This is a genomic window from Allofrancisella heilbronnii (assembly GCF_000710735.2).
Taxonomy (GTDB): domain Bacteria; phylum Pseudomonadota; class Gammaproteobacteria; order Francisellales; family Francisellaceae; genus Francisella; species Francisella frigidaquae.
This window is the reverse complement of record NZ_CP144673.1, coordinates 1,614,020-1,706,635: the sequence shown is the minus strand read 5'-3', so window position 1 is coordinate 1,706,635 and position 92,616 is coordinate 1,614,020. Positions and strand designations below refer to the sequence as shown.

Here is a 92,616-nt window from a genome sequence, read left to right as displayed (position 1 = left end):
GCTTATACTTTTTTTATTCTTCTCATAAATCCCTTTATTTAAAAGGTTTTCATAAAAGTATCCACAAGTTTTTGCTTGCATAATAAATAATAATATATAAAAAGAATAAATAACTTTATATAAATAGGAAAGAGTAAAAAAAGAGATTTTAAGAAAATTAAAAAAATTGTATATAATAAATGTTAATAAAAAAAAGCTTTTAAAGAAATGTCTATAAATACAGAAATATTTTTAAATATAAACCATTATGAACAAAGAATTGCTATCAAAGAAAACAATGTTTTAAAAGAAATTTTCATAGAAAGAGATGATAGAAAAAGAATAGTAGGAAATATTTACAAAGGTAAAATAATAAGAGTTTTACCAGGAATGCAAGCTGCTTTTGTTGATATAGGTTTAGAAAAAGCAGGTTTTTTACATTTATCTGAAGTTTTGCCTTTAGAAAAAGAAGATCAAGAACAAGATGAAAAAGTTAAGCTAAACAAATTAAACGAAGAAGATATCAATAAGTGGTTACGTGAAGGTCAAGAAGTACTTGTTCAAGTAGTCAAAGAAAGTATAGGTAATAAAGGGGTTAAACTTACTTCTCATTTATCAGTATCATCAAGATTTTTAGTGTTTTTACCTGATTTAGATCATATAGGAGTATCATTAAAAATAACTAAACAAGAAGAAAAACAAAGATTAATACAATTAATCCAAAAAATAACTATGAGTGAAAACCCTCGTGGTTATATATTAAGAACTGCTGCTGAAGGAGCTAGTTTTGAAGATTTACAAAATGATATAAAATTTTTAAATAACTTATGGCAAGACATATTGGACAATTCAAGTACCATTATTAAGCCTGGAGTTGTTTATGAAGATTTTAGCTTAATAATTAAAACTATAAATATTTTTGCTAATGATAATCCAAATAAAATATTAGTAGACAATATAGATTCATATAAAGAAATTTGCCATTTTGCAGACAGATATATCCCTGGACTTAGAGATAAAATAGAGCTTTACCAGAAACATAATATTTTTGAAGAGTATGATATAGATGCAGAGATAAATAAAGCTTTAGAAAAAACTGTATATCTAAGATCTGGAGGTTATTTAGTTATTGAGCAAACTGAAGCTATGATAACTATAGATATAAATACAGGTGGTTTTATAGGTTCTAAAAATCTTGAAGAAACTATTTTTAAAACAAATCTAGAAGCCACGAAAGAAATAGCCAGACATCTTAGATTAAGAAATCTAGGAGGCATAATAATTATAGATTTTATAGATATGATGGATGAATCTCATAGAATTCAAGTTTTAGAGGCTTTAAAGAAGGAATTAGAGCTTGATAAGGCAAAGACCAAGGTTAGTGATATATCGGAGCTAGGCTTAGTTGAAATGACCAGGAAAAGGGTTAATGAAAGTCTAGCTAGGACATTATGTCAACCTTGTGAGTATTGTAAAGGTAAAGGTAGTACTAAAACACTACAAACAATCTGTTATGATATTTTTAGAGAGGTAAAATCTGAATCTAAAAACTATCCTAATTACAATGGCTTTTTATTGATTTCATCTGAAAAAATAATTGATTACATACAAAAAGAAGAATCTATATGGCTTGGAGAATTGGAATTAGAAATAGGTAAAAATATTCACCTAAAAGCTGAAAATAGTCATATTTACAATCAATATGATATTATTCCATTAAATTAGAAAAAATTATAAAAACTTTGTTGACAGTTTTTTTAAAAAAGCTATAATACTAACTCATAGTCGCCGACTTAGCTCAATAGGTAGAGCAACTGACTTGTAATCAGTAGGTCGCCAGTTCGATTCCGGCAGTCGGCACCATAACGGAGTGGTAGTTCAGTTGGTTAGAATACCTGCCTGTCACGCAGGGGGTCGCGGGTTCGAGTCCCGTCCATTCCGCCATATTTATCTTGAGGTTTAGTTTTTAAATTCAGTTTTTCCCCTTTTTACTTCTGATATTTAATACTAAACCTTAATTTATTTGTCTTTGTAATTATTTAATTTAAGAATCTATAGAGTACTTTTTTCTATCTATAGCTAACCAAGAAGAAGTGGAGCACAATAATGAAAAAACTGGATTTTAATCTATTTCAGGAGATTTCCGGGGCAAGCACGAGGTTAGCGAAATACTTTTTCGTATGAGTAAGCTATACTTTCGTTAGATTTCAGAAAATGGAAATATTGTTATTTAATTTGTAATGATGTAACATTACAAAAATACGTAAATAGTTTTAAATCTATGAACACAATTAAAGATGGTTGGCAACAACTGGTTAATATTTTATCAGAAAATACAGATCCACAAGATATTAGTGTAATTTGTGATTTTTTATTAACAAAAGAAGAAAAAGAGCAGTTAAGTAAGAGAGTTCTTTTAACTAAAGAGCTTATAAAGAAATCTAAATCTCAAAGAGAAATTTCTAAAGAAATAGGTATTAGTATTTGTACAGTTACTAGGTGTTCTAATGCTTTAAAAGATTGTCCTACAAGAGTAAAAAAAATATTTAGTGAAAATATTAAAAAATAGGTGAATAAATGTCAGTTAAAGAGCCAAAAAAATTTTTAGCATCACATATTTACAGTATAGACTACCAAGAGGATTTAAATAAATGTTTTGCTAATAGTTGTATTGGTAAAAAAAACAACATTTTATTAGAATCTGCAGAAATAAACACTAAGGATAGATTAAAAAGCATTTTGGTAATAGATAGTGCTTTAAGAATATCGTGTATAGCTAATAAAGTAGTTATAAAAGCTTTGTCAAAAAATGGTGAATATGCAATACAATCTATAGCTAAAAATCTAAAAGATAATATTAGCCATAATTATACTTCAGAAAATCAATTAATATTGAATTTTGAAAAAAACAAATCTATTAATTTAGATGAGCATCAAAAACTTAAGCAAAATTCTGTATTTGACGCTTTAAGGTTAATAAAGGATACCTTTAAAATAACTAATGATTATAGTGTATTTTTAGCTGGGTTATTTGCCTATGATTTAGTAGGAAATTTTGAAGATATAGGTAAAGTAGAAAGAAAGAATAAATGCCCTGACTACGTTTTTTATTTAGCGGAAACTATTTTAGTTAGTGATCATCAGCAAAAAAAATCATTTATCCAGACAAATAGCTTTGATGAAAAAATACAAAGTCAATTGGATAAAAGCCTTGAAGAAATAAAGAAAAGTCTTAAACACGATTTTCAAACACAAATAACTAAAATAAAAAATTTAGAACCACAAATATCTATAAATGACAGGGAATTTTGTAATGTGGTAGATAAATTAAAAACTCATATTGTTAATGGCGATATATTTCAAGTAGTTCCATCGAGAAGCTTTTATTTGCCATGTCAAAATTCTTTAGAAGTTTATAGAGAACTTAAACGTACAAACCCTAGTCCATATATGTTTTACATGCAAGATGAAGATTTTATATTATTTGGAGCATCTCCAGAAAGTGCTTTAAAATATGAAACTAAAACTAACCAAGTAGAAATATACCCTATAGCTGGTACTCGCCGTAGAGGTAAAAATGTAGATGGCAGCATAAATTATGATTTAGATAGCCGTATAGAGTTAGAGCTTAGGTTAGATACTAAAGAAAATGCTGAGCATATGATGCTAGTTGATTTAGCAAGAAATGATATTGCTAGAATATCTAAGACAGGTACACGTTTTTTAGCTGATTTATTGAAAGTAGATAGATATAGTCATGTAATGCATCTGGTATCTAGAGTAGTTGGGCAATTAGCTGATGATTTAGATGCTTTACATGCCTACCAAGCATGTATGAATATGGGTACCCTTACTGGCGCTCCTAAAATAAAGGCCATGCAGCTAATATCTGAAGTTGAACAGCAAACAAGAGGTAGCTATGGTGGAGCTGTTGGATATATAAATGGCTATGGTGATTTAGATAGTTGTATAGTTATTCGTTCTGCTTATGTTGAAAATGATATTGCTGAAATTCAAGCAGGAGCAGGGGTTGTTTTAGATTCTATACCAATAGCAGAAGCTGATGAAACAAGAACTAAAGCACAAGCAGTAATATCAGCTATTAAAAATGTACATGGAGAAGCACATGGCTAATATTATATTTATAGATAACTTTGATTCTTTTTCTTATAACTTAGTAGATGAATTTAAATCTTTAGGTAATCAAGTGGAAGTTTATAGGAATAATTTAGAACTAGAGTTTTTATTGGAAAAAATAAATGCTACAAAAAATCCTATAGTCGTTATATCTCCAGGTCCAGGTAATCCTAGTCAAGCTGGGTATATTGTTCCTCTAATATCGAAAATAAAAGGTAAAGTACCTGTTATAGGTATATGTTTAGGACATCAAGCTATTGTTGAAGCTTATGGTGGCATTGTTTCTCATGCTAATGAAATCGTACATGGCAAAGTAGCTAGGGTTAAACACAATAACCATATTATTTTTAAAGGTTTAGGATCCCCTTTAACAGTTGCTAGATACCATTCTCTAGTAGCTGTAAAAGTACCTATGGACTTAAAAGTTACAGCTGAAGTAAATGATTTAGTGATGGCTGTAGTCGATGATGAAAATAAAATTTGTGGTCTACAATTTCACCCAGAATCAATAATGACAACTCAAGGAACAAAACTTTTAAAAAATATCATAAACTGGATACAAAATGATTAGTTTAGATAATATAAAAAATAAGCTTTATAATTTAGAAGATTTAACATACGAAGAAAGCTATCAGTTATTTGATTTTTTTATAAAAGGTGATATTCCTGTAGCTTTACAAACTAGTATTTTAATTGCCCTTAAACTAAAAAAAGAAACACCAGTAGAGATATCAGCAGCAGCAAATGCTTTGGTGAATAATGCTAAAAAATTTCCTGAAATGGATAATAACGTAGTAGATATTGTAGGTACAGGTGGAGATGGCTTTAGTACTATTAATATATCAACTACAGCTGCTATTGTAGCTGCAACAGCAGGCTTTAAAGTTGCAAAACATGGTGGTAGAAGTGTTTCTAGTAAATCAGGCTCTTTTGATTTACTAGAAACGTTAGGTGTAGATATAAATCTTTCACCTGAAAAAACTAAAAAAAGTATAGAAGAAAATAATTTAGGTTTTTTATTTGCACCCTTTTATAATGATGGTTTTAAATATGTTAAAGAAGCTAGATCTATATTAAAAACTAGAACAATATTTAATGTTCTTGGACCTTTAATAAATCCTGCTCGCCCTAAAAAGGCTCTAATAGGAGTTTATTCAAAAGATTTAATTTTGCCAATGGCAAAAACTCTATCCCAAATGGATACACAAAAAGCTATAGTAGTTCATGGAAGTGGTTTAGATGAAGTAGCTATACATGATATAACTTATGTAGCAGAAGTTAACAAAAACGGTATAAAAGAATATACACTAAAACCAAGTGATTTTGGTATAGATCTTTTTGATATTAAAGAACTTCAAGGTGGCTCCCCAGCAGAAAATGCTCAAATTATAAAACAAATATTGTTAGGTAAAGGCACACAAGCTCAAAATAGTGCTGTGGCAGTTAACGTTGCTTTAATGATGAAACTTTTTGATAAAAGTAATTTAGTAGAAAATACCGAAAATATTTTAGCTCTTATAAGATCTGGTGAATGTTATAAAAAGTTAGAAAAAGTTAGAAATTATGGTAAAAATAAATTGTTTTCTTATATATCTAGACTAATTTAAATCATATAAAACTAACTCTTGAAAATCACTTCAAAGCTTCTTTTTTCTCTAAAACTTTAGCATAAAGCTCTTGATACTTAGCAAGCTTTTCTTTTTCTGCAGCAACTACAATCTCTGGAGCATTTGAGACAAATCTTTCATTAGATAGCTTCTTTTGTACCCTATCAACTTCGCTTTTTAGCTTGTCTAATTCTTTATCTAACCTTGCTTTCTCAGCTTCAATATCAACTAACCCTGCTAATGGAATATTTAACTCAAGCCCTTCAACAATTTGTGATAAAGAAGTTGGTGGATTATCATTAAACTCAATATCTTTGACTTTAGCTAAAGCTTTTATAAATCCTTGAGTTTGTGCTAGATACTCTTTATCCTTATCTGCAACATCTTTAACAATTAAAGAAATCTCTAAAGATGGCTTGATACCAACTTCACTACGCATATTACGCAAAGTAGTCACTACAGTTTGTAACCATGTTATGACCTTTTCAGCTCCTGGTGCCTCTAAGTCTTGAGCAACTACAGGGTAAGATACATCCATAATTGTTTCTTTAGCATCATTTAAGTGCGCCTTTAACTGCTGGTAAACACTTTCCGTAATAAATGGTATCAGCGGATGTGCTAAAGCAAGGATATTTTCTAAAACTTTAGTAAGTGTATATTTAACGCCATTTTTTTGGCTTTCAGATAGTGACTCATCTTTCAAAGCGACTTTAGTAAACTCAACATACCAATCACAATAGTTATTCCATACCAAATCATAAATAGTATTTGATACTAAGTCGAAACGATAGTTATCCAAATGCCTATGTACATCAGCAACTGCTGTGTTTAAAACACTCCACATCCATTTATCTGCAACATCTAGCTCATAGTTACCACAAACCTTATAATCATCAAGGTTCATCATTACAAATCTTGAAGCATTCCAAAGCTTGTTACAGAAGTTACGATAACCCTCAACTCTAGCCGTATCAAAGCTAATATCACGCGATGTCGATGCTAAAGCTGCATAAGTGAATCTCACCGCATCGGCACCATAAGCACTTATGCCTTCTGGGAATTCTTTCTTAGTCGCTTTCTCAATCTTAGCTTTCATTTGTGGTTGCATCAGACCAGTAGTTCTTTTCTTAAGTAAATCATTTAATGAAATACCATCTATCAAATCTACAGGATCTAAAACATTACCTTTAGATTTTGACATCTTCTGACCTTCGCTATCACGGATAAGACCTGTAATATAAATATCTCTAAATGGCACATCTTTCATAAAGTACATGCCAAACATCATCATTCTAGCAACCCAGAAAAAGATAATATCAAAGCCAGTCACAAGTACGCTTGTTGGATAATATTTTGCTAACTCAGGAGTCTTCTCAGGCCAACCTAATGTACTAAATGGCCATAATGCAGATGAAAACCAAGTATCAAAGACATCTTCATCTTGCTTTATAGTCACATCATCAGCCAGACTATATTTAGCTCTAACATCTACCTCATCTTCGCCCACATAAGCATTACCCGCTTCATCGTACCAAGCTGGAATTCTATGACCCCACCATAACTGACGAGATACGCACCAATCTTGAATATCTCTCATCCACGCAAAGTAAGTATTTTTCCAGTTATCTGGTACAAATCTAACCCTACCTGTTTCTACAGCTTCTATTGCAGGCTTAGCAAGCACATCAGCCTTAACAAACCATTGTTTAGTTAGATATGGCTCTAAAACCTCACCTGTTCTATCACCGGTTGGTATTTTTAGGGCATGAGGCTCAATCTTATCTAAAAGACCTAAAGCTTCCATATCTGCAACTATTCGCTTACGTGCCTCAAATCTATCTAAACCTTGGTATTTTTCGGGAACTTGCGAGTTTAGACTAGCATCATCATTTAAGATATTGAATATTGGCAGATTATGTCTTTTACCCATCTCATAGTCATTAAAATCATGAGCAGGAGTAATCTTAACACAACCAGTACCAAAATCTTTTTCTACATAATCATCGGCAATAATTGGAATCTGTCTATCTGTAAGTGGTAGATTTATCATTTTACCAACAAGATGAGTATATCTTTCATCTTCTGGATGAACTGCAACTGCCATATCGCCTAGCATTGTTTCAGGACGAGTTGTAGCAATTATAATTTTTTCATCACTATTAGCTACTGGGTATACAAAATGCCAAAGCGAACCTTGCTTGTCTACCTGAGCAACTTCTAAGTCAGATACAGCTGTCTTTAGCTTAGGATCCCAGTTTACTAATCTCTCTCCACGATAAGCTAAACCATCTTCATATAGTTTGATAAAACATTTCTTAACCGCATCAGAAAGACCCTCATCCATTGTAAACCTTTCTCTTTCCCAGTCTGGTGAAGTGCCTATTCTACGCATTTGCGACGTAATCGTACCACCTGAAAGCTCTTTCCATTCCCAAACTTTACTAACAAAATTCTCACGTCCTAAATCATGTCTTGAGATGCCTTGAGCATTGAGTTGTCTTTCTACAACCATTTGAGTTGCTATACCTGCGTGATCTGTACCTGGTTGCCATAGTGCGTCTTTACCTGACATTCTATTGTAGCGTGTAAGAATATCCATCAATGTCATCTGAAAACCATGCCCCATATGTAAAGTTCCTGTTACATTTGGTGGTGGCAACATTATTGTATAAGTTTCTTTTGAATCAGCGTTACCACAAGCAAACTTACCTGTAGCTTCCCAATTTTGATAATTTGTTTGCTCTATCTCTTTTGGATTGTAGTTTTTGTTCATCTCTTTCATTTATAAAAACCGTAAATTACTATGTAAGCTTTAGAAAAATTAATGAAGGTAATTTTAGCAAGGTTGGAAAAGAAAATATAGAATCTAAGCTTTTTAATAAATATATTTTAAGAAAGGATAGACAAATATATAGGTATACCAACACTTATATTAAAAACAAAAGTTATAACTAATGCTAAAGCAACCATTAATCCTATATTTCCACCTTTAACTGTTTCAGACATTGCTGCTGGAACAGCTATATAAGATGCTCCACCGAAAAGTACCGCTAATAATAGAGTATTACCTTCGCCTAGATGTATAATAGAGCCTAACAAAATAGCTAGTAATGATAATGCTATTGGCATTAGTATCGCGAAAGCTATTAATTTAACTCCAGCTTTTTTTAATATACCTATTTGCTCCCCAGCTGAAATACCCATACTCAAAAGAAAAAGCGCTAACATTCCTTTAAATAACGAAGAAGTCAGAGGTGACATATCCATGTTTCCACTATCTCCACACAAAAACCCTATAAACAAGCTTCCTACAAGCAATATAACAGAATAATCTAATAGTGATTCCTTAACAGAATTTAAAAACACAGTAGGTTGATATGTCTTTGTTTTTTTTTCAATAAAGAGATAATATATCATCGTGCCTGCTATTATTGCTGGAAACTCCATAATAGTCAAAGCTACTATCATATATCCATCATAATTTACACTATCTGCCACAAGTACATTTATTGCAGTTATAAAAGTCACAGCACTTACAGAACTATATGATGAAGCTATCAAAACAGAATCAGTTCTTACCTTTAAAATCCATTTTTGTAAAAAAGCATATAAAATAAAAGGCATTGTAAAAGAAAATAGCATACAAATTATTATTACCAAAATACCATTAGTATCTATGCCATTATGATATATTTGAAAGCCTCCCTTATAACCTATAGAAATCAATAAATATATAGATAAAAATTTTTTTATATCATTAGGAATGTGAATATTACTTTTAAATATTGCTGCTATAAAACCTAAAAAGAAAAATAGGATTGGAGGCGTTATAAGAGAACTCATTTGCTTAACCTAAAAATTATAGAATTAAATTATAGCATGAAAATATTAATATTTGAGAGTGTAAACTAAAAAATAGCTAGAGCAATTTTTTGGAATTTATCGAGCCTTTACGATTAAATGTAGTTAACTGTTTTTATATCAAAACCCAGTTTCTTATAAAAAATGTATTTATTGCGAGAAACTCCTAAAGCCTTTTGGTCTTGGTATACAAATTCAACAAGGTTGTTTATAGATACTTTCTCTAATTCTATAGGAATATCTATTAAATTAATTAGCTCATCAAAACCAGAAGCTATAAACATATTATCAGTTATTAAGATTGGTATATTTTTAAAGGTATTATAATCTTTAGCACTGATAGCGCAAAAATGTGGTATAAAACTTTCTTCACCAGCTTGCCAGAGTTTAATGTCTAGTTTTTTCGCAGCAACCTCTGGGGCAAGTATCACTATTGTTTTACCAGCGTCATATACTGATATAACTCTTTGCGCTACTACATCTAAAGTCTCAGCTAGATTATTTATTTGTAAGACATGAAATTCAACTTTCATAGAAAACGATAAACCTAATGTTTGTATTTACTAGTTTAACAAATAATCGACTAATTACCTTGGTATTTAAAAGCTAATTTTAATTTGTTTATAAAATCGCCACCTAATACAAAAAAACTACCTATAAATAAGATATCCCCACTAAACAATATCAACATCATATTAACTTTGCCAACTTGATCAATCTTATCAAACAACAGAATTAACTCCATTAATACTGTCGGATAGAATAAACTACTAAAAAACATTATTATACCTATAAGATACCTTTTATAGCTTATAGATTTATTATAAGTAAAAGTTTTTTTAAAAACTTTAGCAATAGCTGTTTTGATTGTCATAACTATTGTTTCACCTAGCAACATTACAGATAAAATAAATATACCTTCCGCACTTATTAATAATACTGATGATATAGCAAGATAACTAGAAGTTGAAAATCCAATAAAAGGCATAATGCAAAACACTAATATATACGGTACAAATGATAGTATAAAAAAGCTCATTCCTAAGTAATATTTCCAATCTTTTTTTTGCATAATTAATCCTAAAACTTTATTATTCGTATAAATCTTTAATTAATTTAGCAGATTGAAGGATTTTTTGCTCCTTATTTACACTATCTACTAATTCTAATAACTCTTTGTATTGATTAAAACTTTTATTTGCGTATATTGCTGCGTTAAGATTTTTTAGTAATGGCAAAAGCTGTGGCATCAAATCAGCTATATCCAATAATGAAAATATCTCGCTATCAAATTTTAAAGAGGCCCAATTAATCAAAGCTTTTTGTAAAGCGATATTATCCTTATTAGAACAAGCTTTTTTTATTTCTTTTAAGCTTTCTGACCCTTTAGGTGCAACACTTTTAACACTATCATCATAAGACGACTTTCTAAATTTTGTAAATTTACATTTTAGCAGTAAAAGTAAAGTAATAAACCATAAAATAATAAAGAATATCGCAATGTTCCGCCAAAAAGGATCAACCACTTTTTTATGAATAATTTGGGTATCAGGAATTGGAGAGCCTAAAGGGTTAACGTTTGAAAGGTTACCTTTCTGTATATTGAATTTTTTTGTAGCTACTTTAGCTACTTTTGATTTATGGGTATCTACATCGTACCATTTAAGCTTAACATCTGGTACAGTGACTTCACCTTGTTTTATTGGCATATAACCAATCTTATATGTCGCTACTCCTATAAGTTTGCCACTATTCTCAATATCTTCTAATTTTGGTTTTTCAGCATAGATATTAAAACCATCTGTAGCTTCAAACTCCAGTTTTGGAATATCATCACTTAAAACATTATCAGCGGTAATTTTTATAGTCCTTGTAACAAGTTCTCCTTCTTTGATATCTATCTCTTGAGACCAATTATCTGTTAAACTAACATTTGACGCTGGAAACCAATCTTGAATATCCACATTATCTGGAATAGGTGCTATATTTAAGCTAATAGGTTTGGTTGATACATATTCTGTTTTAGCCCCTAGCTGACCAAACCCATTTGGCATAGTCACTTGTAAAACCATAGCTGGAATATTGATCTTACCTGTACTATGGGGGACTATCAACAAGCTTTCCTCAAGAACATCATACATTCTACCATTAACCTTTTTTTGGTAAACTACTCTATGGCTAGTCTGACGTATCTCAGAATTTTTAATTTGAAAAGGTTTAGCTTGAAGGCTTAATATTGGTGTTGAATAGTAAAACTTAAGTGTATAAAGCACTGGCACATTTACATAACTTTTTGTAGTTGCTAACGTACCTATCGCAAAAAGGTCATTATATTTAGTTTCTTCTTCATTTGATAATGGCTTATCCACTTTAATCTGAATAGCTTTAGTGCTTTGACTACCAATCTTAATTGCTGGAATAGTTAAGTTGCCTGACTTATTTGGCATTAAAGTGATTATCATTTCATATTGTACACTTTTCTTACCATTTATAATTGTTGTTTTGCTACTAGTACTAGTGTTATAGACTATAAAATTCTTATCCAATACAGATAAATCCGGCTTACTATCAAAGTTATCTAATTGTAATACCAGCTGAGCTGTTTCACCCTTTTCAAGATGAGTTCTATCTATAGTTGCCGATACGTTGGCATAACTAATATTAATCGCTATAAATACCGTTAGTATAAAACCAATGATTTTAAATAGACTAATTTTCATAGTTAGCTCCTGCTATTCTTTGGTAATCTCTAGCAAACTTATGTTTTAAAAGACCGCCAGGGTCATCATCTATCATCGACAATAACTTATCTGCTTCTTTCTTACTAAGCTGGTCTTCTCGTGTTTGCTCAGCTGCATATTGTTGAGACTGGTCTTTGTTGTCTTTGTTGTCTTTGTTGTCTTTGTTGTCTTTGTTATCTTTGTTGTCTTTGTTGTCTTTGTTATCTTTGTTGTCTTTGTTATCTTTGTTGTCTTTGTTATCTTTGTTATCTTTGTTATCTTTGTTATCTTTGTTATCTTTGTTATCTTTGTTATCTTTGTTGTCTTTGTTGTCTTTGTTGTCTTTGTTGTCTTTGTTGTCTTTGTTGTCTTTGTTGTCTTTGTTATCTTTGTTATCTTTATTGTCTTGAGAATTATTTTGTTTTTGCTGCTGCTTTTCTAGTTTTTTTGTAATTTCTAAATTATTTTTTGCATCTTCAAAATCTGGTCGCTGTTGTATTGCTTTATTATACGCATCTATAGCTTCTTTATATTTACCTAAATGAGCTAAAGCATTTCCTTGGTTATATAACCCTGTTGCCGAACTATCTTTTTTAAATTCATCGTATGCATTTTGGTAATCCCCAGCCTTATAATAAGAAGCTCCTTTCCAATGATTATTTTCAAATGCTTGAGCGGCCTCTTTATGCTTTGCCTTATCAAAATAACTCATTCCTTGTTGATCTTTAGTTTGCCACATATCACTCCATGTACTAGCTAAAGCTAAACTAGGTAACAAAAGCATAATAAGCGTGATTTTTTTTATCGACATATTCTCTCCAAAAAACCTCTTCTAAATAGTAACGCACTCAAAATAGTTAATATCCAGATTATATAAACCCCTTCATCTTGCCAGAAGATATTTACTGATGACAGCTCAGATTTTTTAGCATCAGTATTATTTTTTATGCTTGTGAGTAAAGCTTTTACATCATCATTATTAGCTGTTAAAGTAATCAACTTACCACCACCAGCTTTAGCTAAACTTTGTAGCTGCGGCAAATTTACCCCAAAATATCCTATATTGCCTTGTTCATCCTTTAGATAATTACCATTTTTATCTTTTGCTATACCACCTTTAGGGGTACCTATAGCATACACATCTACTGTTATACCATTGTTTGAGAGTGTTTGAGCCTCTTCTATGGCTTTCTCATTAGGTGTAGAGTCTGTAATTAAAATTATTTGTCCTTCAGTTGCTCCAGCTTGCGATATTAACTCTGCTGATTTTTGCAAAGCTTTAGCAATGTCATTACCTTGTACAGGAACAATACCTGTATTTAACACAGAAACCAAATTCTCTACAGTTTTTGCATCAGAAGTAAGGGGAGAAACTACAAAAGCTTCACTTGAAAATACCACCATACCGACTTGACCTTCTGTAATTCTCTTTAAAATATCAAATATTTTATACTTCGCTCGTTCAAGACGGCTTGGAGAAACATCAGTCGTATCCATTGATTGAGAGACATCTAAAGTTAACACTCGCGATACGCTTTTTTGATATACGGATGTCTCCTTAAACTTCCATGTCGGGCCTGCTAAAGCCACTATTGCTAATCCCCAAAGTAATAAAAAACCTAATGGTAACAATGATTTTTTAATTCTCGATTCTTGTCCTACTAATAAATGATCTAATAAATGCTTGTCACAATATTTAGCCCAACTATTTATTTTTGCTGAATTTCTAAATAAGAAAACAACAGTAAACAGTGCCGGGATCAAAGCTAAAAGCCACCATGGACGTAAAAAATGCAACATCATTATTAAAGTCCTCTCCTACGCTTAAGCCAAATAGTTGAGACAATAAAACTTAGTAGTAATGCTGCCCCTAAACTCCATGGATAAAGATACGTAATTGGTCGCACTACTGTTTTATCTGATTCCACAGGCTCTAGTTTGTCAATTTCTTGATAAATTTTCTGTAGATCTTGACTATTTTGAGCCCTAAAAAACTTTCCTTTAGTCATTTGTGCAATCTCTTTAAGCACACTAGTATCTAAATCTTCAGAAGTATCTATAATTCTTTGACCAAACGCTGTTTGCACAACCATCTGACCACCACCTAAACCTATTGTATAGACTTTTATGCCATTTTGTTTAGCAATTTCTGCTGCTTGTAATGGTTGTAATGCTCCTGAATTATTCTCACCATCTGTTAATAATACCAAAGCCTTTGATTGAGACGGGTATTGCATCAGTTTTTTAACAGCAAGGCCTATAGCGTCACCTATAGCAGTCTGGGGCCCCGGTAAAGCTATACTTGAATCATTAAGCATTTTTTTAACTGTCGGAATATCAAAAGTAAGTGGTGCTTGTAAATATGCTTTACTCCCGAAAAGTATCAATCCAACCCTATCACCTTTACGGGTATCTAGAAACTCATTAGCAACACGCATTACTAAGTCAAAACGGTTTTCCATTTGACCATCAGATTTTTTCATATCCTGTATAGCCATACTTCCAGACAAATCAATAGCCATCATTAGGTCTCGACCACTTTGTGGCAAATCCATTGGCTTACCAAACCATTGCACCCCGGAACCTGAAATTACCAAAAGTACCCAAATAATACCTAATAGATACTTTAGGTAATTAGCACGCTTAAAATTACTATTTTTACTATCTACAATTTGCGATTTTATTTGCTGGAAAAAAGGAGTTTTTAAAGCTAATTGCTTATCTGTTTTCGCTCTAGGTAAAATCCAATATATTAATATAGGTAAAATTATCAGTACCAAAAACCAAGGATATTCTATTTTTATCATAAAACTCTCCTTAGCCATTTTTCTGACACCGTAATTATTTCTTGTAGCTGAGCAGTTTCTAAGGTTTGTGGTTTATAGCTATCAGCGAGTAAGCCACCGGATGATTTAGAAAACTCTTGGTTGTCTAATTTAGTATCTAAAAACTCAACCCAAGCATTACCGTGCAACACTTTCACGTTTTCATTAGGAAATTTTTGTAGAGCTACCCTTTTTAAGTAAATAGATATATTCAGCAATACTTCTTGAGGTCTATTTTCAAGAGTTTTTTGAATTGTAGCTTTAAAATCATTTATAACCGCCTGTTTATATATTTTATTTTTCTTCTTCTTATAGAGAAAAAATACTAATAAAAGCAGCCCTACAATAAAAATACCTATAACAATCCACCAACCGTATGCTAATGGCCACCATTGAGACACTCTAGCAGGTAGATAAATATCTTTTAACTGCTCTAAAAGATTATTAGTTTGCATAGTTAACTATCCCATGGTTAATGGTTTTTACTAAATCATCGTTTGTTGCTATCTGTACGAAGCCCATCCTATATTTATGTGAGTAATCTTTTATAGCTGAATATCTTGCACTGTATATATCTTGGTACATTTTATTTTGTTTTTTACTTGCAGCATCTAAAACAAATTTTTCTTTACCATCACTAAAGTAATAAAGATCTAAGGCAGGTAAAGCTTTTTCTATAGGATCATAAGTAAAAATATTTATAATTTGATTTTTTTTAGCCAAAAGCTTCAGATATTGCTGGGCGTGGCTATCAAATTTAGTAAAATCACTAATTAGTATTATCACACTATTACTACATATTTTTGAATATAAGAATTTTAAAACAGTAGCTAAACCGCCTTCAGATCTAGTCTGATATTCAACTTCCTCAGCAATTGTAAAATTAAACATTTTAAATAAAGACGATTTATCTTGCTTAGCTGAATAAAAGTTATAACCATTGTTATCAAAAATTACTCCACCAACTTTTTCATGGGCTTCTAAAGCTCCAAAACCTATTAAAGCCAGAACATTTGTAGCCTTTACTGATTTGAAGCACTCTCTAGTACCAAACTTCATAGTGTTACATTGATCTAATACAAAATATACTCTTCGCTCTCTTTCCTCATGGTAAACCTTAGTGTAAGGCTTACCTAATCTAGCTGTAAGTGACCAATGCATTAAACGAATGTCATCACCAGCCTGATAATGGCGAACTTCATCAAAATCCATACCTCGACCTTTCGCTTTAGAAAGGCTACTACCAGCATTTACATTATTAACCCTCTGACTAGCAAAAAGCTTTAAAGTCTTGGCTTGGTAACGGTAGTTTAATAGCTCATTGATATCAGGTTTTACACCTTTATAGCTTTTCATTAAGCTTAACCTCTATGGAACTGGTACTACCTTTAATAAACTGGTAATAACGTCATCTGTTGTTATACCATCGACTTCTGCTTCAAAAGTCAATAATATTCTATGACGTAAAACTTCATACACGACTGCATGAATATCACTTGGAGACACAAAATCATTACCAGATAACCAAGCATGAGCTCTTGCGGTCCTATCAAGTGCTATAGTACCTCTTGGGCTTGCTCCAAAAGATATCCATTTTGCTACATCTTGACTGTATTTAGTTGGATTTCTTGTCGCTAATATCAGCTCTATAATGTAATCTTCTACAGCTTGAGACATCTGTATATTTAACACTTCCTTTTGGGCTGTGGAAATCACTTTTTGAGTTATATTAGGATGCTCAAACCTATATCCTAAAGCTTCTCCACGGCTAATAGCTAATATCTTAGCTTCTGTTTTAGGGTCTGGATATTCAATCTTAATGAACATCATAAACCTGTCTAATTGAGCTTCTGGTAAAGGATAAGTTCCCTCCTGTTCAATAGGATTTTGGGTAGCCATTACCATAAATAAATCTGATAGCGGATAAGTCTTTTTACCAACAGTTATTTGTTTTTCACCCATTGCTTCAAGAAGAGCAGATTGAACTTTAGCAGGGGCTCTGTTTATTTCATCAGCTAAAAGAAGGTTGTGAAACAATGGCCCAGATTGAAATTCAAAACTTTGTTGTTGTGGCACATATATTTCCGTGCCTGTCAAATCAGCTGGTAACAAGTCTGGAGTAAATTGCACTCGGTGGTATGAGCAATCTATACATTCTGATAGAGTTTTTATAGCTGTAGTTTTTGCTAACCCTGGAGCTCCTTCAACTAATAAATGTCCTCCTGCTAGGAGTGCTATTAATAAACGTTTATTTAAATTTTCTTGTCCAACTACCCTATTATTTAAAAATTCTAGCAGCTCACTAAATTGATTATATGCTGACACAATCTTTCTCCAAAAGTCTAAACATAGCTTTAGTAAAGTATAGGGGCTATTATCGCTTTTTCAAGTTTTGTTAGTATCTTTTATAAAACATAACTAAACTTAAAAACAATAAGGTAATCAGAGAAACTTCAATTAATTTTGGATGATACAATTTAGTTTAGGCCCTCAATCAGATTATTATTCCACCACCTAGACAAACGTCTTTACTATAAAAAACTACTGATTGTCCAGGTGTTATAGCCCTTTGTGGATGGTCAAAATGCACTTCTACAGTGCCATCAGGACTTACCATAACTTCACAAGATTGATCTTTTTGTCTGTATCTAACTTTCGCGCTACATTTAAAATTATTTGATGGGGGCATACCAACTACCCAACTTAAGCCTATAGCATGCAATTTACTTTTAAAAAGCATTGGGTGATTATGACCTTGCACAGCTATTAAAACATTATTTTCTAGATCTTTTGCTGCTGCAAACCAAGGTATTTCTGGACGATTTTTTACCCCGCCTATGCCTAGCCCTTGTCGTTGTCCAATCGTATAGTACATAAGGCCATCATGTTCACCAATTTTAATTCCATTTTCGTCATGAATTGCGCCTTTTTGGGCAGGTAAGTATTTAGATAAAAAATCTTTAAATTTACGCTCACCAATAAAACAAATTCCTGTGCTATCTTTTTTATCAAAAGTAACAAGCTTGTTTTCTTTTGCTATTTGGCGAACCTTTTCTTTTGGTATATTACCTATTGGAAATAGTGTTTGTTTTAATTGCTCTTGTCCTAGTGTGTATAAAAAATAAGTCTGATCTTTGTTATCATCCAAGCCTTTTACCAATTGTACAGAACCATCTTTGGCAACCCTAGTTCTAGCATAATGTCCTGTTGCGATATATTCACCTCCTAAAAGATGAACGTAGTTTAGAAAGGCTTTAAACTTAATTTCTTTATTACATAAAATATCTGGATTAGGAGTTCTCCCAGCTTTATATTCAGTTAAAAAATGCTCAAAAACATTATCCCAATATTCAGCAGAGAAATTTATTTTTTTAAAAGGTATCCCTATAGAGTCACAGACTGTTTGAGCATCTTTTATATCCTGTTCAGCAGAACAAAATTCATCGGTATCATCCTCCTCCCAGTTTTTCATAAAAACACCAGTAACATCATAGCCTTGTTGCTTTAACAACAAAGCTGATACCGAAGAATCAACTCCTCCTGAAATACCTACTATTACTTTTTTGGACATATTTCTATTCCATATTACTTTTTAAGTACAGATAAAAAAGCTTCCTGAGGGATTTCAACTGAACCGATATTTTTCATTCTTTTTTTACCCTCTTTTTGCTTTTCTAACAGCTTTTTCTTACGTGAAACATCACCACCATAGCATTTAGCTAATACATTTTTACGTAAAGCTTTAACTGTACTTCTAGCAACAATTGTGCCACCTATAGCAGCCTGAATAGCTACTTCAAACATTTGTCTTGGAATAAGTTCTTTTAACCTTTCAACTAGCTCTCTACCTTTGTACTTAGCTTGTTCTTTATGAACGATGCTTGCTAGAGCATCTACCTTGTCACCATTTATCAGTACATCTAGGCAAACCATATCTGCAGGCTCATAACGGATTAATTCATAATCTAGTGAACCATAACCTTTGGTTACTGATTTTAGAGTATCAAAAAAGTCTGATACAACTTCTATCATTGGTAAATCATAAACTATAGAAACCTGACTACCAACGTAGTTCATATCTACCTGTATACCCCTTTTCTCTATACAAAGAGTAATTACACTACCAACATAATCTTTTGGTACAAGTATATTCGCTCTAACTATAGGCTCTTGAATCTCTTGTATAGCGCCTGGATCAGGCAGTTTAGCAGGGTTATCAACCTCAACTGTTTCACCATCTTTTTTTACTGCCTTATAAACAACTGTTGGAGCTGAAGTTATTAAATCAAGGTTATATTCCCTCTCTAATCTTTCCTGGATAATTTCCATATGCAACATACCCAAGAAACCACATCTAAAACCAAAACCTAATGCTTGAGAAACCTCTGGCTCAAAAAATAATGAAGCATCGTTAAGACTTAGTTTTTCTAGAGCCTCTCTAAAGTCAGGGTAGTCATCTGAGCTTATTGTAAACATCCCAGCATAGACTTGTGGCTGAACCTTTTTAAAACCAGGTACTGCTTTTTCAGTAGGGTTATGAGTATGTGTAAGAGTATCGCCAACCGGAGCTCCGTGGATATCTTTTATCCCAGCTACGATAAAACCAACCTCACCTGCTTTTAAGTGATCAAGATCTTTCATTTTAGGAGTAAATACACCTACCTTATCAACTTGATAAGAGTTGCCTGTGGACATTACTTTGATTTTCTCACCCACCTTCAAAGTACCATTTTTGATCCTAACTAGAGATACCACCCCAAGATAGTTATCAAACCATGAATCTATAATCAAAGCTTGTAACTTATCATCTGAATTACCAGCTGGAGCTGGAACCTTTGCAACAATAGTTTCTAAAACATCTTCTACACCTAAACCTGTTTTTGCGCTACATGTAGTAGCACCTGTTGCATCTATTCCAATAATTTCTTCGATCTCTTCTGCAACTTTCTCTGGGTCTGCAGATGGTAGATCAATTTTGTTTAATATAGGGATAACCTCTAGGTTTTGCTCTATCGCTGTATAGCAGTTTGCTACAGTTTGCGCTTCTACTCCCTGAGCAGCATCTACAACTAAAAGAGCTCCTTCACATGCTGCTAATGAACGAGAAACTTCATATGAAAAATCAACATGTCCTGGTGTATCAATAAAATTAAGCTGATAAGTTTGACCATCTTTTGCTATATAATCTAAAGTAACAGATTGAGCTTTAATTGTGATTCCTCGCTCTCTTTCAATATCCATAGAGTCTAGAACTTGTTCTTTCATCTCACGTTCAGTCAAACCATTGCAAACTTGGATAAACCTATCTGAAAGCGTTGATTTACCATGATCAATGTGAGCGATTATTGAGAAGTTCCTAATATTTTTTATGTACATACTTTTTAATAAACAATTTTTCTTAATGTTATAACTTAGCTACCTATTATGCTATAAAATAATTTTAAAATGTAGCTATTGCGACTTTTATGCAAAACAAATATTCTTTAACCATAACCTATTTAGTAAGAACCTTACTTACGCAAAACTTCTACTTTTGTTTTTTTATTAGGATAATATTTATTGTTAGTATGGTCGCTTACTTTTTCGAAACATTAATGTCCTAACCAGTAAAACATTTAATCAGTTATAAAAGTTTTTCTTCATAGTTATTGTTTGCTATAATTGAAGTTCAAAGAAGTCCAAATTAGGAGAGCTACTATGGCATATAAAAAAATACTGTTAGCAATTAATGTTTATGAGAAAGCAAATGTTGTTATTGATTCTGCAGTTAACTTTGCTAAGAAAAACAACATCAAACAACTTCAGGTTGTTTCTGTAGTTGATTGTGTGGCACCTTTTGCACCTTCTATAGTTGATTTCCAGCACTCTATAGAAAGAGATGCAAAAGAAGCGTTAGCAAAAATAGTGGCTAAAGTTTCAGGAGTTGATATTAAGCATGAAATCTTAATAGGTAATCCAGCTTCTGAAATAGTTGCATATGCTGAAGAAAGTGAATGCGATCTGATTGTTTTGGGCTCACATGCTACTCACGGTATTAACTTATTATTAGGCTCGGTTGCTAATGCTGTATTACATAAGGCAAAATGTGATGTTTTAACAATACGAGTTGGTAAAGATAAGCAAACAGCGATTGTAGACTACAAAAAGATATTGGTGCCTACAGATTTAGAAAATGATTCATGTGCGGTAGCGGCAAAAGCTAATGAAATAGCTAAGCTCTATAATGCAACAGTAGATACAGCTTTTGTTATACCAAATGACAGTATATCTTTAATGACTTATGAAACAGCAAAGGTAGAAAATGCTATAAAGGAATTTTCCAAAGAAAATGATATTAATGGAGAAAAATCTGTGTTAATTGGGGGAGTTTCTAATAGTATTTTAGAAAAAGCTAAAGAGCAAGGAAATGATCTAATTGTTGTGGGAAGCCATAGAAGAAGCGCCATTGGCAGATTCTTTTTAGGTTCTACGGCTAGTGGGATACTACATGAAGCAGACGTTGATGTTTTAGTAGTTAGATTAAAGTAGTTTTTGTCTTTTTTTCTCATTTTGGTTTAAGTTTTAGGTATATTTCTTACAGAATTTCCATTAAAAAGCTATATTTTTTTGTTTTTTTATAATTTAATAAAACAATATACAGATTTTACTTTCAGATTTTTATGAAAAAACTACTAGTCCTTCTTGCAAGTTCAGCAGAGTGGTATGAATTTACTGTGTATTCATTTTGTGCAGGATATATAGGCGCTGCATTTTTTCCATTTAATAACTCTTTTACCAACTTTTTATTTGCTTTTGGTGCTTTTGCTGTAGGTTTTCTTGCTAGACCACTTGGTGGAATTATTTTTGGCTACATAGGAGATAAAAAATCACGTATCTCAGCTCTTGCTTGGGCAGCATTTTTTATGGGAGTTCCTACAGTAGGTATGGCTTTGTTACCACCATATACTATGATAGGAATTTTAGCGCCTTTATTATTAGTAGTTTTTAGAATATTACAAGGTATAGCAATTGGGGGGCAATATAGTGGTTCTGTTGTTATTCTTATAGAAGGTGAAACTACAGCCTTGGGTAAAGCTAAAGCCTCAGCAAATGTGATAGCAAGCGCCTTTGGTGGAATATTACTTGCTATAGTTAGTTTTCAGGTTATTAGTTATTTTATACCAGATGAACTTATGGCAAATGGAGGCTGGAGAATCTTATTTGCTGTAGCAATTCTTTTAGTGATTTTGTCATTCTTTATTAAACATAGTGGTGCGAAAGAGGAAAAAAGTGCACCAAAAACTCAGGTTAAGCTAACATTATTATTTTTAGAGTATAAGGCGAGTATTTTGTATATGATACTATTATGTTTTCCTGGAGCAGTTGTAGCATACTTTCAGATTACTATATTGCCTAATATTATTAAGGAAGTACTTGGTCAAACTCACACCAATGTAGCTTTACTAACTACTATAAGCTTAGCTGTGTTTATAGGATCTTGTGCTTTGGCTGCTAGGCTGACGAAGTTTTTTGCTACAAAAGCCATAATTACAGCAGGATTAGTTTTGATGCTTATTTTTCCTTTGCCAATGTATGCGCTATACAAGGCAAATAGTGAGCTATTGGTATTTTTCTTTATAGTCATGGGAGTAATCTTTGGGGTTTTTTATGGCAATATTATGGTAATATTCACAGACTGTTTTCCAAAAGATGTGCGCTATACAGGCTTTGCTCTGGCCTATAATATAGGGTTTGGGGTATATGGAGGCTTATTACCATTTGTATGCTTTTACTTAGCAGGTAAGTTCTCTGATTATGCAGCTGTTGGTGTTATATGTCTAAGTGCTATAGTTGGTTTGATAACATTATATACATTAGAACCAGAGATCTGCAAAAAAGGTACCTCAAAATAAAACTAAGCTGTAAAATAGTATATAAAGGTACACTTGCTGCATATTGTTTATGAGTTACTATTTTTTAAGTGAAAGTTGCTTTGTTTATAATCTAAGTGATCGACTTTCTATAGATGATAATCTTAAGATCCTTAGAATTTATAAGTCTATTTCAGAAGATAAGTCATTTTGTAACGATTTAAAGATTCATGACATTGTACCGGCATATAACTCAATAGCTTTTCATTTTATTTATACTAACGATTTTTTATCCTTACAAAACAAAATCCTTAGTAGAATAGAATCAGTTGATTATAGTAGCTATATAGAATTTAAAACGCATTATATTGATGTTGAGTATGTTGGTGTAGATTTAGAATCTGCTTCACAAAAACTAGGCTTAAGCGTGCTGGAAATAATAAAAAGACACACAGCAGCAGAGTACCATATAGCAATGCTTGGCTTTAAACCGTACTTACCGTATTTATTGGGACTGGATACTAGTTTAAGTTTGCCTAGACTGGCTACGCCAAGAAATAAAATAGATGTTGGCTCTGTTGGGATAGGTGGCTCGCAGACTACTATATTTACAACAGATACGCCAAGTGGTTGGAATATTATTGGTAAAACAGCTTTTAGAGATTTTTCTAGTTTTAACCCAGCAGATAAAGTGATTTTTAGGGAAATTTAGTTATGTTTTTAGTCAACTGTGATTTAGGAGAAAGAGAAGTAGCTCATCCAACTGATGATGAATTAGTTAAGTATATTGATATTGCAAATATAGCTTGTTCTGGACATGCTGGCGATAAGCAAAGTGTTGAGTATTATACAAAGCTTTGTAATGAGAATAACGTTAAAATAACTGCTCATATATCTTACCCAGACAAACAAAACTTTGGTAGAAAAATTATTAGTATTGATAATGCCACTTTACAAAAATCTTTTGATCAGCAGCTAGCTCTTTTTGATGGTGCTATAAAAGCTATTAAGCCACATGGAGCATTATATAATCAGTTAAATGTTGATGATAAGTTAGCCAATTTTTTTATAAGGTGGTGTTTAGATAATGGTATAAAGGAACTTTTAGTTAGTCCTTTTGGTGTGGTCGCAGAATATGCCAAAAAAAAAGGTATAAAAACTATCAAAGAGAGTTTTGCAGAAAGGGGGTATATGTTAGATAAAAACAATAATCCTATGCTTATTCCCAGAGGTACGCCAAATGCAGAAATTCATGATTTAAACAAGGCACTGTCTCAATATATGGATCTAAAAGAAGGTTTTATAAGGATAGCTAATAAAAAAGTTGCTTTTAATTCCGAGACGATTTGTGTTCATTCTGATAGTAAAATAGCACTAGCACTTGTAAAAGAAATATATAATCATAAAGGCTAAGTATGCAAACAAAAATATTTTCCGTGAAAGGAGGGTTATCGTTCCCTGTTTATGAAAGACTATATGGCTTTCAAGATAAGGGTATATCTCTTGGTGGCGCTCAAGATCAATTAAGCTTTAGAGTTGCTTATCAGTTATTTAATCAGCCTTTAGATTTTCAAGCTATAGAGATGATTTATCCTGCGAAAATAACAGCCGAAGAAGATCTGCTTTTTATATTGTGTGGAGCAACTTACGAAAATACTTCTATGGGCGGCAAACAAATAGTATACAACCAAATACAGTCTTTTAAAAAAGGAGATACACTAGAATTCAGTGGTATTAAGACTGGGTTTCGTACTTTAATTTTTGCTATAGCTCAAACTTCCAACCAAATTGTAGATATTGGTAAGAAAAGGTCAAAAGAAATTGAGCAGTTTATAGATTCAAACTATAAAAATAACTATATACGAGTAATTAAGGGCCCAGAGTTTGATATTCTAGAAGATAATGGTTTTTTCGAGCAAGTTTGGACAATCTCACCAAACTCAAGTCAAATGGGGATCTCTCTAGATGGTAATGCTTTATCTATTAAGAAAGTAGAAATGATCTCACAACCTGTAGTTGATGGTACAATACAGCTCTCTCCTGGCGGACCGATAGTTTTGATGCGCCATAGACAAACTGTAGGTGGTTATCCAAGAGTGACTACAGTCGTTGAGCCAGATATAAATAAACTTGCTCAGTTTGTACCAAAGGCCCATTTAAGATTTAAGCTTGTTAGTTTCGATGAAGCAATAGAATTAAATTCTAAGTTTAATACTCTTTTTACAAAAAACCTTTTTTCGTAAATTAAGAGTGTTTTTATCTATTTTTTGTTATAAACTTCTCATCGTAACTAACTCTAAATTAGAGGAACCATTTATAATGTTGCGAAAATTAGTAAAAACCTTAATTCCAAGTCAAGATAAGATATTTTTTGACCTACTGATACAGGCTACAGAGAGTGTAGAAGAATCAGCAAGGATTTTAGATCAGATAATGAAAGAGAAGGATAATCTAACAATATCTGAGCTTGCAGAAGAGTTAAGACTAACTAGAACCGTCACAGTTGAGTTAGCTAATAAAATTGATCATGAGTTAGCCAGATATTTTGTAACACCTATAGATAGGGTCGAATTACATAATATTATAACTTTACTTTCAAAGCTGAATAAGCGAATCGTAAGAGCTTATCGCTATATGCAAATCCTAATGGAAGAGGAAAGAGGCAACGTTAACCTATATTTATCAAACTGTGTTGAAACTCTTAGAAAAATGACAAAAGTTCTAGATGGTATGATGAAAGCTTTTAGTAAAGGCGATTATAAAACTCTTAAATCACTTTATACAAGAATAACTGTTTTAGATGAAAATGTTTTAGAGGATCTAGGCTATGCTCTTAAGAAATTTTCTCATTTTGAAGAGGGCGACATTATTTTTATAATGAAAGTTAAAGATATCTACAAAACTATAGAGAATGCTATTTCAACTTGTACAGCTGTTGCAGAATCAATAATGAGAATATATGTAAAAGAAGTTTAAATAGGATTTTGTTATAATGGTTACCTCAATGTTAATAATAATCATTTGCGTGGCTTTATTTTTTGAGTTTACAAATGGTTTTCACGATGCAGCAAATGTTGTTGCTACACCAATAGCTACTAAATCTTTAACACCTTACCAAGCTATAGGCTTAGCAGCTTTCTTTAATTTTTTAGGAGCGTTTTTTGGTACTGCTGTAGCAGCTACTATCTCAAAAGGCCTTGTAGATACAAGTATAGTTTCAGATATAGTTCTTGTATCTGCCTTGTTAGGAGCTATAAGTTGGAATTTTTTCACATGGTATTTTGGGATCCCGTCAAGCTCATCTCATGCCCTAATAGGCTCCTTAGTAGGGGCTGTTATAATAGGAGCTAGCTATAAAGACGTTAATTACATTACAGTAGTTAATAAGGTTCTTGTACCTATGATTAGCTCACCAATTTTAGCTTTTTTCGTAGCTTTAATTGTTTGTATAGTTTTGTTAAATATTTTTACTCAAGTAAAAAATGTAAGACTTACTAACAAATACATTAGGGAGTTACAAGTAGTATCAACTAGTTTATTATCCTTTTCGCATGGTTCAAATGATGCTCAAAAAACTATGTCAATTATAACCTTAGCATTATTAAGTGCCGGTTTAGTACAGAGTACTGTAGTTCCAGATTGGGTTATAATAGTTTGTGGTGTAGCTATGGGTTTGGGGACTCTTTCTGGTGGTAAAAAAATCATAAAAACTTTAAGTACAAAACTTTCGAAACTTGAGCCTACAAATGCTGTTTCAGCCGAGTTAAGTTCAGGATTATTAGTTTTAGGTGCTTCTCATATAGGCTTACCAGTTAGTACTACTCAAGTTGCATCAGGTTCAATCATGGGTGCTGGCTTTGCTGATTCAGGAGTTAATTGGAGAGTTGTTAAAAAGCTAGCAACCGCATGGCTACTAACCATCCCTGCGTGTATCTTTGTTACAGGGACCATCTATACCATACTATATCATTCTTTTGGTAGTTTTTAGCTATAAAATATTTTCCTAACAGTCTCTGTTGGCTTATAATTTAGAATTAAGATATTATATTTTTTTTTCAAAGTATGCTAAAAAGAGATCAAGTTAAAAAAATTATTATGGCCCTTCACTGGTTTACGGTTGTTTTGTTAATCTTAGTATTTATATCTATAGAGTTTAGAAGCGCTTTTGGTAAAAACACGGTTTTTTACAATTTTATGAAAAGCTCGCACTTATATATAGGTTTTAGTATTTTATTTTTAACCATTTGTAGGATTATTTTAAAGCAGTTTGCTATATTTCAGAGATCAGATTATAGTTTTTTGCGTGATTTTTCGGCCAAAGTAGTTCATGGATTTTTATATTCTTGGTTAATAATTATGCCTACTTTAGGTTGGTGTATAATAAGTGCAAAAGGTACATATACAATGCCATTTGGATTGCCAAGTATTCTCGACACCATGCCAAAAGAACAAGTTATACAGTTAAAGAATATGCATGAATACTTAGCATATCTTGGGTTAGGTATAGTATTTGTTCATATTTTAGTAGGTTTATCTAATTATTTATCAACAAGTAGAACTATTTCTTATTCGAAAATAAAAGTTTCTAAGAACGCTAACAAATATAAGGAGAAAGTTTTCAAATAAAACAGCCGATTTTTTTGGAGGGGAGAAATGATAAAGCTGATATCTATAGAAGCTGTAAAAAAAGCTTTTCTAAAAGGCATCGATTCATTTACTGGTCTATATGCAATTCAAAATAATAAAAATCACGTCAATTTAGCTATTGGTAATTTAATGCTGAATATTAAAGGTCAAGGGGTTCATATAAATGAGATAACAACTATAGAGCTTGAAAAAGCTAACCGGATAAAGGCTATTTTAAATAGAGATAGTGATGAAGAGCTCAAAAAGCTTTTTATAGGTCTTGGAAGAAGGTTAAATCAAATAAGCCAAGACAAATGTAAAAGATGTTTTATAACGACTTATTACTCTTTTATAGCACTATCGGTGTTTCATTATGCCTCTATAATAGATCCAAAATATTTGGAAGTAAACAATAATGTCTCCGTGCTTGATTTTTATGATATGGAGCGGTTGCTAGCATATTACTTAACTCCTGATACCCGCCATAAAAAAGTTATTTTGAAACTTTTTAATGTCATAGGAAATACTTTAATCAATATAAATACATCACTATATGAAGAAAGCTTTTTAGATCAGCTTTATTTAGATCAGATTTCTGAAAGTGAAAAGCTATGGGCTTTTATTTGTCAGTCAGACTCTAGCTTAAAAACTCAGGCAAAAGACTTTCTTGATTATAAAAGTTTTAAAAAATTTTCTGATTTAGGGAAAAAGATATTAAAAGAAAAAAGCTTTAGAGATTTTAATAGTGGTAGAATAGCAGAATTCCGAGAGGTACCAGAAGATACTGACTTATTTATAAAACTAGATGAGCTATTTTTAAATACTAGAGACATTCTTAAGGGTGTTGATAATATATGTAATGGTATATTAGCTTATGAACTAAAATTTAAGCAAAACACAACAAACCTTCATTCAACAGCAGCATTATTAAAAGGTTTCCGAGAAACGTATATATCTGGTGAAGCCATAATGCAGCGAGATACATTATCCCATTTAATCTCTAAGGGTATAGCTTTTGGTATGTTAAAACCTGTTCTTTCATCGTCTATAATTGCTTTACTGATAACAAGTATTACTGGGAAAACTCTAAATATATCGTTTAATTCTCCGTATTATGGAGCTTGGAATAGGCATGGTATAACAGGACAAATCAGGGGTTTCCTACTAAAAAACTATCTTGAGATGTTTTCCATTTTTATAGAAAATCATTTATATTTTGTTTTATCTCAAGCGGAAAATTTTAATATACCTATGCTAACTGTTAACAAACTCTGTTTATTTGGAAATGATTTTATAAAAAAGTTTACTTCTTTTTATAAAGGTTGTTTAGAGCTACTGCCTAATAAAAAGCAAAAAGGAAGCTTGTATTTTTACCTGAAAATGTATGCTGGTATTACACCAGATGGACAATTTACTTTTGAACCTGACTTTGAGAAAATAGAAGCCTGGGATAAGTCAAAATTACCTAAAGTATATAGAGACATTTAGCTTCAATTTAGTTATTAACTAACATCATGGCTTCCTAAATCATTTCCTAATAATTCTAACAACTCAGTTCTAAATGCCTCAACTAACTTATCTTTATGCTTTGAATACTTGTATACTAAAACTAAAAAAGATTCTATGTGAAAATCTACCTCAAAGCCTCTTATAAAGTCAATATATTCGGAATCTTTCATCAGTGAGTCGTAGTAAAATTTAGGCATAAAACCAATTATATTCTCTTTTTTTATAATATTAGATTTTTGTACTTCATTACTAACTAGATATTTTATTTTATTAGGGTTGAACCTATAGGTTTTGTTTTGATGGTTATCTTCAGCATCTTCGTTATGTGTGAAGTTGAAAATATTGTGGTCCCAGTCATATCGATTAAATACCAAATCTGTCTCTAGAACTTTCTGAGGTTCGTTATGTAAATCTTTTATAAAATTTTTATTCCCATATATTAGAGCAGGTAGTTTTGCGGTATTAACAGACTTACAAACTATCCAATCATTTAAATCAATATGTTCCAAATGTTTTGTATTTATTAAGATTACATCATATGTCTCAAATTGATATTCTTTACCGTCTAGATGGTTTAAGGCATAATTGTCTAAAGTAAACTTTAAGTTACTAGTGGAGTCTTGATTTAGTTTAGGTATTACTCTATCTATAGTTACTTTTATAGAAAGTGGAGACCCTAATATTCTTATAGCTCGTCTTTCTTTAAACCCATTATTTTTAACGCTATCTATAGTGCTTTCTAAATCCTTATAGATTTTGCTACAAGAATGAAAATATTTGACACCATTTTTTGTTGGGGTGATGCGATTGTGTATATTTTGTATGAGTTTAACTCCAAGATAATTTTCTAATATGTCTATCTTGCTTTTTATAGTGTTAAGTTCAACGTTATAGAATTTTTTTACAGAGCTGTATGATCCTAGTTCTACTACCTTGATGAAATAACGTGTTGCCTCAATAATATCTTTGCTGAAATCAATATTCATATAATAAAACCCCTTTATGTATTATATTAATATATAACTATACTTAAAAAAATTTAAATAATAAAGATATTTATATAAAATTAACCACATTATTTAATTTTTCTCTCCCTGTGCGATAATTATTTACTCTATCTTGAGTATCTTCGTATCCTATAGCGATACCACATAACAATATATAATCTTTGTAGCCTAACTCTTGTTTTACTACATCTGGATAGTGTGCTAATGACGCTTGAGGGCATGTTGCTAACCCTAGATCAATTGCTGCTAGCATTATAGATTGGATTAGCATACCACAGTCCATGTAGCCACTAATTCCTGTATTATGGTACTTAAATATAAATGCTGTAGTCGGAGATTCGAAAGAAAGATAATTTTTTGCCCATTGTTGTAACCGTCTATCTTTATCCTCTCTGGTTATTCTTAAAGCACTATATAAATCGTGCCCACACTTTATAGCTCTTTGCTTTAGTTCGCCATCTAACTCTTCACCTTCATACCCGTATTCCATGCATGGTTTTTGTCCTTCTTTATGAGCTTTAAGTATTTTGTTCATTAGATTTTCTTTTTTTTCTCCGCTGATGACAGCTATCTTCCATGGTTGGGTGTTTTTGCTAGAAGGCGTCCATTTTGCAGCTTCAAATAATTTAACAAGAAGTTCTGGAGGTATAGGTTTTTCTAGAAATTTCCTAACAGATTTACGCTTTTTTAATGCATTAATTACATTCATAATTTATATAAAATAGTTTTTGTCTGGATACTTTATTTTACTAGATAAAAGCAATAAAAGGGTAATTTCTACAGGCGAGCGCTTTTATTGCTTGATTAGTGATCTAGATCTATATTAAAAAATTTTTTTATTTATTTGAGTTAGACTTCCTAAAACTATAAAATCTATACACAAAATTACTTATATAAACGGATAAAAATATGGAATCAGTAAACTATAGAACTTTATTAAAGGATTTATCTAATCGTATAGAATCATTACGAGGCTATCTTTGACTATGATGTCAAAAAAGAAAAATTAACAGAAATTTTAATGGAGCTAGAAGATGGCTCTATATGGGATAATCCTGAACATGCACAAAACCTGGGCAAACAAAAGGTTGAACTAGAAAACATTGTGTTAACTTGTGAACATATTATAGATACTTTAGGAACTTTAACAGAACTTCTTGAGTTAGCACAAGAGGATGAATCTTTAATCCAAGAAATTGCAAAAGATACTCATGAGATTACTCAAGAAATTGAGAGGCTAGAATTTAGAAGAATGTTTTCTAAAAAGATGGACCCTAATAATGCTTATCTAGATATTCAGTCTGGTTCTGGAGGAACAGAAGCACAAGACTGGGCTGAAATGTTAATGCGAATGTATATGCGTTGGTCAGATAGTCATGGTTTTAAAGTTACGATAGATAATGTCTCAGATGGTGACGTTGCAGGTATAAAAGGATGTACTTTAAAAATTGAAGGTGAATATGCATATGGATGGTTAAGAACAGAAACAGGGATTCATAGGCTAGTTAGAAAATCACCCTTTGATTCTAATAATAAAAGACATACATCGTTTGCTTCAGTGTTTATATCACCTGAAGTTGATGATAATATCGATGTTGAGATTAATCCAGCTGATTTAAGGGTGGATACATATAGAGCATCAGGAGCTGGTGGCCAGCATGTTAACAAAACTGATTCAGCTGTTAGAATAACTCACTTACCAACAAATATTGTGGTCCAGAGTCAAAGCGATAGATCGCAGCATAAAAATAGAGAAAATGCTATGAAACAGTTAAAATCTAAGCTGTACGAGATGGAGCTACAAAAACGAAACGCTGAAAAAAATGCTTTAGAAGATTCAAAATCTGACATTGGTTGGGGAAGTCAAATTCGCTCTTATGTTTTAGATCAATCTCGTATTAAAGATCTAAGAACAGGTGTGGAAAACACAAATACTCAAGCAGTATTAGATGGTGATTTAGATAAATTTATAGAAGCAAGCTTAAAAAGTGGTTTATAGGATAATTTTAAATGACGGATAAAAATAATAAAGTAGAAGAGCAAGTTTTAGATGAAAACTCACAAATTGCTTTAAGAAAAGAAAAATTAAAGATATTAGCTGAACAAAACGCAGGTATTAGTCATCCAAATGTTTTTAAAAGAAATGTAGTCGCTGCGTGTCTTCAAGCTAAGTATGCAGATAAGACAAAGCAAGAATTAGAAGAAACAGAACCCAAACAGAATTATAAAGTCGCAGGACGTGTAGTATTAAGAAGAGTTATGGGAAAAGCTTCTTTTTTTACTCTTCAAGATATGTCAGGCAGAGTGCAAGTTTATCTTAAAAAAAGTGATTTGCCAGAAGGTCAATATGATACATTTAAGAATCTATGTGACTTAGGAGATATAGTTGCTGTTTCTGGTGTTGTATTTAAAACTAATACAGGTGAGCTTTCTATTCATGCTGATCATTTTGAAGTTTTAACTAAAGCTATCAGACCATTACCAGATAAGTTTCATGGCTTGTCAGATCAAGAAATGAGATACCGTCAAAGATATGTCGATCTTATAACAAATGAAAAAGCTAGAGAAGTTTTCAAAGTACGTTCGAAGGTGGTTAGTTTTATTCGTAAGTATTTTGATAATTTAAATTTTATGGAAGTAGAAACGCCTATGATGCATGTGCTGCAAGGTGGTGCTGCAGCAAAACCTTTTAGAACCCATCATAATGCTCTTGATATGCCTTTATATTTACGTATTGCTCCGGAGTTATACTTAAAAAGGTTAGTAGTTGGTGGTTTTGAGCGTGTATACGAGATAAATCGTAATTTTAGAAATGAAGGGGTATCTTCTCGTCATAATCCGGAATTTACAATGCTTGAGTTTTATATGGCATATGCTGATTATAATGATTTGATGGATCTAACAGAGGATATGCTTTCAAAGTTAGTTAAAGAAATCACAGGTAGTGTAGAGCTGGAATATGGTGAACATAAGATCAACTTTTCTGCACCATATCAACGTATATCTATGGTTGATTCTATAGTTAAGTACAATCAAGATATTACAACTCAAGATTTAGCTGATTTTGAATCAGCAAGAAAAGTAGCAGAGAAGTTAAAGATAAAGGTAGAGCCTTTCTATGAGCTTGGTCATCTAATAAATGAAATTTTTGAAGAGACTGTTGAAGATAAGCTTATTCAACCTACATTTATAACAGACTATCCAGCTGTAGTTTCTCCTTTAGCTCGTCGTAGTGATAGTAACCCGGAGTTTACAGATAGGTTTGAGTTTTTTGTAGGAGCCCGTGAGATTGCAAATGGGTTTTCTGAGCTAAATGATGCCGAAGATCAGGCAGAAAGATTTAGAAAACAAGTTGAGGCAGCAGCTTCAGGTGATGATGAAGCAATGCCATATGATAAGGATTATATTAGAGCACTAGAGTACGGTATGCCACCAACAGCAGGTCAAGGTATAGGAATTGATAGGCTTGTGATGTATCTAACCAACTCACAGTCGATAAGAGATGTGATACTTTTTCCTCATATGAAACCTGAAATATCCTAAAATAGCTATAAAGCCCAATAAAAATACATATAATATAGTTAAAGAAATTTAATAGTTTATTAGGGCTTACGAGTGAAAAAAAACTTACCTAGAAAAAAAGTATACTTATTACTTTTATCATTATTGATAGTAATAATAGGCTTTATTATTTTATCTAAAAACACAGAGCTTAGTGTGCAACCGTCTGAAATGATCGGTAAGCAAAAAGAAAAACCAGCCAAATCAATCTTAGGATCACCGCATAAAAAGTTACTGCCAGATAGAATTATAGGAGGTTTTCTAGATATGATGGCTTTAAGTTCAGCTAATAATATTGATATGAAAAAAGTAGCCGATGACGGTTATAATGTTATAATTATTGCAAATACAGAGGTTTATGGTACAGACATAAATTTTTCTTCTAATAGCTTAGCTGGTGTTAGTAATCAAGAATTTGAAAAAAAGATAGCTGAAGCTAAAAGCGCAGGGTTAGACGTTATCTTAGGTGTTGGAGGCATCCCAAATACTTTTTATCCAGGGGTCCAAAAGAATAAGCTTGGCCCTAAAGTCATAGGGGAGGATTTAACAGACGCCGAAATAAATACACTTGGTGAAAATATAGTTAAATTCTTAAAAAAGAATGATATAAAGGGTATCGTTTTTGGAATTAGGAGATTCATTTCTCCAGCGTTTCTAAATAAACTAATAGCAAAAATTAAACATGCAGACTCAAATTTAGCTATTATAGTAAGTCCTAAGGTAAATGATTATAAACTTGTTACTACAGGTCATAGTGAAGATTACTCTAGTGCTATTAAATCTGGAAACGTTGATTATTTATTTATACAAGAATACGATGAATACCCACAGTATGATCCTAATTTTATTTCAGAAAGTTACGATAAAATTATTCAAAATGCTGAAGTTCCATTTAAAACAAAAGTTTTGATAATGGAACCAACAGACCCTTTAGCTGGAGGGGGAGTTAACACTGTGTATCATCCTATGGCAGATGCTACAAATTCTCTTACAACGTCTCAAGCCGTAGCTTTAATGTTACCACAGCTTGAAAAAATAAAACTTAAACCAAGATTTTCTGGCATTGTAGGTTGGACTTTAAATGCTGATTATACCTCTGGTTTATATGATGACGCTGACCATAAAGCAGGATCTTTTGCTTTAGGATTACGCAATTGTATTTATAAAAACATTTGTGATCCAAGAGTCAAAATCATTAAAGGACCAGTTGTTGCAGGATTTTTACCTTTGTGGGGGAAAAACAGTACGTATAACATTTCTGGTAGACAATTAAATAGTAGTCCTATAAGTATTAAAATGCCAGAGGATAAAGAGTATTGTGATGAAAACCCACAGGTTTGTAAGTATAACGTTTTTATAGTCGCGTATTTAACTTACAGCAGTAGCGGTGGATTTAAGTTTACTTTTAATCAAGAAAATGGTGACTCGAAAGAGATATATTCTCCACAAGATCTTAAAGAGTTTATAGGCTATATGAAACAAAAAGGCAAACATGTCATAGTTTCGATTGGTGGAAAATTTTCTTACATTGAGTGGCAAGAGTTTGATTTTGATGAGCTTGAAAAAATTGTTGGTGATTATGGTTTCGATGGTGTGAATTTTGACTTATCTCCTTCTGACCTTCCACAAAACAAACAGATGACACAGCAAGCTGCTAAAAAGATTATAGAGTTTGTAAAACATATGAAAACTACAAAACTAGATTTTTGGTTAACATTTTCCCCTGTTTGGACATATATTGTGGCGCCTTTAGATAAAAATGGTGAAGATAATATTTACCGCAATCAAAGTTATGCTGATTTAATGAATGAAATAGGAGTTAATAACATTGATTACATATGGTTAAATACATATGGTCATTCAGGCATGGCCGGTATTTTAGGTTTCTATAAAGATCCTAAAGGAAACTATTTGAAGGTTACTTCAAATGATGGTTACCCTAGTTTTATGGCTTCTTTAGCTTGGGCCTTAACGACACAACAGGGGTACGATGCAAATAAGCCTAAATACGAGGTAGATCGTGTTCCTAAAATTCCTGCTGATAAGTTAATATTTACTATCCCAGCCATAGAAGGAGTTACTGCAAGGGGGTTGACATACGCACTTTCTGCTAATGATATCAAAGCTACTGTGGAGTTGATGGAAAAACATCAAGCATCTTTTGGGGGTTTTGCATTATGGAGTATAGATTTTGATGCTATGAAAATTAACCAAGGAGAACTGTCAGCTGGATATTCACATCAGCCATGGAGTACTACTGATGCAATAGCTTCTATAAAGCTTCCTCCAGTTATTTCTAAAGTGATTTATAAATCCAGCATTAATAAAAATTCTAGTAAAAAAAACTACTCAGATGGATCCTTGATTACTAGTACACTAATCAATTATCCAGATGGTATAGGCACATATGGTGCTGGTACCATTGTTAGTTATCAAGCTGCAGAATATAAATGTATTTCTACTTTAGTGGCAAGTCTGTGTAACGATAAAATGTACATGCCAAATGGCTTATATGGAAAACTTGCATGGGAAAAAGTTCAAAAAGATAGCGTTGTCGATGATAGCACATTTACTAATAAACCTGAAATAATAATGGTCAATGGAGCTTATAAGTATCCTAGTGGCATAGGCTCCTACAGAGATGGTGAAGTTGTAGTAAACGGGGATAAAAAATATGAATGTATACCCGGCAATCAAGATTTATGTAACAATCTTACTTATGCACCTTACGGTGATAAAAGTTATCTGGCATGGAGTGATATAACAAAAGCGACTAATGTGGAGCGCTCGACTATAGATTCTAAGGTTAAAAAACCAAAAGCTGCCGAATATGTTTATCCAGATGGCATAATTTCGTATGCAGGTGGTACAACAGTATCAATAGGTAACGATCTGTATAGATGTAAAGTAGGACCAGAGTCAAGACTATGTTCTATAGAAGCATTTGATCCTTCGGGTGACTATGGTACAGATGCTTGGGTAAAAATAAATTAAAACTATTCGATAGAATCCATAAGCTCTTGGAGCTCCCCTGATTCTTTCATCTCCATTATGATATCACATCCTCCAATAAGCTCCCCTTTAACCCAGAGTTGGGGGAATGTTGGCCAGTCTGCATATTTAGGAAGAATGGCTCTAATATCTGGGTTTTCTAATATATTCACAAAAGCAAATGGTTTGCCACAAGCTCTAATTGCGCTAGCTGCATGAGCTGAAAACCCACATTGAGGCATATTTGGAGAGCCTTTCATATAAAGAATAATTTGGTTTTCTCTTATTTGTTTTTCTATTCTATCTATTACTTTTTGTTCATCAGGAGTATTCATTTTATATCCTCTTTATAGGTTAAGTGGTTAGTATACTTAGAAATTTTATTTAAAAAATGATAGCATATTATACTAAACGGGTATAGTCATCTAGAGGCTATTAAGATAAAAACAAATTTAAAGGGAGTTTTACTATGAAATTTGAATTACCAGCTTTACCTTATGCTAAGGACGCGTTAGAGCCAGTTATCTCTAAAGAAACTATAGAATACCATTATGATAAGCACCATCAAACTTATGTTACTAACTTAAACAAGTTAGTAGAAGCAACTGAGCATGACGGAAAAAACTTAGAAGAAATTATTAAAACTGCTAATGGTGGCTTATTTAATAACGCCGCGCAAGTTTATAACCATACGTTTTATTGGAACTGTCTTTCACCTGAAAAAACAGAGCCTTCAAGTCAACTTAAGGCTGCTATAATGGAAACGTTTGGTTCAATAGATAAATTTAAAGAAACTTTTTCAGCAGCAGCTATAGCTACATTTGGTTCTGGTTGGGCTTGGCTAGTTAAAGACTCTACAGGGAAGCTAGAGATAGTAACAACAAGTAATGCAGGGTGCCCATTAACAGATAATAAAAAGCCTTTACTAACTTTTGATGTTTGGGAGCATGCGTACTATATTGACTATCGTAACGCTAGGCCTAAATATATAGAGGCCCTCTGGAATTTAGTAAACTGGGAATTTGTTTCAGAACAGTTTGCTAAATAACTTTATACAAAAAGCTATAAACTTTTTAATTCTTTTTATATTATTAAAATTCTAGATGCTACAAAATGCTATCCTAGTTTTACTAATATGTCTTTGGATATTTCTTGGGCCTGGGATTGTGTAGTAGTAAAGCAAAATTATACTTATTTAAGATTTGTCATAGCTTTTATCTGGTTTTTGGATATATAGATAACCAACGACACAATTATCCCTATGATAAAGCTAAAGATAAATAGACCACTCCAGCTATAGTAGTATTGGATATAACCAGCTAGCGGTCCGACTAGTACTCTACCAAGTGAATCAATAGAGCTAAGTATAGCGAATTGGGTTGCTGAGAATTTAACGTTTACTAAGCTCATTATCATTGCTACTAAAATAGCTGTACCCATTGCACCACAAAAATATTCAACTGCCACAGAGGCAACCATTAGACTATAATTTTTCCCTACTATTGCTAAAATGACGTACATTAAATTTGCACATGCCATGATAATGCTAAAATAAAGAAAGCTCTTATATATACCTATTTTTTTTGCTACTAGACCACCAAAAATTAATCCCAAGATAGTAAAAACTAGAGACAGGCCTTTATATGATACAGCAATAGTAGTTTTGTCAAACCCTAAATCAACAAAGAAAACTGAGTTTAGGGAAAAAGCTATAGCATCTGCTAGTTTATAAGCTATTAGAATCGCTAATATAGTGAGAGCAGGTTTGATACCTTTGCGTGTTACAAATTCTATAAATGGATTAATAAAAGCTTCTTTAAAGGTCCTTGGTACAATAATCTTAGTATCTTCTTTTAAAAATAAAGTAAATATCGGACAGAGCGCAAAAAAAGCTAAAATGATTAGTAAAGCATTACCCCAGCCAGAATTTATAATATGTAGGATGTTATCGTTACTAGAAACTAAAATTAAAGAACCTAAAAGGTGAGAAGAGTTCATAAGGTTAGTAACTTCAAGTGGAGTAAGACATAGTTGATCAAGGCTGTAACCATGGTTAAAGTTATCTACTAAAATTAAGAGTATTGATCCAGTAATTAACATGCCTATACGATACCCCATTACGGCAACAGCATTTCCTAGGGCTCGCTCAGATTCGTCAAGAACTTCAGTTTGGTATGCGTTGATGGCTATATCTTGTGTTGCTGATGTAAGGCATATTAAAAATCCGATAAAGACTATTACTAAGGGGTAGTTAACAGGTGAAAACCTACTCATTAGAGCAATTAGTAAGATTAAAGTTACTTGGGTGATAAATATCCACCCCTTTCTTCTACTAAAACCTTTAATACTGACTTTGTCTAGAATCGGAGCCCATAAGTATTTAAAAGTATACGGTATTGCAATTAGTGTTAAAAACCCAATATCTTTAATTTGAATATTATTATCTTTATACCAAAGAAATAAAGATGACGCAGTAAGCATTAAAGGTAGGCCAGAAGCATAGCCTAAAATTAGCATACTAAACATTTTACTTTGCTTAAATGGTGCAATTAATTTCTCTAAAATGGTCGGGGATTTATTCATTAAGGATGAGATACAAAATTTTAGCCTGTATTTGATAATAGGCTAATTTAAAAATTATTGAATGTAAAGGTAAATAATGAAAAGTGACTAGAAGTTCCTACTAGTTGCACCTGTGTATAATTGTCTTGGGCGACCAATTTTTTGAGCTGAATCGTTTACCATTTCTATCCATTGAGAAATCCAGCCAGAGGTTCTAGCAAGAGCAAAGATTGCAGTGAACATTTCTTCTGGAATTCCCATAGCTTTTAAGATGATACCCGAATAAAAGTCCACATTTGGAAAGAGTTTCCTTTCTATGAAAAACTCATCTTGTAGTGCAATTTCTTCTAACTTTTTAGCTACAGCTAAAAGTGGGTTATCCCCATTGCCAAACTTAGCTAAAATTTGCTCACAGTTTTGTTTCATAGCAGTAGCTCTAGGGTCGGTATTCTTATATACTCTATGACCAAAACCCATCAATCTGAAAGGATCATCCTTATCTTTGGCTTTTTCAATAAACTTGTTGATATTATCCATGCTACCAATTTCTGATAACATTTTTAGAACAGCTTCATTTGCTCCCCCATGTGCTGGTCCCCAGAGTGCTGTTATACCTGCTATAATGGCAGCATAAGGTGAGTTACCTGTAGATCCTGATAATCTAACAGTTGACGTTGAAGCATTTTGTTCGTGGTCGGCATGAAGTATAAAGATTGTGTCCATCGCTTCAACATAAAGTTCATCTGGTTTATAGTTTTCATCTTCAGCGAACATCATATATAGGAAGTTTTCAGCATAACCGTAGTCTGGTTTTGGCTCTAGGAATTTTTTGCCCTGGTTATGTCTGTAGGCCATAGCTGCTATGGTGGCAATCTTTGCAATTATATTTTTGGCAACTTCTTCTTGAGGTTCTTTTTGTCCATTATGAACATGCTCAGCAGCAATCACGTTAACCCCAGCAATTAGGCTAGACATAGGGTGAGTATGTTTTGGCATAGCAGATACGGCTGCTTTTATATGTTCACATACAGGCATTTTTGCTATAATTTCTCTTCTGAAAGCTTCTCTTTGCTCGTTAGTTGGTAATTGACCGTAGATTAGAGCATAACATAGAGTTCTATAATTTGACTTTTGTGTCCATTCTTGTATAGGGTAGCCTCTATGAAGGAGAACACCTTTTTCCCCGTCTATATAAGTGATTTTAGATTCACACGATGCAGTTGACATAAAGCCAGGATCATAAGTGAAAAGACCGTGTTTTACTAGAGATGAAACATCTATGCAATCATTACCCAAACTAGGAGAATATACGGGCAAGTCTATCTCAATATTTTTCTCAGCATATTTAAGTGTAGCGTACTTTGACATTATTATAAAACCTCCGAATAAGAGTTGATTATTTTAAAAAGTAATAAAGTTTTACAGTAAAAAGAAACACATGCTACTTAACATATGATCATAGTCGAAATAATAAGCTAAACAGTATTTTTTTGCAAATAAAAATTGTTATTTGTAAAAGCTGCTTCTTGTTAAATTATAGGATTAAAGCTACCTAGATCAAAAGCTTTTGACATGTGTAAATTAGTTCTAGGCTTTTATTTATAAATATTTGAATTTCATCTTACAAAAATATATTATAAAGAGGTTAAGAACGTGAATTCACTTTGGTTTTAGTGTGAAGTTGCTTCGGAGGAATATCGAGCATGAAAAAAATAACAAATATTGATCTGATATCAATAAAATCCTATAACTTTCCTATTACGGCTATAAGCTCAATATTGCACCGTATAACAGGTGTGATTCTTATAGTGGCTATTCCATTAGCAGTGGTTGGAATGAACTATTCTTTAGCGGGGCCAAATGGTTATGAGCAGACTGTGTCAATTTTGACAAAAGGGTGGGCTAGCTTATTTTTTTGGGTTTTCTTGTCGGCTTTGACTTATCATGTATATGCTGGTGTCAGGCATATGATTATGGATATGGGCTTCGGTGAGAGTATGAAGATTGCTAAGTTAACTTCATTTATAACGATTGTTTTGGGTATTTTATCAGCGGTTTTTTGGGGGTATTTTTTATGGCTGTAATTTCGCTTACATCTTCAGGTGTTAAAGACTTTTTTGTGCAGCGAGTTACAGCTGTTATTATTGCTGTTTACTTTGCCTACATACTTATAAAAGCTTTATGTTTATCTCATGCTGGAGCACTTAATTATGACAGTTGGCACGGTTTGTTTACAGATGGAATATTTCTTAGAATTCTAACTTTGATGGCATATTTATCAATTTTCTTACATGCTTGGGTTGGTCTTTGGATTATCTGTGGCGACTATATTAAATGTGCATGGGCTTCAGCGGTCGTTATGCTAAGTTTTATTTTGATTTATGTATTTTGTTTTTTTTGGTTATTTGCGATTTTATTTTTCTATTAAGAGGTTGTTTTTATGAGTATAGCTACACAAGAATTTGACGCGATTGTTGTTGGTGCTGGTGGCGCTGGACTTAGAGCTGCGTTTCAGTTATCACAATCAGGATTTAAGACCGCGGTTGTTTCGAAAGTCTTTCCAACAAGATCTCATACTGTGGCAGCTCAAGGTGGTATAGCTGCAGCTTTAGGTAATATTCAGTTTGAAGATGATCTTCCATCTGATGATTGGAAGTGGCATATGTATGATACTGTTAAAGGTTCTGATTACATTGGTGATCAAGATGCTATCGAATATATGTGTGAACATGCACCTCAATCTATTATTGAGTTAGAGCATATGGGTATGCCGTTTTCACGCTTAGAAAATGGAAAAATTTATCAGCGTGCTTTTGGTGGTATGTCTAGAAATTTTGATCCAGCAAATCAAGCAAAAAGGACATGTGCAGCTTCTGATAGGACAGGACATGCCCTTTTACATACTTTATATCAAGGTAACTTAAAACATAACACTAATTTTTACACAGAATGGTTTGCTGTGGATCTTGTCAAAGCTGATGATGGTAGTATATCTGGTGTTATAGCTCTTTGTATAGAAACTGGTGAAACAGTGTTCCTTCAATCAAAGATAACAATTCTTGCAACAGGGGGGGCGGGTCGTATTTATGAGTCTAGCACTAATGCCTATATAAATACAGGTGACGGTATGGGCTTGGCTTTAAGAGCTGGCTTGCCTCTTCAAGATATGGAGTTTTGGCAATTTCATCCTACTGGTATTGCAGGAGCTGGTGTGTTAGTTACAGAAGGTTGCCGTGGTGAAGGCGGTATCTTACGTAATAAAGATGGTGAAAGATTTATGGAAAGGTATGCTCCTAATGCTAAAGATTTAGCTTGCCGGGATGTTGTATCGCGCGCATCTCAGCAGGAAATCATGGAAGGTCGTGGGGATACTTTTAGTGGTTCTAGTTGTGTATGGTTGGACCTTACTCATCTTGGGGAAAACGTTATTGATGAAAGGCTTCCTACAGTTAGAGAGTTAGCAAAAACTTTTGCAGGTGTAGATCCTGTTGAAAAGCCTATTCCTGTTGTACCAACTTGTCACTATCAGATGGGTGGCATACCAACTAATAAATATGGACAAGTTATTACTCAAGAAAATGGTGAAGATAAAGTTATTGAGGGATTATACGCTGTTGGGGAATGTGCTTCAGTATCTGTGCATGGAGCTAACAGGTTGGGGAGTAATTCATTATTAGATTTGGTTGTATTTGGTAGAGCTGCGGGAATGCATGCTGAAGAAAGTTTAAAGTCAGGAATGACTATTAAAAAAACTTCTTGTGAAAATATTGAGCAAGCTGCAGCTAGAATTAAAAAATGGGACACTTCTGAACAGAGAGGCTGTAAAGAAAAAATCTCTGTATTGAGAAAAGAGTTACAGCAAACTATGCAACAATATTTTTCGGTATTTAGACAAGAAACTACAATGAAAGAAGGCTTTGATAAGCTTCTTAAGTTAAGACAAAGACTTGATGATGCTGTTTTAGAAGATAACAGTAGAATATTTAATATGACAAGAATCGAAGCATTGGAGTTAGATAACCTAATGTTAACAGCTATTGCGACGGCTAAGTTGGCTATAGAGAGAAAAGAATCTCGAGGCGCGCACTCAAGAGTTGATTATCCAGATAGAGATGATGAGAATTGGATGAAACATACACTATATTTCTTGGATGAAGATAGAACATCTTCTCGTGAAGTTAACATGTCTCCAACAAAAGTAAAAGCCTTTCAACCAGCAGAACGTAAATATTAATACAAGGATTTAATATAATGGACGTAAGATTTAAAATTTACAGATATAATCCGGAAACAGATAAAAAACCTTACTACGATGAGTATACGGTAACAGTTGAAAACGAAGGCGTAAAAGTTTTAACAGCTTTAGAGCTTATCAAAGAACAAGATCCGACTCTTGCTATGAGAAGATCATGTAGAGAAGGAGTTTGCGGTTCTGATGGTATGAATATCAACGGTAAGAATCGTTTGGCATGTATCACCTCTGTTGGAGAGTTAAAGCAGCCTATTAAGGTGAATCCTTTACCTGGATTACCTGTTGTTAGGGATTTGATTGTAGATATGAAACAATTCTACAAAAATTATGAAAAAGTAAAGCCTTACTTGATAAACGACGAAGAGGCTCCTGCCAAAGAAAGGCTACAATCGCCAGAGGATAGAGCTAAGCTTGATGGGCTGTATGAATGTATTTTGTGTGCGTGTTGTACTACTTCTTGTCCATCATTTTGGTGGAATCCTGACAAATTTATTGGTCCATCAGGGCTTTTACAAGCTTATAGATTTATAGCAGATTCTAGAGATACAGCTACTAATGAAAGGCTAGAAGACTTGAAGGATCCGTTTAGTTTATTTAGGTGTAGGACTATTATGAATTGTGTTTCTGTGTGTCCAAAAGGATTAAATCCAACAGAAGCAATAGGTAAGATTAGGTCAGCTTTATTAAAAAAGAGTGTATAAATAGTAAACCTAAGATCAGGTGGGTATATGAGAAAAAACCAACCAAATTTTAACCAATGGCTGGAAACAACGCAGTTCTTTGGCGGTAACTTGGAATATTTAGAGTCAATTTATGATGACTACATTGCAGGCAATCATGATGGGATAGATCCAGAATGGTTATCTTTTTTTGATTCAGTAGCTAGTGCAACAGATGAAGCTCATAGAGACATTGTAGAAGAGTTTAAGTATTTGGCTAAAAATAAAGTTAATGCTAGTAGTGTAGTAGCTACTGGTGGAAATGAAATATCATATAAAATAAAATCTTTGATTAATGCTTATAGGTTTTATGCTTATAAGTCTGCAAATATTGATCCTCTTGGACTTTTGAAAAAAGATAAAGATCCTGATTTGGATCCAAAAAGCCATGGATTAGATACTCAAGATATGCAGCAATCTATCAATTTAGGTATTTTAACTCAAAACAAAGAGCAGTCAATAGAAAGTCTAATTAGTAACCTTAAGTCAATATATGAAGCTAGTATAGGTTACGAATATATGTATATTGACAGTAAAGAAGAAAAGAAATGGTTGCAACAGCAAATAGAGTCTAATATACCGATTTCTTTAGAAGAAAAAAAATGGATATTGCAGCAACTAGTCGCAGCAGAAGGTTTGGAGAAGTATCTAGCTGTGAGATATGTAGGTCAAAAGAGATTTGGATTGGAGGGTGGAGAATCAATGATTCCAGCCCTACAACATATTATTGAAAAATCTGTAGCTAGACATTCAACTCGATTTATACAGCTTGGTATGGCTCATAGAGGTAGGCTTAACGTTTTAGTCAACATACTTGGTAAAAATCCAAAAGAGTTGTTTGAGGAGTTTGAGGGTAAACAAAGTGGAAAGAGTTTATCTGGAGATGTTAAGTATCATATGGGTTACTCAAACTACCGTAGTATTGATGGCAAAGAAGCTAAAATAGCGTTGGCATTTAACCCTTCACATCTTGAAGCTGTTGATCCTGTGGTAGAAGGGGCAGCTAAAGCAATACAAAATAAGCTTGATGGCGATGTTTATAATAAAGTTGTACCTATACTTATACATGGTGATTCAGCCTTTTGTGGACAAGGTGTAGTTATGGAAACTTTTGGTTTTTCTCTTACGGAAGCTTATGGAACTGGTGGTACGATACATATAGTCATTAATAACCAAGTTGGTTTTACTACAAGTAGTAAGTTTGGTGTTAACAGAAGTAGTAATTATTCTACTGATATAGCTAAGATGGTAGATGCGCCAATTTTTCATGTGAATGGTGATGATCCAGAGGCTGTACTTAGAGCTACAAACATCGCTCTAGAATACCGTATGAAATTTAATAAAGATGTAGTGATAGATATCCTTTGTTATCGTAGAAATGGTCATAATGAGACAGATGAGCCATCTGGTACGCAACCAAGAATGTATGAGGTGATTAAGAAGCTTCCTACAACTTTGAAAATCTATAGTGATAGACTTCAGGGTCAAGGAATTGTTGATGCAGAGCTTTTATCAAGGTTAAATGCCCAATATCGCAGCAAGTTGGATGAAGGAAAAACTACTGTAGATATTCTTGATAGAAACAGTGTCAAAGATAAGCTAAAAGTTTGCGATTGGCTTCCTTATTTAGGTAAACAAAAAACTGAATATGTTTACAAGCCAATAGAGCAAGATGTGCTTAAAAATTTGGCATATAAAATGTGTGAAGTTCCTAAAGAGATCGATATTCAAATGCAAGTTAAAAAAACCATCTCTGACAGGCTTAAAATGGCAAAAGGTGATATTCCTGTTAATTGGGGGTTTGCGGAATCTTTAGCTTATGCAACGCTGCTTAATGATGGTCATACAGTCAGAATTTCTGGAGAAGATAGCGGTAGAGGAACATTCTCACATCGCCATGCTGTAGTTAAAAACATGGATACAAGCTTAGCAGTAAAAGAATATATACCTCTTAAGCATATAAATGAAAAAGCTAGATTTGATATTATTGACTCTACACTTTCTGAATATGGTGTATTAGGTTTTGAGTATGGCTATAGTTGTTATAGTCCAGATGCCTTAGTAATTTGGGAGGCTCAGTTTGGTGATTTTGTTAACACTGCTCAAGTAGTTATAGACCAGTTTTTAGTTGCAGCAGAGGAAAAGTGGGGTATATTATCAGGTTTAACTTTATTTTTACCACATGGCCAAGAAGGAGCTGGTGCTGAACATTCTTCAGCAAGGTTAGAGAGATTTTTAAGTTCTTGTGCTAACGGTAACATGCAGGTTTGTACACCAACGACTCCCGCACAAATTTATCATTTACTAAGAAGACAAGTTATTAGACCTCTAAGAAAGCCTCTTATTGTTATGACTCCAAAAAGCTTACTAAGAAATCCTATGGCTGTTTCATCTTTAGAGGAGCTTTCAAAGGGACATTTTGAAAGTGTAATAGATGATAAAAAAGCAAAAGCAGATGAAGTTAAAAAACTGATTTTATGTAACGGTAAAGTTTATTATGATCTTATGCTTAAGAAGCAAGACGTTTATGCAGATACAGCAGTAGTTAGAATAGAAGAACTTTACCCTGTTCCTAATGAGAAGTTGGAAGAAATATTTAAGAAATATGAAAATGCTAAGAAAATTGTTTGGTTACAAGAAGAGCCGCAAAACAAGGGGGCTTGGTACCATGTAAGGCATTTTATTGAAAGAATTCTTGGAGATGATCAAAAACTATTGTGTGTAGCTAGAGAAAGGTCTTCAGCTCCTGCTGTAGGCTACCATGCGATGTACGTAAAACAGCAGGAAGAAATTGTTAATAAAGCTTTAGAAATATAAATTTTAAATTTATTACTAGGAGTAAATAATGTTAGAGTTAAAAGTACCTATGTTTCCAGAATCAGTAGCAGATGGAACCTTGGCGCAATGGCATAAAAAAGAAGGTGACTTCGTAAAAGAAGGTGAGATAGTGGCTGAAATTGAAACTGATAAAGTTGTTTTAGAGGTTCCTGCTACCTCCTCTGGTATTTTAAAAAATATCAAAAAGCAGGCTGGTGATATTGTATTATCAGAAGAAAGCCTTGCTAATATAGATATAGATGGAAAGGCTATTTTTAGCAAAGAAGAATCTTCTACTCAAGGAGCCAAAAACCAAGTTCCAGTTTCTTCTGGTGCAGAAGTTGATGTTAAAGCGCCGGTTTTCCCAGAATCAGTAGCTGATGGTACAGTTTCTGAATGGCATAAAAAAGAGGGCGATGTGGTAGCAGAAGGTGATATTCTGGCAGAAATTGAAACTGATAAAGTTGTTTTAGAAGTTCCTGCAGTCGTAAGTGGTACATTAGTTAAAATAATAAAAGGTGCTGGAGATACTGTTTTATCAGCACAAACTATAGCTAAGATTGTAGAAGGCGCTTCTTCGATAGCTGTAGCGTCTAAGGAAACTAAGTCTGAGTCTGTAAATAATACAACTGCTCCACATTTGGTTCCATCAGCACGAAAAGCGTTTAACTCAAGTAATTTGGATTCGGCTGCGGGTATACAAGGTACAGGTAAAAAAGGACGTATTACGTCAGAAGACGTTAAAAAAGCAGCTACTTTGTCTAGTGGTCCTCAGCCAGTAGTTGCTCAAGGTTCAAGGTTTGAAAAGAGAGTTAAGATGACTCGTCTACGCCAGACTATAGCAAATAGGCTTGTTGAAGTCCAACATACAAATGCTATTTTAACTACTTTTAACGAAGTAGATATGAGTGCTGTAATGGAACTTAGAAATAAATATAAAGATATGTTTTTAAAAGAGCATGACACTAAACTTGGCTTTATGTCTTTCTTTATCAAGGCAGCCACAGAAGCTCTTAAAAAATTCCCAGATGTAAATGCTTCTATAGATGGTGATGAAATCGTTTATCATAACTATTTTGATATAGGTATTGCTGTAGGTACAGATAGAGGACTTGTTGTACCTGTGTTAAGAGATACTGATACAAAATCTTTAGCAGAGTTAGAGGCAGATGTACTTGATAAGGCAATTAAGGGGCGTGATGGTAAATTAAGTTTAGATGATATGAAGGGTGGCACGTTTACTATTACTAACGGTGGTACTTATGGCTCTATGTTATCTACACCAATCATTAACTCACCACAGAGTGCGATTTTGGGGATGCATAATATAGTAGAGCGCCCAGTTGTAATTAATGGAGAGATAAAAATCCGTCCTATAATGTATTTGGCACTATCTTATGATCATAGAATTATTGATGGTAGCACGTCAGTTAAGTTTTTAAAGATGATTAAAGAATTACTTGAAGATCCAACTAGAATTCTTCTTCAAGTTTAGTTTTTCTAACATTTTCTTCAAGGTTTTCTCAGATGAGTTTGGAATTTATAAAAAGTAAGATTATGGCTGTGCCAGATTTTCCTAAAGCTGGTATCACATTTAGAGATATTACACCGCTTTTAGCTGAGCCCCAGGGTTTAAGAGTGACAGCCCAAGAGATGGCGAAAGAGTTACAAAGAAGAAATATAAAACCAACTATAATAGCAGGAACGGAAAGTAGAGGATTTATATTTGGAGTAGCTTTAGCAGAAGTTTTAGGAGTAGGATTTGTACCAGTTAGAAAGCCTGGTAAACTTCCTAGGGAAACTTATAGTGTTAGCTACGATCTTGAGTATGGCAGTGATAGTCTAGAGATTCATAAAGATGCTTTCAAAGAAAGTGATAAGGTATTAATTGTAGACGATTTACTGGCTACTGGAGGCACTGCAAAAGCTACCGTTAAGCTGATTGAAGAAACACACGCACAAGTTGCAGCTCTTATATTTGTGATGGAGCTTAAAGGCTTGGGTGGAAGAGATGTTTTGGATGGGTACAATGTTTCAGCGCTATTAGAATTTTAAATAAGGTTTTAAAAAAATGACAAAATATTTTGGTACAGACGGCATTAGAGGAGAAGTTGGTAATTCAACTATCACAGCAGAATTTGTTCAAAAATTAGGTAATGCTGTGGGATCTTTAATTAATGATAAAGAGTATCCGAAATTTGTCATGGTCGGTCAAGATACACGTAGCTCTAGTAATCTGTTAAAGTTTGCTTTGGTCTCAGGGCTAAATGCAGCTGGTATAAATGTTTTGGATTTGGGTATTGTACCAACCCCAGTGGTGGCATTTATGACTGTTAAACATAAAGCTTCAGCGGGTTTTGTCATAACAGCATCACATAATAAATTTACAGATAATGGTATTAAATTATTCTCCTCTAATGGTTTTAAGTTAGATGACTCTTTAGAAGAAGAGGTTGAGAAGAAAATAGATAGCTCATTTATATATCAGCCTCAATATAAGTTTGGTAACTACAAAATGTTAGAAAACACTATTACTGAATACATAGAGGATAATTACCAGCGTTTTGGAGATTTGGTTAAATATAAAGGTAAAGTTGTTATAGATTGTGCTAATGGTGCAGGATCGCACAATTTTGAGGCTTTACTTGATAAGTTTGGTATTGATTATATTTCGATAGCTTCTAACCCTGATGGTGTAAATATTAATGTCAATTGTGGAGCTACATGCGTAGAAAATATAAGTAAAGCTGTTTTAGAGTATAAAGCAGACCTTGGCGTGGCTTTAGATGGTGATGGTGATAGAATTATAATTGTTGATGAAACCGGTAGTGAAATAGACGGCGATGGAATTTTAAATATCATATCTCAGTATAGCGATATTTGCGGTGGTACTAAAGGCATAGTGGGCACGCAAATGACTAATATGAGTTATGAAAACCATTACAGAAAAAATAACGTCCCATTTATTCGCTCTAAAGTTGGTGACAGGTACGTTTTAGAAGACTTGGTAAAATATGATTATAAAATAGGCGGTGAGTCTTCCGGACATGTCATTAATTTAAATTTTGGTACTACTGGAGATGGCCTTCTTACAGCTATACAGCTTTTAGCTATTTTTTCACAAATTGATAAGCCGGTTTCCCATTTTAAATTAAAAGATAAGCTAATGCAGCAGACTTTGATTAATGTGCCATTAGAAAAAAAAGTTACTAAAGAAGATTTACTCAAGCTTTCTATAGATATTGAAGAGGTTGAGAATAGATTGGCGGATAGAGGCAGAGTTCTGCTTAGGCCATCAGGGACAGAACCTGTTTTGCGTGTAATGGTAGAAGCCGATGATAAAGACTTGGCTACTTTAGAAGCAGAGTATTTAGCTAAACAAGTCAAGCAAAAATTAATATAGGGATGAGTATGCAAAAGTTAATCATGGGTAATTGGAAAATGAATGGCAACTCTCAGAGTATCAAAGAGCTTTGCTATGGTATTTCAAAAGTTGAGTATGATATTTCAAAAGTTAGCGTTGCTGTTTTTCCATCTAGTGTTTATGTAAAGGAAGTGGTTTCACAGTTGCCAGAAAGCATGGGTGTGGGTTTACAAAACATTACATTTTATGATGATGGGGCTTACACCGGAGAGTTATCTGTAAAAATGCTACGAGATACAGGTTGTAGTTATGTTTTGATTGGACATTCTGAGAGAAGAGCGTTGTTTGGTGAGTCTGATGAAGATGTTTTTAAGAAGTTGCAGAAAGTTATAGATACAGATGTGGTACCAGTAGTTTGCATAGGTGAAACTTTATCAGATAGAGAAAGCGGAGTTTTAGAAGATGTTCTGGGAGCTCAGCTAGGTTTGATTTTAGAGAATTTTTCTGTCAAACAATTAGGGAAGTTAGTTATAGCTTATGAGCCTGTTTGGGCTATTGGTACAGGAGTTGTAGCATCATTAGAACAAATACAACAAACGCATAAATTTATAAGATCTTTGCTAGCAAAAATTAATCAAGATCTTGCTAAAAAAATCAAAATAGTGTATGGTGGTAGCTTAAAAGCTGAAAATGCTAAAGACATTTTAAGTTTACCGGATGTGGATGGTGGGCTTATAGGTGGAGCGTCTATAAAAGCTTCTGAATTTAACGAAATAATAAGTCAAGCAAACAAGATATGTACGGAATAATTTTAACTATAGATATTATCGCTGCTTTAGCTGTTGTTGTATTAGTGTTATTACAACAAGGTAAAGGTGCAAATATGGGCGTTTCATTTGGAGGCGGTGCGTCAAATACTGTGTTTGGCAGTAAGGGTGCAGCATCATTTTTATTTAAAATGACTGTGTTTTTTACCGCTGTTTTTTTTGTGTGTTGTTTGACTTTAGGATACCTGGGTAAAAGTTCAGCTACAGCTTCAGTAGCTACAGAACAATCTATCGTTAGTCAGTATGACTATGATCAATATCAAAAGGAAATTGGTCAAAAATCCACATCATCAAATAATGCTTCTAAAGGTGAAATATAACTAACTAAGAAAATATCTATTGCACCGGTGGTGGAATTGGTAGACACGCCATCTTGAGGGGGTGGTGTCTTAAAGACGTGTGGGTTCAAATCCCACTCGGTGCACCATAATTTAGCGTTCTTAAAAGGTCTTTTTAGGACCATAAATCCATATATGGTATATTTCTGCGGAAGGTTATCAAGGTTGTATAAATACTTGTATGAGGGTATTTTTTTTCTAACATGTATTATATAATAATTACTCTTGATATAATGTAAGTTAAATAACTTAATAATTTTAATTTGACGAAGGAATATATTTGCTATGAACTGGAAAAAATGTTTAATCATACTGTTTAGCATATTAGGAGTTTTGTCCTTATCGGGTTGTAAAGGTGGTATATGGAACCCTATGGGGGTAATCACGCTACAAGAGAAAAAATTACTTATATTTGCGGTGCTTCTGATGCTTATCGTGGTTGTGCCTGTTATTATTTTGACTCTCTGGTTCGCTTGGAGATACCGTGAAGGAACAAATGCTGAATATCGTCCAAACTGGTGTCATAATAACCTTCTTGAAGTTATCTGCTGGGGGGTTCCTTTTATAATTATATTAATATTAGCAATTGTTACGTGGAAAACTACACATTCACTTAGCCAATATAAGCCTTTAGAGTCAGATAAAGAACCTGTAAAGATAGAGGTTGTTGCTTTAGATTGGAAATGGATGTTTATATATCCTCAGTATGATATTGCTACGATTAATTATATTGAAATTCCAAAGGATCGTCCTGTGAATTTTAAGATTACGTCAGCTGCACCCATGAACTCTTTCTTTATTCCAGAACTAGGTAGCCAGATTTACGCTATGACTGGTATGACTACTCAATTGCATATTCTTGCAACCGAAGAGGGTAAATACCGTGGTTTTTCTGCTAACTACACTGGTAAAGGTTTTGCTGAAATGCAATTTTATACAAAAGTAACAGATCAAAATAGTTTTGATAAATGGGTCAAAGAAGTTAAAGATGGTAAGCATAAGTCGTTAACATGGGATTATTTCTGGAAGAATTTAGTTAAGCAATCTATTGACGATCCAGTAACTTACTATTCACATGTTGATGGAAACTTATTTAATGATATCGTTATGTCTTATATGATGCCAAATTATAAGCCTGGTGATATGGACCATATGCATATGCACCATAGTATGTCGCATTAATAATAAGTAGTATTTAAATAGGAGACAAGTATGCTAGAAGCATTGATAGGGAAACTGAGTAATCCACATTTAGTTTTTCCATATCTGTATGAGCCAGTAAGTCAGCAGATGATAATACTGGGGATGTTCATATTTATTGTGATCACAGGTGTGGCAGTCTTAGGTGGAGTAACTTATTTTAAGAAATGGGGTTACTTATGGAGAGAGTGGTTTACTACAATCGATCATAAGAAAATAGGAACAATGTATACAATAGTGGCTCTGGTCATGTTGTTTAGAGGCTTTATTGATGCTGCTATGATGAGAACGCAGCAAGCTTTAGCAGCAGGTGATAGTACTGGTTATTTGATACCAGAACACTTTGATCAGATCTTTACTGCTCATGGTGTCATCATGATTTTCTTTGTGGCGATGCCGCTTATATTTGCATTAATGAACTGGGTTATACCTCTGCAAATTGGTGCTAGAGACGTTGCTTTTCCTTACATGAATTCTTTAAGCTTCTGGCTTTTTGTTGTTGGAGCAATGCTTATTAATATTTCACTACTTGTTGGTGATTTTGCTCATGCTGGTTGGCTTGCATATCCTCCTTTTTCAGATATAACTTATAGCCCTACTGTGGGTACAGATTACTACATTTGGGGGCTACAAATATCTGGTATTGGATCTTTAATGACCGGTATTAACTTCTTTGTGACAATTATTAAAATGCGTTGTAAAGGTATGACTTTGATGAAGATGCCTATTTTTACATGGGCTTCATTATGTTCAGTTATACTCGTTATAGCAGCTTTCCCTGTGTTAACAGTAACATTAGGTTTATTAACTTTAGATAGATATTTTGGTACGCATTTCTTTACAGTTTCTGGTGGCGGAGATCAAATGATGTACGTCAACCTAATATGGATATGGGGTCATCCAGAGGTTTACATTTTAGTACTTCCTATGTTTGGTGTATATTCAGAGGTTGTTGCTACTTTCTGTAAGAAACCTTTGTTTGGGTATGTAACCATGGTATGGGCAAGTATCGTTATTACTATCTTGTCATTTACCGTATGGCTACATCACTTCTTTACAATGGGAGCAAGTGCTAATGTTAATGCTTTCTTTGGTATAATGACCATGATTATTGCTATCCCAACAGGGGTTAAAATATTTAACTGGTTATTTACAATGTACAAAGGACGTATAACATTTACTACACCGATGTTATGGTTAGTTGGCTTTATAGTGACTTTCTCAATAGGTGGGATGACAGGTGTATTATTATCTGTACCAGGTGTTGATTTCCAAATGCATAATAGTGTATTTCTAATAGCACATTTCCATAATGTTATTATTGGAGGTGTAGTATTTGGTGCTTTTGCTGGGCTTACTTACTGGTTTCCTAAAATATTTGGCTTTAAGCTAAATGAACGTTTAGGTAAATATGCATTTTGGTGTTGGTTAGTTGGTTTCTTCGTAGCGTTTATGCCTTTGTATATACTAGGTATGATGGGTATGACTAGAAGACTTTATCACTATGATGCAGCAACTGGATATCAGCCGCTATTGATAGTAGCTTGGTTTGGAGCAATGATTATTGCTTTAGGTGTGTTCTTCCAAGTTCTACAGATTATAGTAAGTGTACGTAATAGGAATGAAAACCGTGTTACTGGTGATGCTTGGGGTACAGGTCGTACTTTAGAGTGGGCTATACCATCTCCAGTACCTTTCTACAATTTTGCGCATGATCCAGTAGTATCAGAAAGAGATGCATTTTGGGATCAAAAACAAAAAAGCTTAGATATCCAAAATGAATCAAAAGATGGGACTAAGTCATATGAAGATATTCATATGCCAAGAAATACAGCTGTAGGTTTTGTTATAGGAGTATTCAGTTTTGTCTTTGGCTTTGCTGCAGTGTGGCACATTTGGTGGCTTGCAGCAGTTGGTGTAATAGGTATTATAGGTACTGTATTATATAGATCTTTTGATTATGATATTGATTATTACGTCAAAGCAGATGAGGTTGAAAAAGTAGAGAATGAATATAAAAATTCACAAGGGGTGGTATAATGAGTGCAGCAACTGTAGATAATCATCATCACCAAGGCGAGCACCACCATCATTTTGATGGTTCTAAAAACGTATTTGGGTTTTGGATTTACATTATGAGCGACTGTGTTCTTTTTGCAACACTGTTTGCTGTTTACGCAGTTTTTCATAAAAATACATTTGGTGGAGCTGGTGCTCAAGAATTATTTAGTTTGCCATATGTTTTCGTAGAAACTATGCTTTTATTAGTTAGTAGCTTTACTTTTGGTTTAGCTATGCTATCGCGCAACTCTGATAACATTAAAAATGTTACAAAATGGCTATGGGTTACTTTCTTTTTAGGTTTAGGCTTTATACTCATGGAAGTCCATGAGTTTTATGAGCTAGCTATAGAAGGACATACTTGGTCAAGCAGTGCGTTTTTATCATCTTTCTTTGTACTGGTAGGTACACATGGATTACATGTATCTATGGGTCTTATATGGATAGTGAGTATGATTTTGCAACTTAAAAAGTATGGTATGACGCCGATGGCAAAAACAAAGCTTACTTATTTAGGTTTATTTTGGCATTTCTTAGATATCGTATGGATATTTGTATTCTCAGTAGTTTATTTGTTAGGAGCAATATAATATGGCTAAAGAACACTTATATGATCATGAAACAGGTGCAGCATATGGTACTCATAAAAGTTATATACAAGGGTTCATATTATCAGTAGTGATTACTACTATAGCTTTTGTATTAGTAGGCTTTAAGCTACTATCACCAGTAGCTTTATGTGTATCTGTTGCTTTACTAGCATTAATACAGCTTTTCGTTCAGTTGGTATTTTTCTTACATTTAAGCACAGATTCAAAAGCACGTTGGAACCTAATAAGTGCTATATTTGCATTAATAGTAGTTTTTATCGTTGTCGCAGGTACTATTTGGATCATGTTTGATCTTTATGACATGATGATGTAACTTTTGATTTTTTACTTATGTCTTTCAAAAAATATCTTCAGTTAACTAAGCCGGGAATTATTTTCGGTAATTTGATTACACTTACGGGTGGTTTTTTATTAGCTACAAATCGCCAGATAGGTTTTAACTACTTAGATTTATACCTTTATGTCACTATTGGTACAGCTTTAATGATAGGTTCGGGGTGTGTTTTTAATAACTGCTTTGACCGTGATATTGATGCAAAGATGCAAAGGACCCAAAATCGACCTTTAGTTACGAATGATATAGGTCTTTTATCTGCAATGATTTTTGGAATAGCATTATTCCTATTAAGTAGTGTGGTCTTGTATGTATTAGTTAACCCTTTGACATTATGGATTATTATAATCGGCTTTATAGTATATGTAGGAATATACACTGTATCTAAACGTTTTACAGTGCATGCTACTTTGTTAGGAGGCATTTCAGGAGCTGTTCCTCCAGTTGCTGGATATACGGCTGTAGTAAATAATCTAGATCTAAATGCTTTTGCATTATTTTTAATACTATTTTTTTGGCAAATTCCACACTCTTATGCTATAGCAATACTATATATCAAAGATTATAAGAATGTACAAATCCCACTATTGCCTATAGTTAAGGGATTAAGCTATACAAAAAAAATAATGCTAAGTTATATGATCTTATTTTTAATTTCTTGTAGTTTACCTTATCTTTTAGGTACGGCTGATATTTATTCTTTTATATTTTGCATACTGATAGCTATATTTTGGTTGTATAAAACTATGAAATCATTTTATACAGATAGTGATCGTGATTTTGCAAAAACAGTTTTTAAGTGGTCGATTATTGTAATTACAGTTATTTGTTTATCTATAGGTTAAGGGTTGCTGTATAGGTGTAGTTATTATACCTAAATATTCTAAAATAAATTTTATCAAAAGTGTAATTATATGCTAAAGCATAAAGTACATAAAATATGACAAATCCAATATCTACAAATAATGCTTCGAATAAGCTTATTCTTAGCCAGGAGGCTATGAAAGGAATGGTTATAATTAATAGAACAACCTCAAATAAAAGTGTGTGTAGTATTCTAACATTAAAATACCTTTTTGACCTATGTCCACCCAAAAAAGTTTCTATAACATCAAAAAGGTAGTTGTAGATGAAATTCCATATCATAGCCATTATAGATATAATAACGACTAATACACTTGTATCCAAAAAATTCTTATTTAATACAAACATGGTGATAGGAGTAAAAATAATTATGCCAATTACTTCAAACCCAATCATATGAATTATTCGACCTAACAAACCCATATTATTCCTAATAATTTTAAGTTAAAAAACACATAATAAAATTTATTCGATTTTTCTCTATTACATGGAGAAACCAATTAACTATTTATATTGTAGTTATTTGCTAAACCATTTTATAAATCGATATTTAAGCTTTTTGCTAAAGCTTTTAATTTTTTCATAGTCTCTGGAAGCTGCTTAATAGCTACCCATTGACGCATTAATTCACGCCCTTCACAAGCAGGGTAACCCATCTGGCTTTGGCCATCAGGTACATCTTTCATAACACCTGATTTAGCGCCAATTCTAGCACCAGCTCCTATATTGGTATGATCTTTAATACCAGCATTGCCTGCAATTATAGCTCCATCACCAATAGTTACAGAACCGCTAATTCCAGCTTGACCACAAATCATACAACCTTTTCCAATAATTACGTTATGACCTATCTGTACAAGGTTATCGATCTTTGTAAAGTCACCTATAATGGTTGAACCAAACTTAGCAATGTCTATACATGTTGAGGAGCCAATATCAACATAGTTACCTATAACTACATTTCCGATATGTGGGATTCTTACTATGCTTCTACCATCTTCTGATGGTCTATATCCAAAACCGTCACTACCTATGGAGCAATTTGAATAAAGCCTGCAAAAGTGTCCTATTTGGGTTCTTTCTCTAATAGTAACATTTGGCCATATAATACAATTTTGTCCGATAGTAGCTTCATCATAGATGCTTACATTTGCATATATGATAGTATTATCACCAATAACTACGTTTTTGCCTATGTAAGCTCCAGGACCAATAGAAACGTTGGCCCCGATAGTTGCTGTAGGTTCGATGACAGCTTTTTTATGAATACCATTTTGTTCCGGGTTGGGTTTAGAAAATAACTCTAAAGCTTTTGCCATAGCTAAATCAGCATTATGTACAACAATTAATGGTTTATTATTAATATTTCCTATATCGCGTAAATCTTTACTAATGATTGCGGCACTAGCATTAGAATATTGCCAGAGTTTAATATGTTCATTTTTATCTATTAAGGTTAAATCGCCATTTTTAGCTTGGTTAGCGTAATTTAAGCCAGAAATATGAAAGTTATCATTAGAGGTAAAGTTAATTATTTCTCCACCAATTTGCTCAGCAATTTGCTGTATTGTATATTTCAAGTAAATTTCCCCTCATACATTAATTTATTTAACCATATTATAACATGTTTTTTGATATTTGGCTTCATAAAAAATAAGTTATTAAAAAATTTTTACTTAACCTACGCCAAAATCTGTATTATCAACTAATATTTCGAATTGCGGATCGTTATATAAGTAAATGTACTCTTCTAAAAACCATTTTTTTAACTCATCATCCGCTTTAATGTGAGTGGTGTTGTTCTTATAGATATTTATAGTTGTATGGTTAAAATATGTTTTTGCTATCTCAATATCTTTTCGTATAATTTCTTTAGTTTGTCCTTTTACACCTATTAGTAAGCAGACAGAATCAAATAGGTTACTAAGTTCAGTCAGTGATTGATAGTTAAAACCTTTCTTCAGAATATTTTCTCTAAAATCATAATCGAAGCTTTCTAATCCTGTTTTTATAAATATATTAGTTTCAAAGATATCTTTTATTTTGTGTAGATGGTCTTTGTACATCCAGTGTGCTTCGACAAAAATAAGATTGATATTCTTTTCTTTAACGATTTGTTTTATATAGCCTTTTGTCTTTAGAGGTAGCTCAAAAATATTGCCAGAATTGATAATTTCTAAAATGCCAAATTCACCAGTTACATTTTCTAGCACTTTGAGATTTATCGAATTAATTTCATCGGTATTTTTGGAGTTATCTAGAATATAGTCACAAAATGAGCATTTTCCATAAGCACAAGGACGGCTTTTTAGAAGTACTATTTCTCGTTTATAACGATGAACGTTTGTTATCTTACTATAGCGTTGCATAATTATTTAATATACCTTTGTGCTTGTATTAGAGCTAATTCATTAGTATTTAACTCATAGGTGGTTTTAAATATACCATCTAAACATTTGATTACTTTATTTAAAGCTTGAAAAAAGTCTTTACCTTTTAAAATATAGCTTAAGAACATCGCAGCTGTGATATCTCCAGAACCACTTACGTAGGGTTGAACTTTATATTTTCGAGACTCTAAATATTTAAACTTATTTTTATGGTATATTGCAATACCAGTTTTAGAGTTATCAAAAGATGTGCTTGTAATAATAATTATTTGATTTGGATTTTTAATTTTAATTATTAGATTTTTACAAGCTTCGATAATATCATTGAAATTTTTAATTTTTGTATCACTTAGTATAGAAAGCTCAAATAAGTTAGGAGTAATAATATCGGCTATAGGCAATAAATATTCTAAGAAAATATTAGGATGTTCTTTTGTTGCAAAAATACGTCCTTGCTGGTTACCAGTGTCGTAGATGTCTCCAAATACTGGGTCACAGCAATATAGAGCATTTTGATTATCATTTTTAATGACCTTGACTGTATTGGCAATAACTTTAGCAACTTCAGTATCCCCAATGTAGCCAGAAAGCACCGCATCATGTTTAGTCAAAAAGTTATTTGCAACCATACCATCAATAACATTCTGGATCTCTTTTGCATTAAAAAAAGATCCCTTGTAGTGTGGATACTGAGTATGGTTAGATAATTGAACTGTATAAATAGGAGATACTTCTATCCCAAGCTTTTGCATCGGGAATATAGCAGCTTTGTTACCTGCGTAACCATAAGCGACATGTGATTGTATAGAAAGGATTCGCGGAGTTTTTTTGATCAAAGCCATTACTATTATTTTATCGACCTAAGTTATTTCTTATATCAGCTAACAAATTTACATAAGCTTTTTTATCACCAAAAGTACCTATTTTGAGATATATATTTACTATGTCACTGTTGTCCTTTATCATTTTTATTTCAAAAGGGTCTTTGCCAGGTTTAACAATACCAGATATTTCAGCATAATCGTCTTTTATGTAGCTCTTTTTAATATCATAACTACCATCATTGCTAAGAGCTAACCCTGTAGCATTGTAGACGCTTTGGATACTTGTGTTATCTATTTCTGCAGAAAAAGTACCATTTACAAACCTAACTATAGACTCGCTAGTGGAATTTAAATCATTAGAAAGACTAGCATTATTTGAGCAGCTAACTAGGGTAAGTGTAGCTAATGTATATGCTAAAAGTTTGACTTTTTTCATTGTATTGCTTGATTTATAGTTTAATGTTTAGATTTTATAGTAGTATTTAGGCTTTGTAAATTAACTAGATTCTGTAGACAAAAATAAATATAGATACTAATGATGGATAATTTTTTGTTCATGGAACCTAGTAGTTTTGTAAATTAGTAGGGTATTTTAGCTATTGTTAGATGTAGTAGTTACGCTTGAAGGCTCTTTATTAGGTTTGGAGCTATCAGATTTAGTGATAGTGGAATTATCAACGTTGCTACTACTACTAACCATATTTGTTACTAAACTATCGTCATTATTTAAGCTAGCCACCATTTGAGTAATTTCTGTATCTATAGAGCTACTTTGTTGGCTATTATTTGTTTCTTCATCAACAATCTTTTTTAGGTAATTATCAACCTCTTTAGTTACTTTTTTCTGACTTTTATGAACATTTTTTTGTGCATATTGAGCTTCGTGTACAGCATCCATAGTCATATGAGTGTATAGGTATGCAGGGTCTATAACAAAAGGCCTTAAGTTTGCGTTGTATTTTTTCACTACGTCAGGGAAATTAACAGTATAAGCGACTTTAATTTGTTTTTTACCCTCAGAATTAGTTACTACCATAGCAACTAGGTTTGCAGCTATTTTGAAGTCTCCTCTAACCAGATGATACTGTTGTTGTCTATCCATCATTATTTGTCTAACAGGAGTTGCATACACCTCACCTATTTTTATAGGCTTATTGATGGTAGTAATACCAGCTTTCTCAAGCTCAGAAATAGCATAATTGCCACCGTAACTATCTTTTTCTAGGAGTATATTCATTTTGATCATCTTAGCTAAGACATCATTTCTAAAAGATTTGGTCTGCTTTAAACTAAAAGCTAGACAAGTGCCTGTATCATCTTTTTGGAAACATCCATTTCTTTTATCTATTAGAATGAATAACTTCTTAGTTTTATCATAATATAATTGGTAGCTAGGAGTATCATCGCCATGACCAAGATAAACAAACTGATCATTAGTCAACATATTACAGGAGCTAAGCAAAACGATTAGTAATACTAAAGCGATTTTTTTGAATAAGTTACTTATATACATTTATAATCCCAATTTTATATATCTTTAAACACAATTTTTGCTTAGAAGCGCTGAAAAGTAAAGCTTTGACCATGAAAAAATTAATAAAATTCTAAAGTCTAGCATTCTCTTGCATTAATTTCTTATATTTTTTTTCTATCATTTGCCTTTTAAGTGGCCCTAAATGATCAAAAAAAGTTATCCCATTAAGATGATCTATCTCATGTTGTACACAACGAGCTAAAAAACCTTCTTTTATAATCACCATATCTTGACCAAACTCGTTTAAAGCTTGAATCTTGATCGTATTAGCCCTTTTGACTTTTGCTGAAACCCCTGGAAATGATAAACATCCCTCTTCATCTATAATTTCGCCATCTTTTTCAATAATTTGAGGATTAATTACAGCAATAACATTAGGCTCAGGACTTTCTAAGTCATCAACCATAATAAAAAATCTCTTTTTTATGCCTACTTGAATTGCTGCAAGCCCAACACCGCCAGCTTGTGTCATAAGTTGACGCATTTCACTAAACGTAGCTCGCAACTCATCGTTTATCTCATCTTTTGAGACTTCTTTTGCAATCTCTTTTAATACCGGATGTGGGTATTTTAAAATCTGTAGAGACACTATTAAGCTCCTTGAGTTTGTATATCCTTTTTCATCTTTGCCATAGTAATAGCTGCTTGTACGCAATACTTTCCTTTATGACCTTTTTTTCCGCCCACTCTATCTAAAGCTTGGTCTTTATTGTGGGTAGTTAATACACCAAAGATTACAGGTAAATTGTATTGATGCATAACTTTTTGTGTACCGTAGCTTACCTGTTCACATACGTAATCATAATGGTCTGTTTCACCACGGATGACACAACCAAGTAATATTATAACATCAAATTTACCTGTTTCAGCAAGTAGTTTAGCAGCATATGGCAACTCAATAGCTCCTGGTACTTTGTGTATTTCAAGTTGATCATCTTTTAAACCTTGAGTGTATGCCTCTTCTAAAGCACCTTCAAGCATTTTATCTGTTATTAATGCGTTAAACTCACTTACAACTATAGCTAATTTATTCATATTGATACCTATATACCCCTAATTGTGTGTTTCATTTTATTTTTTTTAGTTATAAGATAGTCTTTATTGTGTGAATTTACAAAAGCTTCACATGCAACAGGCTCTGTCTCTATACCAACCATTCTCAGAGCATTAACTTTTTTTGGATTATTTGAGATTAATCTACATTTATCAATTTTATTGTACTTTAATACTTGAATAGCTAAATCATATTTTCTAGCGTCCACAGGCAACCCTAGTGCTAAATTTGCCTCAATCGTATCCATATTATCATTAATTTGTAAATTATAAGCTTTAAGTTTATTAGTTAAACCAATACCCCGACCCTCTTGATTAAGGTAAATAAGATATCCTCCTTCTTCATTAATCATTTGCATAGCTTTCTTAAGTTGAGCTTGGCAATCACAACGCAAAGAACCAAATAAATCTCCAGTTATACAAGAAGAGTGCATTCTTACTAAAGGTTTATCTCCTTGATATGATTTGGATAATACAACTACCTCATCACTGTTAAATTTATCCTTATAAACAGATATTTCAAGCTCACCCACATCAAAAAAGGGTATAGAAGAGCTAGCCGTTTTCTCAATGAAAATTTCTGTTGCTAAACGGTATTGATATAGTTCAGCAATGGTTAGTACAGGTAAACTATGCATTTGAGTAAAATTTTCAATGTCTTTAGCTTTCATCATTGAGCCATCTTTATTCATAAGCTCGCATAGAACACCAGTGCTATTAAAACCACCTAGTTTCATTAAATCGACCGTTGCTTCTGTGTGACCATTGCGCCCTAAAACACCTTTATCATTAGCAATTAGTGGGAATATATGTCCGGGACGAGCTAAGTCTTCTGCTTTAGCATCAGATGCTGAGGCAATTTGAATTGTGTGTGCTCTGTCCTTTGCTGAAACACCAGTAGTTACACCTTCTTTTGCTTCTATAGTCACTGTAAAAGGAGTACTAAAGGTACTGTTGTTTTGGTCTGCAGCAACCATTGGAGTCAAATTTAATTTTTTAGCCTGCTTAGAGTCCATAGCCAAACAGATTATGCCACTTGTATGCTCTAACATAAAAGCAATATTCTGTTCAGTTGCCATTTGTCCTGGCAAGATTAGGTCTCCCTCGTTTTCACGATCGTAGTCATCAAGGACAACCACAGGTTTACCGGACTTAAGTGCTTGTATAGCCTTTATTACATTATTTTTTATTTGTTCAAACATTTTTGAATCCTTGTATATATTTGTAAATATATTTACCTGTAGCATCAGCTTCAAGGTTTACCAGAGAGTTTTTAGCGTAGTTTTTTGCAATAGTGGTATCTATTGTGTGTGGTATAAGAGTTATAGTGAAACTTTTCTCTAAAACATCCACAACAGTAATACTCATACCATCTATAGCCACGAACCCTTTAGGAATTAGATAATTTAAGAATTCCTTTGAAGCTGTTATTTCAACAATCCATGCTCCACCGACATCTTTAATCTCTTTAATAGAGCCTTTTTCATCAACATGGCCCTGAACTATATGGCCTCCGACTAAGTCTCCGTAGCGTATAGCAAGTTCAATGTTTACAGTATTTCCAATATTTAGTTCATTTAGATTTGTTTTGCTTAAAGTTTCTGGGACAGCATCAAAACTTGCTATAGTATGCTCTAAATTAAGGTCTGTGACAGTTAAACAGGTCCCGTTTATAGCAACACTATCACCTACACTACATTTACTACAGTTTTCAAAAGCAATATAAAAAGTTTTTATATTACCTCGAGTAGTTATTCTTTTTACAGTTCCTAATTGCTGAACTATTCCACTAAACATTTTGATCTTCCTTAATTCTTGAATTTATAAGTAAGTCACATCCAAGATAGCTAGTTTTATTAATAACTAGTTGTCTTTTAGGATTATTATTAGCCACCAATACAGGTGATATGTATGTTATAAACTCATTAATTGCATATACAGTAGCAAAATTTTCTATGAGCTTCATGCCACCTTCCAAAAGCGCACTTGTTATGCCAGTGTTAGCCATTTTTTTTAATAAACTATTTATACATACCTTGTCTTTTTGAGCTGGTAGTATCCAAAATTCGAGATTTAGACTTTGTAATATTTGCTTTGCTGAGTCTGTTATATCAGTGCATACAAAAATTGTTTTTGCATCAGTTTGATCTAAGATTTGCCAGCTTAGGTCTACCTCTTGTATTTTAGTAAATACAACGATCTTGATAGGGTGGATAGCACTTTTAATATCTAAGCGGACGTTCAATTTAGGATTGTCTTCGACCAGAGTATTTTTACCAATAATTATAGCATCACAAATGTTTCGTAGTTGGTGTGTGTAGATAGCTGCCTTATCTGAGCTGATTTTTTTTGAGTCATCAGCATTGACGGTAGTTTTTCCATCTAAAGACATTGCCCACTTAGCAAATATATAAGGTTTTTGATATTGTTGGTAATAGAAAAATATTTTATTCAATTCTTGAGCTTGTTTTTCTAAGACCCCTACTTTGACTTTGATACCAGCTTTTTTTAACTGCTGGACACCTTTACCAGCAACTTGGGGATTAGGATCAAGAGTTGCTATTATAACTTCTTTAACTTGAGCTTTTATCAGAGCATCTGTACAGGGTCCAGTTTTACCTGTGTGGCAACATGGCTCTAGAGTAACATAAACGATAGAGCCTTTAGTTTGTTCACCAGCTTGTTTAATGGCCAAACATTCAGCATGAGCTTGCCCAGCCCTGATATGCCAGCCTTCGGCAATTATTTTGCCATTTTTAACGATTATGCAACCAACCATAGGGTTTGGAGATACAGTAAGTCTACCTCTAGTAGCTAGAGCTAAAGCTTGTTGCATATAATACTGGTCGATATTTTTCATTAGCCACTTTGTTTTTTTTATTAGCAAATAAGGGCAGAAAGATAAGCTAAGAATATAGCAATCCGCTGTCTAAAACATAGCACATGTCTTAGTCGGAGTAAATTTAGCTATAAAAATACTAATGTTACTATCTTCTTTCATCCAGACTTTAACTGTCGGCTTTGGAATCTCACCAAATCTGCTAGACCTCTTATTCTATTATAAGAGTATAAGAGCGCTCGCGGGCTTCTTATGTAAAGTTACCGCCGGTAGGGAGTTTCACCCTGCCCTGAAGATTTGCTAATAATTATAGCATTAATGAATCAAATATCTAAGTGATAAAATAAGTGTGGTTTAAAGAATTTAGCTCATTCTTTATGTGCTGGTTGTAAAGGCTTGCTAAAAGCATATTTTTTCACAATTTCGCCACCGATAAGATGTTTTTGAATTATCTCTTCAAGCACTTCTGGGGTACATGAATGATACCACACGTTATCAGGATGAACTACTACTATAGGGCCATTTTGGCAAATCCTTAAACAGTAGGTTTTAGATCTGTAAACATGTCCATTTTGGGTTAGCTTTAGCTCTTTAAGTCTCTTTTTTAAAAAGTCCCAAGATTCTAATGATGTTTTCCCAGAACAGCATTTTTGTCTATCCTGGTCACAACATAAGAATATATGTTTTTGAATATTCTCAAGTCCAAGACTTTTTGCTTTTTCATCCAAAGATAAACCCATAACCGTGTCTCCAAAATAGGTTTTTTCTGATAATATATTTATGCCAATATTAACACTTGGAGTAAAAATGGAAAAGAATATTTCTAATGAGATGTTAGAAGAACTTGCAAAAACGTATATTAAAGATGTTAAAAGTAAGAGAAGATGGCGGTTATTTGTACGAAGCGTAATAGTTTTGTTAGGAATAATTATTATAGTGCCTAACTTGTTTTTTTCAACAAAGGAGCTAGGGCCTCATGTGGCATTGGTCAAAGTTGACGGTATAATAGCAGCTGACTCCCAAGCAAATGCTCAAAGAATAAACAAAAGCTTGGATAATGCTTATAAAAATAAGTTTACAAAAGCCATAATTGTAGAAATAAATAGTCCCGGAGGCTCACCAGTACAGTCTGATGAAATATACTCACATATGAAATATCTTCAAAAAAAATATCCTTCAATCCCAATGTACGCGGTGTGTACAGATGTATGTGCTAGCGGAGGGTATTATATAGCAGTAGGAGCAAAAGAGATTTATGTTAATAAAATGACTATCACAGGTTCAATAGGAGTAATAGGAAGTAGCTTTGGTTTTACTGGTTTAATAGATAAACTAGGTATAGAACGAAGAATATATATTTCTGGAAAAAATAAAAATTTCTTAGATCCATTTTCTCCACAAAAACTAAATCAAGTAGAAGATTATCAAAAACTTTTAGATCAAAGCCACCAAGTATTTATAGATGCAGTTTTACAATCAAGAGGAGATAGGTTAAAAGACAAATCGAATGAAACAACTTTCTCTGGGCAACCATTTAGTGGTATAGAAGCTGAAAAAATAGGTCTAGTAGATGGTTTTGCATCTATAGACCAATTAATGTCGGAAAAACTACATGACATGGAGATGATCGATTATACTCAACCTTTAGATTTCTTAACGAAAGTATCAAGCAAGTTAACTAACGGTGTTTATTATAAAGCATTATTAGAGAATAGTTTTAGTTTGAAATAAAATATTTAAAATATTGAAACATTGTTTAACCAGGATTATAATCGATAGACATAATGATTTAAGTTTCAAACTAAAAAACTAATAAGGAAAGATAGTTATGAAAAAAACAATTATTGGTGCCGCAATTGCAGGTAGTTTAATGTTCTCAGCTACTACAGCCATGGCTGGCGGGGTTGGTTTTGCTAATGTGCAAGACATTTTTGAAACATCTCCACTTGGCAAGGCAAAAGTTACCGCTGACGAGAAAAAATTAAAACCTCAAATGGATGAGCTTAAACAAAATATCACAGATTTACAAGATAAAGTAAACTCTTACACAGAGGAGAAAGATCAAGTAGAGTTTGATGAAGCAAAAGGCGACACTAAAGATGCAGAAAGTGCAGATCAGCAAGAAAATGCTGATAAGCAACAAGCACAAGTTGATTTACAAAAAGCAATGAAAGAATACCAAAATCTTATGGCTCAGGTCCAAAAAATGGCTTCTGATGACGCTGATGCTTTCAAAGATGCTCTAACTAAAGCTTCTGCAGAAGTTGCTAAAGATAAACAATTAGACGCAATCTTACCAGCAGAGATGAGTTTGTATAATGTTGATAGCGTAGATGTGACTAAAGAAGTAATTGCAAAAATGCAATAATTTGGAAAGTCCCAGTAATTTTTCTATTTTTCAGTTAAAATATAACTCTTTAAAACCCATTATATACCCTGGGCAATTGCATCAAAATTTCCGATGACTTTACATATAATTACTAGATATAATTTATGCTGACACAGAGTTTATTACACTCTCTATAAAACAGGTAACTGTCACATCAAGACTAGACTTTTACCTTTTACCATCAAAAACTTATCCACCAAGAAGTGTATACTCACAATACGTTTTATCTTTTTATATATAATAGGTTATATTATCTGATTATCTATGACTAAAAAAACTGGTAATCATTTTATTTGTTAAACTAAACAATTATATCAATAAAAGGTTTTCTCTTTTAGTAGTAGAATTATATTCTAAGCTATTAGATAATAAACGTTATGAAAAATATTTTCTCAAAACAGTAAGAATGAGTGTATCGTCTAACAAACAGGAAGTTATTAGTGGCTTAATTCTTTTTACTGCGGCTATAGCAGCTATTGTAGTAAACAATACACCATTATCTTTGTATTACGGTATGCTTGAAACTGTGAATGCTAAAATAGGCATAGGTCATTTAATTATAGATAAAAACTTAATACACTGGATAAATGATGGCCTAATGGCTATCTACTTCCTTTACGTTGGTCTAGAAATAAAAAGAGAAGCTTTGGTTGGAGCTTTATCCAAACCAACAAACGTGATTGTACCAGCAATAGCAGCTTTTTTAGGTTTACTAATCCCATCTTTTATATATCTTCTTATAAACATAAATTATCCTAATTTTATAGCTGGTTGGGCTATTCCATCAGCGACAGATATAGCCTTTACGCTTGGTATTTTGGCTTTGCTTGGCTCTAGGGTATCTCCCACCCTTAAATTACTCGTTGTAACTATTGCTATTTTTGATGATATCGCCGCAATTATTATTATCGCCATATTTTATACAACCGATCTTTCAGTACCTTCATTACTTTTAGGGACAGTGTTTATTGGGTTAATGTTTATTTGTAATCTTATATTCAAGGTTAAAAGAATTTCTTTATACGTTGTACTTGGATTTTTTGCTTGGGCTTGTACTATTAAGTCAGGTGTGCATGCTACTTTAGCAGGCTTTGCAACTGCAATGTGTATTCCTTTTGAAAATAAAAGAGATAAAGAATCTCCTATTAGGTTTATGGAAGAATCATTACAACCTTGGATTGTGTATTTTATACTGCCAGTATTTGCTTTTGCTAATGCGGGTATTAATTTTTCTGGTTTTAATTTTTCAATGTTTTTTGAGCCTATAACTTTGGGTATTATTTTAGGTTTATTTATTGGTAAACAATTAGGCATATTCACAATTTTATTTATCTTTAAAAAAACCAGGTTTTTTCCTATGTCTAAGAATTTATCAAACGCTCAACTATATGGAATAGGTTTAGTATGTGGTATAGGTTTCACAATGAGTTTATTTATAGGTACACTTGCTTTTGACAGCAATCAAACTCTAAACCTTGTCAAGCTGGGAGTGTTAACAGGCTCTATACTATCTGGAATATTCGGATATATTGTATTAAGGTTAGTTACCCATAAGCCTAGTAAATGTACTTCTAACTAAAAACGGTTTTTGTTTTAAGCTATAATATCTATATTAAATACTTTTTAGTATAAACTGTATGTCTAAAAAAAGCTCTTTTCAAGAATTTCAAAATAAATTCTGTTTAATGAGTTGGAACACTTTTAAGATAGACTATAAAAATCCCCAAGCGTTCAGATCCTATATAAAAAGTATACATTACGAATATAATGTAGATATCTTCTGCTTACAAGAAGCTGTATACCATAATGATAATGTATTCCCGATAGAGAATTTCAATATAAATTTTGCCTCTAATATAGTTCTAAGAAGCCATAATTACGGTGTAGCAACGGTAAGCCATTATCCTGTGGATAAAAATATTAAAATTCTTACAACACATCGAGAGTCTGTTATAAAAACACATAAAGCATCTTTAATAAGTCATATAAAAATTGGTGATAAAAAAATAGTTGTGGTAAATATTCACGCTATAAATTTTAAAAGTAATAAGGTTTATGAGTATGAGTTTGAAAAAATAAAAGAAATTATTGATCCAGTAAAGTATAAAAACCCTATTATAATAGCAGGTGACTTTAATACTTGGAATAGAAAGAGAGTAAAGCTAATAAAAGATTTTTGTCGAGAATTCAAGTTTAGAATAGCTTTTATAGATGAACCAGACCTGGTTAAATCTTTCCAAAAGAATCATCTAGATTTTATTCTCTATCGGGGTCTAAAACTAGATAAAGCTTGTGTTTTAGATTGTAAAAAAATATCTGATCATAACCCAATAGTTGCTGAGTTCATTCTATAATAGAAAAGACCATTGATTTACTCATAAAAGCCCATGGGATACCAACACAATACAGTCATTCTCGTGATTGACACGGGGACCTTTTAACTTAACCACCAAAAGACTTTGTTTTAGTGTTTATAATTTCATAACATTTATCTGTTAACTCTGATACACTGTAACTTTTAGAATCTATAGCAGCTCCAAAAGACATTCTAGCAATCCCAGGTTTTATAAAGTCACCTTTTTTACGACCAAAATAAACCCCAAAATTATGTGCTACTGGTATTATGGGAGTCTGGGTTACTGTTGCAAGTTTTATAGCTGAACGTTGAAACTTAGGGTACTCACCTACAGGGACTCTAGTACCTTCAGGGAAAATTATTATACTTAAACCTTTATTTTTTATCCTGTCTTTTCCTTCTTCAATAACTTTTTTCATAGATGAGAGGCCTTTATCTCTATCTATACCTATTGCTTCAGCAAACTCATTTGTTTTACCAAATATAGGTTTTTCTAATAATTCTTGCTTCATAACAAAACAACATTTTTTAACTAACCCATAAAAAACAAAAGTTTCAAGCATCGATTGGTGTTTTGAGATATATATACAAGGAGTATTAGGAATATTTTCCTTGCCATCAATCTTTACATATATCTGTAAAATAATTAAAACCCCTAATCTATATAAACATGACCACAGCCAACATACAAAAAGCCTAACTTTCAAAGAAAATCCTAGTACACCAACTGTATTCATCAAAATACAACAGAACATAAGTACTATATATGCATATATTTTAAAGATTTGCATCCTCATCACTAATAAAGGATAGAGTATTTTTTTCATATAATATCCCTTAGTTAACCATTAAATTCTTTTGTTTTTTCATTAATAATTTTATGACAAAGGCTTGTTAGCTCTTTTGAATCATAATCATTAGGGTCTATTCTTTTACCAAAATCCATCCTAGCTATACCCGGTTTAATAACTTCTGACCAACTTTTTGGGAAAAATCTACCAAAATTATGTGCTACTGGTATTATAAAAACATTTGCATCAGATGCCAGTTTCATAGCTGAACGCTGAAACTCTGGATACTCTCCTACTTTAACTCTTGTGCCTTCTGGAAAAATAACAACATTTATTCCATTTGCTAAGCTTTCTTTACCTTCTGTAACAACCTTTTTTAAAGATTCTCTAGGCTTGTCTCTATCTATAGCGATACTTCCTAAATTTTTCATAGCAGAACCAAATATAGGGGCATCAAAAAGTTCTTTTTTCATTATAAAGTGACATTTACCAATAAGTCCATAAAACATAAATGTCTCAAGCATTGACTGGTGTTTTGAGACGTAAATGCAAGAATAATCTCTATCTATATTAGCTCTACCTGTAACTTTTATAAAAACTTGTAAAAATACTAACATCCCTATCCAGTAAAGATATGTCCAAACATAACATACAGCCATTCTCCAAGATAAGGGCAACTTTAAAAAAGCGAAAATATTTATAAGAATACTGCAACCACCAATTACAGCAAAAGAGTAAAGCTGAAAAGCAGTCATTCTTGACCACATTAGAATATTCCAAATCTTTTTTAGAAAAGATTTCATCTATCTGTCTCCATAAATATAGATGTTAAATACATAAAGCTATATAACATTAGCCTTGTTCCTTAAAATGAATGCTACGAACAAAGTCTATGTATGCTAAACTTTTTCAGTATCGTAACAAGACAACATTTTTACAGGCTAGCTACATTAAACGAAATTACCCAAAATAATCAGTTTTCTTGAGTACTTATTATACACTTTTTTGTGGGATATTTTTTGATAAAATTGCTTCTAATATCAAATAACTACAATAACATCTAACGTAGAAAGAGGCTTTTATCGGTAAATTTATCTCTCTAAATATTTTAATTTATCTGTTACAGATGCCCAATTATCAGCATCTTCACAAGGCTCACATTTTTCTACTATATTTGGCCATAAATTTGCTAACTCTTTATTTAAATCTAGCATTTGCTCTTCTTTTTCATTAAGATCATCACTAGATTTGATTGCACTAACAGGACATTCTGGTTCACATAAAGCACAATCAATACACTCATCTGGATTTATAACCAACATATTTGGTCCCTCATAGAAGCAATCTACTGGACAAACCTCAACGCAATCACCATATTTACATTTTATGCAGCTTTCTGTTACTACAAACGGCATTTTTTTAAATCCTTTATTTTTCTGTGTTTTAAAAGAAACCCCAAAATTATACCATAGAAAATAAAAAGGTAAATGTTCTATTACTACGATTAAAAAGCATCTAATAGAATCAAAAGTTATTTAAAATTAGCAATTTTGATGATTTATGGTAGTATAAGCTCAACAAAAACAAGCCAAAAACATACTTAATATAGAATTATGAAAGCAGGATTTAACCCTAAAAAACTTATTTTTATAACTACTACTTCTGTAGCTGTACTTTTTTTAGTTATATATTTTATATCTATTGTTAATGGTCACAATAAATTATGTAATCCTTTTATATCCGGATGTTCTGACATAACTCATGCAGGTTTTTATCCACCTGAATCGTACATGTTAAAAGCTATTTTAATACCTACAGCAACACTTATGGCTATTATTTTCTTTTTTATAAAAGAATGGCTAATCCAAATAAGTGATTATAATAGTGCCGTTATTAAGCAAGGTAAATTTATACTTTTTTTAGCAGCTATAGGCTGTGCGGGTTTAGTTATTGGTACAGCTGTCATCGATGGAGAAAATACCCCTCTTCAATTTCATATAAAGTGCGTTTCTATCTTTTTTGTATCTATGACTATCTGCCAAGTATGGTATACCTTAGTTGAATATAAATACTTTCACAAAGTTAACAAAAATCCTATTTTCATCAGATACTTTTGTTTAACTATAACAGTAGTCACAGCAATAGTTTCTATTTTTATGGCACCAACTTACGAAAACCAAAGTATAGTTGAATGGTGGGGGGTGTATGCTTTGGTTTTGTGGTTTTGGACTTTTTCTATAAATAAAAAAGTAGTCTCTGCTAAAAAGAATTAGCCTCAGAAACTAACTTTTTTCTAAAATGTATAATGTAAAATTCTGTTTTTCATCAGAGTATTTACCTACTCTATCTATTATTATACATTTTTGCTTACCTATTGTGTAACCAAGAGATTTAAGATAAGCATTATTAGCTTTGATATTACAGTTATCCAAGACACCAAGTGAAACAGTGTTAGTTGGAATTCTGGTATCTTCAAAGTTTCTATGTGCAGTTGCGGTGTCTGAAATAAAAGGTGTAATGTATATAGAAAAATACCCTATAACATTTTTCAATGGTTGGCTTTCATTTTGTTGCCAAAATTCTTCTGCCTTCAGCGCTACATGATTTGATAATGTTCTTGGATCTTTCATCGGTGTGAAATAGCCAAATAAGTTATATACCATAAAAACCAAAATCTGAAAACAGAGTACTACATATACAATCTTTCTTAATGAGAACCCTCTTATTTTAATATTTAACAAATAAAATACAGCTGGTAATGTAAGTGACATAATTGGAATTAACCAGCCATATTCAAGGTGAATTTTATAAGTTTGTAAAACAAAGAAAAATAATAAAGGATATATACCGTAGCACACTAATGGATGCTTCAGACGTCCAAAGAAAGTTGTCTCTACATTTCTTTCTACTTTAAACACTTTCATTCTTAGCAAAATCAAAATGCAGAATATCGGTATAGCAATTATACCTATTGTAGATAAATTATTTAATTGCGCTACTAAAAAGTTAATTATAATGTTATCCCCTGTTGCATGCATTCTATTTAGTGCATAAGTTATCAAAACAAAGTTTGTGTGGAATAGCCACCAAATAAGTGGAATAAAACTAATAATAAAAACACTAAAAGATAGCAGAACTTTTTTAAAATATTCTCTTTTAAAATTAAAAATCAAGTAAAGAGCCAAACATAGAATAATCAATCCCATTTCTAGCTTGGCGTATAATCCAAGTGCACATAGCAAGCCAAGTATAACCCAATAGATAGTTTTATTTTTCCTCATTGCTAGAGTGAAATAATAGCAAGACATTACCCAAAATGGCAAAACTATAGAATTTTGACTATAGTCAACAAAATTTAAAGCTGTGTAAATACCCCCGCAGCTACTGAGTATAATGATAACAATAGACTCATTTTTTGACATAAAAAGCTTAGTTACTTTATAAGTGTAAAGTAGAGTCACTAACAAACAAATACTGCTAGCTAATAAATTTGCTATCATAGTAGAGGGTGAAAAAGGCAATATTAACTTTATAAAAAATGCCCCTAAGAATGGATGCTTATCAAAAGCTATTTGCAGATGTTTTGACCACGCTATATTTTCTGCAACGTCTATGGGTAGTGCATTTGCATCGTATATCAAAATGCTTAGCCCAATCCAGATAAGTAGGTAAAGGAAAAAATACGTAGTAATAATAACTCTATTTTGTGACAATAATTTTTTCATAGATGATCGTAAAATTTATGTTTTTTATCTAGATAAAAAATAACGGAGATTGGAAGGTATATTAAAGTAAATTTCTAACAATCTCAACCGTTAAAATTAGGTATAAATAACCATAAGCTTTTAAGGAGATTTAAAATATGTTTATCCAAGTATATTTTAAAAGATTTCTATTTTTTGACTAAATAGAACGTAAAAGGATTACTTTGAGATGGTATTTTATCTACTAGTTTTACTTCTTCACATTTCTTGTAAATTAGCTTATATCCATATGCTTCTACATTTAAGCTACTTTGGCATCCTGGATAAACTAAAACCATTGTACCGTTTACTTTAGAGCTCTGCCACTCCCTAATATAATGAGGTTTATTTTTCATAAATACAGTCAAATAAAAACCATATTTCCAATAACCTGAAGCGTATTGTGGATAAGGGAGATTATTTTGTTCTATAAACTTATCTGCTGAAACAGCAACACTGTTTCCTATATTATTATGTCCTTCTATACTACTGTAAAAAGCAACTACATTAAAAATACAGAAATAAATAGCATTTACAATAACACCTAATGCAACTAACTTATATAAATTTATATTTACTAACTTAACTCTAATAAGGGTATATATAGCAGGAAAAACTAAAACTGTAGTACATACAAGCCATTCGGTAGGCAAAATGCCTTTAACCATTTCTAGCCCACAAAAAATGAGGTAAGGAAACAAGCCTAATATTATGCTAGCTTTAGCAACTTTAGGTAAATCTTGTCGATGCCTAACCAACTTCTTTTTTAAAAAAAGATACATCAATACTACTATTGCCACTGAAAAATTAAGCAATTGAAAACTACTATCAAAAATTGCTGCAAAGAAATTATATACAATACTGTTGTTTTGCTCATTCATTCTAGCTGTAAGATACGTAATAGCTGAAAAATCTATATTTGTTAATGATATAAATCCAGGTGTAAGTAGAGCTGTACCAAAGATAATAGCTATTAGGATATTTAATCTGTACTTTTTATCATAATTAAAAACTAGATATAAAAGCATGGCTAGCCCAATTAGTCCAATCTGAAACTTAGCATATACTCCAACAGCTAAAGCTACAGAGGTCAAAATCCAATCCTTGGTATTATTAAACTCTATTGATCTTACAAAATAATAGCCGCTAGCACTCCAAAAAGGTAGAAGTATTATATTTTGGTTGTACTGGAGAAAAAATTCCCCCATATAAAAAAAGCTTAAAGCAGATAAAATAGTTATAAAAACAGATTCTTTAATATCAAAATACAAACAGGACAATTTATAAATATATATCCAAGTAGCTACTACACATATAGAAGATGCGATAAGGTTAGCACCTAGAGGGGAACTGACAAATAAAAAAAGTTTAAGAAATAAAGCACCTAAGCCTGGATGTTTGTCGTACATTAAGCTTGGATTTATTCCCCACATAATATTTTCAACTGTATCTGGAGAGATGCTAGTAGGGTCGTGGATCAAAAAAGTAAAACCAACCCACACTAATAAGTAAAGTACTATAAATAATATAAGAGGTTGTATTTTCTTCATGGAGATTGTTGCTTATATATTAAAATAAGTTATTCTACATACTATTTTTTTCGATGACTAGTAAATATTTTAAATACATAAAGTACAAGATTATTTATAATAATAGAATTTAATGAAAAATTTATTTTAATATGATTAGCATTATTCAAAGAGTTAGTTCTGCTAGTGTTATGGTAGATAATGCAACTGTTGCTAAAATAGAACAAGGTATTTTAGCTTTGATATGTGTTGAAAAAGAAGACGATAGCAATAATTTTAACAAGATAACTGATAAAATCCTAAAATATCGTATCTTTGAAGATGATGCTGGCAAGATGAATTTATCACTACAAGATATTAGTGGTGGAATTATCTTAGTTCCGCAGTTTACTTTAGCAGCTAATACCAGTAAAGGTAACCGTCCTAGTTTTAGCGATGGGTGTTCTCCAGCTATTGCTAAGGGTAAATTTGAAAACTTATTACAAATATTTAGAGATAAATACCCAAACACTCAAGCAGGGATATTTGGTGCTGAGATGAAAGTTTCATTAATAAATGATGGTCCTGTAACTTTTAGTTTTAAGGTATAAAGAATGCAAAAAAAGATTTGTATAGTAGGTGGTAATGGTGAAATGGGGCAGATGTCTCAATACATTTTTTCAAAGTTTTTACCAGAATACAAACTCACTATTTTTGATGAAGATGATTGGAATAATCCTAAAGATAAGCTTGCTAACCAAGATATAGTTATACTATCGGTGCCTATATATTTAACAGAAAAAATCATTAAAAAAGTTATTCCGTACCTCTCTCAAGGAACTATATTAGCTGACTATACAAGTATAAAACAAGAGCCTTTAGATGCTATGTTAAAGTATTATGATGGACCTGTAGTTGGACTACATCCAATTTTTGGACCAACTATAAAACATCCAGATAAACAAGTAATTGTAGTTTGTGACGGTAGGGATCAAGAGCTATATAAATTTTTTATTGATGATTTAGCTAAAATAGGTTTTTCTATCGAAAAAATGACAGCTAAAGATCACGATCAGGCTATGACTTTTATTCAAGGGATCGAGCATTTTAGTGTTTATTGTTTAGGTATGTTTCTAAAACATAAGGGTATCGATATTCAAAAGATGCTGAAACTTGCAAGTCCTGTATATAAAATGGAGTTAAACATAGTCGGCAGGCTATTTAGCCAAGGACCTGGATTGTATGCTGATATTATTATGTCTGATGAAAGTAGACAAAAAGCTATCGCTGAGTTTGCTGAGTTTGTCGCTGAAAATTCGAAAGATATCATCAAAGGTGATAAGCAAGCTTTTATGGAAAATTTTAAAGCTGTAAAGCAATGGATGGGTGATTTTGCTGAGCAAGCATATAAGGATAGTGATAAGTTATTGCTTAAAAAAAATTAAGTCTTTTATTGTAATAGCTTTGACTTAATCTGACATTGTGTATAAAATAAGATGTCAAATTAAGGAAGAATAAAATGAATGCATCTCAAAAGATAATCAAACCCAAATTAGGTCTGTTAGAATTAGCAAAACAATTAGGTAATGTCAAGCAAGCTTGTAAAGTGATGGGTTACTCAAGAGACAGCTACTATCGCTTTAAAGAGTTATACGATAATGGTGGAGAATTAGCTTTACAAGAAATATCCCGTAAGAAGCCATTAGAGAAAAATAGAGTTGAGGCACATATTGAGCAAGCAGTAGTTAATATGGCTTATGAATATCCGGCGTATGGACAACATAGAGTATCAAATGAATTAGCAAAGCAAGGAATATTAGTCTCAGGAAGTGGAGTTAGATCTATTTGGCTTAGACATGACTTAGAGAATTTTAAGAAGCGATTAACAGCACTAGAGACCAAAGTAGCTCAAGATGGCTTTATACTTACAGAAGCTCAATTACAAGCTTTAGAAAAAGAAAAAGCTAAAAAGGTTGCTACTGGTGAGATTGAAACGCATCATCCAGGTTACTTAGGATCTCAAGATAGCTATGTAGAGTATATAAAAGGTATAGGTAAGATATATCAACAGACATTTGTAGATACGTATACTAGAGTAGGATTTGCTAAGTTATATACAGAAAAAAATGCAATAGTAGCTGCTGATATGCTTAATGATAAGGTATTACCATTCTTTGAGGAACATGGAATAGATCTATTAAGAGTATTAACAGATAGAGGCACGGAATATTGTGGAAAGCTGGAGAATCATTCCTACCAGATGTACTTAAGCATAGAAGACATTGACCATACTAAAACAAAAGCTAACTCCCCTCAAACTAATGGTATCTGTGAAAGATTTCATAAAACTATGAAAAATGAATGTTATGAGACAATGTTTAGAAAAAAGGTTTATTCAACGATTGAGGAGATTCAGCAAGATGTTGATATATGGCTGGATTATTACAATAACGATAGACCACATTCTGGTAAGCACTGTTATGGAAAAACGCCTATGAAAACTTTTATTGACTCAAAACCTTTGGCAAAAGAGAAAAATTTAGGTAATATGTTTGATAAATCTGACACTAGTTTAGAAATAAATTCAGTCTCAAATTAATTGGTGACTGTCAGATCAAGTTTGAGCTACTACATCGGAGTTTGACACTATTTTAGCAGCCCCTTTTTTGTAATAATTCGCAACGTTCATGGCAATATTTTTTCATATGATTTATAAAAGCCTTTTTAAGTGAAGTGATTTGTAATAAAAATTTATTTAGGCTATTTTGCAACGTCTCACCTTGCTCGCCAATTATTGTGTTTTGGCAAAGTATAGGTTCTTCTTTCGTAAATTCACTAGTTTCAAGCTTATCAATTCTATCAATAAGTAGTCCTCTTAGCATGTCTATAAAAATTAAGTTATATTTTTGATTACTTTCTTTTAATGCTTGATCTCTAGCTTTGAATATTTCACTAAGGGTGGCGGGATTACATTTTTTTATTTTTTCTACTTTATTAACTATTTTATTAAATGATGATTTAATGCTAGAGACATCTTCGGAATTTACTAAATTATAGATTATTTGTTGTGGCGCCCCATGAGTTTTTGTTTTTGGTAACACAAACTTATCACTGCTTAGCGCACCCTCTAACGTTATATTTTCTAAATAACCTGTAACACTAAATTTAAAACCAGTATCTTTATATTTTTTGCTCAATAAATTAAAGAACTTTTCATGATAATTTTCAATAGCAGCTTTGCATGATATAAGTTGTATGTCTGCGTCCAATATATTCAGATCCAACGAGGAAAAAAGGATATTATCTAAAATAGTTATAACGTCACTATAGCTTACAAAACCGTTGTTTAATTTTTTGTCTCCTGTTCCAAACTTCATATTATAAGCACCATGACCAGAAATAAAAACTCTTATCTTTGTTATCTTTTTATTTGGATTAATATATTTATTTAAAATATGTTTTTTCAACAACTCCACATATTTATGAAAGAGTTCATTATCAAAATTACAAGTAAGGTTAAACACTGGCACAAGTTTTTCATATTTTCGAAAATTAAAACTGGAGTGCAGAAAGATTTCGTAAGGTTCAGCACCTTTAAGCCTTTCATATTGGACTTGTCCTATCCAAGCACTTGAGTTATTATTAAAACGGTCTAAATCGTACTCGTTAAGTCGATCTCCAACAAATTTAAAAATAGAATGGTAATCAGGATTTAAACTATTTGTTTCATTAACAAACTTACTAAAGTTTATTGCTAACTCTAAATCATATGCCATTTTAGTTCTCCCTTTATTTTTGTTTTATTACCATCCGTCTAATTTCAGCTTGCAACAGAGTCACCTACTTAGCCGCAATAATCATCTGTCCAGGAGTATTAATACTTATTTGGCCTCCCCAAATACACATACAAGTCGCGTTCTGTAGCAGAGCTGGTTGACCGTTAACCTTTGTTTTAGTTGCTGATGGTGTCCATGGAGATGGTATTATAGGTACGCATGGACATGGAGTAGGTACTATTGGTTTGCCCATACCAGCCGGATTTGAGGGGCTATTACACATTCCAAATGGCTTAATATTTACCATAGGAATATGATCATTTATAGTTGCTGCCAATTGACCTTGACCTTTTACTAAAGGTCCTTTAGGTAATACTGTTAAAGGAGTTGATACAGTGCCAAAAGAACATTTTAAAAGAGCATTACTTACTACAAAATTACTCATTATTACCTCCTATGTTAAATTTTATTACCTAATCAACAATATGCCAAAGTAAGAAAAAATAGGAAAACAAACAGCCGCTAAAAATATACTTTTATAGATCCATAATTTATAAGTTTTCCTAAATTTATTATCTAGATTATTAAGTGTTGGATAACTAATGTCACCTACTTCCTCATTTGGCAATATAGCACAAAGCTTATTTTTATATTTGTTTATTTCAGATTGTAAGCCGACATAACAACCTTTAAACCCTAATGCTAATATTAAATACAAAACTTGAGCTACAACTTTAGGAAATACGGGATTATCAAGGACAATTTCTATTATTTCAAAAAAATAGTCTCCCCCGTCGTTTCGCTGATAAACCTCCTCTTGGAGTAAGTGCCAATTAGTAACATTACTATCTGCTTCGAAGTTTAGTTTATTAATCACCTCATCGCAGTAAATGTATATTGCGAATGCAATATAAAAACTGATTCTCTCACCAAGCTCTTGGTGAATCAAATTGTGTATATGCGTTGTTTTAGTAATTACTTTCTCACGAAAAGCTATAATATCTTGCATATTTGTGTCTAAGTTATAACTTTCTATGAAAAAATTTATAGTAGCAAAAACGTTTATAATATCTTGATTCATAAATACTCCTTATATTATTTTGATTTGAAAGTTAACCTTAACACCTATTCGTTTAGAAAGGTGTGTTTTAAGAAACATACGTACAAGATCCGCATAGAAAACAAATTCAGGTTTATATAAGTCGGTTTTTATAGATATTACATAACGAAATTCACCACTTGACTCAATGTTAATAAGGTTTTTCTCAATAAACTTTACGGCATATTTATCATGATTTGTTATAAGAGAAATTAGCGTTTTAAAAGTGTCAATATCAAGACCTGTAGCGTTAATAATATTTAATACTTTTAAGATATTTTCTGCTCTTTCTAAGAGTTGATTCCTTCTAAAGCCGTAACTATAAATTATATTGAATTTCAGGCTACCAATACTTCTACTCAAAGGAATAAAAGTATAACTTTTTTTCTTAACATCCGCGGAGATTATCTGTGTCCATTGAGCGTTTATAACAATTTCATTAGAACCTGAAAGCTCCTCTAATGAAGGATCCAGGAAGGCTATTCTCATATGCCCTGAAGGCTCAAATATTAAATTATAGCTTTTTGCATTACTAAGATTTAGATAGCTATGATAAGCAATTTGTTTATTATATTCTACGCTATATAATTTTGTGGGAACATATTCATTAGGTCCATCTAAGTGCTTTACTCCATAGCTTTCTTGAGTATAATCACAGTTAATTTTCATTGCGTGATCTTCAAATAGGTTAAAGACAGGGAGTAGATTAGTTTTTATAACATTGGAAGCTAAAGGTTTCGATATATTATTAGATTTTGGTATTTCTATTTCTAACAAAATTTTATAAAAAAGATAATCTTCTGGTAAATCCTCAAACTCTATGTAAAAGTTACTAAATACTGCTTGTGTTAATGCCTTTAATATAATTTCTTGAGTTATCTCTAGATTAAACTTTAAATCAAAGTTTAAAAAAACAGTAATAGGTATGGGTTTATCTAACTCATTTACAAATAAAGTCATCTTTGCTGATTTATATTCTCTCAAAGTATTTATAAGATGGTAAATTTGATGGTTTTTCATAACCAAAGGATTAGCGCTTAGCAAAAAACGGTTTCTATCAAACCTAAAAGGTTTAATTGCGTCAATTTCAATATTAATAATGTTGTTATCTATATAGCAATTTGTTACTTGAAAAGGTAATAGAGCAAAAGGTATAGCAGCCTGAAACCTAAAATTGTTATCGTCTAACTTTAATACGAATTCTTCACCTAGCTCTAAATCTATAAACTTATCGTTTTGGTTTGTAGAAGCTTCTACTATAGCATGATTGGGTACATGTTGAAAAAAGTAAGGATAATAGCTATAAAATAAGTTAAATCTTCTTTGTAATATAAATTCTTGAATGCTTTGTGTAGAGCGTTGTACCGTATACTCTACCGCATCTATAATTACTTTTAGGTCGCCCGACCCTAGAATATCATTTTTATTTTGTTTATTTAATTCTAAATATTGATATAACTGTTCTTTTGACTGGATATTCTTTAAATCAGTATCCATACTTACACCTCTCATAAATTTTTATTTTATGATTAATCAACTTAGTGTCTTGAGATAGATAAAAGGGCATAAAAGTTATTTGTACCGGCTGAATTATAAGCCAAACAGTTACCATAATAGCATATCTATTTATGTCAAAAAGCTTACTTAAAACCAACTTTTCTATACATTTTGAAACTTCTTTGCATTTTTTTTTGTTAAATAAACGGTCAGATTGGAGAGTTATAGTAAAATGTAACTTAGGTGACAGTAATTTATTTCCAATATGCATATTAGAGAGGTTTGTTTTCTGACTTAAGTAGCTAGCTTTATTAACTAAACTTAACTGCCACTTTGATCTAACGTTCAATTTATACTGTACAAGAGCCCTTTCAAATAAGCTGTTATAAGAAGATAATGAATAAAAAAAATTATCGTTTCTTGTAAAAAGAACGTCTCCATTTAAATATAAATGTTTTAACTCATCAGATTGTTCTATCAGAAGCATATTTATTTGGTGTTTTAAAAGTTTACTTGCTAAAGCGTTTAATACAGTACAAGATACAGAATCATTATTTATAGAAAAAAAATCCAATATGTGATCAGGCAAAGCCGAATTTGCAGATAGTATCCCCATATTTACAATAAGCTTAATTTTGTCCCGATCAAAAACTATATCTTCTATAAGCCTGCTAGTCTGGCTAAGACTTAAACGGCTTTCAAATGTAATATCTTGTGTATTAAAACCAACACGGTGCAACAGGTTTAGCAGTATCATAAGATCAAGTTGCTTAAGTTTATCTAGAGGTATTTTCTTTAAATCTGTTTTGTTCATATATAATCTAACTATCCCTATACATAGTAATAAACGAATTTAAGTTCATTTACATCTTTACTATTTAGCAAAGATATTACCTGCTCACTAAGAATGTAATCCCACTCTCTTGATGGTAGAATTTCATAAATATCACAGTATTTATCGACACTTGATACAGGTAAAGGGTTAAAGTCCAACTTAGAAAGCTTTAAACCAACCATTGCGTATTTATTTACATGCTTAATTCTGCTTGGAGAAGTTAGCTTAATTGTAGAAAGTGAATAGCTATAGTCTTGTGTTGGTTTACGCACAACTAAATAGTGCTTTTTACGATTTAAAACTTCAAACTCTATAATGCCTGTAGATAGTAAATTTTCTATAGGTTTTAAAACCTTATACTCTATAGCTTTTGTATGTAACACTTTCTCACGGATTGCTGCAATTAGATATTGAAAACTTTCCAAAGGTTTTTCGTGCTTATAAACCAAAGTAGAATCTACTTCTGTAGTTTCTTGGTATTGTAATAAATATAAATATATATTTTGAGTAGCATGAAATATAATTATAGGAGAATACTTACTATATGATAACTGCCAAATATAATACTGCAGCTGGTTACGGCTGTACAAAATATTATTTAATAACGTTAATTTAAAAGATGATATTGCTGAGTTAGTTGATTTTTCGTTTAAAATATAGGAGTGTATTATTTGTAATAAATTACTTAGTTTATCAGTCACTAATTTAAAGTTATAAACTTTTGTAGTTAAGATAGGAGGAAGGAATTCTTTAAGTGTCCAGTTGCCGTCTTCTAGTTTATTTAAGGTTAGTACTTTGAAACTAGACAACTCATCTGTTTTCTCAGGATTTACAGCTAGTGAGATATTGGAAAATTTTGTTTGAACTTTTGTATCATTATCACCAACGTCTTTTGTCAAAGGTTTTTTATTAATTTGTACGACAATCTCAGCGGTATCTGAATCTATAGTATTTAAATTTAATTCTAAGACTTTAGGGTAAGTGGAACTTTGGTAATGGATGCATTCGCAAGTAAGTGTTATGTATAGTAAGGATTCTACCCTAAGGATGTTTTTATCAAATAAATATTCATCTATTTTGAGCTCTGCTAGACCATAAAAATCTACAGTAGAGTTAACTTGGCAAAGGTGAATATTGCGCTTGTTTGATAAATGCTGAGATAGCGTAAAATGCTCAGGCAAAACTGCTTGTCCTAAGTGCCAATTTATTTGTTGCATACTCTTACTTCCACTCTACTGTTAGTAAATGTAATAATCATTTCTGCTCCTCTTTATAAATCCAAAATATCAAAATCTGGACCAAAAGCTTCATCATTATTTGGTGGTGTCTGATAATCATCAATTTTTTCATCAAGCATATTTTTAATATTATTTTTATAGTTAGAAGCTTGCAAAATATCGTCTATATCAAATCCAGTATTTATTTTTTTATTTTTAATATTTAACTCAATATCAGCGTGAGTTTTTTGCAGCATAAAATCCCATAAAGCAGAGCCTTTACTATTCTCTATAATTTGTTGAATTTGAGAGTAAGTTTCTGGTGTAACCGAATTTAAAAAAACCTGGAATTCCTTGGGAAAATATTTAATTGGATTAAATTCTTGTATTTCAGTCTGAATCGAATCAAAGAGTAAAGCTAGCTCAAACCTATCTGATACAGTATCCAAAGGGTTAGCTAAATTGTTAAATCTAGCTATTTTTAGCAAAAGGTTAGACCAATAGAAACTATATACATTTTCTTTGCTTGTCTGAGCTAGAGAGTTATCTACCTTCTCATTATCAGCTTTTTCTTGATTACTATTAACAACTTCTTTAAAAACGTATTTAGAAATAGTAGCTAGTATTTGGTTTTTTGCTCTATTAAAGTTAATTAATCCAACTTCTTGGATATTACATGCCAAAAGATCTTTAACTTGCTCTAAAAATTCTGTAACTTGCTGTAACTGATTATCCAAAAAATCAGGATAATAGTAGTTAATAGCATCATTAGCTTCATTAATTAAAGTTATGACGTTACGTAACACTATTGTGTCTTTTTTATTTGTAGGAGTAATAAGATGATAACCACTTAATACTCCAGCTAAAATTTCTAATACTGAGACAAAATTTCCAGCTGAGTGGTTTATATTAAAGTAAGCTTGCAAGTAAAGGCAAAATAATTGTATATCTAATACATTATTTTCTTGAATATACTTAGTAATTAAACACATCGTTTCTTGAAAGCTTCGGTTATTTAAAAGTTCTGTACACTCATTTAGTAACTCAAGATTAGAGCGTTTACAAACTCGCCAATCCCGATTAGTATCAAATAGTTTTTTTAACTCTTCACTTGCCTTACTCATGTTTATATCTACTTATTATTTACCACTATCTACGCCTACAACTATTTTTTGACTACTATCACTAGTCCATGTAGAAATGGGTGTACCTTTTTCCCATTTACCGGAAATGATAATAGTTCCTGTTAACTCAGTTTCATTATTTGTAGCTGAACGGCTATATAAATCACCACACTCATGAGCTAGCAGATGCTGAAACTGGCGGGTCTTTTCTTCACACAGTGTAAATTTTGCTCCCTGTGGATCAAAATATTTAACAATAGTACCTTTGTTAGCTTGATCTACAGTTTGCTTATCATTAGCAGATGCTATCTCTACACTTAGCTGTGCTTTTGCTCCAGAAGATAATAGTTTTGTAATAGCCTTGTTTAATTCAGAAACTATAGTTTTTGTTGTTCGTAAGTGTAAGACTATAGTTTGGTTGACAGCATCAAAATCGCCATGCTCTAACTTAAAATTTACAGCAGCACTTCCTGGAGACGTTGTACCAACATCATAATAAGGTATTTTTGTTTTTAGGTCTGCTGGTCCTGCTTCTGCACTAAATTTAAGCTCCAAAAAGACAGCGTCATGGGTTGGTGACGGACTAGTTAAATTTGCACTAGGGTGTGAGTTTGGAGTTAAAACCATTTTTTGACCATCGATAGCTATAAAATCTGACATCTCTACTCTCCTTATTTATTTAAATGCCAACTACTTATGAGTTAAGTCTTGCATCAATACTTAACTCAACATCCATACCTTCAAATTGGACATGTGGAAGTATGGTAATATTTGATCTGTACCAACCGATTTTTCCTTCTATCGGTTCCACAGATATTTCTGCAGCCTTGAAAGGAAAATAACTTTTTGTCAGATCAGTAGGGTTTGGAACCGTGGTAACATAGCTATTAATCCAACTAGAAAGAGTGTTTGTAATAGTCTCTTTTGTAGCGGATGATCCAATACGATCACGCATTATCATCTTTATATAATGAGCTAATCGAGTAACCGAATATGTGTAAGAAATATTCGCTATTAACTGCGAGTTCTCAGAGTCTTTTGGATCTTTATATTCTTGAACCATCTTTAATGAATTAACACTAAAGAAGCAGCCTTCAGAAGTCCCTTTTTTATATACAAAAGGCATAAATCCTGCATTAGCAAATTCTAACTCACGATAATCTGGTATAACAAATTCTGTTGGAACTTTTAGCTCTTCATAACCTCTTATGTTAAAGGTATGAGCAGGAAGTCCTTCTACAGTACCTCCAGCACGAGGACCTCTAATACTTTGACACCAACCAGTAATTTTAAATGCTCTCATTAAGTTTTTAGCAAATAGTACTGATGAATTACCCCATGTATACTCTTCATTTGAAAGAGGGCTAGTTATTTTTTCTTTAAAGTTCTTAATATACTTGCCAATGGTTGGATTATTATCTGGGTCATACGGAGCTCTTAACAAAAATTGTGGTACTGTTAAACCGATGTATGCAGCTTGTTCTGTTTTACGAAAATTATTCCACTTACCGTATTTTGGATGTTCCATAAGAGCACCTAGATTTTTGATATCTGCTAAATCTTCAGCTGTTTCACACCCGAAAAACTTAGGACTAACTGCTGCAATAAATGGAGCGTGCGAGGCTGTAGCTATTTTACCCATCAAAGATAACCAGTTTATATCATCTTGTGTATTTTGAAACTCATACAAGCCAATCATTGTGCCGTAAGGCTCCCCACCATACTGGTCATATTCGCTTACGTATAGTTTTTTAAACATATCACTAGATGAAATATCAACAGCATTGGTCTCAAAATCATCTAATAACTCTTCTTTTGAAACATCTAGAACTGAAAGTTTAATAGGAGCATCATTTGGTTTATCTAGGTAAATTTCGTTAATAGATAACCATTGTTTCTCTAAAGCTTTAAACTTTTCATTGTGAATAATATCATTTACTTGCTCTTCGATTATACTGTCAATGCGGTTTATAACGTTACGTGTTAAATGTTTATTATAAAGGTTCATATCTTCATTTTTTGCATTTGCAAAAATAGCCGATAATCCAGCAGCTAGTCTTAAAACATCATCAGATGTTATATCTATCTGATTATTTGCGTCTGTAACGTATTCATATTCAACTTTTCGCAAGATGTTTTCTGTTGTTTTTAAATTCAAGCTAGAGAATAGCTTTGATAAGTTAATCTCATCCTTTACTTCTATTTGTGTAACTTCAGACATTACTTCTCCTCCTTTTCGACTAAAAAAACTTCTTCAGTAACCATTTTGAAAGTCTCTAACGCAGGGAGCTCTTGTTTTATTTTTTCCAAAGTGGATTCATCTCTTAAGATTTCTTTTACCAAATTGCGAAAACCTTTATTGTTATCAACCGTTGATTCAAATTCTTGAACCATTTCTCTTAGTCGAATTAAAGACTTAAGTTGAGGAACACTTTCAGCTATTACTCCTGGTTGAAAAGATTTCATGGAATCAATTTTTAACTTGACATCTAAATTTGAAGACTTAGATGGAGTTATACGATTTGGAACTGAAATATTAAGCTCCATATCCATATCCTTCATCATAGAGTCTATTGTTCCGTCCATGTGACGGATTTTTCTTTCTTCAAAGTCTTGCTTTCTATCTTTTGATAAACCTTGGGAAAGATCTCCCACTACCAAAAGTCTAAATGGCAACTCTTTGTCTTTTAGTTCCCCGTCGACCTCTGTTTTATAGCGAAGCATTAGTCGGGACTTAGGAATTTCATCATTTACAGCCATTTGCATCTCTCCTATTTCTTTGTTTTTAACTCTATCTTACAAAAATAGGGTTTTTGCTTTATCTCAAAATTGATTCTAACAAGTAAAAATTTTTTTATAACTTTTTTTACAGCACTTTGTTTTAAACAAAAAACTAATATTAAACAAAAAAACTCCATCTAAGCATTAATTTTTTAGGATAAAAAGACGGTAAATTTTAGATTGTTTTTAACCTTCATAAATTTTTGGTGTAGAATCTCACGAAACTTTACTTTTCATATGTATAATTCATAAGAACCAGGAGGGATAAAAAACTAAGCGTAAGAACATGGATGAAGAAAACATAAATGATTTGATACTGCTAAATGTAATTAAAGAAGTTTCTCAAGATAAGCTTATAGACTTAGTATACACAGAAAAATTTAATGATCTATTTAAACGAGATGGCATCTTAGAGAAGATGTTACCTATAGATGAGAAGCTTCTGAATAATATTGATCTAAATAAAAAATGGCATAAATCTCTTATAGAAAAATTGCTTCCAAATACATATTTATCGTTAGCTTGGCAATCAATAAAATTAAAAATAATACCTCTTGATGAAAAGCTTTCTTTACAGGCAGATAAGAGTATAGAAGTTAACTCATTCTATATTCAAGACCTTAAACTTTCTTTAGAAACTAAAGGATTTTGTGGCCATATAGATTTTGTATATCCATACCAAACTGAGTATGATAATAAGCTTATGGATATACTTGCAAATGGACTTCCTTTTCAACTAGAAATCTTGATTAAACAAGAGTTTTTCTTAGAGAGTGATCAAAAAGAATTTATTGAAAAAAATGGTGATTTAGGCAATCAAGAAATAAAGTTTACCGCCTATTCAGGTAACCATGAAACGAAAGAAACGCTAATAAGATCTCCAGAATTTGGCTTAGTAAGTGGAAAAATAAATTCTCCTTTAGTTAAATGTGATGCTTTATACAAAATAAGTTTTTGTGACGCAATGAGTTTCTTTTGGAAGCAGTTAAACCCTGTTTGCATTTATAGTGGTCAATCATATAATGATATTTTTATAGAGCAAAACAGGCCTTTTGAAAAATTAGTTAAATTAATTTTTGATAAAAGTAGTGAAACAACTCTCAAGCAGAAGTTACCTTTTATCTGCATGAATTGTGAAGATGGTAGTTGTGAGGATGGGTTTCTTGGATACGTTAGTTATATTTTAAAACAATACAATTTATTGTTATTATACGATTATATTAGTGCCACATATACAATAACTTCTGATTACTCGAGTATATTGTCAAAAGCTAAACCTGTTAAAAGTATTCTAAAAGAAGATAAACAGCGTATACAAAGTATTAGGTATATATACAATAAGCCTTACTTACCAGAAAAGACTCTAGTAAATGTAAATCCAAACTCTGCTGCTAAGCAACAATTAAAAGTCACAGAATTAGACGATATACCTAAGACAATAGATTCATTTAAGCAAGATCATACAACGCAGCATGATGTTAACAATTTATTTAAACTAAAAGTAGATAATTGCCAAGCTAGACTAAAAAATAAATTTGCAGCAAAAAATACTGGTTTAGAAATAAATTCTAGCTCGCTTCCATGTTCATACTCAATCTTTCCATTACAAAACACTATTAGCTTAACCTCAGAGGAATGGTCCCTTATTTTAGGTAAAACTGATAAAAATATGGTTTTACATAAGATTGATTTGAATTTTGAAAAGACACCACTTTATGCAAAAAATAATAAAAGGCATCCTCTTGCCTATGAAGATAGGCAAGAAGGCAAAATATTAGAAGACAAAATTAGTTTTGAATTTGAAGATAAGCTTTTAAAAAACAATAAACTTCCTTTAATGTTTAACTGTCATTCAAAACTATACTTATATAATAAGGAGTTATGGCCTAAAAATAAAAGTTACCCAGCTTCTAAAGCACTAAAAATTAGTGGACATATTTTTGCTACAAAATCAGACGATGAAAAAGCAACCCATACCAGTGAACTTTTTAATTACACAGCTGATTCAAGTAAAAGTATGGCTGCAAATGAAAGCTATAGTTGTTCTGATAAGATAGCTACCTTAGATCCTAACGCAGCTAGTAGACCTAGATATCAAGTAAAGGTAGCTCCTCAATTATGGACAAAATTAACATCGGAAAATAAGCGCTTTGTACCTGCTGATATGACCTTATTATCATATTCAAATATATTGTTTTATTTGAAATCTGGAACCGAAGTAGAGATTAAGTTATTTCAAGAGCATGCAAACGTGACGAAAATAAAGAACTATATTGCTCCAGAAGATATGTTTACAGCAGGTGATAAAGAACAAAACCAAGGAATAATATTTGAAAACCGCAAAGAACAACTCACGATGGTTCAAAATACTTATGTACCTGGAGATAAAACAAGCTCATTTAAAATAAGTCACTGCCCTACAGATAACGGTACTCCATCAAACCTAGAGATGAATAATAAGTCGTTCAAAATAAGTGTAGATTGCAAAAAATAAGATTTTGGAGTAAATACATATGAACTTATATATCTTAATATTATTAGCTTTTGTATTAATTTTTATTGTTGCTGTTATTATATTACTAGTTTTTAATATTAAAAATTTAAGAAAGTATTTACGAAAGTTTCTTCCAAAATTTAGGTTAGGAAATTCTCTAAGGCTAAACAAGTCTTTTAGACAGTTATTATCACAAGCAGACAGAAAAACGAAAAAATCTTTTAAAACTAATGCTAATTTTTTTATCCATATAAACCCATCTAACTCAAAAGTTGTCGAAAATGAGACAAATAAAACTCTAGGGGTAGAGCTCTACAAGGTTGAAAGCACTAGCTACAATCATTATCTATCAGACCAATCTTATATCCTTGAATTACATAGATTTAATGAAGATCATATATACAAAGAATTAGGAGCATTCTGTCATAAGGTTAGTTCGATGTGTGGGAAAATTCCAACTATTGTTTACTCATTTGAGCATATAAATATTAAGAACGAAACACTTATTTTAGAAGAAATAAAGAATCTAAGATCAGTAATAATACAACTAGCAAAAACTTACAAAAAGCTTCCTAATTTTGTTTTGTCTGTTGCTGATATTGAAAAGCACCCTAACTATAGTACTTTTATTGATTATGTTGCAAAACATGATATCCCTCTATTATCATCTACTTTAAGCCCACAAAACATAAAAGAAGAATTTGAACATTATCTTAAGAAATTAAACGCCCTAGCAAATAATATGTTACTTAAAAAACATCCTCAGGGATTTTTGCGTTTTAGTTATTTCATCAACGATATCTATAATTGTTTTAAATATTTTTTGGAAAAATTAGATTATATAGATACGCCAAAAGCTATTCAGAGTATTTCTTTATATCTTAATAATACTACAGCTAGCATTAACCAGAACCTGTTTCAGAGGTCTTTTGGTTCTCAGCCATATAATGAAAAAATGTTCAAGAAAATAATATGGATATGTATAGTAGCTACATTAATTATACTAGGTGTAATATTTGCAGCTAATATTTTCATTTACAAAAATATTATTAGTAGATATAAACAAGAGCTTTTTGCTATTTCAATTAAACCTAAAGAAGCTAAGCAAGTGGTCAATTTAAGTAAAAACTATATATCAGAGGTAAAAAGTAAACTAATAAAAAGTGTTCTGTACCCAGATAAAATGTTAGAGTATGGAATTTATGTTAATGAAGGTATAAAGATTCAACATCAACTTTTAGGCTTATTAGAAAATACTTTCTCCTCAGATGATACAATAAATAGAGTTTTTATCTTTTTAATCTTATGTGCACCCCAAAATACCGATTTACAACGTTTTGTAAAGTCAAATATGAAGTTATGGAGTTTAGCAACAAATATACCTGAAGATGTTATTACAACGTATATCAGTGCTCCAGTACCAAAAGTAAATATTAATATAGCTAATAAAGATCTTAATAATTTAGATTTGACTTATAAAACCTTACTTGTTAATTCCAATCTGTATAAAATGGTTAAATCATATGTGTTAGAGAATACTACTATTAATCTAAAAACTTTACATATATTTCTAGACGAACTAGACTTACCTGTAGCAAAACAACAAACTATAAACATATTCATGGAGAGGATTTTTCCTACAATGAAAAAATCTCTATCAGAATATAACAGAGTATTTCTTGAAAAACTTTACGATAAAGTCAAAGATACTACAAAGTCTTCAGATGAGCTTAAAGATATAAAA

General features: G+C 32.3%; 88 protein-coding genes, 3 tRNA genes and 1 riboswitch (1 of these 92 running past the window's edge). Of the genes, 46 read left to right on the top strand and 45 right to left on the bottom strand.

What is annotated here, in order from left to right; genetic code table 11:
* Nucleotides 1-207 precede the first annotated feature (207 nt).
* The 7 genes from FRA_RS07990 to trpD all read left to right on the top strand — a co-directional run bounded on the left by FRA_RS07990 (nt 208) and on the right by trpD (nt 5,723).
* Nucleotides 208-1,704 (top strand): Rne/Rng family ribonuclease, encoded by a 1,497-nt coding sequence (locus FRA_RS07990; RefSeq protein ID WP_035720554.1) that lies wholly within the window; start codon nt 208-210, stop codon nt 1,702-1,704.
* A gap of 62 nt (nt 1,705-1,766) precedes the next feature.
* A tRNA-Thr gene (locus tag FRA_RS07985) sits at nt 1,767-1,842 on the top strand.
* A gap of 4 nt (nt 1,843-1,846) precedes the next feature.
* Nucleotides 1,847-1,923, top strand: a tRNA-Asp gene (locus tag FRA_RS07980).
* A 337-nt stretch (nt 1,924-2,260) separates the two neighbouring features.
* Nucleotides 2,261-2,548, top strand: coding sequence for a trp operon repressor (gene trpR / locus FRA_RS07975; protein WP_035720552.1), 288 nt, complete (start codon nt 2,261-2,263; stop codon nt 2,546-2,548).
* A gap of 8 nt (nt 2,549-2,556) precedes the next feature.
* The gene (locus FRA_RS07970; protein WP_035720550.1) at nt 2,557-4,113 is read left to right on the top strand and encodes an anthranilate synthase component 1; all 1,557 of its coding nucleotides are present in this window, start codon (nt 2,557-2,559) and stop codon (nt 4,111-4,113) included.
* A complete protein-coding gene (locus tag FRA_RS07965) occupies nt 4,106-4,687 on the top strand; it encodes an aminodeoxychorismate/anthranilate synthase component II (RefSeq protein WP_035720548.1) in 582 nt (193 codons plus the stop codon). The genes FRA_RS07970 and FRA_RS07965 overlap by 8 nt, the downstream gene beginning before the upstream one ends.
* A complete protein-coding gene (gene trpD, locus FRA_RS07960; protein WP_035720546.1) occupies nt 4,680-5,723 on the top strand; it encodes an anthranilate phosphoribosyltransferase in 1,044 nt (347 codons plus the stop codon). The genes FRA_RS07965 and trpD overlap by 8 nt, the downstream gene beginning before the upstream one ends.
* 25 nt (nt 5,724-5,748) lie before the next feature.
* On the opposite strand, the gene FRA_RS07955 is transcribed toward trpD, so the two are convergent.
* From FRA_RS07955 to lepA, 13 genes are all read right to left on the bottom strand, one after another.
* The gene (locus tag FRA_RS07955; RefSeq protein WP_081835938.1) at nt 5,749-8,505 is read right to left on the bottom strand and encodes a valine--tRNA ligase; all 2,757 of its coding nucleotides are present in this window, start codon (nt 8,503-8,505) and stop codon (nt 5,749-5,751) included.
* 107 nt (nt 8,506-8,612) lie between these two features.
* The gene (locus FRA_RS07950) at nt 8,613-9,566 is read right to left on the bottom strand and encodes a sodium-dependent bicarbonate transport family permease (protein ID WP_035720544.1); all 954 of its coding nucleotides are present in this window, start codon (nt 9,564-9,566) and stop codon (nt 8,613-8,615) included.
* A gap of 113 nt (nt 9,567-9,679) precedes the next feature.
* Complete coding sequence (locus tag FRA_RS07945) at nt 9,680-10,117, bottom strand: DNA polymerase III subunit chi (protein ID WP_035720542.1); 438 nt, start codon at nt 10,115-10,117, stop codon at nt 9,680-9,682.
* A 50-nt stretch (nt 10,118-10,167) separates the two neighbouring features.
* The gene (locus tag FRA_RS07940) at nt 10,168-10,656 is read right to left on the bottom strand and encodes a transporter suffix domain-containing protein (protein ID WP_035720540.1); all 489 of its coding nucleotides are present in this window, start codon (nt 10,654-10,656) and stop codon (nt 10,168-10,170) included.
* Between the two features lie 19 nt (nt 10,657-10,675).
* Nucleotides 10,676-12,304 carry a BatD family protein gene (locus FRA_RS07935; protein WP_035720539.1) on the bottom strand — a complete coding sequence of 543 codons (1,629 nt, stop codon included), beginning with the start codon at nt 12,302-12,304 and terminating at the stop codon, nt 10,676-10,678.
* Entirely contained in the window at nt 12,294-13,115 is an 822-nt protein-coding gene (locus tag FRA_RS07930; protein ID WP_035720537.1) for a tetratricopeptide repeat protein, read from the bottom strand. Before FRA_RS07930 ends, FRA_RS07935 begins: the two co-directional genes overlap by 11 nt.
* Nucleotides 13,106-14,107 carry a vWA domain-containing protein gene (locus tag FRA_RS07925; protein ID WP_035720535.1) on the bottom strand — a complete coding sequence of 334 codons (1,002 nt, stop codon included), beginning with the start codon at nt 14,105-14,107 and terminating at the stop codon, nt 13,106-13,108. The genes FRA_RS07930 and FRA_RS07925 overlap by 10 nt, the downstream gene beginning before the upstream one ends.
* 2 nt (nt 14,108-14,109) lie before the next feature.
* Nucleotides 14,110-15,111 (bottom strand): VWA domain-containing protein, encoded by a 1,002-nt coding sequence (locus FRA_RS07920; RefSeq protein ID WP_035720533.1) that lies wholly within the window; start codon nt 15,109-15,111, stop codon nt 14,110-14,112.
* Entirely contained in the window at nt 15,108-15,584 is a 477-nt protein-coding gene (locus FRA_RS07915) for a DUF4381 domain-containing protein (RefSeq protein WP_035720531.1), read from the bottom strand. Before FRA_RS07915 ends, FRA_RS07920 begins: the two co-directional genes overlap by 4 nt.
* Nucleotides 15,574-16,485 (bottom strand): DUF58 domain-containing protein, encoded by a 912-nt coding sequence (locus FRA_RS07910; RefSeq protein WP_035720529.1) that lies wholly within the window; start codon nt 16,483-16,485, stop codon nt 15,574-15,576. The genes FRA_RS07915 and FRA_RS07910 overlap by 11 nt, the downstream gene beginning before the upstream one ends.
* 12 nt (nt 16,486-16,497) lie before the next feature.
* Nucleotides 16,498-17,454 (bottom strand): AAA family ATPase, encoded by a 957-nt coding sequence (locus FRA_RS07905; protein ID WP_035720527.1) that lies wholly within the window; start codon nt 17,452-17,454, stop codon nt 16,498-16,500.
* A gap of 169 nt (nt 17,455-17,623) precedes the next feature.
* The gene (mnmA, locus tag FRA_RS07900; protein WP_035720526.1) at nt 17,624-18,700 is read right to left on the bottom strand and encodes a tRNA 2-thiouridine(34) synthase MnmA; all 1,077 of its coding nucleotides are present in this window, start codon (nt 18,698-18,700) and stop codon (nt 17,624-17,626) included.
* A 14-nt stretch (nt 18,701-18,714) separates the two neighbouring features.
* Nucleotides 18,715-20,499 carry a translation elongation factor 4 gene (lepA, locus tag FRA_RS07895; protein ID WP_035720582.1) on the bottom strand — a complete coding sequence of 595 codons (1,785 nt, stop codon included), beginning with the start codon at nt 20,497-20,499 and terminating at the stop codon, nt 18,715-18,717.
* A gap of 327 nt (nt 20,500-20,826) precedes the next feature.
* On the opposite strand from lepA, the gene FRA_RS07890 reads away from it, so the two are divergent.
* The 9 genes from FRA_RS07890 to FRA_RS07850 all read left to right on the top strand — a co-directional run bounded on the left by FRA_RS07890 (nt 20,827) and on the right by FRA_RS07850 (nt 29,093).
* Nucleotides 20,827-21,657 (top strand): universal stress protein, encoded by an 831-nt coding sequence (locus FRA_RS07890; RefSeq protein WP_035720524.1) that lies wholly within the window; start codon nt 20,827-20,829, stop codon nt 21,655-21,657.
* Nucleotides 21,658-21,788: 131 nt separating this feature from the next.
* Nucleotides 21,789-23,021 (top strand): MFS transporter, encoded by a 1,233-nt coding sequence (locus FRA_RS07885; protein WP_081835937.1) that lies wholly within the window; start codon nt 21,789-21,791, stop codon nt 23,019-23,021.
* A 49-nt stretch (nt 23,022-23,070) separates the two neighbouring features.
* Nucleotides 23,071-23,691, top strand: coding sequence for a 5-oxoprolinase subunit B family protein (locus tag FRA_RS07880; RefSeq protein WP_035720522.1), 621 nt, complete (start codon nt 23,071-23,073; stop codon nt 23,689-23,691).
* Between the two features lie 2 nt (nt 23,692-23,693).
* Nucleotides 23,694-24,392, top strand: a complete 699-nt coding sequence (locus FRA_RS07875; protein ID WP_035720521.1) for a 5-oxoprolinase subunit PxpA — start codon at nt 23,694-23,696, stop codon at nt 24,390-24,392.
* Nucleotides 24,393-24,394: 2 nt separating this feature from the next.
* Entirely contained in the window at nt 24,395-25,222 is an 828-nt protein-coding gene (locus tag FRA_RS07870) for a 5-oxoprolinase subunit C family protein (protein ID WP_035720519.1), read from the top strand.
* Nucleotides 25,223-25,298: 76 nt separating this feature from the next.
* Complete coding sequence (locus FRA_RS07865; RefSeq protein ID WP_035720517.1) at nt 25,299-25,955, top strand: DUF47 family protein; 657 nt, start codon at nt 25,299-25,301, stop codon at nt 25,953-25,955.
* 16 nt (nt 25,956-25,971) lie between these two features.
* The gene (locus FRA_RS07860; protein ID WP_035720515.1) at nt 25,972-26,967 is read left to right on the top strand and encodes an inorganic phosphate transporter; all 996 of its coding nucleotides are present in this window, start codon (nt 25,972-25,974) and stop codon (nt 26,965-26,967) included.
* A 74-nt stretch (nt 26,968-27,041) separates the two neighbouring features.
* A complete protein-coding gene (locus FRA_RS07855; RefSeq protein ID WP_081835936.1) occupies nt 27,042-27,605 on the top strand; it encodes a cytochrome b in 564 nt (187 codons plus the stop codon).
* A gap of 27 nt (nt 27,606-27,632) precedes the next feature.
* Nucleotides 27,633-29,093, top strand: a complete 1,461-nt coding sequence (locus FRA_RS07850; protein ID WP_035720514.1) for a hypothetical protein — start codon at nt 27,633-27,635, stop codon at nt 29,091-29,093.
* A 14-nt stretch (nt 29,094-29,107) separates the two neighbouring features.
* Here FRA_RS07850 and FRA_RS07845 read toward each other — a convergent pair whose 3' ends face one another.
* A complete protein-coding gene (locus tag FRA_RS07845) occupies nt 29,108-30,100 on the bottom strand; it encodes a LysR family transcriptional regulator domain-containing protein (protein ID WP_051686780.1) in 993 nt (330 codons plus the stop codon).
* Between the two features lie 70 nt (nt 30,101-30,170).
* A complete protein-coding gene (locus FRA_RS07840; protein ID WP_035720512.1) occupies nt 30,171-30,830 on the bottom strand; it encodes a nitroreductase in 660 nt (219 codons plus the stop codon).
* 200 nt (nt 30,831-31,030) lie between these two features.
* Here FRA_RS07840 and prfB point away from each other — a divergent pair.
* The 3 genes from prfB (at nt 31,031) to FRA_RS07825 (ending at nt 36,676) form a co-directional block, all read left to right on the top strand.
* Nucleotides 31,031-32,120 (top strand): peptide chain release factor 2 gene (gene prfB, locus FRA_RS07835; RefSeq protein WP_155960886.1). Its coding sequence is split into 2 segments (ribosomal slippage): nt 31,031-31,102 and nt 31,104-32,120, totalling 1,089 coding nucleotides; the frame shifts between segments, so codons are not numbered across the junction.
* An 11-nt stretch (nt 32,121-32,131) separates the two neighbouring features.
* The gene (lysS, locus tag FRA_RS07830; RefSeq protein ID WP_035720508.1) at nt 32,132-33,664 is read left to right on the top strand and encodes a lysine--tRNA ligase; all 1,533 of its coding nucleotides are present in this window, start codon (nt 32,132-32,134) and stop codon (nt 33,662-33,664) included.
* Nucleotides 33,665-33,736: 72 nt separating this feature from the next.
* Complete coding sequence (locus tag FRA_RS07825; RefSeq protein WP_035720506.1) at nt 33,737-36,676, top strand: glycosyl hydrolase family 18 protein; 2,940 nt, start codon at nt 33,737-33,739, stop codon at nt 36,674-36,676.
* Nucleotides 36,677-36,678: 2 nt separating this feature from the next.
* On the opposite strand, the gene grxD is transcribed toward FRA_RS07825, so the two are convergent.
* Nucleotides 36,679-37,008 (bottom strand): Grx4 family monothiol glutaredoxin, encoded by a 330-nt coding sequence (gene grxD, locus FRA_RS07820; RefSeq protein ID WP_035720504.1) that lies wholly within the window; start codon nt 37,006-37,008, stop codon nt 36,679-36,681.
* Nucleotides 37,009-37,142: 134 nt separating this feature from the next.
* Here grxD and FRA_RS07815 point away from each other — a divergent pair, with 134 nt between their 5' ends.
* Nucleotides 37,143-37,721 (top strand): superoxide dismutase, encoded by a 579-nt coding sequence (locus FRA_RS07815; protein ID WP_035720503.1) that lies wholly within the window; start codon nt 37,143-37,145, stop codon nt 37,719-37,721.
* 143 nt (nt 37,722-37,864) lie between these two features.
* On the opposite strand, the gene FRA_RS07810 is transcribed toward FRA_RS07815, so the two are convergent.
* Nucleotides 37,865-39,256 carry an AmpG family muropeptide MFS transporter gene (locus tag FRA_RS07810; protein WP_035720501.1) on the bottom strand — a complete coding sequence of 464 codons (1,392 nt, stop codon included), beginning with the start codon at nt 39,254-39,256 and terminating at the stop codon, nt 37,865-37,867.
* Nucleotides 39,257-39,343: 87 nt separating this feature from the next.
* Nucleotides 39,344-40,603 carry a citrate synthase gene (locus FRA_RS07805; protein WP_035720499.1) on the bottom strand — a complete coding sequence of 420 codons (1,260 nt, stop codon included), beginning with the start codon at nt 40,601-40,603 and terminating at the stop codon, nt 39,344-39,346.
* 335 nt (nt 40,604-40,938) lie between these two features.
* Between FRA_RS07805 and sdhC the strand changes: the two genes are divergently transcribed.
* From sdhC to cyoE, 16 genes are all read left to right on the top strand, one after another.
* On the top strand, nt 40,939-41,319 hold the full coding sequence (gene sdhC / locus FRA_RS07800) for a succinate dehydrogenase, cytochrome b556 subunit (protein WP_035720497.1): 381 nt from the start codon (nt 40,939-40,941) through the stop codon (nt 41,317-41,319).
* A complete protein-coding gene (gene sdhD, locus FRA_RS07795) occupies nt 41,295-41,663 on the top strand; it encodes a succinate dehydrogenase, hydrophobic membrane anchor protein (protein ID WP_155960885.1) in 369 nt (122 codons plus the stop codon). Before sdhC ends, sdhD begins: the two co-directional genes overlap by 25 nt.
* 12 nt (nt 41,664-41,675) lie before the next feature.
* Nucleotides 41,676-43,469: a succinate dehydrogenase flavoprotein subunit gene (gene sdhA, locus FRA_RS07790; protein ID WP_035720493.1), complete on the top strand. Its 1,794-nt coding sequence runs from the start codon at nt 41,676-41,678 to the stop codon at nt 43,467-43,469.
* A 17-nt stretch (nt 43,470-43,486) separates the two neighbouring features.
* Entirely contained in the window at nt 43,487-44,188 is a 702-nt protein-coding gene (locus tag FRA_RS07785; protein WP_035720491.1) for a succinate dehydrogenase iron-sulfur subunit, read from the top strand.
* 27 nt (nt 44,189-44,215) lie between these two features.
* Nucleotides 44,216-47,023, top strand: coding sequence for a 2-oxoglutarate dehydrogenase E1 component (locus tag FRA_RS07780; protein ID WP_035720489.1), 2,808 nt, complete (start codon nt 44,216-44,218; stop codon nt 47,021-47,023).
* Nucleotides 47,024-47,051: 28 nt separating this feature from the next.
* Nucleotides 47,052-48,518, top strand: coding sequence for a 2-oxoglutarate dehydrogenase complex dihydrolipoyllysine-residue succinyltransferase (gene odhB / locus FRA_RS07775; RefSeq protein WP_035720486.1), 1,467 nt, complete (start codon nt 47,052-47,054; stop codon nt 48,516-48,518).
* Between the two features lie 32 nt (nt 48,519-48,550).
* Nucleotides 48,551-49,078: an adenine phosphoribosyltransferase gene (locus FRA_RS07770; protein WP_035720484.1), complete on the top strand. Its 528-nt coding sequence runs from the start codon at nt 48,551-48,553 to the stop codon at nt 49,076-49,078.
* A 16-nt stretch (nt 49,079-49,094) separates the two neighbouring features.
* Complete coding sequence (gene glmM, locus FRA_RS07765) at nt 49,095-50,426, top strand: phosphoglucosamine mutase (RefSeq protein WP_035720482.1); 1,332 nt, start codon at nt 49,095-49,097, stop codon at nt 50,424-50,426.
* 8 nt (nt 50,427-50,434) lie between these two features.
* Complete coding sequence (gene tpiA, locus FRA_RS07760) at nt 50,435-51,196, top strand: triose-phosphate isomerase (protein ID WP_035720575.1); 762 nt, start codon at nt 50,435-50,437, stop codon at nt 51,194-51,196.
* On the top strand, nt 51,184-51,534 hold the full coding sequence (secG, locus tag FRA_RS07755; RefSeq protein WP_035720480.1) for a preprotein translocase subunit SecG: 351 nt from the start codon (nt 51,184-51,186) through the stop codon (nt 51,532-51,534). The genes tpiA and secG overlap by 13 nt, the downstream gene beginning before the upstream one ends.
* A gap of 21 nt (nt 51,535-51,555) precedes the next feature.
* A tRNA-Leu gene (locus FRA_RS07750) sits at nt 51,556-51,641 on the top strand.
* A gap of 196 nt (nt 51,642-51,837) precedes the next feature.
* Nucleotides 51,838-52,734, top strand: a complete 897-nt coding sequence (gene cyoA, locus FRA_RS07745) for a ubiquinol oxidase subunit II (protein ID WP_035720478.1) — start codon at nt 51,838-51,840, stop codon at nt 52,732-52,734.
* 30 nt (nt 52,735-52,764) lie between these two features.
* Nucleotides 52,765-54,792, top strand: coding sequence for a cytochrome o ubiquinol oxidase subunit I (gene cyoB, locus FRA_RS07740; RefSeq protein ID WP_035720476.1), 2,028 nt, complete (start codon nt 52,765-52,767; stop codon nt 54,790-54,792).
* The gene (cyoC, locus tag FRA_RS07735; protein ID WP_035720474.1) at nt 54,792-55,403 is read left to right on the top strand and encodes a cytochrome o ubiquinol oxidase subunit III; all 612 of its coding nucleotides are present in this window, start codon (nt 54,792-54,794) and stop codon (nt 55,401-55,403) included. Before cyoB ends, cyoC begins: the two co-directional genes overlap by 1 nt.
* 1 nt (nt 55,404) lies before the next feature.
* Nucleotides 55,405-55,737: a cytochrome o ubiquinol oxidase subunit IV gene (cyoD, locus tag FRA_RS07730; protein ID WP_035720472.1), complete on the top strand. Its 333-nt coding sequence runs from the start codon at nt 55,405-55,407 to the stop codon at nt 55,735-55,737.
* Between the two features lie 17 nt (nt 55,738-55,754).
* Nucleotides 55,755-56,603, top strand: coding sequence for a heme o synthase (gene cyoE / locus FRA_RS07725; protein WP_035720470.1), 849 nt, complete (start codon nt 55,755-55,757; stop codon nt 56,601-56,603).
* Here the strand turns inward: cyoE and FRA_RS07720 are convergent.
* The 12 genes from FRA_RS07720 to FRA_RS07665 form a co-directional block, all read right to left on the bottom strand.
* A complete protein-coding gene (locus tag FRA_RS07720) occupies nt 56,593-57,045 on the bottom strand; it encodes a PACE efflux transporter (RefSeq protein ID WP_035720469.1) in 453 nt (150 codons plus the stop codon). The two genes, cyoE and FRA_RS07720, sit on opposite strands and share 11 nt — an antisense overlap.
* A gap of 113 nt (nt 57,046-57,158) precedes the next feature.
* Nucleotides 57,159-58,202, bottom strand: coding sequence for a UDP-3-O-(3-hydroxymyristoyl)glucosamine N-acyltransferase (gene lpxD, locus FRA_RS07715; RefSeq protein WP_035720467.1), 1,044 nt, complete (start codon nt 58,200-58,202; stop codon nt 57,159-57,161).
* A gap of 96 nt (nt 58,203-58,298) precedes the next feature.
* Entirely contained in the window at nt 58,299-58,991 is a 693-nt protein-coding gene (locus tag FRA_RS07710; protein ID WP_035720465.1) for a radical SAM protein, read from the bottom strand.
* A gap of 2 nt (nt 58,992-58,993) precedes the next feature.
* Nucleotides 58,994-59,854: a pyridoxal kinase gene (pdxY, locus tag FRA_RS07705; RefSeq protein ID WP_035720464.1), complete on the bottom strand. Its 861-nt coding sequence runs from the start codon at nt 59,852-59,854 to the stop codon at nt 58,994-58,996.
* A gap of 10 nt (nt 59,855-59,864) precedes the next feature.
* Nucleotides 59,865-60,272 carry a DUF3568 family protein gene (locus FRA_RS07700; protein WP_035720462.1) on the bottom strand — a complete coding sequence of 136 codons (408 nt, stop codon included), beginning with the start codon at nt 60,270-60,272 and terminating at the stop codon, nt 59,865-59,867.
* Nucleotides 60,273-60,428: 156 nt separating this feature from the next.
* The gene (locus FRA_RS07695; RefSeq protein ID WP_035720460.1) at nt 60,429-61,349 is read right to left on the bottom strand and encodes an FTN_0109 family protein; all 921 of its coding nucleotides are present in this window, start codon (nt 61,347-61,349) and stop codon (nt 60,429-60,431) included.
* Between the two features lie 91 nt (nt 61,350-61,440).
* Nucleotides 61,441-61,959 carry a peptide deformylase gene (gene def, locus FRA_RS07690; protein ID WP_035720458.1) on the bottom strand — a complete coding sequence of 173 codons (519 nt, stop codon included), beginning with the start codon at nt 61,957-61,959 and terminating at the stop codon, nt 61,441-61,443.
* 2 nt (nt 61,960-61,961) lie between these two features.
* Nucleotides 61,962-62,405 carry a 6,7-dimethyl-8-ribityllumazine synthase gene (gene ribH, locus FRA_RS07685; RefSeq protein ID WP_035720456.1) on the bottom strand — a complete coding sequence of 148 codons (444 nt, stop codon included), beginning with the start codon at nt 62,403-62,405 and terminating at the stop codon, nt 61,962-61,964.
* Between the two features lie 8 nt (nt 62,406-62,413).
* Nucleotides 62,414-63,625, bottom strand: a complete 1,212-nt coding sequence (gene ribB / locus FRA_RS07680; protein WP_035720454.1) for a 3,4-dihydroxy-2-butanone-4-phosphate synthase — start codon at nt 63,623-63,625, stop codon at nt 62,414-62,416.
* Nucleotides 63,618-64,220 carry a riboflavin synthase gene (locus FRA_RS07675; protein WP_035720453.1) on the bottom strand — a complete coding sequence of 201 codons (603 nt, stop codon included), beginning with the start codon at nt 64,218-64,220 and terminating at the stop codon, nt 63,618-63,620. The genes ribB and FRA_RS07675 overlap by 8 nt, the downstream gene beginning before the upstream one ends.
* Nucleotides 64,213-65,283: a bifunctional diaminohydroxyphosphoribosylaminopyrimidine deaminase/5-amino-6-(5-phosphoribosylamino)uracil reductase RibD gene (gene ribD, locus FRA_RS07670; protein WP_035720451.1), complete on the bottom strand. Its 1,071-nt coding sequence runs from the start codon at nt 65,281-65,283 to the stop codon at nt 64,213-64,215. The genes FRA_RS07675 and ribD overlap by 8 nt, the downstream gene beginning before the upstream one ends.
* Before the next feature lie 125 nt (nt 65,284-65,408).
* A riboswitch (FMN riboswitch) is annotated at nt 65,409-65,563 on the bottom strand.
* Between the two features lie 67 nt (nt 65,564-65,630).
* The gene (locus FRA_RS07665) at nt 65,631-66,002 is read right to left on the bottom strand and encodes a (2Fe-2S) ferredoxin domain-containing protein (protein ID WP_035720450.1); all 372 of its coding nucleotides are present in this window, start codon (nt 66,000-66,002) and stop codon (nt 65,631-65,633) included.
* Nucleotides 66,003-66,069: 67 nt separating this feature from the next.
* On the opposite strand from FRA_RS07665, the gene FRA_RS07660 reads away from it, so the two are divergent.
* The 4 genes from FRA_RS07660 (at nt 66,070) to FRA_RS07645 (ending at nt 70,005) form a co-directional block, all read left to right on the top strand.
* Entirely contained in the window at nt 66,070-66,993 is a 924-nt protein-coding gene (locus FRA_RS07660) for a S49 family peptidase (RefSeq protein ID WP_035720573.1), read from the top strand.
* A 97-nt stretch (nt 66,994-67,090) separates the two neighbouring features.
* Entirely contained in the window at nt 67,091-67,630 is a 540-nt protein-coding gene (locus FRA_RS07655) for an OmpH/Skp family outer membrane protein (protein WP_035720448.1), read from the top strand.
* A gap of 427 nt (nt 67,631-68,057) precedes the next feature.
* The gene (gene nhaA / locus FRA_RS07650) at nt 68,058-69,230 is read left to right on the top strand and encodes a Na+/H+ antiporter NhaA (protein WP_035720447.1); all 1,173 of its coding nucleotides are present in this window, start codon (nt 68,058-68,060) and stop codon (nt 69,228-69,230) included.
* A gap of 58 nt (nt 69,231-69,288) precedes the next feature.
* Nucleotides 69,289-70,005 carry an endonuclease/exonuclease/phosphatase family protein gene (locus FRA_RS07645; RefSeq protein ID WP_035720445.1) on the top strand — a complete coding sequence of 239 codons (717 nt, stop codon included), beginning with the start codon at nt 69,289-69,291 and terminating at the stop codon, nt 70,003-70,005.
* 88 nt (nt 70,006-70,093) lie between these two features.
* On the opposite strand, the gene FRA_RS07640 is transcribed toward FRA_RS07645, so the two are convergent.
* The 3 genes from FRA_RS07640 to fdxA form a co-directional block, all read right to left on the bottom strand.
* On the bottom strand, nt 70,094-70,834 hold the full coding sequence (locus FRA_RS07640; RefSeq protein ID WP_035720444.1) for a lysophospholipid acyltransferase family protein: 741 nt from the start codon (nt 70,832-70,834) through the stop codon (nt 70,094-70,096).
* Between the two features lie 14 nt (nt 70,835-70,848).
* On the bottom strand, nt 70,849-71,601 hold the full coding sequence (locus FRA_RS07635) for a lysophospholipid acyltransferase family protein (protein ID WP_035720441.1): 753 nt from the start codon (nt 71,599-71,601) through the stop codon (nt 70,849-70,851).
* A gap of 288 nt (nt 71,602-71,889) precedes the next feature.
* Nucleotides 71,890-72,213 carry a ferredoxin FdxA gene (gene fdxA / locus FRA_RS07630; protein ID WP_035720440.1) on the bottom strand — a complete coding sequence of 108 codons (324 nt, stop codon included), beginning with the start codon at nt 72,211-72,213 and terminating at the stop codon, nt 71,890-71,892.
* 198 nt (nt 72,214-72,411) lie between these two features.
* Here fdxA and FRA_RS07625 point away from each other — a divergent pair, with 198 nt between their 5' ends.
* On the top strand, nt 72,412-73,071 hold the full coding sequence (locus tag FRA_RS07625; protein ID WP_035720439.1) for a Frag1/DRAM/Sfk1 family protein: 660 nt from the start codon (nt 72,412-72,414) through the stop codon (nt 73,069-73,071).
* Nucleotides 73,072-73,080: 9 nt separating this feature from the next.
* Here FRA_RS07625 and FRA_RS07620 read toward each other — a convergent pair whose 3' ends face one another.
* The gene (locus tag FRA_RS07620; RefSeq protein ID WP_051686779.1) at nt 73,081-74,523 is read right to left on the bottom strand and encodes a glycosyltransferase family 39 protein; all 1,443 of its coding nucleotides are present in this window, start codon (nt 74,521-74,523) and stop codon (nt 73,081-73,083) included.
* 167 nt (nt 74,524-74,690) lie between these two features.
* Entirely contained in the window at nt 74,691-76,091 is a 1,401-nt protein-coding gene (locus tag FRA_RS07615; RefSeq protein ID WP_035720437.1) for a glycosyltransferase family 39 protein, read from the bottom strand.
* A 131-nt stretch (nt 76,092-76,222) separates the two neighbouring features.
* On the opposite strand from FRA_RS07615, the gene dtd reads away from it, so the two are divergent.
* From dtd to FRA_RS07600, 3 genes are all read left to right on the top strand, one after another.
* The gene (gene dtd, locus FRA_RS07610) at nt 76,223-76,660 is read left to right on the top strand and encodes a D-aminoacyl-tRNA deacylase (protein WP_035720435.1); all 438 of its coding nucleotides are present in this window, start codon (nt 76,223-76,225) and stop codon (nt 76,658-76,660) included.
* A gap of 3 nt (nt 76,661-76,663) precedes the next feature.
* Nucleotides 76,664-77,494 carry a bifunctional chorismate mutase/prephenate dehydrogenase gene (gene tyrA / locus FRA_RS07605; protein WP_035720434.1) on the top strand — a complete coding sequence of 277 codons (831 nt, stop codon included), beginning with the start codon at nt 76,664-76,666 and terminating at the stop codon, nt 77,492-77,494.
* Nucleotides 77,495-77,568: 74 nt separating this feature from the next.
* On the top strand, nt 77,569-78,648 hold the full coding sequence (locus FRA_RS07600) for an IS481-like element ISFw3 family transposase (protein ID WP_464110824.1): 1,080 nt from the start codon (nt 77,569-77,571) through the stop codon (nt 78,646-78,648).
* A gap of 52 nt (nt 78,649-78,700) precedes the next feature.
* Here FRA_RS07600 and FRA_RS07595 read toward each other — a convergent pair whose 3' ends face one another.
* From FRA_RS07595 to tssB, 10 genes are all read right to left on the bottom strand, one after another.
* Nucleotides 78,701-79,825, bottom strand: coding sequence for a hypothetical protein (locus FRA_RS07595; protein WP_035720433.1), 1,125 nt, complete (start codon nt 79,823-79,825; stop codon nt 78,701-78,703).
* A gap of 64 nt (nt 79,826-79,889) precedes the next feature.
* Complete coding sequence (locus FRA_RS07590; protein WP_035720431.1) at nt 79,890-80,270, bottom strand: DUF4280 domain-containing protein; 381 nt, start codon at nt 80,268-80,270, stop codon at nt 79,890-79,892.
* A gap of 24 nt (nt 80,271-80,294) precedes the next feature.
* Nucleotides 80,295-80,906 carry a DotU family type IV/VI secretion system protein gene (locus FRA_RS07585; RefSeq protein WP_035720429.1) on the bottom strand — a complete coding sequence of 204 codons (612 nt, stop codon included), beginning with the start codon at nt 80,904-80,906 and terminating at the stop codon, nt 80,295-80,297.
* A 9-nt stretch (nt 80,907-80,915) separates the two neighbouring features.
* Nucleotides 80,916-82,421 (bottom strand): type VI secretion system baseplate subunit TssF/IglH, encoded by a 1,506-nt coding sequence (gene iglH, locus FRA_RS07580; protein ID WP_035720427.1) that lies wholly within the window; start codon nt 82,419-82,421, stop codon nt 80,916-80,918.
* Nucleotides 82,411-83,235, bottom strand: a complete 825-nt coding sequence (locus FRA_RS07575) for a hypothetical protein (protein WP_035720426.1) — start codon at nt 83,233-83,235, stop codon at nt 82,411-82,413. The genes iglH and FRA_RS07575 overlap by 11 nt, the downstream gene beginning before the upstream one ends.
* Nucleotides 83,236-83,252: 17 nt before the next feature.
* The gene (gene tssK, locus FRA_RS07570; RefSeq protein ID WP_035720425.1) at nt 83,253-84,473 is read right to left on the bottom strand and encodes a type VI secretion system baseplate subunit TssK; all 1,221 of its coding nucleotides are present in this window, start codon (nt 84,471-84,473) and stop codon (nt 83,253-83,255) included.
* Nucleotides 84,474-84,526: 53 nt separating this feature from the next.
* Nucleotides 84,527-85,597 (bottom strand): type VI secretion system protein IglI family protein, encoded by a 1,071-nt coding sequence (locus FRA_RS07565; RefSeq protein ID WP_035720424.1) that lies wholly within the window; start codon nt 85,595-85,597, stop codon nt 84,527-84,529.
* Between the two features lie 15 nt (nt 85,598-85,612).
* Nucleotides 85,613-86,257 (bottom strand): hypothetical protein, encoded by a 645-nt coding sequence (locus FRA_RS07560; RefSeq protein ID WP_035720422.1) that lies wholly within the window; start codon nt 86,255-86,257, stop codon nt 85,613-85,615.
* A 34-nt stretch (nt 86,258-86,291) separates the two neighbouring features.
* The gene (gene tssC, locus FRA_RS07555; protein WP_035720421.1) at nt 86,292-87,818 is read right to left on the bottom strand and encodes a type VI secretion system contractile sheath large subunit; all 1,527 of its coding nucleotides are present in this window, start codon (nt 87,816-87,818) and stop codon (nt 86,292-86,294) included.
* Nucleotides 87,818-88,357: a type VI secretion system contractile sheath small subunit gene (gene tssB, locus FRA_RS07550; RefSeq protein ID WP_035720420.1), complete on the bottom strand. Its 540-nt coding sequence runs from the start codon at nt 88,355-88,357 to the stop codon at nt 87,818-87,820. The genes tssC and tssB overlap by 1 nt, the downstream gene beginning before the upstream one ends.
* Nucleotides 88,358-88,664: 307 nt before the next feature.
* Here tssB and FRA_RS07545 point away from each other — a divergent pair, with 307 nt between their 5' ends.
* Nucleotides 88,665-90,872, top strand: a complete 2,208-nt coding sequence (locus FRA_RS07545) for a hypothetical protein (RefSeq protein WP_035720418.1) — start codon at nt 88,665-88,667, stop codon at nt 90,870-90,872.
* Between the two features lie 19 nt (nt 90,873-90,891).
* Nucleotides 90,892-92,616: the 5' portion of a cation-binding protein gene (locus tag FRA_RS07540; RefSeq protein ID WP_035720417.1), read on the top strand. It continues 1,569 nt past the right edge of the window; only the first 1,725 of its 3,294 coding nucleotides appear in the window; its start codon is at nt 90,892-90,894; its stop codon lies off the right edge, out of view.

What these genes read in the sequence shown, in the direction of transcription:
- grxD (WP_035720504.1), bottom strand. Translation starts at nt 37,008, where the DNA reads ATGAATACTCCTGATGAACAAAAAGTAATAGATAGAATAGAAAAACAA.
- FRA_RS07585 (WP_035720429.1), bottom strand. Translation starts at nt 80,906, where the DNA reads ATGAATCAAGATATTATAAACGTTTTTGCTACTATAAATTTTTTCATA.
- FRA_RS07780 (WP_035720489.1), top strand. Translation starts at nt 44,216, where the DNA reads ATGAGAAAAAACCAACCAAATTTTAACCAATGGCTGGAAACAACGCAG.
- secG (WP_035720480.1), top strand. Translation starts at nt 51,184, where the DNA reads ATGTACGGAATAATTTTAACTATAGATATTATCGCTGCTTTAGCTGTT.
- FRA_RS07810 (WP_035720501.1), bottom strand. Translation starts at nt 39,256, where the DNA reads ATGAATAAATCCCCGACCATTTTAGAGAAATTAATTGCACCATTTAAG.
- FRA_RS07850 (WP_035720514.1), top strand. Translation starts at nt 27,633, where the DNA reads ATGATAAAGCTGATATCTATAGAAGCTGTAAAAAAAGCTTTTCTAAAA.
- tpiA (WP_035720575.1), top strand. Translation starts at nt 50,435, where the DNA reads ATGCAAAAGTTAATCATGGGTAATTGGAAAATGAATGGCAACTCTCAG.
- cyoD (WP_035720472.1), top strand. Translation starts at nt 55,405, where the DNA reads ATGGCTAAAGAACACTTATATGATCATGAAACAGGTGCAGCATATGGT.
- sdhC (WP_035720497.1), top strand. Translation starts at nt 40,939, where the DNA reads ATGAAAAAAATAACAAATATTGATCTGATATCAATAAAATCCTATAAC.
- FRA_RS07890 (WP_035720524.1), top strand. Translation starts at nt 20,827, where the DNA reads ATGGCATATAAAAAAATACTGTTAGCAATTAATGTTTATGAGAAAGCA.
- tssC (WP_035720421.1), bottom strand. Translation starts at nt 87,818, where the DNA reads ATGTCTGAAGTTACACAAATAGAAGTAAAGGATGAGATTAACTTATCA.
- FRA_RS07660 (WP_035720573.1), top strand. Translation starts at nt 66,070, where the DNA reads ATGGAAAAGAATATTTCTAATGAGATGTTAGAAGAACTTGCAAAAACG.
- pdxY (WP_035720464.1), bottom strand. Translation starts at nt 59,854, where the DNA reads ATGGCTTTGATCAAAAAAACTCCGCGAATCCTTTCTATACAATCACAT.
- FRA_RS07785 (WP_035720491.1), top strand. Translation starts at nt 43,487, where the DNA reads ATGGACGTAAGATTTAAAATTTACAGATATAATCCGGAAACAGATAAA.
- FRA_RS07860 (WP_035720515.1), top strand. Translation starts at nt 25,972, where the DNA reads ATGGTTACCTCAATGTTAATAATAATCATTTGCGTGGCTTTATTTTTT.
- FRA_RS07625 (WP_035720439.1), top strand. Translation starts at nt 72,412, where the DNA reads ATGAAAGCAGGATTTAACCCTAAAAAACTTATTTTTATAACTACTACT.
- FRA_RS07655 (WP_035720448.1), top strand. Translation starts at nt 67,091, where the DNA reads ATGAAAAAAACAATTATTGGTGCCGCAATTGCAGGTAGTTTAATGTTC.
- FRA_RS07695 (WP_035720460.1), bottom strand. Translation starts at nt 61,349, where the DNA reads ATGTATATAAGTAACTTATTCAAAAAAATCGCTTTAGTATTACTAATC.
- FRA_RS07990 (WP_035720554.1), top strand. Translation starts at nt 208, where the DNA reads ATGTCTATAAATACAGAAATATTTTTAAATATAAACCATTATGAACAA.
- FRA_RS07865 (WP_035720517.1), top strand. Translation starts at nt 25,299, where the DNA reads ATGTTGCGAAAATTAGTAAAAACCTTAATTCCAAGTCAAGATAAGATA.
- FRA_RS07645 (WP_035720445.1), top strand. Translation starts at nt 69,289, where the DNA reads ATGTCTAAAAAAAGCTCTTTTCAAGAATTTCAAAATAAATTCTGTTTA.
- FRA_RS07700 (WP_035720462.1), bottom strand. Translation starts at nt 60,272, where the DNA reads ATGAAAAAAGTCAAACTTTTAGCATATACATTAGCTACACTTACCCTA.
- iglH (WP_035720427.1), bottom strand. Translation starts at nt 82,421, where the DNA reads ATGGATACTGATTTAAAGAATATCCAGTCAAAAGAACAGTTATATCAA.
- FRA_RS07845 (WP_051686780.1), bottom strand. Translation starts at nt 30,100, where the DNA reads ATGAATATTGATTTCAGCAAAGATATTATTGAGGCAACACGTTATTTC.
- ribB (WP_035720454.1), bottom strand. Translation starts at nt 63,625, where the DNA reads ATGTTTGAACAAATAAAAAATAATGTAATAAAGGCTATACAAGCACTT.
- FRA_RS07600 (WP_464110824.1), top strand. Translation starts at nt 77,569, where the DNA reads ATGAATGCATCTCAAAAGATAATCAAACCCAAATTAGGTCTGTTAGAA.
- FRA_RS07855 (WP_081835936.1), top strand. Translation starts at nt 27,042, where the DNA reads ATGCTAAAAAGAGATCAAGTTAAAAAAATTATTATGGCCCTTCACTGG.
- ribD (WP_035720451.1), bottom strand. Translation starts at nt 65,283, where the DNA reads ATGAAAAATATCGACCAGTATTATATGCAACAAGCTTTAGCTCTAGCT.
- FRA_RS07930 (WP_035720537.1), bottom strand. Translation starts at nt 13,115, where the DNA reads ATGTCGATAAAAAAAATCACGCTTATTATGCTTTTGTTACCTAGTTTA.
- FRA_RS07620 (WP_051686779.1), bottom strand. Translation starts at nt 74,523, where the DNA reads ATGAAAAAATTATTGTCACAAAATAGAGTTATTATTACTACGTATTTT.
- FRA_RS07920 (WP_035720533.1), bottom strand. Translation starts at nt 15,111, where the DNA reads ATGATAAAAATAGAATATCCTTGGTTTTTGGTACTGATAATTTTACCT.
- FRA_RS07665 (WP_035720450.1), bottom strand. Translation starts at nt 66,002, where the DNA reads ATGGGTTTATCTTTGGATGAAAAAGCAAAAAGTCTTGGACTTGAGAAT.
- FRA_RS07595 (WP_035720433.1), bottom strand. Translation starts at nt 79,825, where the DNA reads ATGGCATATGATTTAGAGTTAGCAATAAACTTTAGTAAGTTTGTTAAT.
- glmM (WP_035720482.1), top strand. Translation starts at nt 49,095, where the DNA reads ATGACAAAATATTTTGGTACAGACGGCATTAGAGGAGAAGTTGGTAAT.
- FRA_RS07925 (WP_035720535.1), bottom strand. Translation starts at nt 14,107, where the DNA reads ATGATGTTGCATTTTTTACGTCCATGGTGGCTTTTAGCTTTGATCCCG.
- odhB (WP_035720486.1), top strand. Translation starts at nt 47,052, where the DNA reads ATGTTAGAGTTAAAAGTACCTATGTTTCCAGAATCAGTAGCAGATGGA.
- ribH (WP_035720456.1), bottom strand. Translation starts at nt 62,405, where the DNA reads ATGAATAAATTAGCTATAGTTGTAAGTGAGTTTAACGCATTAATAACA.
- tssK (WP_035720425.1), bottom strand. Translation starts at nt 84,473, where the DNA reads ATGCAACAAATAAATTGGCACTTAGGACAAGCAGTTTTGCCTGAGCAT.
- fdxA (WP_035720440.1), bottom strand. Translation starts at nt 72,213, where the DNA reads ATGCCGTTTGTAGTAACAGAAAGCTGCATAAAATGTAAATATGGTGAT.
- cyoA (WP_035720478.1), top strand. Translation starts at nt 51,838, where the DNA reads ATGAACTGGAAAAAATGTTTAATCATACTGTTTAGCATATTAGGAGTT.
- FRA_RS07575 (WP_035720426.1), bottom strand. Translation starts at nt 83,235, where the DNA reads ATGAACAAAACAGATTTAAAGAAAATACCTCTAGATAAACTTAAGCAA.
- cyoC (WP_035720474.1), top strand. Translation starts at nt 54,792, where the DNA reads ATGAGTGCAGCAACTGTAGATAATCATCATCACCAAGGCGAGCACCAC.
- FRA_RS07950 (WP_035720544.1), bottom strand. Translation starts at nt 9,566, where the DNA reads ATGAGTTCTCTTATAACGCCTCCAATCCTATTTTTCTTTTTAGGTTTT.
- tyrA (WP_035720434.1), top strand. Translation starts at nt 76,664, where the DNA reads ATGCAAAAAAAGATTTGTATAGTAGGTGGTAATGGTGAAATGGGGCAG.
- FRA_RS07565 (WP_035720424.1), bottom strand. Translation starts at nt 85,597, where the DNA reads ATGAGTAAGGCAAGTGAAGAGTTAAAAAAACTATTTGATACTAATCGG.
- FRA_RS07875 (WP_035720521.1), top strand. Translation starts at nt 23,694, where the DNA reads ATGTTTTTAGTCAACTGTGATTTAGGAGAAAGAGAAGTAGCTCATCCA.
- FRA_RS07970 (WP_035720550.1), top strand. Translation starts at nt 2,557, where the DNA reads ATGTCAGTTAAAGAGCCAAAAAAATTTTTAGCATCACATATTTACAGT.
- FRA_RS07880 (WP_035720522.1), top strand. Translation starts at nt 23,071, where the DNA reads ATGAGTTACTATTTTTTAAGTGAAAGTTGCTTTGTTTATAATCTAAGT.
- FRA_RS07720 (WP_035720469.1), bottom strand. Translation starts at nt 57,045, where the DNA reads ATGGGTTTGTTAGGTCGAATAATTCATATGATTGGGTTTGAAGTAATT.
- FRA_RS07945 (WP_035720542.1), bottom strand. Translation starts at nt 10,117, where the DNA reads ATGAAAGTTGAATTTCATGTCTTACAAATAAATAATCTAGCTGAGACT.
- FRA_RS07935 (WP_035720539.1), bottom strand. Translation starts at nt 12,304, where the DNA reads ATGAAAATTAGTCTATTTAAAATCATTGGTTTTATACTAACGGTATTT.
- FRA_RS07770 (WP_035720484.1), top strand. Translation starts at nt 48,551, where the DNA reads ATGAGTTTGGAATTTATAAAAAGTAAGATTATGGCTGTGCCAGATTTT.
- dtd (WP_035720435.1), top strand. Translation starts at nt 76,223, where the DNA reads ATGATTAGCATTATTCAAAGAGTTAGTTCTGCTAGTGTTATGGTAGAT.
- lysS (WP_035720508.1), top strand. Translation starts at nt 32,132, where the DNA reads ATGACGGATAAAAATAATAAAGTAGAAGAGCAAGTTTTAGATGAAAAC.
- FRA_RS07805 (WP_035720499.1), bottom strand. Translation starts at nt 40,603, where the DNA reads ATGTCAAAGTACGCTACACTTAAATATGCTGAGAAAAATATTGAGATA.
- FRA_RS07710 (WP_035720465.1), bottom strand. Translation starts at nt 58,991, where the DNA reads ATGCAACGCTATAGTAAGATAACAAACGTTCATCGTTATAAACGAGAA.
- FRA_RS07840 (WP_035720512.1), bottom strand. Translation starts at nt 30,830, where the DNA reads ATGAATGTAATTAATGCATTAAAAAAGCGTAAATCTGTTAGGAAATTT.
- FRA_RS07965 (WP_035720548.1), top strand. Translation starts at nt 4,106, where the DNA reads ATGGCTAATATTATATTTATAGATAACTTTGATTCTTTTTCTTATAAC.
- FRA_RS07870 (WP_035720519.1), top strand. Translation starts at nt 24,395, where the DNA reads ATGCAAACAAAAATATTTTCCGTGAAAGGAGGGTTATCGTTCCCTGTT.
- trpD (WP_035720546.1), top strand. Translation starts at nt 4,680, where the DNA reads ATGATTAGTTTAGATAATATAAAAAATAAGCTTTATAATTTAGAAGAT.
- FRA_RS07640 (WP_035720444.1), bottom strand. Translation starts at nt 70,834, where the DNA reads ATGAAAAAAATACTCTATCCTTTATTAGTGATGAGGATGCAAATCTTT.
- cyoE (WP_035720470.1), top strand. Translation starts at nt 55,755, where the DNA reads ATGTCTTTCAAAAAATATCTTCAGTTAACTAAGCCGGGAATTATTTTC.
- FRA_RS07915 (WP_035720531.1), bottom strand. Translation starts at nt 15,584, where the DNA reads ATGCAAACTAATAATCTTTTAGAGCAGTTAAAAGATATTTATCTACCT.
- cyoB (WP_035720476.1), top strand. Translation starts at nt 52,765, where the DNA reads ATGCTAGAAGCATTGATAGGGAAACTGAGTAATCCACATTTAGTTTTT.
- FRA_RS07635 (WP_035720441.1), bottom strand. Translation starts at nt 71,601, where the DNA reads ATGAAATCTTTTCTAAAAAAGATTTGGAATATTCTAATGTGGTCAAGA.
- FRA_RS07560 (WP_035720422.1), bottom strand. Translation starts at nt 86,257, where the DNA reads ATGTCAGATTTTATAGCTATCGATGGTCAAAAAATGGTTTTAACTCCA.
- FRA_RS07615 (WP_035720437.1), bottom strand. Translation starts at nt 76,091, where the DNA reads ATGAAGAAAATACAACCTCTTATATTATTTATAGTACTTTACTTATTA.
- FRA_RS07910 (WP_035720529.1), bottom strand. Translation starts at nt 16,485, where the DNA reads ATGAAAAGCTATAAAGGTGTAAAACCTGATATCAATGAGCTATTAAAC.
- FRA_RS07545 (WP_035720418.1), top strand. Translation starts at nt 88,665, where the DNA reads ATGGATGAAGAAAACATAAATGATTTGATACTGCTAAATGTAATTAAA.
- FRA_RS07675 (WP_035720453.1), bottom strand. Translation starts at nt 64,220, where the DNA reads ATGTTTAGTGGAATAGTTCAGCAATTAGGAACTGTAAAAAGAATAACT.
- FRA_RS07955 (WP_081835938.1), bottom strand. Translation starts at nt 8,505, where the DNA reads ATGAAAGAGATGAACAAAAACTACAATCCAAAAGAGATAGAGCAAACA.
- nhaA (WP_035720447.1), top strand. Translation starts at nt 68,058, where the DNA reads ATGAGTGTATCGTCTAACAAACAGGAAGTTATTAGTGGCTTAATTCTT.
- tssB (WP_035720420.1), bottom strand. Translation starts at nt 88,357, where the DNA reads ATGGCTGTAAATGATGAAATTCCTAAGTCCCGACTAATGCTTCGCTAT.
- sdhA (WP_035720493.1), top strand. Translation starts at nt 41,676, where the DNA reads ATGAGTATAGCTACACAAGAATTTGACGCGATTGTTGTTGGTGCTGGT.
- trpR (WP_035720552.1), top strand. Translation starts at nt 2,261, where the DNA reads ATGAACACAATTAAAGATGGTTGGCAACAACTGGTTAATATTTTATCA.
- FRA_RS07940 (WP_035720540.1), bottom strand. Translation starts at nt 10,656, where the DNA reads ATGCAAAAAAAAGATTGGAAATATTACTTAGGAATGAGCTTTTTTATA.
- mnmA (WP_035720526.1), bottom strand. Translation starts at nt 18,700, where the DNA reads ATGTCCAAAAAAGTAATAGTAGGTATTTCAGGAGGAGTTGATTCTTCG.
- FRA_RS07885 (WP_081835937.1), top strand. Translation starts at nt 21,789, where the DNA reads ATGAAAAAACTACTAGTCCTTCTTGCAAGTTCAGCAGAGTGGTATGAA.
- FRA_RS07590 (WP_035720431.1), bottom strand. Translation starts at nt 80,270, where the DNA reads ATGAGTAATTTTGTAGTAAGTAATGCTCTTTTAAAATGTTCTTTTGGC.
- FRA_RS07815 (WP_035720503.1), top strand. Translation starts at nt 37,143, where the DNA reads ATGAAATTTGAATTACCAGCTTTACCTTATGCTAAGGACGCGTTAGAG.